The organism is Paraburkholderia sp. BL18I3N2 (genome assembly GCF_003001875.1).
Classification (GTDB): Bacteria; Pseudomonadota; Gammaproteobacteria; order Burkholderiales; family Burkholderiaceae; genus Paraburkholderia; species Paraburkholderia phytofirmans.
This window is the reverse complement of sequence record NZ_PVNC01000001.1, coordinates 741,674-857,016: the sequence shown is the minus strand read 5'-3', so window position 1 is coordinate 857,016 and position 115,343 is coordinate 741,674. Positions and strand designations below refer to the sequence as shown.

At 63.1% G+C, this 115,343-nt stretch carries 104 protein-coding genes and 3 pseudogenes (2 of these 107 running past the window's edge); 39 read left to right on the top strand and 68 right to left on the bottom strand.

What is annotated here, in order from left to right; genetic code table 11:
- The 6 genes in view from B0G75_RS03930 to B0G75_RS03905 are tightly spaced (at most 39 nt apart) and all read left to right on the top strand, a layout consistent with a single transcriptional unit that may run on beyond the window.
- Positions 1-180: the final stretch of an ABC transporter permease gene (locus B0G75_RS03930; protein ID WP_106300788.1), read on the top strand. It extends 735 nt beyond the left edge of the window; the window shows 180 of its 915 coding nt (coding positions 736-915); its start codon lies beyond the left edge, outside the window; the stop codon is at positions 178-180.
- Positions 181-219: 39 nt separating this feature from the next.
- On the top strand, positions 220-1,014 hold the full coding sequence (locus B0G75_RS03925; RefSeq protein WP_106300786.1) for an ABC transporter permease: 795 nt from the start codon (positions 220-222) through the stop codon (positions 1,012-1,014).
- Positions 1,014-1,400 (top strand): (2Fe-2S)-binding protein, encoded by a 387-nt coding sequence (locus B0G75_RS03920; protein ID WP_258194215.1) that lies wholly within the window; start codon positions 1,014-1,016, stop codon positions 1,398-1,400. The genes B0G75_RS03925 and B0G75_RS03920 overlap by 1 nt, the downstream gene beginning before the upstream one ends.
- On the top strand, positions 1,397-2,830 hold the full coding sequence (locus B0G75_RS03915) for an NAD(P)/FAD-dependent oxidoreductase (protein WP_106300782.1): 1,434 nt from the start codon (positions 1,397-1,399) through the stop codon (positions 2,828-2,830). The genes B0G75_RS03920 and B0G75_RS03915 overlap by 4 nt, the downstream gene beginning before the upstream one ends.
- Positions 2,823-3,950: an FAD-binding oxidoreductase gene (locus tag B0G75_RS03910; protein WP_106301870.1), complete on the top strand. Its 1,128-nt coding sequence runs from the start codon at positions 2,823-2,825 to the stop codon at positions 3,948-3,950. The genes B0G75_RS03915 and B0G75_RS03910 overlap by 8 nt, the downstream gene beginning before the upstream one ends.
- A gap of 31 nt (positions 3,951-3,981) precedes the next feature.
- Entirely contained in the window at positions 3,982-5,028 is a 1,047-nt protein-coding gene (locus B0G75_RS03905) for an ABC transporter substrate-binding protein (protein ID WP_106300780.1), read from the top strand.
- An 86-nt stretch (positions 5,029-5,114) separates the two neighbouring features.
- Here the strand turns inward: B0G75_RS03905 and B0G75_RS03900 are convergent, their stop codons facing one another.
- From B0G75_RS03900 to B0G75_RS03810, 19 genes and pseudogenes are all read right to left on the bottom strand, one after another.
- On the bottom strand, positions 5,115-5,414 hold the full coding sequence (locus B0G75_RS03900) for a hypothetical protein (RefSeq protein ID WP_106300778.1): 300 nt from the start codon (positions 5,412-5,414) through the stop codon (positions 5,115-5,117).
- 67 nt (positions 5,415-5,481) lie between these two features.
- Complete coding sequence (panE, locus tag B0G75_RS03895; protein ID WP_106300776.1) at positions 5,482-6,417, bottom strand: 2-dehydropantoate 2-reductase; 936 nt, start codon at positions 6,415-6,417, stop codon at positions 5,482-5,484.
- Positions 6,418-6,624: 207 nt separating this feature from the next.
- Positions 6,625-7,590, bottom strand: coding sequence for a nucleoside hydrolase (locus B0G75_RS03890; RefSeq protein WP_106300774.1), 966 nt, complete (start codon positions 7,588-7,590; stop codon positions 6,625-6,627).
- Positions 7,587-7,976, bottom strand: a complete 390-nt coding sequence (locus B0G75_RS03885) for a cytidine deaminase (RefSeq protein WP_012426313.1) — start codon at positions 7,974-7,976, stop codon at positions 7,587-7,589. Before B0G75_RS03885 ends, B0G75_RS03890 begins: the two co-directional genes overlap by 4 nt.
- Positions 7,977-7,991: 15 nt before the next feature.
- Positions 7,992-9,269, bottom strand: a complete 1,278-nt coding sequence (locus B0G75_RS03880) for a NupC/NupG family nucleoside CNT transporter (RefSeq protein ID WP_106300772.1) — start codon at positions 9,267-9,269, stop codon at positions 7,992-7,994.
- 195 nt (positions 9,270-9,464) lie between these two features.
- On the bottom strand, positions 9,465-10,652 hold the full coding sequence (locus B0G75_RS03875) for a thiolase family protein (RefSeq protein ID WP_106300770.1): 1,188 nt from the start codon (positions 10,650-10,652) through the stop codon (positions 9,465-9,467).
- Positions 10,653-10,714: 62 nt separating this feature from the next.
- Positions 10,715-12,148, bottom strand: coding sequence for an efflux transporter outer membrane subunit (locus tag B0G75_RS03870; RefSeq protein WP_106300768.1), 1,434 nt, complete (start codon positions 12,146-12,148; stop codon positions 10,715-10,717).
- A 10-nt stretch (positions 12,149-12,158) separates the two neighbouring features.
- On the bottom strand, positions 12,159-13,730 hold the full coding sequence (locus B0G75_RS03865; RefSeq protein ID WP_106300766.1) for a DHA2 family efflux MFS transporter permease subunit: 1,572 nt from the start codon (positions 13,728-13,730) through the stop codon (positions 12,159-12,161).
- Between the two features lie 7 nt (positions 13,731-13,737).
- Positions 13,738-14,838, bottom strand: coding sequence for an HlyD family secretion protein (locus tag B0G75_RS03860; protein ID WP_181309153.1), 1,101 nt, complete (start codon positions 14,836-14,838; stop codon positions 13,738-13,740).
- An 84-nt stretch (positions 14,839-14,922) separates the two neighbouring features.
- Entirely contained in the window at positions 14,923-15,345 is a 423-nt protein-coding gene (locus B0G75_RS03855) for a MarR family winged helix-turn-helix transcriptional regulator (RefSeq protein WP_012426307.1), read from the bottom strand.
- An 81-nt stretch (positions 15,346-15,426) separates the two neighbouring features.
- A complete protein-coding gene (locus B0G75_RS03850; protein WP_106300762.1) occupies positions 15,427-15,849 on the bottom strand; it encodes a MarR family winged helix-turn-helix transcriptional regulator in 423 nt (140 codons plus the stop codon).
- A gap of 170 nt (positions 15,850-16,019) precedes the next feature.
- Positions 16,020-16,982 (bottom strand): formimidoylglutamase, encoded by a 963-nt coding sequence (gene hutG, locus B0G75_RS03845; RefSeq protein ID WP_106300760.1) that lies wholly within the window; start codon positions 16,980-16,982, stop codon positions 16,020-16,022.
- A complete protein-coding gene (locus tag B0G75_RS03840; protein ID WP_106300758.1) occupies positions 16,979-17,755 on the bottom strand; it encodes an amino acid ABC transporter ATP-binding protein in 777 nt (258 codons plus the stop codon). The genes hutG and B0G75_RS03840 overlap by 4 nt, the downstream gene beginning before the upstream one ends.
- Positions 17,752-18,420, bottom strand: a complete 669-nt coding sequence (locus B0G75_RS03835) for an amino acid ABC transporter permease (protein ID WP_106300756.1) — start codon at positions 18,418-18,420, stop codon at positions 17,752-17,754. Before B0G75_RS03835 ends, B0G75_RS03840 begins: the two co-directional genes overlap by 4 nt.
- A 17-nt stretch (positions 18,421-18,437) precedes the next feature.
- Entirely contained in the window at positions 18,438-19,193 is a 756-nt protein-coding gene (locus B0G75_RS03830) for a transporter substrate-binding domain-containing protein (protein ID WP_106300754.1), read from the bottom strand.
- Between the two features lie 74 nt (positions 19,194-19,267).
- Positions 19,268-20,016, bottom strand: a pseudogene (locus B0G75_RS03825) (IclR family transcriptional regulator).
- A 187-nt stretch (positions 20,017-20,203) separates the two neighbouring features.
- Positions 20,204-21,094, bottom strand: a complete 891-nt coding sequence (locus tag B0G75_RS03820; RefSeq protein WP_106300752.1) for a transglutaminase family protein — start codon at positions 21,092-21,094, stop codon at positions 20,204-20,206.
- The gene (locus B0G75_RS03815; RefSeq protein WP_106300750.1) at positions 21,091-23,727 is read right to left on the bottom strand and encodes a circularly permuted type 2 ATP-grasp protein; all 2,637 of its coding nucleotides are present in this window, start codon (positions 23,725-23,727) and stop codon (positions 21,091-21,093) included. Before B0G75_RS03815 ends, B0G75_RS03820 begins: the two co-directional genes overlap by 4 nt.
- Before the next feature lie 29 nt (positions 23,728-23,756).
- Positions 23,757-27,230, bottom strand: coding sequence for a DUF2126 domain-containing protein (locus tag B0G75_RS03810; protein ID WP_106300748.1), 3,474 nt, complete (start codon positions 27,228-27,230; stop codon positions 23,757-23,759).
- A 336-nt stretch (positions 27,231-27,566) separates the two neighbouring features.
- Between B0G75_RS03810 and B0G75_RS03805 the strand changes: the two are divergent.
- Both B0G75_RS03805 and B0G75_RS03800 read left to right on the top strand, forming a co-directional pair.
- Positions 27,567-28,631: pseudogene (locus B0G75_RS03805) on the top strand (putative zinc-binding metallopeptidase); the annotation flags it as partial.
- 691 nt (positions 28,632-29,322) lie between these two features.
- Positions 29,323-31,164 (top strand): adhesin, encoded by a 1,842-nt coding sequence (locus B0G75_RS03800; RefSeq protein ID WP_106300744.1) that lies wholly within the window; start codon positions 29,323-29,325, stop codon positions 31,162-31,164.
- Positions 31,165-31,249: 85 nt separating this feature from the next.
- Here B0G75_RS03800 and B0G75_RS03795 read toward each other — a convergent pair whose 3' ends face one another.
- Both B0G75_RS03795 and B0G75_RS03790 read right to left on the bottom strand, forming a co-directional pair.
- Positions 31,250-32,527 carry a DUF3443 domain-containing protein gene (locus B0G75_RS03795; protein WP_106300742.1) on the bottom strand — a complete coding sequence of 426 codons (1,278 nt, stop codon included), beginning with the start codon at positions 32,525-32,527 and terminating at the stop codon, positions 31,250-31,252.
- An 11-nt stretch (positions 32,528-32,538) separates the two neighbouring features.
- On the bottom strand, positions 32,539-32,988 hold the full coding sequence (locus B0G75_RS03790) for a DUF2844 domain-containing protein (RefSeq protein ID WP_106301867.1): 450 nt from the start codon (positions 32,986-32,988) through the stop codon (positions 32,539-32,541).
- A gap of 98 nt (positions 32,989-33,086) precedes the next feature.
- On the opposite strand from B0G75_RS03790, the gene B0G75_RS40070 reads away from it, so the two are divergent.
- Positions 33,087-33,371, top strand: coding sequence for a hypothetical protein (locus B0G75_RS40070; RefSeq protein ID WP_146142471.1), 285 nt, complete (start codon positions 33,087-33,089; stop codon positions 33,369-33,371).
- 197 nt (positions 33,372-33,568) lie between these two features.
- Here B0G75_RS40070 and phaP read toward each other — a convergent pair whose 3' ends face one another.
- Positions 33,569-33,994: a phasin family protein gene (gene phaP / locus B0G75_RS03785; RefSeq protein WP_106300740.1), complete on the bottom strand. Its 426-nt coding sequence runs from the start codon at positions 33,992-33,994 to the stop codon at positions 33,569-33,571.
- 351 nt (positions 33,995-34,345) lie between these two features.
- Here phaP and B0G75_RS03780 point away from each other — a divergent pair, with 351 nt between their 5' ends.
- Positions 34,346-34,795 carry a hypothetical protein gene (locus tag B0G75_RS03780; protein ID WP_106300738.1) on the top strand — a complete coding sequence of 150 codons (450 nt, stop codon included), beginning with the start codon at positions 34,346-34,348 and terminating at the stop codon, positions 34,793-34,795.
- A gap of 785 nt (positions 34,796-35,580) precedes the next feature.
- A complete protein-coding gene (locus B0G75_RS03775; RefSeq protein WP_106300736.1) occupies positions 35,581-36,351 on the top strand; it encodes a DUF4410 domain-containing protein in 771 nt (256 codons plus the stop codon).
- A 98-nt stretch (positions 36,352-36,449) separates the two neighbouring features.
- Here B0G75_RS03775 and B0G75_RS03770 read toward each other — a convergent pair whose 3' ends face one another.
- The 4 genes from B0G75_RS03770 to B0G75_RS03750 all read right to left on the bottom strand — a co-directional run bounded on the left by B0G75_RS03770 (position 36,450) and on the right by B0G75_RS03750 (position 40,951).
- Positions 36,450-37,127 (bottom strand): dihydrofolate reductase family protein, encoded by a 678-nt coding sequence (locus tag B0G75_RS03770; RefSeq protein WP_106300734.1) that lies wholly within the window; start codon positions 37,125-37,127, stop codon positions 36,450-36,452.
- Positions 37,128-37,317: 190 nt separating this feature from the next.
- Entirely contained in the window at positions 37,318-37,941 is a 624-nt protein-coding gene (locus B0G75_RS03765; protein WP_106300732.1) for an RNA polymerase sigma factor, read from the bottom strand.
- A 27-nt stretch (positions 37,942-37,968) separates the two neighbouring features.
- Positions 37,969-39,000: a MerR family transcriptional regulator gene (locus B0G75_RS03760; protein ID WP_106300730.1), complete on the bottom strand. Its 1,032-nt coding sequence runs from the start codon at positions 38,998-39,000 to the stop codon at positions 37,969-37,971.
- A gap of 853 nt (positions 39,001-39,853) precedes the next feature.
- Entirely contained in the window at positions 39,854-40,951 is a 1,098-nt protein-coding gene (locus B0G75_RS03750) for an NADH:flavin oxidoreductase/NADH oxidase (RefSeq protein ID WP_106300726.1), read from the bottom strand.
- Positions 40,952-41,038: 87 nt separating this feature from the next.
- Between B0G75_RS03750 and B0G75_RS03745 the strand changes: the two genes are divergently transcribed.
- A complete protein-coding gene (locus B0G75_RS03745; RefSeq protein ID WP_106300724.1) occupies positions 41,039-41,368 on the top strand; it encodes a helix-turn-helix transcriptional regulator in 330 nt (109 codons plus the stop codon).
- A gap of 39 nt (positions 41,369-41,407) precedes the next feature.
- Here B0G75_RS03745 and B0G75_RS03740 read toward each other — a convergent pair whose 3' ends face one another.
- Positions 41,408-41,839 (bottom strand): response regulator, encoded by a 432-nt coding sequence (locus tag B0G75_RS03740; protein WP_012426285.1) that lies wholly within the window; start codon positions 41,837-41,839, stop codon positions 41,408-41,410.
- A gap of 433 nt (positions 41,840-42,272) precedes the next feature.
- Positions 42,273-42,581, bottom strand: coding sequence for a DUF4148 domain-containing protein (locus B0G75_RS03735; protein WP_106300722.1), 309 nt, complete (start codon positions 42,579-42,581; stop codon positions 42,273-42,275).
- A gap of 643 nt (positions 42,582-43,224) precedes the next feature.
- On the opposite strand from B0G75_RS03735, the gene B0G75_RS41965 reads away from it, so the two are divergent.
- Entirely contained in the window at positions 43,225-43,497 is a 273-nt protein-coding gene (locus B0G75_RS41965) for a DUF4148 domain-containing protein (protein ID WP_106300720.1), read from the top strand.
- Positions 43,498-43,564: 67 nt separating this feature from the next.
- Here the strand turns inward: B0G75_RS41965 and B0G75_RS03725 are convergent, their stop codons facing one another.
- The 9 genes and pseudogenes from B0G75_RS03725 to B0G75_RS03685 form a co-directional block, all read right to left on the bottom strand.
- Entirely contained in the window at positions 43,565-45,010 is a 1,446-nt protein-coding gene (locus B0G75_RS03725; RefSeq protein WP_106300718.1) for a heavy metal sensor histidine kinase, read from the bottom strand.
- The gene (gene irlR / locus B0G75_RS03720; RefSeq protein WP_106300716.1) at positions 45,007-45,687 is read right to left on the bottom strand and encodes a heavy metal response regulator transcription factor IrlR; all 681 of its coding nucleotides are present in this window, start codon (positions 45,685-45,687) and stop codon (positions 45,007-45,009) included. Before irlR ends, B0G75_RS03725 begins: the two co-directional genes overlap by 4 nt.
- Positions 45,688-45,760: 73 nt before the next feature.
- Positions 45,761-46,213 (bottom strand): annotated as a pseudogene (locus tag B0G75_RS41140) (efflux RND transporter permease subunit); the annotation flags it as partial.
- Positions 46,214-46,231: 18 nt separating this feature from the next.
- Positions 46,232-47,782, bottom strand: coding sequence for a SulP family inorganic anion transporter (locus B0G75_RS03710; RefSeq protein ID WP_106300714.1), 1,551 nt, complete (start codon positions 47,780-47,782; stop codon positions 46,232-46,234).
- A 546-nt stretch (positions 47,783-48,328) separates the two neighbouring features.
- Positions 48,329-48,667: a DUF4148 domain-containing protein gene (locus B0G75_RS03705; RefSeq protein WP_106300712.1), complete on the bottom strand. Its 339-nt coding sequence runs from the start codon at positions 48,665-48,667 to the stop codon at positions 48,329-48,331.
- 88 nt (positions 48,668-48,755) lie between these two features.
- On the bottom strand, positions 48,756-49,088 hold the full coding sequence (locus B0G75_RS03700; RefSeq protein ID WP_106300710.1) for a DUF4148 domain-containing protein: 333 nt from the start codon (positions 49,086-49,088) through the stop codon (positions 48,756-48,758).
- A gap of 434 nt (positions 49,089-49,522) precedes the next feature.
- A complete protein-coding gene (locus B0G75_RS03695; RefSeq protein WP_106300708.1) occupies positions 49,523-50,905 on the bottom strand; it encodes an MFS transporter in 1,383 nt (460 codons plus the stop codon).
- 133 nt (positions 50,906-51,038) lie between these two features.
- Positions 51,039-52,694, bottom strand: a complete 1,656-nt coding sequence (locus tag B0G75_RS03690) for an AMP-binding protein (protein ID WP_106300706.1) — start codon at positions 52,692-52,694, stop codon at positions 51,039-51,041.
- Complete coding sequence (locus tag B0G75_RS03685) at positions 52,691-54,136, bottom strand: aldehyde dehydrogenase family protein (protein ID WP_106300704.1); 1,446 nt, start codon at positions 54,134-54,136, stop codon at positions 52,691-52,693. The genes B0G75_RS03690 and B0G75_RS03685 overlap by 4 nt, the downstream gene beginning before the upstream one ends.
- Before the next feature lie 203 nt (positions 54,137-54,339).
- On the opposite strand from B0G75_RS03685, the gene B0G75_RS03680 reads away from it, so the two are divergent.
- Positions 54,340-55,104, top strand: coding sequence for an IclR family transcriptional regulator (locus B0G75_RS03680; protein WP_106300702.1), 765 nt, complete (start codon positions 54,340-54,342; stop codon positions 55,102-55,104).
- A gap of 105 nt (positions 55,105-55,209) precedes the next feature.
- Here B0G75_RS03680 and B0G75_RS03675 read toward each other — a convergent pair whose 3' ends face one another.
- Positions 55,210-56,520 carry an MFS transporter gene (locus tag B0G75_RS03675; protein ID WP_106300700.1) on the bottom strand — a complete coding sequence of 437 codons (1,311 nt, stop codon included), beginning with the start codon at positions 56,518-56,520 and terminating at the stop codon, positions 55,210-55,212.
- Between the two features lie 190 nt (positions 56,521-56,710).
- Positions 56,711-58,366 (bottom strand): GMC family oxidoreductase, encoded by a 1,656-nt coding sequence (locus B0G75_RS03670; protein WP_106300698.1) that lies wholly within the window; start codon positions 58,364-58,366, stop codon positions 56,711-56,713.
- Between the two features lie 204 nt (positions 58,367-58,570).
- Between B0G75_RS03670 and B0G75_RS03665 the strand changes: the two genes are divergently transcribed.
- Entirely contained in the window at positions 58,571-59,407 is an 837-nt protein-coding gene (locus tag B0G75_RS03665) for an IclR family transcriptional regulator (RefSeq protein ID WP_106300696.1), read from the top strand.
- 118 nt (positions 59,408-59,525) lie between these two features.
- Positions 59,526-60,278, top strand: a complete 753-nt coding sequence (locus B0G75_RS03660) for an IclR family transcriptional regulator (RefSeq protein WP_106300694.1) — start codon at positions 59,526-59,528, stop codon at positions 60,276-60,278.
- A gap of 42 nt (positions 60,279-60,320) precedes the next feature.
- On the opposite strand, the gene B0G75_RS03655 is transcribed toward B0G75_RS03660, so the two are convergent.
- A complete protein-coding gene (locus tag B0G75_RS03655) occupies positions 60,321-61,847 on the bottom strand; it encodes a PLP-dependent aminotransferase family protein (protein WP_106300692.1) in 1,527 nt (508 codons plus the stop codon).
- Positions 61,848-62,149: 302 nt separating this feature from the next.
- Between B0G75_RS03655 and tauA the strand changes: the two genes are divergently transcribed.
- From tauA to B0G75_RS03620, 7 genes are all read left to right on the top strand, one after another.
- Entirely contained in the window at positions 62,150-63,208 is a 1,059-nt protein-coding gene (gene tauA / locus B0G75_RS03650) for a taurine ABC transporter substrate-binding protein (protein WP_258194213.1), read from the top strand.
- Positions 63,209-63,240: 32 nt separating this feature from the next.
- A complete protein-coding gene (locus B0G75_RS03645) occupies positions 63,241-64,056 on the top strand; it encodes a taurine ABC transporter ATP-binding protein (protein WP_106300690.1) in 816 nt (271 codons plus the stop codon).
- A complete protein-coding gene (locus B0G75_RS03640) occupies positions 64,049-64,969 on the top strand; it encodes an ABC transporter permease subunit (RefSeq protein WP_106300688.1) in 921 nt (306 codons plus the stop codon). The genes B0G75_RS03645 and B0G75_RS03640 overlap by 8 nt, the downstream gene beginning before the upstream one ends.
- Before the next feature lie 219 nt (positions 64,970-65,188).
- Positions 65,189-66,622, top strand: coding sequence for a phosphonoacetaldehyde dehydrogenase (gene phnY / locus B0G75_RS03635; RefSeq protein ID WP_106301861.1), 1,434 nt, complete (start codon positions 65,189-65,191; stop codon positions 66,620-66,622).
- Between the two features lie 187 nt (positions 66,623-66,809).
- Positions 66,810-68,642, top strand: coding sequence for a sulfoacetaldehyde acetyltransferase (gene xsc / locus B0G75_RS03630; protein ID WP_181309151.1), 1,833 nt, complete (start codon positions 66,810-66,812; stop codon positions 68,640-68,642).
- A 146-nt stretch (positions 68,643-68,788) separates the two neighbouring features.
- Positions 68,789-69,823, top strand: a complete 1,035-nt coding sequence (gene pta / locus B0G75_RS03625; protein ID WP_106300686.1) for a phosphate acetyltransferase — start codon at positions 68,789-68,791, stop codon at positions 69,821-69,823.
- Positions 69,820-70,581 carry a sulfite exporter TauE/SafE family protein gene (locus B0G75_RS03620; protein ID WP_106300684.1) on the top strand — a complete coding sequence of 254 codons (762 nt, stop codon included), beginning with the start codon at positions 69,820-69,822 and terminating at the stop codon, positions 70,579-70,581. Before pta ends, B0G75_RS03620 begins: the two co-directional genes overlap by 4 nt.
- 21 nt (positions 70,582-70,602) lie before the next feature.
- On the opposite strand, the gene B0G75_RS03615 is transcribed toward B0G75_RS03620, so the two are convergent.
- The 5 genes from B0G75_RS03615 to B0G75_RS03595 all read right to left on the bottom strand — a co-directional run bounded on the left by B0G75_RS03615 (position 70,603) and on the right by B0G75_RS03595 (position 77,030).
- Positions 70,603-72,339 (bottom strand): cobalt chelatase, encoded by a 1,737-nt coding sequence (locus B0G75_RS03615; protein WP_106300682.1) that lies wholly within the window; start codon positions 72,337-72,339, stop codon positions 70,603-70,605.
- A complete protein-coding gene (locus B0G75_RS03610) occupies positions 72,336-73,325 on the bottom strand; it encodes an AAA family ATPase (RefSeq protein WP_106300680.1) in 990 nt (329 codons plus the stop codon). Before B0G75_RS03610 ends, B0G75_RS03615 begins: the two co-directional genes overlap by 4 nt.
- A 138-nt stretch (positions 73,326-73,463) precedes the next feature.
- Positions 73,464-74,894 (bottom strand): amino acid permease, encoded by a 1,431-nt coding sequence (locus B0G75_RS03605; RefSeq protein ID WP_106300678.1) that lies wholly within the window; start codon positions 74,892-74,894, stop codon positions 73,464-73,466.
- 296 nt (positions 74,895-75,190) lie between these two features.
- A complete protein-coding gene (locus B0G75_RS03600; protein WP_181309150.1) occupies positions 75,191-76,606 on the bottom strand; it encodes an FAD-binding oxidoreductase in 1,416 nt (471 codons plus the stop codon).
- 13 nt (positions 76,607-76,619) lie between these two features.
- Positions 76,620-77,030, bottom strand: a complete 411-nt coding sequence (locus tag B0G75_RS03595; protein WP_012426255.1) for a nuclear transport factor 2 family protein — start codon at positions 77,028-77,030, stop codon at positions 76,620-76,622.
- Positions 77,031-77,311: 281 nt separating this feature from the next.
- On the opposite strand from B0G75_RS03595, the gene B0G75_RS03590 reads away from it, so the two are divergent.
- The 4 genes from B0G75_RS03590 to B0G75_RS03575 are packed head-to-tail and all read left to right on the top strand — an operon-like array spanning position 77,312 to position 81,536.
- A complete protein-coding gene (locus tag B0G75_RS03590; protein ID WP_106300676.1) occupies positions 77,312-77,521 on the top strand; it encodes a DUF3311 domain-containing protein in 210 nt (69 codons plus the stop codon).
- Between the two features lie 12 nt (positions 77,522-77,533).
- Entirely contained in the window at positions 77,534-78,919 is a 1,386-nt protein-coding gene (locus B0G75_RS03585; protein ID WP_106300674.1) for a sodium:solute symporter, read from the top strand.
- A gap of 32 nt (positions 78,920-78,951) precedes the next feature.
- On the top strand, positions 78,952-80,610 hold the full coding sequence (locus B0G75_RS03580; protein WP_106300672.1) for an amidohydrolase: 1,659 nt from the start codon (positions 78,952-78,954) through the stop codon (positions 80,608-80,610).
- Positions 80,607-81,536 carry a GTP-binding protein gene (locus B0G75_RS03575; protein ID WP_106300670.1) on the top strand — a complete coding sequence of 310 codons (930 nt, stop codon included), beginning with the start codon at positions 80,607-80,609 and terminating at the stop codon, positions 81,534-81,536. The genes B0G75_RS03580 and B0G75_RS03575 overlap by 4 nt, the downstream gene beginning before the upstream one ends.
- A 31-nt stretch (positions 81,537-81,567) precedes the next feature.
- Here the strand turns inward: B0G75_RS03575 and B0G75_RS03570 are convergent, their stop codons facing one another.
- Entirely contained in the window at positions 81,568-82,389 is an 822-nt protein-coding gene (locus B0G75_RS03570) for a LysR substrate-binding domain-containing protein (protein WP_181309173.1), read from the bottom strand.
- A 126-nt stretch (positions 82,390-82,515) separates the two neighbouring features.
- Between B0G75_RS03570 and B0G75_RS03565 the strand changes: the two genes are divergently transcribed.
- A complete protein-coding gene (locus tag B0G75_RS03565; protein ID WP_106300668.1) occupies positions 82,516-83,367 on the top strand; it encodes an alpha/beta fold hydrolase in 852 nt (283 codons plus the stop codon).
- Positions 83,368-83,431: 64 nt separating this feature from the next.
- Here the strand turns inward: B0G75_RS03565 and B0G75_RS03560 are convergent, their stop codons facing one another.
- Both B0G75_RS03560 and B0G75_RS03555 read right to left on the bottom strand, forming a co-directional pair.
- Positions 83,432-83,836, bottom strand: a complete 405-nt coding sequence (locus tag B0G75_RS03560; RefSeq protein WP_181309149.1) for a VOC family protein — start codon at positions 83,834-83,836, stop codon at positions 83,432-83,434.
- 308 nt (positions 83,837-84,144) lie between these two features.
- Entirely contained in the window at positions 84,145-85,008 is an 864-nt protein-coding gene (locus B0G75_RS03555; protein ID WP_106300666.1) for an NmrA family NAD(P)-binding protein, read from the bottom strand.
- Between the two features lie 184 nt (positions 85,009-85,192).
- On the opposite strand from B0G75_RS03555, the gene B0G75_RS03550 reads away from it, so the two are divergent.
- The 3 genes from B0G75_RS03550 to B0G75_RS03540 all read left to right on the top strand — a co-directional run bounded on the left by B0G75_RS03550 (position 85,193) and on the right by B0G75_RS03540 (position 87,489).
- A complete protein-coding gene (locus tag B0G75_RS03550; RefSeq protein WP_106300664.1) occupies positions 85,193-86,107 on the top strand; it encodes a LysR family transcriptional regulator in 915 nt (304 codons plus the stop codon).
- A 243-nt stretch (positions 86,108-86,350) separates the two neighbouring features.
- The gene (locus B0G75_RS03545; RefSeq protein WP_106300662.1) at positions 86,351-86,818 is read left to right on the top strand and encodes a GNAT family N-acetyltransferase; all 468 of its coding nucleotides are present in this window, start codon (positions 86,351-86,353) and stop codon (positions 86,816-86,818) included.
- Complete coding sequence (locus tag B0G75_RS03540) at positions 86,815-87,489, top strand: FMN-dependent NADH-azoreductase (RefSeq protein WP_106300660.1); 675 nt, start codon at positions 86,815-86,817, stop codon at positions 87,487-87,489. The genes B0G75_RS03545 and B0G75_RS03540 overlap by 4 nt, the downstream gene beginning before the upstream one ends.
- Positions 87,490-87,603: 114 nt before the next feature.
- Here the strand turns inward: B0G75_RS03540 and B0G75_RS03535 are convergent, their stop codons facing one another.
- Positions 87,604-89,133 carry a PLP-dependent aminotransferase family protein gene (locus B0G75_RS03535; RefSeq protein ID WP_106300658.1) on the bottom strand — a complete coding sequence of 510 codons (1,530 nt, stop codon included), beginning with the start codon at positions 89,131-89,133 and terminating at the stop codon, positions 87,604-87,606.
- A 188-nt stretch (positions 89,134-89,321) separates the two neighbouring features.
- Here B0G75_RS03535 and B0G75_RS03530 point away from each other — a divergent pair, with 188 nt between their 5' ends.
- The 5 genes from B0G75_RS03530 (at position 89,322) to B0G75_RS03510 (ending at position 93,490) form a co-directional block, all read left to right on the top strand.
- Positions 89,322-90,074: an SDR family oxidoreductase gene (locus tag B0G75_RS03530; protein ID WP_106300656.1), complete on the top strand. Its 753-nt coding sequence runs from the start codon at positions 89,322-89,324 to the stop codon at positions 90,072-90,074.
- 105 nt (positions 90,075-90,179) lie between these two features.
- The gene (locus B0G75_RS03525; RefSeq protein ID WP_106300654.1) at positions 90,180-90,890 is read left to right on the top strand and encodes an SDR family NAD(P)-dependent oxidoreductase; all 711 of its coding nucleotides are present in this window, start codon (positions 90,180-90,182) and stop codon (positions 90,888-90,890) included.
- Positions 90,891-91,074: 184 nt separating this feature from the next.
- On the top strand, positions 91,075-91,647 hold the full coding sequence (locus tag B0G75_RS03520; RefSeq protein ID WP_106300652.1) for a TetR/AcrR family transcriptional regulator: 573 nt from the start codon (positions 91,075-91,077) through the stop codon (positions 91,645-91,647).
- Positions 91,648-91,808: 161 nt separating this feature from the next.
- Positions 91,809-92,687: an NmrA family NAD(P)-binding protein gene (locus tag B0G75_RS03515; RefSeq protein WP_106300650.1), complete on the top strand. Its 879-nt coding sequence runs from the start codon at positions 91,809-91,811 to the stop codon at positions 92,685-92,687.
- 41 nt (positions 92,688-92,728) lie between these two features.
- Positions 92,729-93,490 carry an SDR family oxidoreductase gene (locus tag B0G75_RS03510; protein WP_106300648.1) on the top strand — a complete coding sequence of 254 codons (762 nt, stop codon included), beginning with the start codon at positions 92,729-92,731 and terminating at the stop codon, positions 93,488-93,490.
- Between the two features lie 171 nt (positions 93,491-93,661).
- Here the strand turns inward: B0G75_RS03510 and B0G75_RS03505 are convergent, their stop codons facing one another.
- Positions 93,662-93,862, bottom strand: a complete 201-nt coding sequence (locus B0G75_RS03505) for a hypothetical protein (RefSeq protein ID WP_106300646.1) — start codon at positions 93,860-93,862, stop codon at positions 93,662-93,664.
- 572 nt (positions 93,863-94,434) lie between these two features.
- Complete coding sequence (locus B0G75_RS03500) at positions 94,435-95,124, bottom strand: oxidoreductase (protein WP_106300644.1); 690 nt, start codon at positions 95,122-95,124, stop codon at positions 94,435-94,437.
- A gap of 366 nt (positions 95,125-95,490) precedes the next feature.
- Here B0G75_RS03500 and B0G75_RS03495 point away from each other — a divergent pair, with 366 nt between their 5' ends.
- Complete coding sequence (locus B0G75_RS03495) at positions 95,491-96,114, top strand: LysE family translocator (RefSeq protein WP_106300642.1); 624 nt, start codon at positions 95,491-95,493, stop codon at positions 96,112-96,114.
- 9 nt (positions 96,115-96,123) lie between these two features.
- Here the strand turns inward: B0G75_RS03495 and B0G75_RS03490 are convergent, their stop codons facing one another.
- Positions 96,124-97,539, bottom strand: coding sequence for a PLP-dependent aminotransferase family protein (locus B0G75_RS03490; protein WP_106300640.1), 1,416 nt, complete (start codon positions 97,537-97,539; stop codon positions 96,124-96,126).
- 240 nt (positions 97,540-97,779) lie between these two features.
- Between B0G75_RS03490 and B0G75_RS03485 the strand changes: the two genes are divergently transcribed.
- A complete protein-coding gene (locus B0G75_RS03485; protein ID WP_106300638.1) occupies positions 97,780-99,108 on the top strand; it encodes an aspartate aminotransferase family protein in 1,329 nt (442 codons plus the stop codon).
- A 230-nt stretch (positions 99,109-99,338) separates the two neighbouring features.
- Here the strand turns inward: B0G75_RS03485 and B0G75_RS03480 are convergent, their stop codons facing one another.
- From B0G75_RS03480 to B0G75_RS03460, 5 genes are all read right to left on the bottom strand, one after another.
- Positions 99,339-99,857 carry a DUF6496 domain-containing protein gene (locus B0G75_RS03480; protein WP_106300636.1) on the bottom strand — a complete coding sequence of 173 codons (519 nt, stop codon included), beginning with the start codon at positions 99,855-99,857 and terminating at the stop codon, positions 99,339-99,341.
- Between the two features lie 246 nt (positions 99,858-100,103).
- Positions 100,104-100,820, bottom strand: a complete 717-nt coding sequence (locus tag B0G75_RS03475; RefSeq protein WP_106300634.1) for an O-methyltransferase — start codon at positions 100,818-100,820, stop codon at positions 100,104-100,106.
- Between the two features lie 93 nt (positions 100,821-100,913).
- Positions 100,914-101,210, bottom strand: coding sequence for a 4Fe-4S dicluster domain-containing protein (locus B0G75_RS03470; RefSeq protein ID WP_106300632.1), 297 nt, complete (start codon positions 101,208-101,210; stop codon positions 100,914-100,916).
- A gap of 2 nt (positions 101,211-101,212) precedes the next feature.
- Positions 101,213-101,521: a hypothetical protein gene (locus tag B0G75_RS03465; RefSeq protein ID WP_106300630.1), complete on the bottom strand. Its 309-nt coding sequence runs from the start codon at positions 101,519-101,521 to the stop codon at positions 101,213-101,215.
- Positions 101,522-101,533: 12 nt separating this feature from the next.
- Positions 101,534-102,115 (bottom strand): sigma-70 family RNA polymerase sigma factor, encoded by a 582-nt coding sequence (locus B0G75_RS03460; protein ID WP_181309148.1) that lies wholly within the window; start codon positions 102,113-102,115, stop codon positions 101,534-101,536.
- Between the two features lie 151 nt (positions 102,116-102,266).
- On the opposite strand from B0G75_RS03460, the gene B0G75_RS03455 reads away from it, so the two are divergent.
- Positions 102,267-102,518: a hypothetical protein gene (locus tag B0G75_RS03455; RefSeq protein WP_007178046.1), complete on the top strand. Its 252-nt coding sequence runs from the start codon at positions 102,267-102,269 to the stop codon at positions 102,516-102,518.
- Positions 102,519-102,629: 111 nt separating this feature from the next.
- Here the strand turns inward: B0G75_RS03455 and B0G75_RS03450 are convergent, their stop codons facing one another.
- The 11 genes from B0G75_RS03450 to B0G75_RS03400 form a co-directional block, all read right to left on the bottom strand.
- On the bottom strand, positions 102,630-103,838 hold the full coding sequence (locus tag B0G75_RS03450) for an ABC transporter substrate-binding protein (protein WP_106300626.1): 1,209 nt from the start codon (positions 103,836-103,838) through the stop codon (positions 102,630-102,632).
- A gap of 82 nt (positions 103,839-103,920) precedes the next feature.
- Positions 103,921-107,535, bottom strand: coding sequence for a molybdopterin cofactor-binding domain-containing protein (locus B0G75_RS03445; protein ID WP_106300624.1), 3,615 nt, complete (start codon positions 107,533-107,535; stop codon positions 103,921-103,923).
- A complete protein-coding gene (locus tag B0G75_RS03440) occupies positions 107,532-108,050 on the bottom strand; it encodes a (2Fe-2S)-binding protein (protein WP_106301843.1) in 519 nt (172 codons plus the stop codon). The genes B0G75_RS03445 and B0G75_RS03440 overlap by 4 nt, the downstream gene beginning before the upstream one ends.
- A gap of 31 nt (positions 108,051-108,081) precedes the next feature.
- Entirely contained in the window at positions 108,082-109,281 is a 1,200-nt protein-coding gene (locus B0G75_RS03435; protein WP_106300622.1) for an amidohydrolase family protein, read from the bottom strand.
- 78 nt (positions 109,282-109,359) lie between these two features.
- Positions 109,360-110,073, bottom strand: coding sequence for an ABC transporter ATP-binding protein (locus tag B0G75_RS03430; protein ID WP_106300620.1), 714 nt, complete (start codon positions 110,071-110,073; stop codon positions 109,360-109,362).
- Entirely contained in the window at positions 110,070-110,879 is an 810-nt protein-coding gene (locus B0G75_RS03425) for an ABC transporter ATP-binding protein (RefSeq protein WP_106300618.1), read from the bottom strand. Before B0G75_RS03425 ends, B0G75_RS03430 begins: the two co-directional genes overlap by 4 nt.
- A complete protein-coding gene (locus B0G75_RS03420) occupies positions 110,876-112,816 on the bottom strand; it encodes an ABC transporter permease (protein ID WP_106301840.1) in 1,941 nt (646 codons plus the stop codon). The genes B0G75_RS03425 and B0G75_RS03420 overlap by 4 nt, the downstream gene beginning before the upstream one ends.
- A 175-nt stretch (positions 112,817-112,991) precedes the next feature.
- Positions 112,992-113,576, bottom strand: coding sequence for an amino acid synthesis family protein (locus B0G75_RS03415; RefSeq protein WP_106300616.1), 585 nt, complete (start codon positions 113,574-113,576; stop codon positions 112,992-112,994).
- 73 nt (positions 113,577-113,649) lie between these two features.
- Positions 113,650-114,240: an amino acid synthesis family protein gene (locus tag B0G75_RS03410; protein WP_012426218.1), complete on the bottom strand. Its 591-nt coding sequence runs from the start codon at positions 114,238-114,240 to the stop codon at positions 113,650-113,652.
- Positions 114,216-115,154, bottom strand: a complete 939-nt coding sequence (locus B0G75_RS03405; RefSeq protein ID WP_106300614.1) for a UPF0280 family protein — start codon at positions 115,152-115,154, stop codon at positions 114,216-114,218. Before B0G75_RS03405 ends, B0G75_RS03410 begins: the two co-directional genes overlap by 25 nt.
- Before the next feature lie 52 nt (positions 115,155-115,206).
- Positions 115,207-115,343, bottom strand: the end of a protein-coding gene (locus B0G75_RS03400) for a 6-hydroxynicotinate reductase (protein WP_106300612.1). Its footprint extends 1,468 nt past the window's final position; only the last 137 of its 1,605 coding nucleotides appear in the window; the start codon falls outside the window, past its right edge — the gene reads right to left on this strand; the stop codon is at positions 115,207-115,209.

Here is a 115,343-nt window from a genome sequence, read left to right as displayed (position 1 = left end):
GGCCTGCTCGGCGGACGGCGCCTGAAAGTCGCCGCCACCGCCGTCTACGACGAGTTCCTCGGCTCGCTGAACTGGCCGCTCGGCGCGACCATCGCGCTTCTGCTGCTGGTCGCGAATCTGATCGTGATGCTCACGTACTACCGGGTTCTGGAACGTAAGTACACCAGAAGCCTCGGTTAATTTTTCGGCCCTCTCGTCGGCACATTCAGTGAAATCATCATGAGAAAGAACGGCCCCATCGCGCTGATTTTCCACTCGCTCGTGATTGCGTTCGTGCTCGCGCCGCTCGTGATCGTCGTGCTGGTCGCCTTCACGCCCGACGAAACGCTCACGCTACCCACGCACGGCGTCTCATTGCGCTGGTTTCGCGCGATCCTCAATTACCCGGATTTCATCGGCGCGTTTTTCAACAGCCTGAAGCTGGCGTTCGCTTCGGCGACGCTGTCGCTGATCGTGGCGCTGCCCGCCGCGCTCGCGATCGGCCGCGCGCGTTTTCCGGGGCGCAGCTTTCTTAATGGCCTGTTGCTGTCGCCGCTCGTGATTCCCGGCCTCGTACTCGGCATTGCGCTGCTGCGCTTCTTCGCGCTGATCGGCGCGACCGGCTCGTTCGCGTGGCTCGTGCTCGCGCACATGATCATCATCACGCCGTTCGTGATGCGGCTCGTGCTGGCTTCCGTGAGCGGCCTCGACCGCAGCGTCGAGCATGCCGCGCACTCGCTCGGCGCCGATCCGTGGACCACGTTTCGCCGCATCACCTTTCCGATGATTCTGCCGGGCATTACCGGCGGCTGGCTGCTGGCCTTCATCAACAGCTTCGACGAATTGACGATGTCGATCTTCGTCACCTCGCCGCAAACCGTCACGCTGCCGGTGCGCATGTACATGTACGCCACCGAATCGATCGATCCGATGATGGCGTCCGTCTCCGCGCTGGTGATCTTCATCACCGGTGGCGCGATGCTGCTGCTCGACCGCGTGTATGGCCTGAACCGCATTCTGATCGGCCAGCACTGATGTCTTCTTCCGACCACGCTCTCATGCCGTCCACGTTGCCGTCCACCCGAATCGCCGCATCGCAGTTCATCCGTTTGGCGGAAACGCGACGCGAACCGCTGCACTTCTTTATCGATGGCCAGCAAGTCGCAGCGCTGCAAGGCGATACGCTGCTGACCGCCGTGCTGATGCAGCAACGCCGCCTGCGCGAAAGCGAATTCAGCGGCGCGCCGCGGGCGGGCTTCTGCCTGATCGGCGCATGCCAGGACTGCTGGATGCGCACCGAAGACGGCAAACGCGTGCGCGCGTGCTCGACGCTCGTGACCGAAGGCATGCGCGTGCTCACTCGGCTCGCCACTGTAGAAACCAGTGCCGGCGCCGCGCATGAAACCGGAGACGCCCGATGAGCGACGAACGCCGCATCGTAATCGTCGGCGCCGGGCCGGCGGGCGTACGCGCCGCCGAGACGCTGGTAGCGGCTGGCGTGAAGCCGATCGTGATCGATGAAAACGCGCGCTGGGGCGGTCAGATTTATCGACAACCGCCGGCGAACGGCGGCTTCGAGCGCTCGAAAAAAACGCTCTACGGTTTCGAAGCGCACAAGGCCGAAGCCTTGCATTCGACCATGGCCGCGCTTCTGCCTCATCTCGACTATCGTCCCGACACGCTCGCGTGGGCCTGTGAAGCCGGTCGCCTGGATACCTTGCACGCGGGACGCGAGCTGCGCGTGCCGTTCTCGCATCTGATCATCGCCAGCGGCGCGACTGACCGCGTGCTGCCGGTGCCGGGCTGGACTCTCCCCGGCGTCTACACGCTCGGCGCGGCCCAGGTCGCGCTGAAGGCGCAAGGCTGCGCGATCGGCCGACGCGTCGTGCTGGCCGGCACCGGACCACTGTTATATCTCGTGGCGTATCAGTACGTGAAAGCCGGCGCGCAAGTCGTGGCCGTACTCGACACGAATCCGCTCTCGCAGCAGATCGCCGCGGCGCCGAAACTCGCGCGCCTGCCGTCCACTTTCGCTAAAGGTCTGTACTACGTCGGCTGGCTGAAAACGCATGGCGTGCGGATCGAGCGTGATGTGACGCTGGTGGGCATTCGCGGCGTGGATGGCGTGCAAGCGCTCGAATGGCGCCCTTCGCGTGAAGGCTCGCCGACCGAAACCATTGCATGCGACGCGGTCGGCGTGAGCTTCGGCCTGAAACCCGAAACGCAACTCGCCGATCTCGCGGGCTGCCGCTTCCGTTTCGACGCGACCAACCGATGCTGGCTGCCTGAAGTGGACCCGGCGGGACGCAGTTCCGTGCGCGGCCTCTATCTTGCCGGCGACGGCGCCGGCATCGCCGGTGCGGACGCCGCCGAACTGGCCGGCCGCCGCGCCGCGCTCGCCTTGCTCGACGACATCGGCATGGCGCATCCGCGTGGTCCGGGCATGCCCGACGCTGCATCGATCGAGCGTAGTCTGAAACGTATCGCAGTGTTTCGCGAAGGCATCGAAATGGCCTTCGCGCCGCCGGCCAACTGCGCGGCGCAATGGCCCGACGACATGACCGTGTGCCGCTGCGAAGAGATCGACGCGGGTACGTTGCGGCGCTGCATTCGCGGCGGCGAAGCGAATGAGATCAACCGGCTGAAGGCGCTCACGCGGGTCGGCATGGGCCGCTGCCAGGGACGCATGTGCGGCGAAGCCGCGCTGACCCTGCTCGCCGAGGAAACCGGCAAGCCGCTCGACGCGGTCGGCCGTTTGCGCAGCCAGCCGCCCGTCAAACCGATTCCGCTCGCGCCGGAAATGTATGCCGACGACGTCGCCGAAATTCCCGCGGAGGCGCGCGATGAGTAACACGCTGCATTACGACGTCGCGATTGCGGGCGGCGGCCTGGTCGGTTCATCGGCTGCATTGGCGCTCGCGAAGCGCGGCTTGCGCGTCGGCCTGTTCGAGCGGCGCTATTGCGGCGCGCAGGCGAGCGGCGTGAACTACGGCGGCGTGCGCTGTCAGGGGCGACCGGTCGAACAGATGCCGCTCGCCATCCGCGCACGGCGCATCTGGGACCGCTTGCCGGAGTTGATCGGCATCGACGGCGAGTTCACGGTGTCGGGACATTTGCGCCTCGCGCGCAGCGAAAGCGATCTCGCCGCGCTGCAGACGTGGGCCGACATGGCGCGCGATTATGGACTGCACGCGCAACTGGTCAGCGGCGCGGCGTTCCGCCAGCGGTACCCGTGGCTCGGGCCGGCGGCCGTGGGCGGCTCGCTGTGTGCGACCGACGGTCATGCGAACCCGCGGCTAGTGTCGCCCGCCTTCGCGCGCGCAGCGCAGGCCGCCGGTGCGGATGTGCGCGAGCAAACCGAACTCACCGACATTCATCACGACGGCACGCGCTTTCAACTGCGCGCCGGCGACACGCGCATCAGCGCCGACTGGCTTATCAATTCGGCGGGCGCGTGGGCGAATACGGTGGCGGGTTACTTCGGCGAAACCGCGCCGATGAAGCCGATCTACCCGAACATGTGGGTCACCGAACCGCTGCCGCCTTTCATCACGCACAACCTGGGCGTGTATGGCGGCGGCATCTACGCCCGGCAAGTGGCGCGCGGCAATTGCGTGATCGGCGGTGGACGCGGACATGGCGACGGCGAATACGGCCAGCCGTCGACGGACACCACGCGCGCCGTGATGCGCGACGCGTGCGCGCTGCTGCCCGCGTTGCGCGAGGCGTTGCTGATCCGCACGTGGAGCGGCGTGGAAGGCGAAACGCCGGACAGCAATCCGATCATCGGTGCGAGCCGTACCGTGCCGCGTCTGTTGCATGCATTCGGTTTCTCAGGCGGCGGCTTCCTGCTCGCGCCGGGCGTCGGCGAAGTACTCGCCGATCTCGTCGTCGACGGCGCCACCGCCACGCCACTCGACGCTTTTTCGATTGGCCGTTTTGCTGCTGTCGCGACCTCGCCGGTCGCTTAAGTTTTCGTATAGTGAACCTCAGGAGCCCTCAATGAAACTGTTCAAGACGCTCGCGGCGCTGGCCGCATTGTGTGCATTCGGCGCGGCCGCGCCGGCCTGGTCGCAAACCAAGACGATCTACATCGGCATGAACGGCGGCCCGATGGAGAAGGCCTATACGAGCCAGGTGCTGCCCGACTTCGAGAAAGCCAACAATGTGAAGGTGGTCGTGGTGCCGGGCACGTCGTCGGACATTCTCGCCAAGCTGCTCGCCAACAAGGCCAGCCCGCAGATTCACGTGGTGTTTCTCGACGACGGCGTAATGGCGCGCGCGGTCAGCATGGGCGTGTGCAAGAAGCTCGACGACGCGCCCGTGCTCAAGGAACTCTATCCGTTCGCGCGCATGAAGGACGACATGGGCGCGGGCGTGCAACTCGGCATGACCGGCATTGCCTACAACAAGAAACTGTTCACTGAAAAAGGCTGGGCGCCGCCGACCTCGTGGATGGATTTCGCCGATCCGAAATATAAGGGCAAGGTGGTGTTCCAGTCGGCGTCGAGCAGCACTTTCGGCCTGCACGGCTTTCTCGCCATCAACCGTTTGATGGGCGGCAGCGAGCAGAACGTGGAGCCGGGCTTCACGAAATGGGCGAGCACGGTTGGACCGAACGTGGTCGAGTACGTGCCGAATTCGGCGAAGATTTCCGAAATGGTCCAGACCGGCGAAGCGGGCCTGTTCCCGTTGACGCCGACCGCCGTGGGCGATCTGGCGGACAAGGGCATTCCGGTCGGGTATGTGAATCCGAAGGAAGGTCCGGTGCTGCTGCTGGTCGACCTGTGCGTGGTCAACAACAACCCCGATCCGCAACTGGCGCAGAAGCTCGCGCAATTCCTGCTGTCCGCGCCGGCGCAGACCAAAGCCGCGGAAGCCGGCCGTCAGATTCCCACTAACCGTCTCGCGAAGATGACACCGCCGATGCAGCAGAGCCTCGGCAACGTCGAGGATCTGGTGCGCAAGGTGACGGTGGTGGATTGGGACACGATCAACGCGCACCGCGCGCAGTGGGATACGCGCTGGAACCGGCAAATCGAGCGCTAAGCGCTGACTGATTGCGCATCAACGAAAACGCGCGCCTTGCAACTGTGCAAGGCGCGCGTTTTTGATGCGTGAGCGTGGGTGTCGTTCTAGAAAATCACCGACATCGCCACCGCAAGCCAGATCCCCGCCACGCCGACAAGAAACAGATGCCGCGCAATGCGAATCCGGCTATCGCTGCCTTCGGGTTCGACAGGACTCGTGGCGACCCACGGCACGAGCCCGAGGCAGCCGAAACCGATCAGCGCGGACACGAGCACGAAGACGTCGGCGACTCGCCACTGTGTCGGCTCATACAAACCCCAGTAGCCGAGAAAGACGATACCGATCGAGAAGATCGTGGCCGAAGCGGCACTGAGTGCGGGCACTGATCCGATGGGACTCGGCATGCTTCACCTCTGAACGTTAGGCTGTTCGCCATGCCCGCGAAGTCCCGATTCGTGCCCGTGGCATCGCTCAGGACGTGCGGGCCTGCCTCGCTTCGTACGTCTTCAGATGACTATAGGCGATACGCAGCAACGACAAACCGTGCTCGCCCTTTTGCGCATCGCCGCCGCGCGAAATCAGATCGCCGAGAATATGATCCGCCTCGGTATGCGAGTGGTTTTCCACATCCCGCAACATGGACGCGGTGAGCGGCGAAGGCGTGAAGAGCGTTTGCGTAGCGCGTGCGTCGAAGTCCGGGCCCATGGTGAAGCCGTTGTGCTCGGCCACGGCGCGGCACTCGCCCAGCAGATTCTCGATCACGCGCTTGCCGTCCGGCGCAGCCAGAATATCGCCGACCGAACCGCGCATCAAGCACGTGCCGGCCGCCAATGTGGCCAGGAAGACCCACTTCTCCCACATGCGCAGCAAGATGTTGTCGCTGATCACGGCGTCGAAATTCGCGCCGCCCATGGCTTCGGCGATTGCCTGAACACGTTCCGACGCGCCGCCGGCCTGTTCGCCGAAAGTGATCGCGTGCGTGTCGTTCAAATGCACGATATGCTGCTCGGCGTTGAGCGTGGCGGCGATTACGCATTGGCCGCCCAGCACGCGCGCGGCGCCGAACTTTTCGTTGAGCACCTCGATATGGCGCATGCCGTTGAGCATCGGCAGAATCAGCGTCGATTCGCCGACGAGCGGCGCAAAGGAGTCGATGGCGTCGTCGAGACTGAAGGCTTTGCAGCTCAGCAGCACCAGACCGAAGGGCTCGGCGCTGACGCCGGCGAGAATTGTTTGCGGATCGGGCAGCTTGAGATCGCCGCGCACGCTGCTGATGACAAGCCCGTCACGCTTGAGCTTTTCCGCCCGGCCGGGACGCACGAGGAAGGTCACGTCCTGGCCCGCCGCTGCGAGACGCCCGCCGAAATAGCCGCCTACGGCGCCCGCCCCTACTACTAGAATTCGCATCTTTGGCCTCTTGAGAGATTTCGATCACGCGCTTGCGTCCACGAGCCGGGGTTTCAGGGGGCGCGAATGCAGTGCGTGTGCAGAATGTAGCAAAGATTGAAGATCGGCACCGGCCAGGATTGCCGTGAACCGGCGTGTTGCATTGCACAGCGGCTTACCTCTGGTCAAATCAGGCAATGCCGCGAATGCGTCAGGTAAGCGTCTCTTTCACAGCGTGCCGCAAACGGTGCGCTCGTATAGCGCCAGCATACCCGGCACATCCACCTCGATACACACCTGGCAGTCGGGCCGGCTATCCCAGGCCGGCGCGGGCACAGGCATGGTCGATGGCTTCTGGATGGTCTGGCCCACCGCGATGCCGTCCGTCAATACACGCACGGGGCCACTGCGCGTTGTATAGAGATGCGGCGCCAGCACATAGGCCACCGCCGACGAATCATGCACATAGATGCCCGCCAGCTGCGCGCTTTGCTCGTGAAACGCCTCGTAGTGCCGCGACACTTCCCATACGAACTGACCGGCCGCGCCGCCGCGCTCGCGCAGCGAAGCCAGATACTCGCGGCTCATGATGGTGGGCTGCGTGACGTCCAGCCCGACGATCGCGACCGGCCACGCCGTGCCGAACACGATGTCGGCGGCGTGCGGGTCCGCCAGGATATTGGCCTCGGCCGCGGGCGTGACGTTGCCGAGGACGCCGTTCGTGCCGAACGCGCCGCCCATGATCACCACCTGTTTGACGAGGGCGGCGATCTGCGGATCGTCGGCGAGCGCGAGCGCAAGGTTCGTGAGCGGGCCCACGGCGAGCAGCGTCACTTCGCCGGGATGCGCGCGCACCGTGTCGATGATAAAGCGGTGCGCGGGACGTGCATCGAGCGGGGCCTCGTCCGTTGTATCCAACACGATATTGCCGAGCCCGTTGTCGCCGTGAATCCATGCGAGCGGCTCGGGCGCGCTGCGCTTGAGCGGCGCCGCCGCGCCTTGCGCGACCGGCACGCCGGCGGCGAACCGTCCGGCGAGAAAGCGCGCGTTGCGCGTGGTCGCTTCGATCGGGGCGTTGCCGAATACGCTCGTCAGACCGAGCAGTTCGATATCCGGATGCAACGCCTGAAACACGAGCGCCATTGCATCGTCCACGCCCGGGTCGGTGTCGTAGATGACCTTGTGCTTGCTCATAGATAGAACGCGTCCGGCAATTGTTCGCGTGCGGTGGTGTCGCGCGTGGCGCCATGCAGGTTGCCGAGGCGAATCGGCAGTTCAGGGCCGCCCAGTTCGATGATCACCTGGCGGCATGCGCCGCACGGCGCGATCGGACCGTCCGTATCGCCGATCACCGCGAGCGCGGCGAACTGGTCACGCTGATAACCCGCCGCAATGGCGCTGAAAAACGCGGTACGTTCCGCGCAATTGCACAAACCATACGAGGCGTTCTCGACGTTGCAGCCGTCGAACACCTGGCCGTCTTTGGTCAGCAACGCCGCGCCGACCTTGAATTTCGAATAAGGCGCATAGGCCTTTTCTCGCGCGACGCCCGCGCGTTCCAACAGTTGTTCCATATTCATCCAGCAATCCTCGATTCAATTCAGCGTAATGAACATGCCCGCAATCGTGGCGCTCATCAGGTTCGAGAGCGTCGCGGCGAGCACGACACGCAGGCCGTAACGCGCGACTTCGGCACGGCGTCCCGGCGCGACGGCGCTAAAGCCGCCCGTCAGCACCGCGATCGACGAGAAGTTTGCGAAGCCGCACAACGCAAACGACAGGATAGCAATGGTACGCGGATCGAGCGCCGCCAGACCGGCGGCGGTCACGCTCGCGGCGTCTTTCAGATACGGCGACAGCGACGCATAAGCGACGAACTCGTTGAGAATGACTTTCTGGCCGAGGAAATTGCCGGCGATCGTGGCCTCGTTCCAGGGTACGCCGATCAGATAGGCGAGCGGCGCGAATATCACGCCGAGCACCGATTGCATCGACAGTTGCGGATGACCGAACCAGCCGCCCACGCCGCCGACAATTCCATTGAGCAACGCAATCAGCCCGACGAACGCGATCAGCATCGCACCGACCATCACGGCGATTTTGAGGCCGACAGTCGCGCCGGAACTCGCGGCTTCGATGATATTGGCGGGACGCTTCTCGTCGAAGTTGAGGTTCTCCAGATGCACACGGCTCGGTTCGGTGGAAGGGTGAATGATCTTCGCGAACAGCAAGCCGCCCGGCACCGCCATGAACGACGCCGCCAGCAGATACTCGATGCGCACGCCGAGGCCCGCATAACCCGCCAGCACCGAACCGGCGACAGCCGCCATGCCGCTCGACATCACCGCGAACAATTCGGCACCAGTCATCTCGGCCGTGAACGGTTTGACGACAGCGGGCATTTCGCTCTGGCCGAGAAAAATCGTAGTGACCGCGGAAAACGATTCGATCTTCGACACGCCGAGCAGCTTCTGAAATACCGTGCCGAGCACGATCACGATCCAGCGCATCACGCCGAGGTAGTACAGCACGGAGATCAACGCCGTGACGAAGATGATGGCCGGCAGCACGCGCACGGCGAATACGAAACCACCGTCGCCGAAGACCTGAAACATCTTCGCTTGCACGAGTCCGCCGAACAGGAATTCGATGCCCGCGTTGCCGTAGCCGAGCACATGATTGACGCCGGCCGCTGCGCCCGAGAGGATCGACTTGCCGAAGGGCACGAACAGAATGAATGCGCCGATGCCTATTTGCACCAGCAACGCGCTGATTACAGTCCGTAAGCGGATAGCGCGCCGATTGCTGGAAAAGATAAAAGCGATGAGCAGCAGTACCGCAATGCCGAGGAGGTTTCTAACGATCAGTGCCATGTCTCGTGGTGTTCTTGTGAAAGTGGCAGTGATGCTAAACGAAACCGATGCCGGAATAAAATCTTTAAATATGGGCCGGCACTCTAGTACCCACGAATGCACCACGGTTGATGCATCGCGCATTTCAGGCATCGCAGCGAGGTGCATCGACATGTATTGCGCACGCCGACGCACCCTGCCGCTATCGGTTCAGACTCACAGCATTTCCAATGCCAACGCGATGCCCTGACCGCCGCCAATGCACAACGTCACGATGCCGCGTTTGAGTCCATCGCGCTGCATCGAATGAAGCAGGCGCGTGGTCAGCACGGCGCCCGTCGCGCCGATCGGATGACCATGCGCAATCGCGCCGCCTTGCACGTTGATCAGTTCGTCCGCAATGCCGAGTTTGCGCGCGACCGCGATCGGCACGGCGGCAAACGCTTCGTTGATTTCGAAGCGCTCGACATCGTGCAGTTGCCAACCGGCTCGCGCCAATGCCATCTGCACCGCCGGAACGGGACCGAGGCCGAACATGCCGGGTTCGACCGCGGCGACGCCATAAGACACGAGGCGCGCGAGCGGCGCGATCCCGCGTGCTTCTGCGAAACCGCGCTCGGCCACCAGCATCGCGGCCGCTCCGCTGTTCAATCCGGGCGCGTTGCCCGCAGTAATGGTGCCGTCGGGGCGAAATGCCGGACGCAGTTTCGCGAGCGTTTCCACCGTGGTGTCGGGACGCGGCTGTTCATCGCGCGTGAAATGCTGCGGGCCTTTGCGCCCGGCTATTTCCACGCCAACCAGTTCGGCGTCGAAATCGCCGCGCGCCTGGGCTTCGCTGAAGCGCTGCTGCGAACGCGCGGCCCAACGGTCCTGAGTTTCACGCGTGATATCGAATTGCGCAACGAGGTCTTCCGTATGCCACCCGGAATGCTCGCCGGAAAACGCGTCGTTCAGGCCGTCGCGCAGCAGGCTGTCGTGGATTTGCGCGTTGCCCATGCGATAGCCCCAGCGGCCGCCGTCGAGCAGATACGGCGCGCGGTCCATGTTTTCCATGCCGCCGGCCACGGCCGCGTCGCCGAGACCCAGCAAAATTTCCTGAGCCGCCGATGCGATCGCTTGCGCGCCCGAACCGCACACGCGATTGACCGTCAATGCCGGCACGGCCACCGGCACACCGCCGCCGATCGACGCCTGGCGCGCCGGATTCATCTTGTTGCCGGCCTGAATTACATTGCCCATCACGACCGATGCCAACTCGGCCGCGTCGAGCCCGCTGCGGCGCAACGTCTCACGCACGGCGACCGCGCCGAGCCCGGTTGCGGGCACGTCCTTCAACGCCCCGCCGAATGCGCCGATCGGCGTTCTCACCGGATTGCAGATCACTACTTCTCGTTGATTCGCCATCGTTTCTCTCCAGTTGGTTCAATACCACATTGGCCACGCCCGTGCATCAGTCGATCACCCGATCAGTTGTTCGACGACACCGCCGTGACCGCGTCAGGCACATCCCAGCCGCCGCCGAGCGACCGGTACAACGCGACCGCCGAGAGCGCATGCTCGCGCTTGGCCTGGTTCAAGGTCACCGCGTCACGCAGATACGCCTCCTGCGCGGTGAGCACGTCGAGAAAATCCGCCGCGCCGCCCTTGTACAGTTCGCTCGACAAATGCAGCGCCTGGTTCGACGCATCGAGTGCGCCGCCAAGACGTTGCACCTGCACCGCGCCGCTCACCAGATCGCTGCGGTTGTCCTCGATTTCCTTCAGCGCTTGCAGCATGGTTTGCTGCAAACCGAGTTGCGATTCGCGCATGCGGCTTTCGCTCGCGTCGATATTCGCGGTGATGCGGCCCGCGTTGAAGATCGGGCTCGTCGCGTTCAGGGCGGCGCTGAAGAGGTTGTCGGTCAGCGTCGGCAAGCCGAGGTACGACGAGGCCAGCAGGCCGTCGGCGAGATTGAGCCGGAACTGCGGATAGCGCTGCGCTTTCGACACGCCCACTTCCGCCGCGCGTTGCTCGACGGTCGCGTACGCGGTACGCACATCGGGACGCTGCAGGAGCGCTTCCGAGGGCAGCATCTGCGGCACGCTTTGCGCGGGCACCGGAATATCGCGTGCATTGGCGAGCAGCAAGCTGTCGACGCTCTCCGGCGTGCGCCCCGAATACACCGCGATCAGACTCAATTGATGCTGCACCGCCGATTGCACGCGCGGAATCTGCGCCTGCAAATCCTGGAGCTGATTCTGCGCGCGCGCGACGTCGAGTTGCGTCGACAGCCCATAGCGCAGACGCTGCTGCGTGAGCTTCAGCGCGCGTGCGCGGATCTGCTCGTTGTCGCTCAGAATCTGCAACTGCGATTGCGCCCAGCGCAGATCGATATACGCTGCCGCGGTATTCGCCGCGAGCGCGAGGCGCACCTCGTTCAACGCCGACTGGCGTCCCGACACCTGCGCCTGCGCCGCCAGCACGGCAAGACGTTCGCCGCCGAATACGTCGGGCGTCCAGCTCGCCGTCAAGCCGACGCCGGCCTGGCGCACATAACCGAGCGGCGGCGGCGTGTTCTGACGCGAGTCGGACGCGGTCGCGCTCGCGTTCAACTCAGGCAGCAGAGCGGCGCGATTCTGCTTCACCAGATCCTGCGCCTGCTTTACGCGCTCCACCGCTGCCTGCACATCGAGATTGCCGGTCAACACCGATTCGACCAGCTGATGCATGACCGGGTCGCCGAATTGGTCCCACCACGCGTTGGCGCTCACGCTGTCTTGCGGCGCGTCGACATTCCACGCGGCGGGCGCGACGGTCTTCACGGTTTGCGGCAAATCGGCGTGCGTTTCCGGTTGCACCGCGCAAGCCGCGAGCGTCAGCAAGGCGGCGCTCGCCAGTACTTTGACAAGGATCGGTTTCATGTTGAATTCCTTAATGGGCATCGGGCGGCGGTGCGGTGTTGCCGAACGGGCGCGAGAACAGCACGCTCAGCAGGCCGACCAGGAAACACAGGGACAAGGCGAAGAAGGTGTCGGAGAACGTGAGCACGAGAGCTTCACGCATCAGCAACGCATGCAGTTCACCGAGTCCGGCGTTGGCGGCGTTCAGCACGTTGCCTCCCACTGCCGCGAAATGCGCGCTTTGCTGCTGCAAGATCGACTCGACCACCGGACGGCCTACGTTCAGATGTTCATCGAGCCGCTCGTAGTGCAGGTTCAGGCGGTCGTTGAGCATCGTGCTGCTCACCGCAATGCCGATCGCGCCGCCGAGGTTACGCATCAGGTTGAACAGGCCGCTGGCGGAGCGCAGCCTCGACATCGGCAACGAACCCAGTGCCATCGTCACGATGGGTGGAATGCAGAACTGCTGGCCGATGCCGCGCAACGCCTGCGGAATCAGCAACTCCTGCCAGCCCCATTGATTGGTCAGCGGCACATACAGATAACAGCCGACGCCGAACAGCACGAGGCCGAACACCAGCAAAATCCGCATGTCGATAAAGCGCGCGACCACCGAATACACCACCATCGCGACCAGTTGAAAACAGCCGACCGACAGCAACGCCACGCCGATCTGCAACGAATCGAAGCCGCGCACACGAGACAGGAACACCGGCGTCAGAAACACCGCGCAGAAAATCCCGATCCCGGTGATGAACGACAGCAGACTGCCGATGCCGAAGTTGCGGATCGCCAACGCGCGCAAATCGACAATCGGCTCTTTCGCGGTAAAGGCATGGACGAGGAACAGAAACCCGCAGATCGCGGTGATCCACGCGCACGTCAGGATCACGTGATCGCCGAACCAGTTCTTGCGCGGCCCTTCCTCCAGCACGTATTCGAGGCACCCGAGAAAACCGGACATAAGAAGGATGCCCAGGTAATCGCCTTTCTTCAGCAGCGACAGATCGACGTTGTCGAAATGCACGTACTTCGGCACCAACAGCGTGACGGCGAGGCCCGGCACGAGGTTGAGATAGAACAGCCAATGCCACGACCATTGCGACGTGATCCAGCCGCCGATCACCGGACCAATGGTCGGCGCGAGCGTGGCGAGCGCGCTGATGGTGGTCGAGGCGATCAGGCGCTGCTTGCCGGGGAACAGCACGAACGCGGTGGTGAACACCGTCGGGATCATCGCGGCGCCGAGCGCGCCCTGCAAACCGCGGAACAGGATCATCGAGTTGATGTCCCACGCGAGACCGCACAGCATGCTGGTGACCGTGAAGCCGAGCGCGGAAAACGCGAACACCCAGCGTGTGGAGAACACTCGGGTGAGCCAGCCTGACATCGGGATCACCAGAATTTCAGCGATCAGATACGAGGTCTGCACCCACGAGAGTTCGTCCTGGCTCGCGGACAAGCCACCGCCGATGTCCTTGAGCGACGACGCCACGATCTGGATATCGAGCGTCGCCATGAAAAACCCGACGCACATCAACGTGAACGCCAGGACTTTGATTCGCGTCGGCAGGTCGGCGGGGTTGGCGAGAACTTGAGTCATGATCGGCTCATCCGCGCGCCGGCGTGTTGCCGCTATCGACATGCACTTTCACCGTGGCCGACAAGCCGGGGCGCAGCACGCCTTGCATGGACTTCGGCACATCGAGCCGCACACGCACCGGCACGCGCTGCACGATCTTCGTGAAGTTGCCGGTGGCGTTCTCGGCGGGCAGCACGCTGAACGTCGCGCCGGTGGCCGGCGCCAGACTTTCCACCACGCCGTGAATCGGCGTGCTCGATGCGTCGAGATCGACATCGACGCCGTCGCCGACGCGCATCTTCTTCAACTGGTCTTCCTTGAAGTTGGCGTCGATCCACAATCCGCTCGACGGCACCACGGTCAGCAGCGATACGCCGGTGTTCGCCAGCAGGCCGACACGCGCCGTGCGATTGCCGACATAGCCGTCGATCGGCGAGCGAATCGTCGTGTACTCCACGTTCAGCGCCGCGACACGCTGGGCGGCCTGCGCGGTCGCGATGCGCGCCTCGGCGTCGCCGATCTGCGCGTCGAGCACGGCGATCTGGCGTTGCGCCGCGATCAGCGCCGCGCTGCTGCGATCGACCGCCGCGTGTGCTTTGGTCAGATCGGCTTCCGCGCGTTCGACGACCTGATTCGATACCGCGTCGTCCTTCACCAGTTCGCGGTAGCGCGTCTGGTCCGCGGCGCTGCGCGTCAGTTCTGCGCCGGACGCGCGAACCTCGGCGGCCTGCTCGTTGATGGTGGCGAGCTGCAAGGACTTCTTCGCCTGCAGTTCGGTCACCGAGGCTTGTGCGCTCTGCACTTCCGCCGTGGCCTGCGCGAGCCGCGCGTCGTAGTCGCGCGCATCCAGCCGGATCAGCACGTCGTTCGCGTGGACGAACTGGTTGTCGTGGACCAGCACATCCGTAACGAAGCCGTTCACCTTCGGCGCCATCACGGTGACATCGCCGCCCACGTAGGCATCGTCAGTCGTCTCGACAAAGCGGCCGACGAAGAACCAGTACGACGCCGCGAGCGCCAGCACGGCAAGGACCGTGATGATCGCGAGCAGCATCCACGGAATGCGGCGTGCCGGTTTGGCGGTCTGCGCCGCGCTCGGCGGGGCAATTGTCGATGGAGTAGTGGACATGATGTCGATATGTGCGCATGCACTCGTTGCGTTGAAAAAAAAGCGCGTGGATCGCGCCGGCCGTGCGTCGCCGTAGCCGCGACTTCAGATTGAATCCCGTGTGATGGCGAACAATTCGCCTCGCAAGGCCGCCGCGCGCCGTTCGCCGAAACGATGCTCGAATTCGGCTTGCGCGGCATGCCAATGTTCACCGCCCGCCTTGAGGCGCTCTTCGCCTGCCAGCGTGAGCGCGATCGTCAGCGCGCGCGCGTCGGCGCCGAGCGCCTCGCTCGACACGAGGCCGTTGCGGCGCAGCGGCTGGATCGTGCGGACCAGGGTGGTGCGTTCCATGCGCATGGTCTCAGCCAGTTGCTTCATCGTCATGGGGCCGGTGCGTTTGAGCCGTCCCAGCAGCGAAAACTGCGTGATGGTCAGCCCGACATTCGCCAGGTGCCGGTCGTATATCTGCGATACATAGCGCGCGGCCTGGCGGATGGCAAAGCAGTCGTCGTCGAAGAATCGTTCCATTGCTGCACTTCCTCGTTTGTGAGTGCGTATGCACATAAGCAGGCGGACCAATGCTCGCCGGAACGGGCGGGTACGCCTCAACTAGCCGGTGATGCTGAAGAGTTCGGCGCGCAGCGTTTTGGCTCGCGCGTGGCCGAACTTCTTTTCGAACTCGTCCTGCGCGGCGCGCCAGGCGATGGCGGCCTGATCGAACGTGGTTTCGCCCTTTTTCGTCAGGCTGAATAAAAACGTGCGGCCGTCATACTCCGCCGCTTCGGCCACCACCAGACCGTCGCGCTGCAACGGCTTCATGGCGCGGACCAGCGTGGTGCGTTCCATCACCATCGCGTCCGCCAGATCCGCCATGGGCAGATTCGGCATGCGCGCAAGCTTGGCGAGAATCGTGAACTGCGCAGCCGTCAGGCCTACCTCGCCGAGATGGCGCTCGTAGATTTGCGTGACGTGCCGGGCCGCCTGGCGCAGCGCGAAGCAGTTGCATTCGTCGTAGGAGATGGGACGGTTCATGTGGTGGAGTCTATATGTGCATACGCACAGCGTCAAGGTTGGCTGGTTTGAACACAGTGTTGCTGAATATGGTCCTACGCTTGCACGAGCGGCGCATGCGGGCGGTCCGGCACCCATTTCCGGATCGCGGCACCCGCCCAACCGCCGGTTGCCGCTGTGCAGATGCGCCCTCAGAGCAAGCGGTAAGCCAATCGCGCCGCCGCCCTCGCGGTGCGCCTGTCCTGATCGAGCGACGGGTTGTACTCCGCGATATCCGCCGCGCGCAGCTTGCCCGAGCCACGGACACGCCGCACCATCGCCTCGACCACGGAGAGAGACACGCCCAGCGTCGCAGGCGCCGAGACGCCCGGCGCGGTGACCGCAGGAAGCACGTCGAGATCGATGGTCAGATAGACATCGTCCGCTTCGTCCAGCATCAGATCGAGTTCTTGCAAGCGTAGCGGCAGTTGCACTTCCTGCATGTCGACGTCGAGTGCGTAGCGAACGCCGAGCCGCTGCGCGTGCGCGAACAGCGAAGCCGTGTTGCCCAGATCGCTGATGCCGAAGCAGACGTAATTGAATGGCACGCCGCGCTCCGCGCAGTCGTTCGCGATCTGATCGAACGGCATGCCTGAGTTCGCGGGACGATTCTGGCGCAGGTCGAAGTGCGCGTCGAAGTTGATGATGAGCAGTTTGCGAGACGTAGCGGATTCGTCAGCCTCACGCCGATGCTGATGCAAACGCAAACCACAACAAGTTGCCCACGCCACCTCATGCCCACCACCGAATACCAAGGGCCGGCCACCACTCGCCAGCACCTCGCAGATCACGTTTGCCAATTCGGATTGCGCGCCTTCGAGGTCGCCGTCGTCGCATGCAACGTCGCCCGCGTCGGCAAGCATCGCCATCGAATTCTTAGCGGGCAAGCCCGCCAGCGCGCGCCGCAATTCCTTCGGCGCATGCGCCGCGCCGGTGCGGCCTTGATTGCGGCGCACTCCCTCATCGGAGCCGAAGCCAACAACCACCGTCGTATCGCCATGGGCACGAAGCGAACTGTCAAACGGCACGATCTGATTGAAAACTCGCCGCGTGTCGCCGGGCTCGCCGTCGTCCGAGCGGCCCGCCCACACTTTGTCATCGAATGGAGCTCTCATGCGCGCGACAACACCGCCTGCAAGAAAGCTCGCGTGCGTGGCTGCGAAGGCGCGGAGAAAATCTCTGCCGGAGGGCCTGCTTCGACGATCACGCCGCCGTCCATCACCACCACTACGTCGGCGACTTCTTTCGCAAAACCCATTTCGTGTGTGACGACCACCATCGTCATGCCCTCGCTCGCAAGCAACTTCATCACCTGCAGCACCTCGCCGACCAGTTCGGGATCGAGCGCGGAAGTCGGCTCGTCGAACAGCATTACGCGAGGCTGCATGGCCAGCGCGCGGGCGATCGCAACGCGTTGCTTTTGACCGCCCGACAAGCTCGCCGGCATCACGTGCGCCTTGTGCGCAAGTCCGACTTTCTCCAGCAACGCGAGCGCGGCCGCTTCAGCCTCGGCCTTGCTGGCGCCGCGCAACATGCGCGGGCCGACCGTAATGTTATGTAGCACCGACAGATGCGGAAACAGATTGAACGACTGAAACACCATCCCGACTTCGGTGCGCAACTCGTTCAACGAACGCTCCTTGAGCATCTCCCCCTGATCGACCAGTCGATGCCCGCAGATATCGATCGTGCCGCCCTCCGCCTGCTCGAGCCCGTTGCAGCAGCGCAGAAACGTACTCTTGCCCGAGCCGCTCGGTCCGATCACCACCACAACCTGTTGCGGTTGAATATCGAAGTCAATGCCGTTGAGTACCGTATGCGAGCCGAACGACTTTGTTAGTCCGCGAATGCTGACGATAGGTTCATTGAGGCTGGTCACGGTATTCATTGCACCATCCCTCCCGCGCGCAAATGACGCTCGACACGATGCAGCGCGTAATTGGTCGCCTGCGTCAACACCAGATACACCAGCGCGATGGCCAGATACACTTCGAGCGAGCGGTACGACACGCTGATGATCTTCTGCCCTTCATGCATCAGATCGTCGATGGTCAGCAGCGACACCAGCGCCGAGTTCTTGATCAACGCAATGAACTCGTTGCCGAGTGGCGGGATCATCCGCACGATGGCTTGCGGCAGAATGATCGCGCGCATGGCCTGTCCCGACGACATGCCGATGGAACGCGCCGCTTCCATCTGTCCGCGGTCTACCGACTGAATCGCGCCACGCACGATCTCCGAAACGTAAGCCGCCGAATACAAGCCGAGTCCCAACATGCCGCACACAAACGCCGGCAACAGAATGCCGAATTGCGGCAAGCCGAAGAACAACAGAAAAAGCTGCACCAGCAGCGGCGTGTCGCGGAAAAACGTCAGGTACGCAGTGCAAAATCCGTACACGATGCGCCGTTTCGGCGTAAGCCGGCCGATGCCGATCAGAAGGCCCAGCACGCAACTCAGCGCGAGCGAGGCGGCGGTCACTTCGACCGTCACCACGGCGCCGTGCAAGATGTCCGGCAAGCCGGCAATGACCGGCGAAAAATCGAGTTCCATTGGGTTCGCTTAGCCGGTTATTGCGCCGTTGCGCCGAACCACTTCTTGACGATCGTCGCATACGTGCCGTCGGCCTTGATCTTCGCGAGCGCCGCATTGAACGCGGCCTTCAGTTGCGGCTCGTCCTTACGCACGGCAATGCCATACGCTTCGGTCGTAAGCGGTTTGTCGAGCACACGGAAACCGCCGCGCGTCTTCACGAGTTGATAGGCGGCCGGCTTGCCGGTTACGGCGGCGTCAGCGCGGCCAATGCCGACCAGATCGAACATTTCTTGATTCTTTTCGACTTCCACGCGATTGATCTGCGGGAAGTTGTCGCGCAGGAAGTTGACCGATTTGGTGCCCACCTGGACCGAGACTTTCTTGCCGTTCAGTTCTTCCACCGACTTGATAGGCGAATCGCTCTTCACCAGCACGACGAGGCCTCCGGCATAGTAGGAGTCGGTGAAGTCGACCACCTTCGCACGTTCGTCGGTGATGTAGATGCCGGAAATCGCCGCGTCGAAACGGTGGGCGATCAGGCCAGGAATCAGACCTTTGAAGTCGATGTCGGTCCACTGCACCTTCTTGCCCATCGCCTTGGCGAGCGCATTCATCAGGTCCACGTCGAAGCCGGTGCGTGCGCCATTTTCGGTGTACTCCATGGGCGGGAAGGTGGCGTCGGTGGCCACGTTCAGCACGTCCGGCGTTTGCGCCGACGCGGTGCCGGAGAAGCCGGCGAAAGTCACGGCAACCGTGACGCAGGCGAGAGACAACAGTCGTTGCAGCTTCATTGGATAGACTCCTTGTGGTTTTTTCATTTCGTTCGGAATCCGGATTGAATTCCGGTCGCAAGCGGATTCTTCAGTCAATCGGTTTGCATACGCTCGGAAATAGCGCGGGCCGTACGTAGCGTCCCGTCGATGAATTGGCTTTCGCGGCCGATGGCGCGCGTGGACGGCGCCATCAGCGTGATCGACGCGCCGCTGCCGGCACCGCGTCCGCTGCGATGAAATATCGGGACGCTCACACCCCACACACCCGGATCCACTTCACTGTCGCTGACCGCGTAGCCTTGGGCGCGAATCTGCTCCAAGCCGGCTTCGATCGCCGCGCGGCCGGCCGGGTCGTCATCGAACAGGTTGTCGAGTACTTCGGTGCGCGCCTTGCCGGCCATGAACGCGAGCAGCGACTTCGCCGACGCACCCGCCTTGAGCGCCACGGCGCGCCCTTTCTCGAACGAACAGCGCAGCGAATGCTGGCTGTCGACCATCTCCAGACACATCACCTGATGTTTAACGGCGACCACCAGTCCAATGCTTTCCTGCGACGCTCGCGCGAGCCGCTGCATCTCGCTGCGGCTCGCTTCGACCAGCAGCGAATTGACGTCGAAGCCGAGCGCCAACTGCAGCTAATTGGGCCCGGTGCGTAATGCCCCGCGTTCTCCGCGACGAAGCCCCAGCGCTTGAGCAAAGCGATCTGCCGGTACAAGGTGCTTTGCGCGAGTCCGGTGATAGCCAGCAGCTCTTTCACCGACATGGCCTTACCGTGACTGGCGAGCGCCGCCAGCACGAGCAACACCCGTTCAGCACCTGTCACACCTTGTTCCGTATTCACGATGACACCGGCCCGCAACTCATCACGGACTCAGAATGCCAGAACGCTCTCAGATTGCAAAAATTCAATTCCCGCTGAATGGGAATGAGTCACAAGGGTTTTCCCCGAACAGGGTGGGAGAGTGGCCGTGGCGCGCACGATGAGTCGAGCGCATTCTTTGCATCAGAAAAGGCTTTGTCAGATGACGTCAAAGCGCAAGCACCGTCACCCCCACTTCCACCCGATGCGCCCCGCCACCCAGGATCATCCCGCGCAGCAACGACACATCGCTGTAATCGCGGCCGATGGCGAGCGTCACGTGATCCCTGTCGGCGAGCACGTCATTGGTCGGATCGAGATCGATCCAGCCGCTGCCGGGGCAATACACCGACACCCACGCGTGCGACGCATCCGCGCCGATCAAACGCGGCTGTCCCGGCGGCGGATCGTTGCGCAGATAACCGCTCACGTAGCGCGCCGGCAAACCCAGCGAGCGCAAGCAGCCGATCATCACCTGCGCGAAGTCCTGACACACGCCGCTTTTCAATTCGAAGGCGCGTTCGGCCGGCGTATCGAACATCGTCGCGGATGGCTTGTAGGCGAAGTCTTCGTGAATGCGGTGCATCAGATCGATCGCGCCCGCGGCGACCGGCATGCCGGGCGGAAAGCTCGGCAACGCATAGTCGCGCAACGACGGCCGCGGCACGATGTTCGGCGACGCAAAACAGAACTCCGCCTCGGGCCGGAACTGGCCGCCGACGCGAAAGCGCAGCGCATCGGCCACGTCGTCCCATTCGGGCGTCGCCTCGGGATCGAGATCGGTCCAGCGCGGCATGAGCGCCACCGTGGTTTCGCTGACGAGTTGCAAGCGCTCATGCGGCGCATCCAGCGCGAAATACAGCACGTCGTTGCCGAATGCGTCGATCCGGCTATTCATATACGACGGTTCGGGTTCGATCTTTTCGCTGTGCGAGACCACACGCTGCCACGAACAGGCAATCGGCCGGATCGTCGCGAGATGCTGCGCGGTCTCCACATAGGTGGAGTAGCGATAAGTGGTGCGATGCGAGACGGACAGCACGGTCGGCGTGTGCTTCATGACCACACCTGCGAGGCGACCGTGCTGGCGTGACTGAAGTAACGCGCGCTGATCTCATGCCCGGCCGCGCCGACAAATCCGGCGATCTGATCGCATACCGCAATGAGATTGGCGTACGTGCCGTTTTCGTCCACTTCGCACAGCGATTCCAGCGTCGGCAACACATCGGTGGGCGCCATCAATTCAGCAAACGGACGATGCCGCGTGCTGCCCGCCGCCACGGCGATCTCGTCGAGCTTTTTACGCAGACGCTCATATACACCGTAGATGCCGCGCGGATTAGTCGGCTCGATGACCAGCAGGTCGAGCAAGGCCGGCACTTCGAAGCGGCCTGGATAGAGTGAGCGATACGTCAGCGTGCTGTCGAACAACTGCAGCAGCAGATCGAAACCGGCTGGCGTAGAGAGCTGGCCTTTATCGGCGACCACGCGCAGAAACGAGGTCATCGCCGACACGCGTTCGATGTGGCGGCCCACGAACAGCAGACGCCACGCTTCGTCACGCGTCATCCGATCGCCCTGCGCGCCGCTGATCGCCGACAACTGAACCGACAGGCGTTCAAGCGCGCTCATCAGCGTGACGCGGTCGTAACGCTCGTAGCGTTCGCCGCGGCCGTTACCGTTACCTTGCGATGAAGATGAACCATTACCGTAACCCGGCGCGGGCATCAACATCTGCAACGCGTCGCGGAAGTCGTTGCGCGACGCGAGAATCGTGCGCCAGTGATCGTTCGACAGACGCCCGCGCACTTCGCCATTGGATCGCGCCTGCGAAGTCAGGTTCTGGCCGATACTCGCGGCGCCGGTGCTCTCGATCAGGTTAGCGACCAGCGCGCGCTCGAAAGCTTGCGGCGAATGCGGCGCGAACATGTCGCCGGCCTGCACGAGCCCGCAATGCAAGGCGAGTTCGACCAGGGTCGGAAACATCGCGTCGGCATCGTTGCCTTCCAGCGAACCGAGGATCAGGCGCAACAGCCGCACATTGTTCTCAGCGCGTTCGCCGTAACGTCCGGCCCAAAACAGGTTTTCCGCCGCGCGGCTCGACACGGTGCGATGCTTGCGCGCGAGGTCGCCGGGCTGCATCGGCGAAGGCAGCAGCGTGAAGGTCGATGTCGGCTGGCTCGACAACACCCATGTATCGACGCTGCTGCCGCCGTACTGCATGGACACCGTGGCCTGGCGTTCGGCGGCCATGCGGGTGAAGCCGCCCGGCATCACGTGCCAGCCGCCGTTGACGTCCGCGATCGCATAAACACGCAACACCGACGGACGGCGGCCGACGGTGCCATCCTCATAACGCGGCGTGCAGGAAAAGCGCTGCGCCTGCTGGATCGTGTACGTGTCGGGCATGGCTTCGATCCGCTCACGCCACATCGACAAACGTTGCCGGCCCTGCTCCACGCCGGGCGGCGCGTCGCGGCCGGTGACCGGCCACGTCGGCACGATGAACGCTTCATCGAGCCGACGGAATGCGTGCTCGCGCGCCGCCTCCTCGCCGCACCACCATGTCGCCACGCTCGGCAACACGAGGTCTTCGTCGAGCAGCACTTCGGCGATTCCCGGCAGAAAACCGTGCAGAGCCGGCGATTCGACAAAGCCCGAGCCCGGCACGTTCGAGACGATCACATTGCCCGCGCGCATCACCTGCAACAGGCCGGGCACGCCGATGCTCGAATCGGCGCGCAGTTCGACCGGATCGCAGAACGCATCGTCCAGACGCCGCAGCACCACGTGCACGCGTTCCAGACCGGCGAGTGTCTTCAGATAGAGCTTGTCGTCGCGCACGGTCAGGTCTTTGCCCTCGACCAGCGTCACGCCGAGGTAGCGCGCCAGAAACACATGCTCGAAATAGGTTTCGCTGAACGGCCCCGGCGTGAGCAAGGCAATATGCGGCGAATGGTCGGCGCCGTCGCTCTCGTGCCGCATGGTGGCCTGCGCCGCCTGCACGAGTGTCGCGATCAGTTGCGAATAAGTCGGCGCGAGCCGGCTCACGCGCAGGGCGCGGAACGGATCGGCGAACAGCGTCGAGACGATCAGGCGGTTTTCCAGCGCGTAGCCGAGACCGGACGGCGCTTCGGTGCGATGCGCCATCACGGTCCAGTCGCCGTCGGGCGTGCGCGCCAGGTCGACCGCGACCACTTGCAGAAACTGGCCGCCCGGCGGCGCGTAGCCCTTCACCGAGCGCAGATAGCCGGGGTGGCCGAAGACCAGTGCGGGCGGCAATTGCCCGCGCTCCAGCAAGGTTTGCGGCCCATAAATATCGGCGACGATCGCATTGAGCAGATGCGCGCGCTGCGTCACGCCGCGCTCGATATGCGCCCACTCGTCCTCGCTGATCAGGAACGGCAGCAGGTCGAGCGCCCACGGCCTCGGCTCGCCGTTGTCCGCGTAGACGTTGTAGCTGATGTCGTTGTCGCGGATCTGCTGCGCGACCGAGGCGAGGTGATCGTCGAGCCGCGCGATGCCGTCTTCGCCGAGCCGCTCGAAGAATTGCCGCCACGGTTCACGCAGCGCGCCCGAGGCGTCGCGCAACTCGTCCCAATGTCCCTCGTGGGCCGGCAGCAGGCGCAACAGGGACGAAGCGTCCGCGCGCGCCGCGGACGTCTCGAAGGGAAAAGTCGATTGGAAGGCCAAGGTCGTATCGTTTTAACAGTGTGCTGGTTTCACCAGTAGCGCAGATCCAGTGTGAACGGAAACTCCAGACTGCGGTGCGGTGCATCGACCGTGAGCGGCCCCGGCGTATGTCCCGACGCAAAGAAGCGCGCGCGCCGCCGGCTTTCCGCCTCATAGGCGTTCACCGGGAAGGTCTGGTAATTGCGCCCGCCCGGATGAGCGACATGATACTGGCATCCGCCCACCGAGCGGCCGGCCCATGTGTCGACCAGATCGAAAGTAAGCGGCGCGTCCACGCCGATGGTCGGATGCAGCGCCGACGGCTGCGACCACGCGCGAAAGCGCACGCCGGCCACATATTCGCTGACGCGGCCAGTCGGCTGCAACGGGACCGGCACGCCGTTGACGGTCAGCACATGGCGATTGTCGTTCAAACCGAGCGCGCGCACTTCGAGCCGCTCCACCGACGAATCCACGTAACGCACCGTCCCGCCCGGCGAGCCCTCCTCGCCCATCACGTGCCACGGTTCGAGCGCGTTGCGGATGGTCAGCGAGACGCCGTTCACCGTGGTTTCGCCGACCAGCGGGAAGCGGAACTCGAAGTGCGGCGCGAACCAGCTGCTGTCGAAGGCGTAGCCCGCGCGGTTCAGCTCGCCGAGCACGTCGTCGAAATCCATCTTCACGAAGGTGCCGAGCAGGAAACGGTCGTGCAACTCCGTGCCCCAGCGCGTGAGCCGCTGCGTGTACGGCGTGTGCCAGAAGCGCGCCACCAGCGCGCGCAGCAGCAGTTGCTGCACGAGACTCATGCGCGCGTGCGGCGGCATTTCAAAGCCGCGCAACTCGAGCAGGCCGAGACGGCCGGTCGGGCCATCGGGCGAATAGAGTTTGTCGATGCAGAACTCGGCGCGGTGCGTGTTGCCCGTCACGTCGATCAGGATGTTGCGCAGCGAGCGGTCGATCATCCATGCCGGCAAGCTCGCGCTGTCGCGACCGCCGAGCATGTCGATCTGCCGCTGCAACTCGCGGAACGCCACTTCGAGCTCGTAGACCTGATCGTTGCGCGCTTCGTCGATACGCGGCGCCTGGCTGGTCGGCCCGATGAACAGCCCGGAAAACAGATACGACAGCGACGGATGGTTATGCCAGTACGCGATCAGGCTCGCGAGCAGATCAGGACGGCGCAGGAACGGACTGTCGGCGGGCGTCGCGCCGCCGAGCACGAAGTGATTGCCGCCGCCGGTGCCGGTGTGTCGGCCATCGGTCATGAACTTTTCGCTGCTCAGATAGCTTTGAGCCGCCGACTGATACAGATACTCCGTGTGATCGACCAGTTGCTCCCAGTTCGCCGCGGGATGAATGTTCACCTCGATCACGCCCGGATCCGGCGTGACCTGCAGTATTTTCAGGCGCGCGTCGCGCGGCGGCGGATAGCCTTCGAGCACCACCTGCATGCGCAATTCCGCCGCCGTTGCCTCGACGGCCGCGAGCAGATCGAGATAGTCGTCCAGTTCGGTGAGCGGCGGCATGAAGACATGCAGCAGCGTGCGGCCGCTGCCGAACGCTTCGGTTTCGGCCTTTGGACCGGCCGCGCGTTTCGGGTCGCGCGCTTCGACGCAAATCGCCGTGCGGATCGTTTCCTTCGACGACTGCCCGCGTTTGGGCGGCGCCTCGTCACCCGGTTGGCGTGCATACCCCAGCACGCCGCTGCCGGGCATGCCGCTCAGCAACTCCGCCGCCGAGGACGACAGCGCCGCCGCGCGCCGCGCATCGGCGGGGCTCATGCTGCGCTGCTCGCCGTCGTATTGCATGCGCAACTGCGCGGCCGGACGCAACGGCACGGGCGGCGCGAACGGATCGTGCGCGTGCTGGTACGGATAGTCGGTCTTCGAGACCCACGGCAGCGAATCGAGCGGCAAGCGGTAACCCATCGGCGAATCGCCGGGAATCAGGAACATGCGCTCGTCGCGGAAGAACCAGCGGCCGCTGACCCATTGCGGCGCCTCGCCGCGCACCTCGCGTTCGCGCGCGAGCGGCAGTACGTAGCCCGTCGCGCCGCCCAGGCCCGCGTCGAATACGCGGCGCAGACGCACGCGCTCCAGTTCGTCGTCCAGCCGCGCGTCGAAGGGATCGACGTTGACCGGCAGACGTCGCTCGCGCCACAGGTAGTACCAGACGTCCTCGAAACCGGGCTGGATGCAGTCCGTGTCCAGCGAGAGCTTGTTCGCGAGATGCGCGAGGAAGCGTTGCGCGTCGGCCGCGGTGTAGGTGCCGGGTTCGCGTTCGTCGGCGAACAGAGACGGATCGTGCCAGCAGGGCTCGCCGTCGGCGCGCCAGTACAGCGACATCGCCCAGCGCGGCAATTGCTCGCCCGGATACCACTTGCCCTGGCCGATATGCAGGAAACCGTTCGCGCCGTAGCGCGAGCGCAGCTTGTCCATCAGCGCGACCGCGTAGCCGCGTTTGGTCGGGCCGAGCGCGTCCGTGTTCCATTCGGCGGCGTCGCGGTCGCGCACCGAGACGAAAGTCGGCTCGCCGCCCATCGTCAGACGCACGTCCATGTCTTGCAGTTGCTGGTCGACCCGCGCGCCCATCTTCAGCACGTCGGCCCACACCGCTTCGCTGAACGGCTTGGTGACGCGCGGCGTCTCCAGAACCCGCTCGATCGACATCGTGTGTTCGAACTCGACCTCGGATTCGTCGACGGCGCCGGAGATCGGCGCCGCGCTGCCCGGTTCGGGCGTGCAGGCGACGGGAATATGGCCCTCGCCCGCCAGCAGCCCGGAGGTCGGATCGAGACCGATCCAGCCCGCGCCCGGCAGGTAGACCTCGCACCACGCGTGCAGGTCGGTGAAATCGACTTCGGTGCCGCTGGGGCCGTCGATCGATTTGACGTCAGGCGCGAGTTGCAGCAGGTAGCCGGACACGAAGCGCGCCGCCAGCCCTAACTGCCGCAAGGTCTCGACCAGCAGCCAGCCGGAATCGCGGCACGAACCCGCGGCGCTCACGAGCGTTTCCTCGGGGGTCTGCACGCCCGGCTCCATCCGGATCAGGTAGCGGACCTCGCGTTGCAGCCGCTGATTCAGGCCGACGAGGAAGTCGGCGGTGGCGGCCGGCGTGCGGTCGATACTCGCGACGAACTCGGCGAAGCGCGGCGTCATCGGCCGCTTGACGCGGTAGGGCGCTAGTTCCAGCGCAAGGCCGGGCGAATACTCGAAGGGAAACTGCTCGGCCGAGGGTTCGAGAAAGAAGTCGAACGGGTTGTAGACGGCCATTTCGGCGACCAGGTCGACGGTCACCTTGAATTCGCGCGTCTTCTCGGGAAACACGAGCCGCGCCTGATAGTTGGCGAACGCGTCCTGCTGCCAGTTGATGAAGTGTTCGGCCGGCTCGACCCGCATCGAATACGAGAGGATCGGGGTCCGGCAATGCGGCGCAGGCCTGAGACGCACGACCTGGGGCGACAGTGAAACCAGCCTGTCGTAACGGTAATGTGTGACATGATGCAACGCGACGCGTATGGACACACCGGACTCCTGGACGAAGGATGGCAGCCCGCCAAAAAGCAAGCTTCATGCCGTTTGTTGAACGCTTGTTGAACAAGTGCGAAAAACCGCTCGAACTGCGTGTACTGCCCGGATCATCGCCTGCTATGAAGTTGGCGGCGCTTCGCCGACCGTCCGGTCGATCGAACCAGGCGCCGTTTCCCTACCGTTTTCAAGGCCGCGCACCAAAGCGGCGCAGCGCCGATGCACGATCATGCACGTAATGTGCGTTAAACCAGTGACGTCTGGCAAATGCGGCATAAAGATTGCGACATAGCGTCGTCTACGACTGCCCTCCCACCTCCCCAGGCTCCACCGATGAAAACCTTCCACTGCAACCATTGCTCGCACCTTGTCTTCTATGAAAACGTTCGCTGCGAACGTTGCGAGTCGTTGCTCGGCTATGTGCCCGAACTGGCGGAAATCAGCGCGTTCGAAGATGCCGGCGAAGGCCGCTGGCGCAGCCTGCATGCAGGCGCTGAAGGCGCGCTGTTCCGCCAGTGCCACAACTATGCAGTCGAAAACGTCTGCAACTGGATGATCCCCGCCGACTCGCCGGATCAGTTGTGCCGCGCCTGCCAGTTGACCCTCACCATTCCGAATCTGAGCGCGCCCGACAACCGGCTCTACTGGTATCGGCTCGAAATGGCCAAACGCCGTCTGCTCTACACGCTGGCCGAACTCGGCCTCGACGTGAAGTCGCGCCAGGCCGATCCCGAGCACGGCCTCGCGTTCGAATTCCTCGAGGACGGCGGCGACGGTTCGCGCGTCATGACGGGCCATGATAACGGGCTCATCACGCTGAACATCGCCGAAGCCGACGACGCCTATCGCGAGAAAGTGCGTACCGCGATGGGCGAGCCCTACCGGACCTTGCTCGGCCATTTCCGGCACGAGACCGGGCACTACTACTTCAGCCAGCTGGTTGAGAACAATCCGCGCTGGCTCGAGCCGTTCCGCAAACTGTTCGGCGACGAAAGCGTCGACTACGGCGAGGCGCTGAACGCCTACTATCGCGACGGCGCCCCAGCCGAGTGGCAGGCGTCGTTTATCAGCGCCTATGCCACCATGCATCCCTGGGAAGATTGGGCCGAAACGTGGGCGCATTACATGCTGATCGTCGACGTGCTGGATACGTCGACGTCATATGGCGTGGCGCTGCTGCCCGACGACCCGAGCGAGCCGACGCTGACGGACCGCACGCCGGTGGAAGACGCGAGCTTCGAGAATCTGATGAAGCGCTGGTTTCCGCTCACTTATGCGCTGAACAGCCTGAACCGCAGTCTCGGCATGCCGGACGGCTATCCGTTCACGCTGGCCGCGCCGGTGGTGGAGAAGCTGCGCTTCGTGCATCGAGTGATTGAAGCGGCCGGGGATAAGTCGCAGCCGAGGGAAGCGGCGACGCCGCCGGGTCAGGCGGCGGTGGTGCCGGTGCAGGAGCCGGCGGCGCAGGCAAGGGCGGCGCAAACAGTGGAGGCGGCGCGCGCCGAACCGGTGGATGCGATTGACGCGGCGGCCGCGCAGGCGGAGCCGCCGGCCGTTGAAGTTGCGATATCGGCGGCAGCGCCGGCTACCCAGGCTGGGAAGCAAGCGCCGGCGCCGATCGAGACTTCGCCTCCACCGTTGCAGCCGGCGGCGCCGCAGCAGCCCGTTGCGTCCGAGCCGCCGCCGCTACAGCCCGCGCCCGTCGCTGCTCAGACAGCCCCGGCCAAACGGGCCACCAGACGACGATAGCCGGTATTTTGGAAGCAAACCGGCTTGGTCGGGGATCGGGTCTTAAAACCGTGTCCCTGACACATTCAGCGCGCGCATATCCCGGTTTTCGAACGATCCCACTCAAAAAACCCTTTCTCAAAATAAGACTCTTCCTAGATGCAGCCCGGTCGAATTCTTTGACAATCGGATTCAGTTGGCGACACACGCAGCACGCGCATATCGCCCTCAGTCGGCGCGCCGTGCTTTGAATCATGCGTCACAACCCTCCACGGGTTGCAAACGCCATGCCGCCGCCTCCCTGTCATTGAACATAACGCGCATGCGGAACATCGCAAGCCGTTCACCATCGACCCAAGCCATGAGCACCGAATTTTCCCTCGATCGTTTCGAATCCCAGATCCAGTCCCGTGACTACGATGCCGCACACGAGGAATTCTGCACGTTACTCAAGACGCTGCCCGGCGAGCGCGGCAGGCTCGGCGCCGAACACTTCGCCCGCAGCACGCCGAACTCACCCCGCGACGAAAAATCGCGCGACACCTTGCAGCGCATCGCCGACGGTTTCACCACGCTGTTTTCCGCCCCCGAGTATCCGCTCGAGGCGGAGAAGATGAACATCATGTTCTGGGGCCGGCCGTGGATCAACATGATCTTCGCGGTGACATCGTATGGATCGACGGATCACATCGTGCGCAAGCTCCTCGAAACCGTGCAGGATAACGATGACGCGCGCGCCATCTTGACCCGCAAGCAACTCGTGCTCTACACCGCAGGCTCGCAATACGATATCGATTTCACCCACCTCCACCAGCGCGACCCGGTGCTCGCGACGAGCCTCGGCGTTTCGATGGTCAGCGCGGCCGTGCACATCTCGCCCGCAGCGCACGAAAAGCGCGAACGTCTGCTCGAATGGTTGCCGGGCGCGCTCGACACGATCGAGGACCTCGACGAGTTGCCGACCGCCGCCGTCTGCGGCGCCTACATGCATTGCAGTTATTCGACATCGCCTGACCGGCATGAGATCAAACGCAGCATCAACAGGCTGGTGCGCAAGAAGCTGGACACGCTCGGCCTGCTCGACCACGAGGCCGGCGTCGCCCGCACAGAACTCAAAGGACGCAAGCCGATGATGCTCGTCGTGCTTGAATGGTTCTCGGGCGGTCACTCGATCTATCGAACCCATTCGCGCACCATGCTCGCCGCGCGCAAGCACTTTGAAGTCGTCGCGTTCGGCGAGGCGCAGCACGTGGACGAAGCGGGACGCGCAATTTTCGACCGCTTCGTCGAATTCGAGCAGCCGGAATATGTCGGCGACTGTATCCGCCAGATCCAGGAGTTCGCCACGCGCGAGCAACCCGATGTGCTCTATATGCCGAGCGTCGGCATGTTCTCACACACGATCTTTCTGTCGAACCTGCGCGTCGCGCCGCTGCAGATCGCAGGCCTCGGCCATCCCGCGACGATGCATGCGGCGCATATGGACTACGTGAGCGTCGAGGAGGATTTCGTCGGCGACCCGGCCTGCTTCAGCGAAAAAATGCTGCGTCTGCCGAAGGACGGCCAACCATACGTGCCGTCGAAACTGCTCACCAATGTCGTGCCGGCCGTGCCGGAGCGCGGCGACGTCGTCAACATCGGCGTAACGGCCAGCGCGATGAAAATCAATCCGCACTTTCTCGCAACGTGCCAGGCGATCGTTGACACCGCGCGCGTGCCAGTCAAATTCCATTTCATGACATGCTGGAGCGAAAGCATCGATCTCGCGTACGTCAGAAAGTCGATCTACGCGACGTTGCCGGAATCGAGCGTGGACGTGTATGGCTCACTCAGCTACCCCGAGTATCTGAAGATCCTCAACACGATGGACATGTTCGTGAGCCCGTTCCCGTTCGGCAATACCAACGGCATCGTCGATTCGTTCACGATGGGCCTGCCCGGCGTCAACCTGTGCGGACGTGAAGTGTTCGAGCATATCGACAGCGGCCTTTTCGAACGCGCTGGCCTGCCGTCATGGCTCACGACTCACTCGACCGACGAATACGTGCGCGCCGCCGCCCGGCTCGCCGAACAGCACGACGAGCGCGAAGCGCTGCGTCGGCGCCTGATCGACGGCAAGGCGGTCGAGCGGATCTTCGAAGGGCGCCCCGAGGCGTTCGGCGAAGGCGTGTTGAAGTTGCTGAACGGTCTCAGCGAAAAGTAAGCCATTCGACCGCGTCAAACGGACGGGCCGCGACGGAAGATATTCCGTCGCGGCCCGTTTTCACATCCGTCGGCGGTCGCCTCGCTCAATACGCGACGTAAGGGCCCATGCCGCCGGGCGTCGGCTGCTGCTCGATGGCGGCGTACACATTGCGGCCGTAGAAAAACGGCAAACCCCAGTCGAAGATCGCGGACTGCACGAACGCCGGTCCCGCCAAAAGCGGCAGCGCCGAGTCGCCGCTATACGTCCGGGCGATCGTCGTGGCATTGCCGACGCTGAAATTCACCGCGCTCGTGGTGCCGTTCACGCCCTGGATCGTCGCGCTCAATTGCTCGGTCGATCCCGGGCAGTAGTACGAATTGTTCGGGCTCGCGCAGACAGGCAATACGCTGGTCTGGAAAAACAGTCCCGTCGAGCCACTGTCGAGAATACTGCGCGAATAGGTGATGCCGTTCTGCACGGTCGTGAAAGTGCCATTCGACGGACTCACGCCGATTACCTGCGCGCCGCCCAGCGTGTTGTTGGTCTGCGTGCCGATGCCGAATATCAGTTGCCCGCTGACCGATTGTGCGCCGCCCGATACCGTCGGCAGACTCAGCATCGAACCGTTGTTGTCGGTGGCGAAGTACGGAACCGGATTGGCCACCTGCAGTTCTTCGGCGAGCGGAATTGACGTGCATGCCCCGCCATTGCAGCCGTAGTACGTGCCGGCCAGCGCCTGCTGCACGCAGTTCGCGCCGCAATCGTGCTTGAACACGCCGATGCCGAGAATACCGTTGGCCTGCAACGTGGCCGGCGTGTTGCGCGCTGCGCCCAAGTTCGCGCAATCGGCGGGCAGCGTTGCGTAGTTCGGGTCGATCACCTGGATCGGCAGTGACGCGGCTTTTTCGCCGGCGATCTGCAAGTCGGCGAGTTTCACCGAGCCCCACGTGTAGCCGTCGAAAAACTGCATGCATTCGGCGACCAGATGGCCCGACGCGTCCTTCTGTTGCGGCAGCGTCATCGAAGCAGGCAACTGGGACGCGAACAGGCGCACGCCCCACGACCCGGTATCGACCAGCACATGATCGATGGTTTGACATTGCGTCGTGCCCGGCGCGCAGATGGTGAGGCTGACGAACGGCATGTTCGGCACATCGCTCACGCCGGAATCGACCGTCACGCGCACCGCGTTCGCAGCCAGCGTTTGCGACAACGGCGAGGTGTTGGCTACCGACGGACCGGGCGAGGCACTGGTCGAACCGTTGCTGCCGGCCGCGCTGCCCGAGCCGCTGGAGCCGCCGCCCCCGCCGCCGCACGCACCGACGAGCAACGCGAGCAGCGCCGCGCTCAGCAAAGTTTTGAACGAAGACATAAAGCGCATGGTCCGCTCCGTTATTGAATGACGCCGGCATCGACGCCCGCGGGCACCGCTTGCGGCAGATAGGCATGACCGGAGAACGCCCGCAGATGACCGCCGGAGTACACGACCAGGTCGCTGTTGGAAACCGCCAGCGGCGTTCCGCGGCGCGTCGTGGTGGCGGCGACATACGCGTCGAATGAAGTCCCGAGCATGGATTTCAGATCCGGCAGCGTCGGCCCTTCCCACGCGACACCGAACACGATGCCGTTGCGCGCGACGTACTCGCGCACCAGCGTGCCGGACGGCAGCGTCATCAGGTGCACCGAATACGCGCTTTGCGTATTGGCCGTGTGAGCCACCGCGCGCAAGCGGGACTGATCGCCGTCGACGGTGCTGACGTTCTGGCCGAGTGTCGCGTGCACGGCAAACGACAGCGCGCAGCTTGCCCCGAGCATTGCGCGAGCAATGCGGGAATAGAGCATCGGTTTCAAGTGAGTTCCTTCGAGGTGAAACGCTCGTGACCCGGCATCGAGCCGGTCACGAACGGCAAACTAGGGGCGCACGCTTCGCCGGTGGTGCCGTGCTGCATTCACACTGGTTGGGCTGCGTGAATGCGTCTACGGAGTGGCGGCGCGAAACTTTAGGCATCGCGGCGAAACGCGCCAATCGTTTGCGGCGGGATTTAAACCCTTGTGCGGCATGGCGTCGTTTGGGTCTGTTTGATATTTCAGGACCAGATCACCGATGGACGGCGCTTGAGCGCGCGTTTTTGCTTCGCGGCTCGTTTAAAGCGAACAGTGAAGCGCACCGCTCAAGGTCGAAGCAGAAAAAATTCATGCGCGTAGCATTGCTGCGGCCGATGTAAGCGAGCGCTGAAAAGATCCAATAAAATGCAGCTTTTTGTCCGACAATACAAAGCCTTAAAAGGCTTTTTGTATGACCAGATAATCGACGCGTTAATCGTGATTTCCGGACAAAAAAATGCCGCGGATAACTCGAAGGTTATCTGCGGCATCGGTGGTTCGAACGTAATGCCTCAGCGATTCAACGCATCAACGTCCGTTACTTTTTCTGCTGCTGCAAAAGCGATTTAAGCTCCTGCACGTTTTCTTCTACGCGTTTTGCGATCACGGCATACGACTCAGCTTGCGTCTGATAAGCCGCTTGCGCCAGTTGCTGCATATCGGCAAGCGACTTGTGCAGACTCTGCTGGATCAACTCGGCAGCTTTGCCCGAAGGCGCCGCGCCGCCGGCCGACAACTGGCCCGTCAGCGACTGCAATTCGCCCAAGGTCGAGCGCAGCATGTCGGCCTGCTTCTGCGCGAGGGACTGCATCCCCTGGAAAGCCGTCTGATTCGCCTGAACCAGTGCTTCCATGTCCTTGCGTCGCGCTTCCATGATGGCGGGTACGTCGAAGCCGGGGAGCTTGAACTGCTCCAGCATTTTGCTGAAATCGCCAAACGGATTGGCGGCGTCAGGTCGGTCCATGCGAAATCCTCCTTAACGGTTGAATACTCGCCGGCGGTGCATCGCCGCGTTATGTCTGCGTGACGCATGCACTAGCGGCATCGCGTGCGCCGCGCGTCCGCAGGAACGGACGGGTTCTGGGGTCGGACGGCACATCGTTCAATCATGCGCCATCCGGAAACAATGCGCCAGCGGGCACACCCTGGCTCCCACGATGCCGTCGGCGGAACTTGCCGGACACCGGCCGCGCGCCGGGAAAGGCGAAGTAAGTTACAAGGCAGCTTCAGTAACCCTACGAATCGGCAGGTCGACTATCGTTGCTCATGTGCCGGCGCACTGTAGCGCCGGCGCTGTCTCGATGGGAGCGAGTTCATGAAAAAATCAATCTTGAGCGCGGCGTTGTGCGCCGTGCTGACTCTGGCCGCGACGGCCGCGTTTGCCCAGGAAGCGCCGCCGCCCGCGGCCCCTCAGTCGCACGGCGAGCCGCAGCACGGCGACGGGCCGCCGCCGCATGGCCGGATGGGTCCGATGGGCCCCGGCTTCGCGGTGATCAACGATCTGGAGCAGTTGCGCCGCCTCTATGCCATGAGCGGACGTCAAGGTGAAATCGTCGCCGTGTATCACGACGTGCTGAACAAGACGCAAGATCCGATGCTGCGTCACTACGTGTACGACTCGCTGGCTCGCGAGCAGTTGAAGCCCGCCAATCCCGATCAGGCAATCGCGACGCTGCGCACCAGTCTGTCGGAAGACCTCGCCGCGGCGAACAAGGCGCCGCGCGGCGGGCCGGGCGGCATGCCGCCGCCGGCTCAGGCGCAGTAATTCTCGCGAGGGTATGGCGGCGCAAGTCTCGCCGTGACGCCGGCACATACATGTAGGACGTGGTCGGTCCATGCCCTGCCTCACTACCGCGTGGCTCGCCAACTGAGTGACCGCTCGACACGCATGCCGACCCGTTCGCGCTCGGGGTTTTTTCCGCCATACGGCAAACTCACGGCAACTTGTACGGAGCGTTCCTGATTGGAAGCGCTCCCGCCTGCGCGCCGTCTAACCATTCAGCACACTGCGTTAGCTTTCCCACATTGCCGCTTCACTGACCACTTCTCATCCTCCGTCAGGTGATTAGGATATGAGCACTGCAACACTGGTGCCCTGGTGAAGAATGCGCTACCCGCTGAATCTGGCCGTCGCCGCCGTCCTGCTGGTTTTTGTCCTCGCCTGCATCATCAAGCTTGCCTTGAACTGATGCCCGATACGGACAGCGTCACCCGCACCGTTGCACGACCTCACGCCGCTTGCCGGCGAAGTCGATCCCCATCCGCACATCCTCCTTTTTCCCGCCGCGTCCGCTGATTCTCGCGACCCGCGAAAGCCCCACGCGACACCGCTCCGCGCCATGACATAGGACGAAATAATTGTTGAATGGAGTTCGGGAAGTCACGCGCCCATACTTCGTTTCGCTGCCGGTGCGTACGAAACAAAACGCATGAGATCAAGGGTGCTTCACGTGCGACACGTTTCGCCGATGATCAACGATCCTACGGTTGCCCGATCATCGAAGAACCGTTCGAACATTCCGGCACCGCGTGCCGACGACAGGATCAACAATGTTGCCTACTTCAACGAAATCCCTCAGAAAAAATGCCGCCCGTCTGGCGTGCGTGACGATGGTCTTTTGCAGCGTGCTGCTGACCGGTTGCGCCGGCAGCAGCATTAAAGATGCGAGCGCGGCGAGCACGCCGGTCCAGGTGCGCCCGGACAACATCTATGTCTACACCTTCGACGCCAATCCGGATCAGGTCAAACTGGACGGCGGCATGATGCAGAAAGTGAAGACTCAGATCGAAGGTTCGTCCGCGGCGCAAAAGCAGGCCGCCGATGCCGCCGAAGTCCGCGAGCAGGTCGCCAACGAAATCGTGCATCAATTGCAGTCGATGGGTCTGCGCGCGATCCGCTCGGATATCCCCGCACCCGCCGATCAGAACGTGCTGCTCGTGCAAGGCAGCTTCAATACGATCGACTCGGGCAATCGCCGTCGCCGTATGTTGATCGGCCTCGGCGCGGGCAAGAGCCAGGTAAGCAGTTCGGTGCAGATTCTGTACAAGCCCGCGGGCGGTGCGCCGCGTCTGGTGCAAACCTTCACCGCCAACGCGGACAGCGGCAAGGCGCCGGGCATGGCCGAGACGGCGGGCGTGGGCGCGGCGGCCGGCAGTATCGCGACATCGGCGGCGGTGGGTGGCGGTCTGCACGCGGTATCCGAAACCAAACGCGCCGGTGTGTCAGCGGACGCGAAACGCCTCGCCGATGCGGTGGCCAAGCAGATTGGCGAGATCGGTGTGAATGGCGGATGGCTCTCGACGGAACACATCAAAGGTTGATAACGCATTAGCCGGCGTGTTGAACCGGAAGAATCATGAACAGCGCGGCAGAGTTGGAATTCGATCCGACTCTGCCGTTCGGTTTTCAGGCCTGCGCTTCAGGCCTTCGTATAACGCAGCCACACTGCACCGTGTTCCTTTTGTTCGACGGACGTGAGCTTCAGATACGCGGGCGCTCGCCACTTCTCCATGGCCACTTCGAACGAGGAAGGATGTTCGCTGCGGCCATCCACCAGCGGCAAAATCAGCACGCTGACTTCGTCGACGAGACCCGCGTTCACGAACGCGCCGCTCACATGCGAGCCGCCTTCCACGATCAGCTTCTTCACACCGAGTTCACGCGCCAGTGTTTGCACGACCTTGCCGAGATCGAGTTCGGTCTTGCCACCGAACACGTATGACACGCCGATCGATTGCAGGTAAGCGAGGTAGTCGTCGGCAACCTGTTCGGTCAGCACTTCGATCACGTGCGACTTGAGCGCGGTGTTGCTCTTCCACGCCACGCGGCCCTGCGGATCGATGGAAATCGCGTACTGATCCGCTTTGCGTTCGACGAAGTGATCGGTGCGCGGCACGGCGCCCTTGGCGAGCCCTTTCGGATAATCCGTGCCGTGCGCAATTTCCTGCATCGTGACGCGCCCGCAGATCCAGCCGTCGGCTTCGAAAGTGGCCGCCGTGTTTTCGTACAGGTCCGAAGCATAGTCGAGGTGCCAACCGTCCGTCAGGCTGCGGCCGTCGAGCGAGGACATCATGTGAGCGACGATATAAGGGTTCATGCGTCAAGCCTCCGTGTCAGGTCATTGAGAAGACCTTGCAGCAAGGGCCGTTCCGCAGCCGCGTTGATGGCTTGCTGACAATGCACATGGGGTCGGTCGAGCGGCAAGCGGGCAATTCATCGGTGACCATTCGCAGCATGCCGCAGCGAATGCACGACGCGACGCGACGTGGCGCCGCGCGGCCAGCGGATCAATAAAAGCCGCCGTGATGCGGCGCAGGTCGCGCATCGGCCATGGCGCGCAGCGACTCCAGTCCGCGGCTGATCCAGCTCTTGACCGTACCGACCGGTGCATCGAGCGTATGCGCGATCTCCGATTGCGACTGGCCCCGGAAATAGGCGAGCGCGATCGCCTGACGCTGAACCGGAGCCAAACGGCCGAGATAGGAGGACAGACGTTCGGCATCCAGCGCGAACTCCTGCCACAGGTTTACGTCGGCGTCGCTCGCGGCGATGCGCTCGTCCAGCTCGTCGACATACACGCCGGAATACGGATTGCGCCGCAAATAATCGAGCGCCTGATTCTTCACGATGGTCGACATCCACGTGGACGGCGAAGCCTTGCCCGGGTCGTACGAACCGGCGAAGCGCCAGATCTTGATGAAGCCGTCCTGCACCACTTCTTCGGCCGATTCGCTGGTGCGGGTGACGCGCACCGCGAGGCCGAACAGGGACGGCGCCGACGCCCGGTACAGCGCCTCGAACGCGCCGGCTTCGTGCCTTGAAACGCGCTCGAGCAGCGCCGCGAGATACGCGCTCTTCTGATCCAGTGCGGACGCGCCGATAGTCGCGTCGGTCGAAGCATCATGTGACATTGCACATCCTCCGGGACGGTGCGCGCGCTATTCCTGACCGGCCTGCGGCGACTGCGATCCGGCAAACCAGCCCTCTTCGCGCGCGACACGTTCGAGCGCCGCCTCGACCATCGCGCAAGCGCGGTTGCTGACGTCGCCGAGATAGCGGTGCAGCGCGGCGTCCTGCGCCGAGCGCGACGTGCAAGCGTCGCTGTAGCGCTCGAACGCCGAGAGCTTCATGACCAGTTCCGCCAGGTGACGCGGACATTCGCACGCGATCGTCGAAGAACGGCCGGCAATCACTTCCAGCTCGCGGTCGTCGTAGCGACGGCGCACGCGCGACCACACGGCGTCGTCGCCGATGCGTTCCTGAATGCGCACGCGTTCGCACAGGTCGCCGAGCATCTGACGGAATTCTGTCCGGCTGTCGGGCTCGCGATAGAGACGCACGCCCGCCACGCGCAGAATCTCCGCCGCCGAGCCGGTGCCGAAGCTGTAGACGACCGCGATGGCTTTCGCGCGAACCGCGTCGCCGAGCGCGATGATCTGCGACGCAATGTCTTCTTGCAGTGAGTCGACGCTGACCAGCAAGGCGTCGATCGGCGCGCCGCGCTCTCCGCTCGTGCCGCCATCTGCCGCGGCGATGGAGAGATCGGCAAACGTGATCAGCTCGTTCACGCCATAGGGCCGCAAATCGACGCCCGACGCCCGAAAACGCTGCGCAAGGCCGCCGCCCACGAGGGCGAGCCGGAGATCGACGGACTCGACCAACGGGAGGTCAGTCGCGCCGCCGCTCTCGCGTCCGCTGCGCGCAGCGAGAAATTGCAATTGCTCGCGATCGAGCCGCGCGATCGCGCCGATCGCATGGCCGCGGCTCACCAGCAGTTTGATCAAAGTGAGTCGCCTGACGTCGTCTTCCGTGTAGAGACGCTGGCCTGACGCGGTTTTAGCCGGCCCGACCACGCCGTAACGGCGCTCCCAGATCCGCAAGGTGGTGACCGGCATCTTGGCCAGGCGCGCTGCCTCGCCGCTTCTGTAGCCCTGTTGAGCCGGTTGTTGTTCGTCCGACGAAGTCATCATGAAACCCTAAATCGTTCAATTATCGATTCAAGCATAGTTCATTTTGAATGACACGAAACGATTTAGCGACTCATAGCCCATAATTGAAACGGTATTTTGATGCACTATGATTCTTGACATCACTCACGCAGTTCATTTCCTCGCCCGGACGACTACTCAAGACGCCCGTGAGGCGCGGCCGGCCGCCGCTCCGGCCAGCGTCGCACAGCATGCTGGAAGTCTTTCAGCGCTGCGGCGGACCGAGGCCGGCTGCGTGGACCGCGCGCCGCTGGCGTCGCGCGGATGGTGCGCCGGACGGCGATCCCGCGCCAGGTTGCGTATGGTGCGACGCGGATGGCTTGGGTTTGTGTGGCGACTGGCTGAACGGCGGCCGAGTGGAAGGCGCGTCGTTGAGCGGCAGAGCGCTCGGCATGAGATGCTGCGGGCGCTGCATTTGGTTAGCGATTGGGGACGCCAAGCTCAGCGGCTGCGTATTCAGCGCTGAATGCTGGGGCGCTGCAGTCGGTTTAGCGATTGGCGACGCGGCGCTGAGCGGCTGGTCATTCCACGCGAAATACTGCGGGCGCTGCAGCCGGTCTAGCGATTGGAAGCCCGGCACAAAGCGGCTGCGCATTCCGCGCGAAATGCTGCGAGCGCTGTAATCGGTCTAAAGGTTGGAAATGCGGCGCCGGAGTGCGGAGCACCCGGTGCGAACCATCGCGCGCGCTGCGGTCCATCGAGTGCGTGCTCCTGGACGCGGCACCGCGCGCTCGCCTGGAAGCAGAATGAAACGCGCCACCCGCCCCGGCGCATTAAGCGGCCGGAGCCAGGAGGCGCGATCGGCACAACAAACTGGACGCGAAAACTCGGCCGCTCAAGCGACCTTATAGCGTTCCAGCCAATGCGCATAAGGCGCCGGCAACGTCCACGACGGACGCTCGATGCCGAGCTTTTTCGCCGCATGATACGGCCAGTGCGGATCGGCCAGATGCGCACGGCCGACCATCACCAGGTCCAGTTGCCCGTCCTTCACCGAACGATCCGCCAGTTCCGGCGTGTCGATACCCCACGCCGACGAAACCGGAATCCCAGCCTCGCGGCGCACGCGCTCGGCGATCGGCGCGAGAAACGCCGGCGCCCACGGAATCGCCGCCGTCGGCGTGGAGAAGCCGACGCTGACGCTCAGCATGTCGAGGCCTTCGCGCTTGAAATTCTTCGCCAGTTCGATCGATTCGACGAGAGTTTCCTCGTCGCGGCCGTCGTACTCGATCACGCCGAAACGCGCCGTCAACGGCAGATGCTCCGGCCATACCTTGCGCACCGCCGCCAGCGTTTCGAGCAGGAAGCGGCTCCGGTTCTCCAGGCTGCCGCCGTAAGCGTCGTCGCGCTGGTTGGAGTGCGTCGAAAAGAAGCTCTGGCCGAGATAGCCGTGCGCGAAATGCAGTTCGAGCCATTCGAAGCCCGCGTCGCGCGCACGCTTCGCGGCGGCGACGAAATCTTCGCGAACGCGCGCGATGTCGTCGAGCGTCATGGCTTTCGGCACCTTCGGCAGATTGCCGCCGAACGCGATCGCCGACGGCGCAATGGTTTGCCAGCCGCGGCTGTCGTCGGCGGCGATGTGGTCGTCGCCTTCCCACGGACGGTTGGCGCTGGCTTTGCGGCCCGCATGGCCGATCTGGATACCCGGCACCGAGCCGGCCGCCTTGATCGACGCCACGACCGGCGCGAACGCCTGCGCCTGCTCGTCCGTCCAGATGCCCGCACAACCCGGGGTGATGCGGCCTTCAGGCGACACGGCCGTCGCCTCGACGATCACCAGACCCGCGCCGCCGCGCGCCAGACCAGCCAGGTGGATGCGGTGCCAGTCGTTGATCACACCGTCTTCGGCGGTGTATTGGCACATCGGCGGAATGGCGATCCGGTTGCGCAGGGAAACGTCTTTGAGCTTGTACGGCTGGAACAATGCGGACATCAGGCTAAACTCCTCTGGACTTGCTTGTACGGTAGTTCGATAAACATCGAATAACGAAGTATCGCAGAAACCTTTATCATTTGCAGGATGCGCACCTATAACCACCCCGCCGCCGAGGATTTCGCGCTCGGGCGGCTCTTTCATGCCCTGAGCGACCCGGTCCGCCTCGAGATCGTGCGGCGCCTCGCGTCGGTCGACGAGGCCACCTGCGGCGAACTCGACGGCGGACGCCCGAAGTCGAGCGTGTCCCATCACTTCCGGATCCTGCGCGAGGCGGGTCTCGTGCGCACGCGCGTGGCCGGCACCGTGCATCAGAATTCGCTGCGGCGCGCGGAACTGGACGCCCGGTTTCCGGGCTTGATGGAGGCGATTCTCAAGCAGATCGTCGCGGAACCGGCGGAGAGCGAGCCGGCTTGACGTCAGGGTCCGGCGTCGCGCGCGCGACGATCCGCGCCTCTATTCGCGCCAAAGCTTCCGCATCAGCGCGAGCAACGCCGTTGGGGCCGTGCCTTTTTGACAATAACCGTCGAAATTGTGACGTGCCTTGCCGGTTTCCTTCACGTGATCCTCGTCGAGCGATGTGAACGCGACAATGCCCAGACTCTGCGTCGGCAGATAGCTGCGTAGCGCGCTCGCGGTTTCATAGCCGTCGCGCTCCGGCATCATGATGTCGAGCACCACCACGTCGGGCACCCAGTCCCGCACGCAGCGCAGCGCCTGCTCGCAGCCGTCGGCGGCGCGAGCTTCGACGCCTTCATAAGAGAGATACGTCGCGAGCGCTTCGGCCGCACCGACGTTGTCGTCGACGACCAGCACGCGCGGCAATTCGTGCAATACCCGGATCTCACGGGCGCTCCACCTTTGGCAAGTAGCGGGGGTTCGGGGCATAGGCGTGACAGCTTGCGATAAAAACCCTTAGCTGACAGCAAACCGCGTACCAACGGGCGGGGAATGGGTGTCACGATATCGGAGACGCCGCCTCGACCGCATCGGACGCCGCTCCTTCACGTGCTGCGCATACATGCCTGAGAGACGGCGGCGAGCAGGCGCAACGGACGGGATTGCAACAGTACCGTCATCAAGCCGGCAATGACGACCGGACCGCGCTTATGGCGCGTCGCGTCGACCAGCGAGCCTGCGGCGTTTGACGATGCATTTCGCACGGTTGACCGCTAGAGCGCGCCGCGCGGCGAACGGTTCGGGCGTATCGGCTTCAACATGCGGACGAGGGCACTGGCGACAAATTCCGGAACGGGCGCCAGCCTTATCAACCCGTATGCCGCGTACGCGACGCCGCGAAACGCGAGCGCCGCACCGTCCATCACGGATGGTTGTACATCGCATTCCAATCCGAACTGGAGACAGGCGCGCGTCCCGCCTCCGACGAACCGCTCGCGCTGCCGCCGAAACCCGTCGCGGCATGCCGCGCCGCCACCCGTGCTTCGGCGGCCTGAATATCGGCCGGATAGTTCGGGTCTTCACCTCGGCCCGGGTTATAGCCGGCCTGTTCGAGTTCAATCAACTCGGCACGCACTTGCGCACGAGTGACAGGCGAGTTCGTTTGGGCAAACACCGCAACCGGCGCTGCAAGCACAGCGGCAACCACAACGGCTTGAATAAGGGACTTCATGACGACGACCTCCAGACTTCGCTTTGTTCTGCTACGAACAGCCCTGTTCGTAATTCAGTGACGACAGTCTAGAAAAGTCGGTGCTTGAGAATAAGTGCCGTGCGTGGAGAGGATTGTTCTGGAATGTGGATAAAGCGCGGTTGGGCCTCTTTTTCTCGAAACGAAGGCCGGTGCGCAGGCAGCGTTACCGGCGTGGAAAAAGACACCGATGCGTCTTCACATGGAGATCCGGATTTCCGCACCGATGGCCCGCATAGTCGATCTGCTCGCCGAGTGCGAGGTCCATGGCGGCTTATGCGTGGACGTCGATGGATTAACAGCATCCGCCGGCTTGCCACTGCCGCCTGCACGTGCCGCGAGGCTTGCGGCAGGGATCGCCGTCAAGGCGGATCTTTGCAGTAACGCGCGCATGCCGCCGCCTCATCGTCCGCGGAAAAGATGAGTCATGCTGGTCCGCGAAGGTCGCTGCCAGCATCACGCGAATATGACAAAAATCTCATGCAGCCGGCCGCCCGATTGCCGTTTCGTTGCTACCGCATGTCCTGACATTTTTCTCATGTTTTGGTCACGATGGCACACCGCCGGCGATTCACACTGGGCTCACGAATCGCCAAACGGCGGTCGTCACCCAGGAGATTTCAACATGAATGCTGCAAGACTCTTCACTCTGTCAGTCGCCGCGCTGACGATACTCGGCGCGGCCTCGCATGTCGCGCAGGCACAAGGCAAGTCTCGCGCTGAGGTGAAACAGGAACTGGCTCAAGCGCAACACGCCGGCTTGATTCCATCGAGCAAGACACAATACCCGCCAGACGCCAGGACGATTGCCCGCAACAAGCAGACACACGCCATTGCGTGGCATGGTCATAAAACGACGCCTTCAGTGGATCAGCATGACAAGCTCTCAGCGAAATAACGACATGTGCCGCCGGTACCACCACGCCCGGCGGCATGCGCGCCTGTTGCCGTCGAACGGGGCGTGCTCACGCTTTGCGTGCGGCGTCGCGTCCTGGGCGCGCCGCCATGCCGTGGCTTGAGTAACCATGGTTGGGAAAGCGCAGCCAGAAGCAGGTGCGTACATGTGGCCGGCTTTCGCAGCCGCATTGCCCTCCGTGGCTCGTCATGATCGACTTCACGATGGCAAGGCCCAGCCCTGTGCCCGATGCCGAACCGTGCCGCGAAGGGTCCACACGATAGAACCGCCGGAATATATGTTCGAGATGGCGAGCTTCGATTCCCGCTCCCGAATCCGACACGCTCAGCGTGGTCCAGTCCTGCTCCTCCTTGCAGTCGACGGTAATCGTGGTCCCTCGCGGCGCCTGCGCGAGCGCATTCGAGAGCAGGTTGCTGAGCGCGCGTTGAAAGAGCAGCAGATCGGCCAGCACCGTGCCCTCGCCCGTCACCTTGATCTCGACCTGCGCATCTTCGGCCACGGTCTCGTAGTAGCCGGCAACGCGCTCGGCCTCCGCGACCGCGTTGAGTGAACGCAAGGACGGGGGCGCATCAGGCTGATCGGAACGTGCGAGGAACAGCATGTCTTCGATCATGCGCGATAGCCGCCGATACTCGTCCACACTGGATTCGATGACGTCCCGGTAGTCCTCCGCGCTGCGACGCTGTGACAACGCTACCTGAGCAGCGGCAAGCAGATTGGTGAGTGGCGTGCGCATATCATGCGCGAGATTGGATGAGAATTGACTCAGCCGTGTGAACGATTCGTCGAGCCGCGCGAGCATGCCGTTAAAGGCCTGCTCCAGTTCCTTCAACTCGCCCGACGCATGCAATTCCGGCAGTGGTTGCGCGAGACCACTCGTCGACATCGCCTCTGCCCGGGCCACCAGCCTGCGCAGCGGCAGCAGTCCCACCAGGGCGATGCCGTATGCGAACACGGCGGCTAAATGCACACCCAATACTTCGATGGCCACCGTGGTGTAAGCGTACACGCGCAACAGCGCTTTATCGCCAGTGCCATCGTATTGGATGGCGACGAGCACCGGCGGTCCGATCCCGCCATTGAGCGCCACGCTCTGCACCAGGTATCGAAGATTCGAACCCGCGCGCGCCAGCGCCGCGGGCGCACCCTGCAGCACGATTGCCGCAATCGGCGCATACGGCTTGAACCCCGCCGTACTCAACAGGCGCTGGCCCGCTGTATCGTAAATGGCAAGCGCCATGTGCGGATGCCCACGCAGACGGTCGATCACCGTCTGCGCATTGCCGGCAATGGAATGCACCGTCGGAGTCCCGGCCAGATGCGTGCGTAGCGCCGCCATCGTGCCGGACATCTGCTCGATCGAACTCGACTCGAGGCAGTTGCGCAGCGCGTGATATAGCGCAAGCCCGCTCAGCGCGAGGATCGCCGACGTAGACAGGATGATGAGAGCAGTGAGCCTTGCACGCAGCGTACGTGGCACCACGCGCCTGATCAATTGCCGCCGCCGCGGTTTTCCAGCACATAACCCATGCCTCTCACGGTGTGAATGAGCTTGGGTTCGTAGGCGTCGTCGATCTTGGAGCGCAGTCGCCGGATTGCCGAATCGACCACGTTCGTATCGCTGTTGAAGTTTATGTCCCACACTTGCGACGCGATCGTTGCGCGCGGCAGGATTTCCCCTTCCTTGCGCATGAGCAGCCACAGCAGCGTGAATTCCTTGGCGGTGAGCAGGATCACGTCGTTCTGCCGGGTGGCCTTACGCCGCGTCAGATCCAGTTCGAGATCGGCGACCCTCAGCAACGCGGATTCGCGTGGCTTGCCGCGCCGCAGGATCGACCTCACGCGCGCGATCAGTTCGACGAAGTCGAACGGCTTCGCCAGGTAGTCGTCGGCGCCGAGCTCCAGGCCTTTGACGCGGTCTCCCACGTCGTCGCGCGCGGTGAGAAACAGCACCGGCGTGCACCGTTTGCGGCGCAGGTTTTGCAGCAGCGTCCAACCGTCCTGTCCCGGCAACATCACGTCGAGGATCAGCAGATCGTAGTCTCCCGTCTCCGCCTGATGCTGGCCCGTCACACCGTCTTGTGCCCAATCGACGACATATCCCGCCTCAGACAAGCCCTTTCGCAAATAGGCGCCGGTCTTCGGCTCATCTTCCACCAGCAGAATCCGCATTGCCACTACCTCGAAAAAATGCCCAACCGGCGCAGCAACTGAGCGGGCGAGGTCTTCACTAGCCAGATCGATGCGACAGCACGGTGAACCCGACTGCCGCGGGGATGGACGGCGGAATGGCCCTCAACCAGAGTGACAGCATGCCGCCGCTCAATGCGAATGGAATACCCGTGAAGACCAGCAAGCCATCCTTAGCATTATTAAACGTGATGAACTGCACGACAAACACCATGAGGAGACGCCAATTTGCAGCGGTCCACGTTGACGGTGAGAACCGGCAAGCCGCTGGTTTGTTCAACCTCGACCTCAGCAGCGCCTGGCACTTTCTGCAAGGCCGCCGCGATCTTTTCGCCCGTGTCGCTGAGCACCGTCATGTCGTCGCCGAAGAGTTTTACCGCGACACCGCTGCGCACGCTAGAGATCAATTCGTCGAAACGGAGTTATATCGGTGGGAAACTTCGTAATTCTTTCCCGGCAATTCCGCAAGAACGGCTTCGATTTGCGCAACGAGTATGTCGCGCGACTTCTACCCCACCGATGCGGATCACTGCCTGCGCAGGAACGCCCCGAAGCCCCGCAATCCGGCGCGCTCCTCGACAACTGACCCCAACTGCCGACACTCGACCTGAATGCCTCGCGCGGGAGCGTTTTTCACAAATTCATCGATCAGTTCGCGCGCGTCCGGGTCGATGAAATCCGCGCGGCTGCCGTCGAGTATGACCGTGGCCCGATCGGGAATTGCCTTCAGATGTTCCTTGAGGCTGACCTTCGCGAGAAACGACACGTCCTTGCGCAATGACAGCAGGAAGTGGTCATCATGCTGCGCCATGGTGATTGGCCGCCGCATGTGCGCATGAATGGCGAACGCGACGCTGCACGCAATCCCGATCACGATGCCCATCAACAGGTCGGTCAGCAGCACGGCGGCGATCGTAACGACGAATGGTGCGAAACGCGCGAAGCCCTGTCTGGCGGCATCCGCGAACATCGACGGTTTGGCGAGTTTCAGCCCCGTGAAAATCAGAATGGCGGCGAGACTCGCGAGCGGAATCAGATTGATCACCGCTGTCAGCGCGAACACGCTCACGAGCAGCAATACGCCATGCACGACGGCCGACCAGCGGCTTTGCGCACCCGCTTCGACGTTCGCGGAACTGCGCACGATCACGGACGTGATCGGCAGGCCGCCGATCGCACCGGCCACGATGTTGCCGATGCCCTGCGCCTTGAGTTCGCGATCCGGCTGCACAGGGCGTTTCTTCGGATCGATTTGCTCGACGGCTTCGAGACAGAGCAGCGTTTCCAGACTCGCGACGATCGCGATCGTCATTGCCAGGCGCCAAACGTCCGGATTCAGCATATGCGTCAATTCAGGCCAGTTGAACACCTTGTCCAATGCCGCAAACGAGGCCAGCGACGGCAGCGACACGCGATGCTCGAGCGGCGGCGCGAACCCCGGAGCAACGAAGTCGAGCAACAGCGTGACCGCAATACCGAACAATACGACCGCCAGCGGCGCGGGCACATGGCGCACGAACGCGAAGCGTCGCGCGGCCCTGGTTTCCCAACTGGCGAGAATGGCCAGCGACACGAGCGCAATCGCGCATGCGGCCACGGACATTGCGCCGAACGGCGTGACGATCGTGCCGCTGGTCACACTGGCGCTGCCGTCGGCCAGGCCTGCCGCGAGCGGCGCCTGTTTGATGATGAGCAACAGGCCGATCGCCGCCAACATGCCCTTGATGACGGAAGACGGCACATAGGCGGCAAAGCGGCCCGCCTTGAGCAGGCCGAATCCGAACTGCATGGCGCCCGCCAGCAGAACCGCTATCAGAAACGAGGAGAAACTGCCGAGCCTCGTCATCCCGTCGACGACGATCACCACGAGCCCGGCCGCCGGACCGCTGACGCTCAGATGCGAACCGCTCAGCAACGCGACGACAAGGCCGCCGATGATGCCGGAAAGCAGGCCGGCGAACGGATCGACGCCGGATGCATTGGCGATGCCGAGACACAACGGAAGTGCGACGAGAAAGACGACAGTGCCGGCAAACATGTCGCGAGGAAACGATGCAAACTGTTCGCGTAGATTCATGATGATTGTGTATCCAGACGTTTCGTACAAGCTGAAGATGAGACAGGCACTCGAAACAGCGCAAGTCGGTTACCTGAATTTAATGGCCACAGGGTGCGTGTACATGACTGACAAATGAGAAGTCCGTCACGTACGCGTGATGGTCAATGAGCTTGATGAAACAGGTCTATGAGCGAGCGGTTGCGCGACGGAGCGAACGAGACGCTCTGTCGGATGTCCGTGTCGTTGATGCTGGACAGGCCGCTCCGGTGGAGGCCCGGAACATGTCTTCAAGTAGTTCTATCGTGCCGATTCGACCGCGCCATGGGTGGGCATTGGTACGGGTTCGGCCCCGCGACGGGCCGCTCGCTCATGGACAAGAACAGCGGCGAATTCGGTGCGACAGGGGCTCCTTCCGCGAGCACGGCATCTATGCCGACGCTCCCACGCACGCTCGCCCAAACGACTGACGCGACGAGCAGACGAATTCCCTCGCATCATCATCTCGCATGGGCGCGGCAGATTCGCTTACTACGTCAGCGACGGCGCCGTGCTCAAGAGCCGGCATCACGAACCTGCGTAGATGTTGCAGAAACTCACCGGCCCAACGCAGTGCGGATTGCCGTCAGGCATCGGGTGTCCGTGCGGCGCGCTGCCAGATTCATGCGATCCTGCCGGCACGCCGCCTTCGTCGCTCTGCGGCGATGGTGTCGCGGCCTTGGCCTTTACGTTGTGGGCGAAACTCGGATGCACATCTGGATAGGATGACTCAGTAACGTAGTGCAAGCCATTGGCTTGTGCCTCGATGAGTTGCTGCTTCACCTCCGCACGTGTCAAGCCCTGAGCCTGAACAGCAGAAGCAATAAATACGGCCGAAGCCAGGGCAAGACTGATGATCGTTTTCATATGCGACTCCGTGGGTGTCGAATAATGCCGCGCATGCGCGCGGGTTGTTGCGAGAGACAACGGCGAGAGGAACACGCACGTTTGCCGATTACTCGAGGTAACGTCCGGTTTCGGCAAACAGCGCCTTATTGCGCTCGATAGTCCGTTTGCTCGGCGGATAGTCGGCTTCGGTCGTCGGTATGAGACCTTCCTTGTATGCCTGAATCAGCTCCTGGCGAACTTCAGCGCGTGTCTTTCCCTGAAGCGCCGGTTTGACCACCGGTGCCGCACTCGACGACAGAGTGGTTTGCGGTACGCCGCCGTAACTCTCAGCTTGCTTGACGGGCGCATGGCGGGGAGACGCCTGCCCCACGTCTGCTAAAGCCAGCGGGGATAAAAGAGCGCCAAGCAGGCCAATCACAAATACTTCTCGAAACTTCATCTGAACCTCCTTTCAATCCGGTGTCGTTATTGACACGACTCCAGTTTGGCGCGCGGAGGGAAACGTCAGGATGATTGCAAGATGATGTTTTTGTCACGAGGCCGCGCAGTCATACGCGCGTCACACATTGCTGCTCGTGTTGCCAATGGCTTGTGTGTCAACAGGCGTTCGCGGATGCAACGGTTGATGCGCGAGATGTGCGCAGTGGAGGGACAGAGAGAAGTGGAGCGCGATATCAGCTGCGCGGGCGGAGAGAGTGCGCCGATCAATCGTAAAAGAGGCGAGAGGTTAAAATTTTTTTAGAGTTGCACACGCAGGCCGGCAGGCCATCACATGAAAACGGCGGGCGCCACCCATGCGCCCGCCTCGCGTGAATTGCGTGAATCGGGTGAATTGCGCAACTCACCCTACTCCCGCCACTAACGCCACTCGTATCACTTGCGCCAACGCAACGGCCGACGCAAGTGATGGCGCTCCAGCCTCACACCCGCGCCCGCATGCAAGAAAGACGGCATGCCGCCCAACTCGACGCCTGCGGCGCGCTCGCGCTCCTCATCGGCTTCGACGGTCTTGTTGGTGTCGATAAAAAGCGCCGCCACGATGCCGACCGCGAGCAGGCCCGCGGAGATATTGAACGGCACGTTGTAGCTGCCGGTCTTCTCGATCAGATAGCCGAACACCACCGGCGACACCATCCCCGCGACACCGAAGCCCGTGTTCATCATGCCGCCGGCCGTGCCCGCATACTTGCCGGCGATGTCGAGCGGCAACGTCCACAACACCGGGTTGGTGATTTCGAGGAAGAAGAACGAAGCCGACAGGAACCACACGGCCGTGAGCGGATCGGTGGCGGACACCATCGGCAGCAGAAACACCAGCGAACCGCCCATGCCCACCACCAGCACCGTACAGCGCGCAAAACGCAAGCGGCCCGTGAGCTTGTAGAGCTTGTCCGACACGACGCCGCCGAGCGTGTCGCCGATCACCCCAGCCAGCAGCGGCAGCGCGGTGAAGAGCGCCAGTTGCTTGAGATCGAATCCACGCGACTCGCGCAGATAGGACGGCAGCCACGTCAGATAAACCCACAACAGCCAGCCATAGCAGAAGTCGACGAACGTGACGAGCCACATGCGGCGCACCAGCTTGCGCCACGGCGTGGCCGCATGTTTGGCGCGGTCGCAATCGCCGGCGCGATAGCCGATTTCCGCGGTTTCCTCGGGCGTGATGCGCCGGTTCTGTTCCGGCGAATTGGTGAACACGAAGAGATAGAGCACGGTCCACGCGAGGCTCGCGATGCCGAGCAGGACGAACGCGTCGCGCCAGCCGCCGGTCGCCACCACGGCCAGCACCAGCGGCGGCGTGATCGCGCCGCCCAGACGCGCGAAACTGTGCGTGATGCCTTGCGCGAAACCGCGCTCCGCCACCGGCATCCAGTAGGTGAAGGCGCGCGTCGCGGTAGGAAACGCGCCGCCTTCGCCGATGCCGAGCGCGAAGCGCATCACGACCAGCATGGTGACGCTGCCCGCGAAACCCGTGGCGAGCGTGGCCACGCCCCAGATCAGCGACAGCACGGTGAGCACCAGTTTCGGCCCGTACTTGTCGGCGAGCCAGCCGCCGATGATCTGCATTGCCGCATACGGATAAGCAAAGGCCGAGAACACCAGCCCGAGTTGAACGGTCGTAAGGCCCATTTCGTGACGAATCAATGGACCGGCGACCGCAATGTTCACGCGATCGATGTACGAGATGAAGTACATCAGGCACATGACCGCCAGGATGATATGGCGTGTCTTGACACGCCGGATACGCGTTTCCATGCTGTCTCCTTTCTATTGTATGTATCGATCTCTACTGCGCATCGACGATGGCCGTGAGCGGCCACCCGATCTACCGCACTGCGACTGAGTTGCGTCTCCGCCCGCGCCGTGCCTGCTCGCGAGCGGCGCCGCGTCAGGTCGGCACCAGCTTGAGCCGCTGCACCTTGCCGGAAGGTCCGCGCGGCAGTTCATCGACGAAGCGAAACTCTTTCGGTGTCTTGTAGCGTCCGAGTTCGCGCAAGCAGTGCTCGCGCAGATCGGCCGGATCGGGCGCGCCGCGGCCGTCGCTCGTGCGCGGCACCACGAAGGCGACAATCTCCTGGCCGTAGGCCGGGTCGGGCACGCCGACCGCCGCGGCATCCAGCACATCGGGATGACGCAACAACGCTTCGTCGATTTCGCGCGGCGCAATGTTTTCGCCGCCTTTGATGATCAGCTCCTTCGCGCGACCGTTGATGTAGAAGTAGCCGTCCGCGTCGCGATAACCGAGGTCGCCGGTGCGCAGCCAGCCGTCCGGCGTAAAGGCAGCGGCTGTCTCTTCGGGCCGCTTGTAATAGCCGCCCATCACCTGCTCGCCGCGCAACACCAGTTCGCCGCATTCGTTGGCGGCGCACTCGCGCCCTTCACGATCGATCACTTTCGCCTCGGCACCCGAAGGCAGGCCGATGCTGCCGACGCGCCGCCGCTCCATTTCGTACGGGTTGCTGAAAACCGGCGCGGCGGTTTCCGTCATGCCCATGGTTTCGATCACGCCGATCCCGAAGCGCGCCTCGAACGCGCGATGATGATCGGCGGGCAATGCGGCCGACGCGCTGCGGCAAAACTTCAGCGCCGACAGATCGTAGGTGCAGGCTTCGTCGGCGTTGAGCAGATACGCGACGATCGTCGGCACCACGTTGATCCACGTGCAGGCATGCAGCGCGACGTCGCGCCAGAACGTGCGGGCGGAGAAGCGCGGCGTCATGACCGCCGAGCCGCCATGAAACAGCGGCGCGAGCAGCGTCACGACCAGACCGTTGATGTGATAAAGCGGCAATGACGCGAGCACGCGATCGTCGGATGTGAGCCGGTGTTCGGCGCTGATGTTGCGTGCGTTCGCCACCAAGTTGCGATGCGTCAGCAGAACGCCTTTGGGCGTGCCCGTGGTGCCCGAGGTGTACATCAGCAACGCGACATCGTCGGCTGCCGGTTCGTGGGCCGTTGCGCGGTCCGTCACAGGCCGCGGCGCGCCGCCGCGCTTCGCGAGCGCCGGCGCCGCGGCAGCGCTCGCGCCATGTGCCGCGGCTTCGACTAACGCAGGTTCATGCTTCGCCAGCGAAGGCGGTTCGGCATCCTCCGGTTCGGTCTGGATCAGTGCGATCTCGCGCGCCAGCCCGGCAGCGCGCAATTCGGCGACTGCTGCGCCGATCACCGCCTGCGTGTCACTCGCGGCGAAGATCATCCGCGTATCGGAATGATCGACGATATAGCGCACCTGTGAGGGCTGGCACAGCAGATTGAGCGGATTGGCAACGAGTCCGCTATACATGGCCGCGAGCAGCAGACGAGCCGTCTGAATGCCGTTGCCCATGAACACGGAAATGACTTCGCCCGGTTGCAGACCCGCTTCCCGGAAGCGTGCCTCCAACGCGCGGCAGTCGTCGCGCAATTCGCGAAACGTCAGGACGGTTGCGCGCCGATCGGGGACCGGCGTTTCATCGTCGTCGAGTGCGGCGAGCAGGAAAGGCTTGTCCGGATGCTGCGCGGCGCGCTCGTCGATCAGCGCGCGAAGGGTGGCGGGTGTGTTCATCGGCCGTACCTCGCGAAGAAGTCGCCGAGCAATTCGTCCGTTTCCGGCACACGCTCTTCGATGGGATAGGCGACCCGCGTGGTGTTCAGATAGTGGCGGAACCCCAGATTGCCCGAGAAGTTGTTGCCGCCCCACGTGCCACAGCCCATCGACAGCGAAAACGGCAAGCCGTTATCGAAGTTGCCGCCGGTGGCAAGGCAATGCGCCTGATTCACGATCACGCGCGCGACGGGCAACGTCACGCCGAGCTGGACCGCTTGCGCGGCATCGCTCGAATGCAATCCGACCGAATGGCCCGCGCCCATGTATGCGTAGATGCTGCGTACGACTTCCGCAGCGGCATCGAAGTCGGCGGCGCGGTACACGGTGAGGACCGGTGCGAGTTTCTCGCCGGAGAACGGATAGTCGCTGCCCGCGCCGCTCTCTTCCACCATCAGGAAGGCGGGATGACGCGCGGCCACGTCGTCCAGACCCGCCACGCGCGCGATCACCTCAGCGGATTTAGCGGTGCACTGTTCCGAGAGCTTGCCGTTGACCCACATCGCCGCCTGCAGCCGGGCCTTCTGCGCGGCGTCGAGGAGTACGCCGCCGCACGCGGTCAGTTCGGCCAGCATCGGCTGATAGATGGCGTCTTCGATCACGATGCTGTTTTCGGACGAACAGCTCGTCGCGTTGTCGAAGGTCTTCGAGCGCAGGATCTTGCGCGCCGCATCATGCAAATCCGCGGACGCCGTGACGATCGACGCCACATTGCCCGCGCCCACACCGAACGCAGGCGTGCCGCTCGTGTACGCCATGCGCACGTTCGCCTGAGAACCGGTGGCGACGACCAGATCGCACTGCCGCATCAACGCAGCGGTCGCCGCCTTGCTGATCGGCGCGGGCAGCATCTGCACGAGGTCGGGATCGATACCGGCCTTCGCGAATTGCGCGTGAATGAACTCGATCAACAGCGCGCAAGACGAGTAACCTTTGGGGGACGGCGCGACGATTACTGCATTGCCGCATTTGAGCGCGTTGATGATCTTGTTGGCCGGCGTCGCCGCCGGATTGGTCGACGGCGTGATGGCTGCCACCACGCCGACCGCGCGCGCGATCTCGACGAGGCCGCTTGCTTTGTCTTCTGCGATCACGCCGGTGGTCTTTTGCCCGTGCAGATCGCGCAGCAGGCCGAGCGTTTTACGATAGTTCTTGCGGAACTTGTCGTCGGCGTTGCCGAGGCCCGTGTCGTGCACCGCGCGTTCCGCCAGTTGCCGGTTGCGCTCGGGCTCCATGATGGCCCACGCGGCGGCATCGGCGGCGGTGTCGAGCGCCTGCTGTCCTGCCTGCTCGAAAGCGCGCTGCGCCGCGCGCGCCTTCGCAACGAGCGTGGCGACGATGCGCTCGGCTTCGCCGTCCGCATGGTGGCCCGCGATTTCGGCTCCTGTGGCCCTGACGTTCATATGGGTTCGCTCCGCGTGAATAGATTGATTGCAGTGCTATCAATCTAGCCAGCCGCGCTTGTGGCGAAGTCCCGTTTTTCGAGCTATCCATTGCAGTGAGTTCGCCAGCATCGGAAAACGCAAAATTCGGTACTTTCCATAGTCCCGAAAAGCAATCAAGTCGATGCAAAATCAACGGTGTGAATACGCTGCGAGGGAGTGGGATGTCGACGTCAAATCAGTCGAATGCAGCTGCAGTGCGCGCATTTCGCGTACTCGAAACGCTTGCCGAAGCGGGCAGCCCGCTTTCGATGACGGAGCTTGTCAATGCGCTCGGTCTGCCCAAGCAGACCGTTCACCGCATCCTCGTGCAATTGATGGATGCGTGGCTCGTCACACGCGGCGCGGGCGATCGGCTTTACGAATGTTCGCCACGCGTGCGCATGCTCGCGGTCAATGTGTTGATGCATGCGGGACCGGCCGCCGCGCGTCATGTGCTGCTGGAACAGCTGGTGGCGAAAATCGGCGAGACCTGCAATCTGACCATGCTGTCGGGCAACGATGTGGTTTACGTGGATCGTGTCGAAACCGAGTGGCCGCTACGCATGCATTTGCAGCCAGGTTCCCATGTGCCACTGCACTGCTCTGCGAGCGGCAAGCTTCTGCTGAGCTTTCTGCCGAAGGACCGGCGCGAACGCGTGATCGAGACACTGCCCTTGCGTGGTTATTCGGAACGGACAATCACCGATCGCGACGCATTGCGCAAGGAATTGACCACCACGCGGCGGCGGTTGCTCGCGATCAACAACCAGGAACATCTGCAAGGGCTGATCGCGATTGCCGTGCCGGTGATGCTGGATCGCAATCGCGCCTGCGCGGCGATTGCCGTGCAGGCGCCGGTGGGCAGAGTCACGCTCGACGATCTGCTCGCGTTTGTGCCTGATTTGCGCCACGCGGCGGAGGAGACGGCGAAGACGTTTCGGGAATGACGCCGCTCGAAGCCACGGTGGTTTAGCAGCGTGCGCGACGGTGCAGGCTTCGCGGCGCGCTGTGCGTCACGCGCCGCGCTTCTGCGATTCAAAGCGGGTACAGAATCAAGACCGCGCATGCACCACCGAATCAAACGCGCCCACCCGCCTCCTCTCTATCGCGCGCACCGACAGCGCCGATATCAAAGCCGAGAACAGCACATACGCGCACACAGTCCATGGTTTACCGCCATTCAACCGCATCAGGATCGTCGCGATGATCGGCGTGAGCCCGCTCGCGAAGATTCCCGAGAACTGATACACAAACGAGATACCCGTATAGCGCACTTCGGCGTCGAACAGTTCGGCAAACAATGCCGCCTCCGGGCCGTACACCATCGCGTAGAAAATGCCGAACGGCACCACGATGGCCGCCCAGATCAACAGCGTGTTGGCCGGCTGCATTTCGATGAGCCAGAAAGCCGGAAACACCGACACGCCGCAAATCAGCGAGCCCCAGAAATACACCCGCGCGCGGCCGAGCTTATCCGACATGCTGCCGAACAGCGGGATAAAAAGGCACATTACGCCGGCCGCGATCATCACGCCGAGCAAGGCGTCGGTGCGGCTCATCGACACGTGCTGCGTGAGGTAACCGATCGAGAACACGGCGAAGATATTGAAGAACACGCCGTCGATATAACGCGCTCCCATGCCGAGCACCACGGCGCCGCGATAGCGCGTGATCATGTCGACGAACGGAATCTTCGCTTCGCGCCGGTTGCGCTTGAGCGCGAGGAATTCGGGCGTCTCCATCACTTTGGCGCGAATGTACAGGCCAATCAGAACGAGACCGAGCGATGCGCCGAACGCGATCCGCCAGCCCCACGACAGGAACGCCGTTTCGGGCAGCAAGCGTGAGAGCGCGGCCACCATCCCCGATGCGAGACAGAGTCCGATCGACAAACCGATCTGCGGCAGGCTTGCGTACAGGCCGCGCTTTTCAGGCGGCGCGTATTCATACGCCATCAACACCGCGCCGCCCCATTCGCCGCCGAGCCCGATGCCCTGCAGCACGCGCAGCGACAACAACAGAATCGGCGCCCAGATGCCGATCTGCGCGTAAGTGGGAACGAAGGCGACGCCCGCCGTCGAGATCCCCATGATGATGAGCGTCAGAATCAACGCCGATTTACGCCCGATCCGATCGCCGAAGTGGCCGAATATCACGCCGCCCAAAGGCCGCGTCACGAAGCCGACCGCAAAGGTCGAATAGGCGAGCAGCGTCGATACGAGCGGATCGCTGGCCGGAAAATAGAGCTTGTTGAATACGATGCCGGCGACCACGCCGTAAAGAAAAAAGTCATACCATTCGACGGTTGCGCCGATCACACTGGCGAACGCAACGCGCCGGACAGCGCGGGGATCGATTGCCATAGCAGCAGCTCCTCAATGGACGGCCATGCCGCGCGTATCGACACGTGTGCCTAGCCGATAACCCCAGTTGTCTCCTCCGGGGCGGTTTATGTGCAGATCACGCAACGTCCATTTGCCGGACGGCCCGTGACTGCGTATTGCGGCGGACATCGCCCGCCGTCGTTTTGCACCTGCTACTTCATTTGCTGGATCAAGCGGCCACTTTCGCCGTGGGCGTCGTCGCCACACCTCGATCGACGCCGCTTGCGTCGTGCAGAATCATGTCCGACGCTTTTTCAGCCACCATCACGATCGGCACATTCGTATTGCCCGACACGAGCGTCGGCATGATCGAGCAATCGACCACGCGCAGCCCCTGCGTGCCGTACACGCGCAAACGTTCATCGACCACCGCGAGCGGATCGCCCGCCGGTCCCATCTTCGCTGTACCAGATGGATGGAAAATTGTCTGTCCGTACTCGCGGCAGAATTCGAGCAGTTCGTCGTCGGTCTGCGCGTCCGCGCCGGGCCGCACCTCGCGTTTCATTAGCCCGGCCATCGGTTGCGCAGCCGCGACGCGGCGTGCGAAGCGCACGCCGGCGATGGTCGTGCGCCGGTCCAGATCAGTGTCCAGATAGTTGGGCTGAATTGACGGCGCCTCACGCGGATCGGCACTGCGAATGCGCACCGCGCCGCGCGATTCCGGTCGCAACTGACAGATCGAGTACGTGCAGCCGGGAAAGTCGTGGACGTTGCCGCCCGCGGAATCCGCCGACAACGTCGAGAAATGGAACTGGATATCCGGTGTCGCCGATTCCTCCGGCAGAGCGCGACAGAACATACCGCCCTGGTTGATACCGACCGCGAGCGGGCCGCTGCGCATCAGCGCCCATTGCAGGCCCATCTTCGCGCGGCCCGTCCATGAACGCAGTTGATCGTTGGTCGTGATCGGCTTCGTCACTTCATAGATCAGACGGATTTGCAGATGGTCCTGCAAATTCTCGCCGACGCCCGCGCGATTCGCCACCACGGGAATGCCGAACTCGCGCAGCAGCGCGGCCGGTCCCACGCCGGACAGTTGCAGCAATTGCGGGGACTGCAATGCACCGGCAGTCAGGATCACTTCGCGATTGGCGCGCACTTCGCGCAACTCGCCGTGCTGCCGGTACTGCACGCCACAGGCGCGGGTGCCTTCGAAAAGAATCTTCGTGGCCATCGCGTCGGTTTCCACGTGCAGGTTCTGGCGCTGCCGCGCGGGTTTGAGATAAGCAACCGCCGTTGAGCAGCGAAACCCGCGGCGCGTGGTCAGCTGGTAGTAGCCGACGCCTTCCTGATCGCCCGTATTGAAGTCGTCGATGCTTGCCACGCCTAACGAGTTCGACGCCGCGATAAACGCATCGACCAGTTCGTGGCGCTGCTTGATCGTCGAGGCCCACAGCGGTCCGCCGACACCACGCGTTGGCCCTTCGCCCAGTTCGTTATGCTCCAGCCGTTTGAAATACGGCAGGCAGTCTTGCCAGCTCCAGCCGCGATTGCCGAGCCGCGCCCAGTTGTCGTAATCGTCCAGTTGTCCGCGCACATAGATCAGACCGTTGATCGAGCTGCTGCCGCCCAGCGTGCGGCCACGCGGCCAATAGAGCCGGCGATTGTGCATGTTCGGATCGGGATCGGTATAGAAGCCCCAGTTGTAGACCGGGTGAAACATCGTCTTGCCATAGCCGATGGGGATATGAATCCACATGAAGCGGTCGGCGGGGCCGGCTTCGAGTAGACACACCGAGTAGCGGCCGCCTTCGGAAAGCCGGTTCGCCAGCACGCAACCCGCGGATCCCGCGCCGACGACGACGAAGTCGAATCGGTCTGCCATGTGACCTGTCTCCTGCATGTTTTATAAAAAACGGTATGTTTCGTTGAAATTTATGTTCAGCCCGTTTCCTGATCAAGAAATTCCCGCTACTATCGGCTCATCTGAAACAGAAACTGCGTTTTTTGTTTCACTTTTGGAAATGACCGGCCGGCCCGCGCGGCGTACGCGGACGCTGGACAGCCCCTGATCGACAGCAGGAAGCGTATGCAAGCACTTTGCTCGTCCCCAAGCGGTGAACCTCTCGCCGAGGATTCACGGGCGCTGCGCGCGTTGGCCGTGCTCGAGCAGCTCGCGGGCGCGGGACAGCCGTTCTCGCTTTCGCAACTCTCGCTGCGCCTGCATATTCCCAAGGCCACGCTGATGCGGCTGATCGAATCGCTCGAAGCGCAGGGCTACGTGACGCATCTGCCCGACTCGCGCGGCACCGACCGTGGCATCACGCTGGGTCCGAAAGCGGCGCAGCTCGCGCTCACCACGCTATCCAACAACACCTTCGGGCGCGCCTGCCGTTCGCTGCTGCGCTCGCTGGTGGACGCGCTCGGCGAAACCTGCAATCTCACCGCGCTGGACCGCGACACCGTCCTCTATCTCGAACGCGTGGAGACCACTGAACCGCTGCGGCTGCATCTGCAGCCCGGCACGCGCGTGCCGTTGCACTGCACCGCAAGCGGCAAGCTGTTCCTGTCGCAGATGCCGCCGGCGGAGCGTCGTCTCGTGCTCGCGCGGCTGACGCTGGAGCGCAGAACGCAAGGCACGCTGACGGAACTGAATCTGCTCGAAGCGGAACTCGACCGGCTCGCCGCGCGCGGAATCGGCATCGACAACGAGGAGCTGGTGCGCGGCATGGTGGCGGTTGCGGTGCCGGTGCGCGATGCCACCGCCGGGCATGTGCTGGCCGCGCTGGCGATTCACGCGCCGACCGCGCGCGCGAGTCTGAACGACCTCATCAAGGCCGTGCCGAAACTCAAGGACGCGGCGTTGAAGCTGGCTCCGCTGTTATCCGCCGGCCCTTCCACGGAACATCCGCACCATGAGCGCTGAGGCCTTTCCCATGAGCGAACCGTTAGACACGGGGGAGTCCCCAGCCCGCAGCGCCAAGGCCGGGGGGCCTGAGGCCGGGTTGTACAATGACGCCGATCCATTTTCCGGAACGGCAGGCATGACCAAAGCGGATACTCCGACGCTGCGCGCGTTTGCGTTGCTCGAACACCTCGTCAACTCGGACGGCCCGGTTTCGCTTGCCGACATCGCGCAAGACGTCGCGCTGCCCAAGGCGTCGCTGCATCGCATGCTCGCTTCGCTCGAGGCGGGCGGGCTCGTGATCCGCGAGCCCGGCCAGAAGAACGCGTATGTGATCGGACCGCGGCTCGCGCAGCTTGCGTTGGGTGTGGTGATGCATTCCGGCGCGCGGCGCCTGCGTCATGCGATCCTCGCGCGTCTGGTGGCCGATCTCGGCGAGACCTGCAATCTCACCATGCTGCACGAGACCGAGGTGCTGTACCTCGACCGCATGGAAGCGCCGTGGCCGTTGCGCCTCGATCTCAAACCCGGTTCGCACGTCCCCGCGTATTGCAGCGCGAGCGGCAAACTGCTGCTCTCCATGCTGCCGCGCGAACAGCGCTCGGCGCTCGTGCGCGCGTTGAAGCTCGAACGCTTCACGCAGAACACCATCACCGATCCGGAACTGCTGGAGGCGGAACTCGACCGCACCGCGCACAAGCGTATTGCGATCGATAACGAGGAGTTTCTCGCCGGCATCGTGTGCGTAGCGGCGCCGGTGATCGATGAGAACGGCACCTGTATCGCGGCGATCGCCGTGCATGCGCCGGTCTCGCGCGCACCGCTCTCGCGCGCGCTCGAATTCGTGCCGCGTCTTCAGGAAGCCGCCAGGGAACTCGCGGCAACCTTCTGATGCGCTGGCGCTCTTAACGCACGTCTTTGACTTCGGACGTGGTTAAAGCGCGGGCTTCTGCTTGCGCACGAGTTCGGCCAGCAGGCGCACGCCGGCGTCGATCTTGTCGAGCTTGATCGCCGAAAAGCCCATCCGGAAGCAGTTCTTCTGCTCCAGTCCGTCCATGAAGAACACGCCGCCCAATTCGATCAGAATGCCGTGCTGTTCGGCGTCGTCTGCAAGACGCACGGCGTCGAGCCAGGGCGGACCTTGCACCCAGCATGAGGCCCCACCCGTAATCGGAATGTGGCGCGCTTCGGGCATGTGGGTATCAAGCGCCGCCATCAGCGCCAGCGCGCGCTCGCGATAAGCGTGGGCCAGCCGGCGCAGCAGTGCGTCGTGATGACCGAGCGAGAGAAACGTCGCGAACGCGCGTTGAATGTAGGCCGCCGGATGCCGCACCATGAGCCGGCGCAACGCGCGCAATTCCTGCACCAGTTCGCGTGGACCGACGATATAGCCGAGCCGCAAGCCGGGCGCGAACGTCTTGGACAGACTGCCGATGTAGATCACGCGGTCGGCCTTGTCCAGACTCTTGAGCGCCGGATGCGGCAGGCCCGAGAAATTGTTTTCGCTTTCGTAGTCGTCTTCGATCAGCACGAAGTCGTGCTTCTGCGCGAGTTCCAGTAATGCATGCCGGCGTTCGATCGGCATCGTAGCCGTGGTCGGGCATTGGTGGCTCGGCGTCACGTACACGTAGTCGCATTGGGCGAACAGGTGCGCGTCTTCGACCGGGCGCACGCCGCCTTCGTCGACCGGCAGCGGTATCAGTTCCGCGTTGCGGTTCTCGAAGATATTGCGCGCGTCCGGATAGCCCGGATTTTCGAAACCTACCGTGGTGCGCTCACGCGCGAGCAGATCGGCGACCAGATATAACGCCTGCTGACAGCCGATCGTGATGACGATCTCGTCAGGCATCGCAAACACGCCGCGGCGCGGCAGCACGCGCGTGCGGATCTGCTGGATCAGCGTGTCGTCGTCGCGGCCGATCAGGTCGGGTGCCCAGTTGCGAATCTCCATCACCGACAGCGCCTTCATACAGCACTCGCGCCAGTCGTTGGTCGGAAAGAGCGACTGGTCGAATTGCCCATAGATAAAGGGAAATTCGTAATCCTGCCAGTTGCCCGGCTTGACGATGTTGCGCTGCGCGGACGGCCGCCGCTGCACACGCTGAGCCCAATCGGGGCGCGCGGGCGCGTGCTCCTGCTCACTGCCGGGCACCGTCTGCGCCGCTTTGAAGCCGTGGCGTCCCTCCAGCATCGCCGGATTGACGAAGTGCCCGCTGCGCTCGCGCGAAATCAGATAGCCCTCCTCCACGAGTTGCTGGTACGCCAGCACGACCGTATTTCTCGCGACGCTCAGTTGATCGGCCAGTTCCCGGCTCGACGGCAACGCGGTCTGCGGCGGCAGCTGGCCGTCCAGAATCGCGGCCACCAGCATCTGGCGGATCTGCCCTTGCAGGCTCATATTCGAGTCGCTCGGACGCTGGAACCGCTGCGTCCACAGGGCCGTCGCTGTACGGCTAGACATGCTTCCTCCTGAAAGTGAAAGAGCCGCGCGAGTCACGCCAACGCTGCGCGTGACGGCCTTCTACCGTGTGAACGGCGACGGCGCGGGCCGGCCAGAACAGCTCCGCGCGCCGATGTGGACTCAACGATCGGCGCCGTCTGGCACTAACTTGCTCTATTTTTTACTGACGATACTCGACTCACGCAGTCCAAGGCGATTGGGACAAGCACCCGTCGTGGTCATACGAGTTCCATGCTCCACCGGCGGCCGCCATTGAAACCCGCTGTTCATACCCGCTGTTCATACCTATTGTGAGACCTATTATGAAACGCCATAAAAACTCGACATTACGGCCGTGGTTCCACCGGGCGGCACGTTGCATCCTGTCACTGGTTTGCGCCGCCACGGCGTGTTTCGCCATAACGCCCGCCCACGCTGAAGACAAGGAAATCACGATCGCCTATCAGCAGATCGTCGACCCGTGGGTGGTCGGCATCGCGAACGGGTCGATCGAAAAGGCCACTGGTTACAAGATCAACTGGCGGCAATTCGAATCGGGCGCAAAAGTGGCGACCGCGCTCGCATCCGGCGACGTCAAGGTGGGCGTGATCGGTTCCAGCCCGCTCGCCGCCGCCGTGAGCCAGGGCCTCGATCTGCAACTCTTCTGGATTCTCGACAACATCAACCAGGCCGAAGCGATGGTGGTGCGCAACGGCTCCGGCATCACGAAGCCCGCGGACCTAAAGGGCAAAACCATCGGCGTGCCGTTCGTTTCGACGACCCACTATCACACCATGTTCGCGCTGCAGCACTGGGGCATCAATCCGTCCGACCTGAAGATTCTCAACATGCAGCCCAATCAGATCGTCGCCGCCTGGTCACGCGGCGACATCGACGCCGCCTATGTCTGGGACCCCGCGCTCGCCGAACTGAAGAAAAGCGGCAAGGTGCTGATCACGTCCGGCGACCTCTCGAAACTCGGCAAGCCGACCTTCGACGGCATTGCGGTCGATCGCAAATGGGGCGAGGAACACAAGGACTTCATGGCCAAACTCGTCAAGGCGATCGCCGACGCAGACCAGCAATACCGCAGCAATCCTTCGCAATGGAACGCGAGCTCGCCGCAAGCCGCCGCCATCGCGAAGATGATCGGCGGCTCGGCGGCGGATGTGCCGGCGTCGCTGTCGCTCTATGCGTTCCCCACGATCAGCGAACAGGCATCCGCGCAATGGCTGGGCGGCGGTACGGCGAGCCGCGCCGCGCTCGCGCTGAAGGACACGTCGGAGTTCCTGAAGAGCCAGAAGCAGATCGGCACCGTGCTGCCGGACTACTCCAAATTCGTGACGCCGGCCTATGCTGAAGCAGCTGCGCAGCTCAAATGACGTAACCGTGATCCGTGGGATCGGGAGGCAACATGGAAAACATGACAGTCAGAAACGTGAGCGTGGTATTTCCGGGGCGGCGCCCCGGCCAGACCGTGCAGGCGCTCGACGATATCAACCTGACCATTCGCTCGGGTGACTTCGTGGTCGCGCTGGGCGCATCCGGCTGCGGCAAGACCACGCTGTTATCGCTAATGGCCGGGTTCATCGCGCCGAGCCGCGGCGAATTGCTGCTCGGTGGCGAGCCCATTGCGGGGCCGGGCGCGGACCGCGGCGTGGTGTTCCAGAAGCATGCGCTGCTGCCGTGGTTGAACGTGATCGACAACGCGGAATTCGGCCTCAAGCTGCAAGGCGTGCCACGCGCGCAGCGGCGCGAAATTGCCGTGCGCAATCTCGCGCTGGTCGGCTTGCAGGACTTCCACAAGCATATGATCTATCAGCTCTCCGGCGGCATGCAGCAGCGCGTCGGCATTGCCCGCGCGCTCACCTGCGATCCGGCGATGTTGCTGATGGACGAGCCGATGGCCGCGCTCGACGCGCTCACTCGCGAGACCATTCAGGAGCTTCTGCTCGACGTGTGGAAGAAGACCAACAAGATGTTCTTCTTCATCACGCACAGTGTGGAGGAAGCGCTGTTCCTGGCGAGCCGGTTAATCGTCATGTCGCCGCGTCCCGGCCGTATCACGCATACCTACGAACTGGACTTCAACCGCCGTTTTCTCGAAACGCGCGACGCACGGGCGATCAAATCGAGTCCCGATTTCATCGCAATGCGCGAGCAGGTTCTCAACATCATCTACGGCGACGAGAAGATGCATGCCGCCGAGGCCGGAGTCGCTCATGTTTAGTTCTAAATCCGCTCATGCCGTATTGCACGGCGAGGCCGCGCAAATGGAGACGAACTCGCCGATCCAGCCGCCCCGCAGACCGGGCCGCGGACCTCGTATGCTCGCGAAGAAACCCGCCCGGCCCGGCGACACGTTCGGCGTGCCGGGACAAGGCAGCAGCGTCGCCACGAGCCTGATCACGGTCGCCGCGTTCATCGCACTCTGGTTCGCCGCGACCAACCTGCACTGGATCAAGCCGTTGTTCCTGCCATCGCCGCAGGCCGTCTACGCGAAGTTCATCTATGTCGCCACGGAAGGCTTCGCCAATTCGACGCTCGCGCAGCACACCGGCATCAGTTTGCTGCGGGTGTTCGGCGCGTTCGCGCTCGCCTGTGTGACGGCGATACCCGTCGGCGTGATGATGGGCGTGTCGCGCTTCGCACGTGGTGTGTTCGATCCGCCGATCGAGTTCTACCGGCCGTTGCCGCCGCTCGCCTATTTGCCGCTCATCATCATCTGGTTCGGCATCGGCGAATTCTCGAAGGTGCTGCTGATCTATCTGGCGATCTTCGCGCCGCTCGCGATTGCGGCGCGCGCAGGCGTGCGGTCGGTGTCGATCGAACAGATTCACGCCGCCTATTCGATGGGCGCCTCGCGCACGCAGGTGGTGCTGTACGTGATCCTGAAGTCGGCGATGCCGGAGATCTTTACCGGCATGCGAATCGGCATCGGCGTGGGCTGGACCACGCTGGTGGCCGCCGAAATGGTCGCCTCGACCAGCGGCCTCGGCTTCATGGTGCTCAACGCGGCGGAATTTCTGGCGAGCGACGTGGTGATCATGGGGATCATCGTGATCGGATTCTTTGCGCTGTGCTTCGATTTGCTGATGCGTTATATCGAGCGCGTGCTGGTGCCGTGGAAAGGGAAGGTTTGAAAAGAGTTCACCGTATTCCGCTGACAAGGGCCCTTCATTGGGCCCTTTCTCTTTTGGCATGCGCTGTACCGACACGGCGCTGGACTCAGCGACTCCTCCAAGCTGGCTCTACCCCGTTGGCGTGCCCGACGGCAATATCGACGTCAACGGTAAGACATTTACCTTCCACGATCGACAATCCAGCCAGGGGGCCGCGTGAACGCCATCTTCAAACCACGGATGCCTTCTGCAGTTCGGCATGAGGCCATGCGCATCGGCGGTGAAAGGGTCACGCGCGCCGAGGTTATCGAGGTATTCAACCCCTATACGCGCGAACTGGTCGGCACCGTCCCGAAAGCCAGCGTGGACGACGTGCGCCATGCCTTCGAGTACGCTCACGCTTATCGCGCCAAGCTCACACGCTATGAACGCGCGCAGATCCTGCGGAGCGCGGCGGATATCGTGCGCGAACGGACCAATGAAATCGCCGACCTGATCACCGCGGAATCGGGGCTCTGCAAAAAGGATTCGTTATACGAAGCGGGTCGTGTCAGCGACGTATTGGTCTTCGGCGCTAACGAAGCGTTGAAGGACGATGGCCAGATCTTCTCCTGCGATCTTACGCCGCACGGCAAACAGCGCCGCGTCTACACACAGCGCGACCCGCTGCTCGGCGTGATCTGCGCGATCACGCCGTTCAATCATCCGATGAACCAGGTGGCGCACAAGATCGTGCCGTCCATCGCCACCAATAACCGGATCGTCGTCAAGCCGTCGGAAAAGGTGCCGCTGTCCACCTGCCTGCTTGCCGAGATTCTCTACAGCGCCGGCCTGCCGCAACACATGCTGCAGGTGGTGACGGGCGATCCGAAAGACATCGCCGACGAACTCATCACGAACCGGCACGTCGACCTGATTACGTTCACGGGCGGCGTCGCCATCGGCAAATACATCGCGAACAAGATGGGTTACCGGCGCGCGGTTCTAGAGCTGGGCGGCAACGATCCGATCATCGTGATGGAAGACGCGGACCTCGACGAAGCGAGCACGCTGGCCGTTTCCGGCTCGTACAAGAACTCGGGGCAGCGCTGCACCGCCATCAAGCGGATGCTCGTGCATGAGGCGGTGGCGGACCGATTCGTCGAATTGCTGGTGGAGAAGACCCGCGCAATACGCTACGGCGACCCGGCCGATCCCGCCACCGACATGGGCACCGTGATCGACGAAGACGCCGCGAAGTTCTTCGAAGCGCAAGTCAACGACGCCGTGAGCCGCGGCGCGAAGCTGCTGCTCGGCAACGTGCGCCGCGGCGCGCTCTATTCGCCGACCGTGGTCGATCACGTCACGCCGGATATGCCGCTCGTTCGCTATGAGACCTTCGGGCCGGTTTCGCCGGTCATCCGTTTCCGCGATATCGACGAAGCGATCCGTATCTCCAACTCCACCGACTACGGCCTGTCCTCTTCCGTCTGCACGAACCGGCTCGACTACATCACGCGGTTTATCGCGGAGCTGGAGGTGGGAAGCGTGAACGTGCGCGAGGTGCCTGGCTATCGGCTCGAACTGACGCCGTTCGGCGGCATCAAGGACTCGGGGCTCGGCTACAAGGAAGGCGTTCAGGAAGCGATCAAAAGCTTTACCAATGTCAAAACGTACTCGTTGCCGTGGCAGTAAGGCTGCGGCAGCGGTCGTCGCTGCCACGGCACAAACCGCATTCTCGCGAAACATTAAATTTTTGATACAAAACGTTCCATTTATTTGAATTTTGGTTGACTGACGCAAACCACTGACCTACATTTCAGACACCAAGCATTTTTCGGTATTTTTTGTTCCACTTATCTCAAAGAGCCGGAGACACCCCATGAGCGAGCAGAATCCTTCCCCGCGCGACGCGACCGCCGACAACCGTGCCAGTGGCCCGCAGGCCATGACGCCGTCGGAAGCGTTTGTCGAAACCCTGGCGGCCAACGGCGTGACCGATATGTTCGGCATCATGGGCTCCGCCTTCATGGACGCCATGGACATCTTCGCGCCCGCCGGCATCCGCCTGATTCCTGTCGTGCACGAGCAAGGCGCCGGTCACATGGCCGACGGCTATTCGCGCGTCTCGGGGCGTCACGGCGTGGTGATCGGCCAGAACGGCCCGGGCATCAGCAACTGCGTCACCGCCATTGCGGCGGCCTATTGGGCGCACAGCCCGGTCGTGATTGTCACGCCGGAGGCCGGCACCATGGGCATCGGTCTGGGCGGCTTCCAGGAAGCCAAGCAACTGCCTATGTTCCAGGAGTTCACCAAGTATCAAGGCCACGTCACCCATCCGGCCCGCATGGCCGAATTCACGGGCCGCTGCTTCGACCGCGCGATGGCGGAAATGGGACCGACCCAGCTCAACATCCCGCGCGATTACTTCTATGGTCAGGTCAAGGTGGAAATTCCTCAGCCGCAGCGTCTCGATCGCGGCGCGGGCGGCGAGCAAAGCCTGAACGAAGCGGCCGAACTGCTCGCGCAAGCCAAATTCCCGGTGATCATTTCCGGCGGCGGCGTGGTGATGGCCGATGCGATCGAAGAATGCAAGGCGCTCGCCGAACGTTTGAACGCACCGGTCGTCAACAGCTATCTGCACAACGATTCTTTCCCCGCCAACCATCCGCTGTGGTGCGGCCCGCTTGGCTATCAAGGCTCGAAGGCGGCGATGAAGCTGCTGTCGCGCGCCGACGTCGTCATTGCGCTCGGCTCACGCCTCGGACCGTTCGGCACGTTGCCGCAGCACGGCATGGATTACTGGCCGACCAACGCGAAGATCATCCAGATCGATGCCGATCACAAGATGCTCGGCCTGGTGAAGAAGATTTCGGTGGGCATTTGCGGCGACGCGAAAGCTGCCGCCGTCGCTCTGACCGAACGCCTTGCGGGACGCAAGCTCGCAAGCGACGCCACGCGCGAGGAACGCGGCGCTCAGATCGCATCCGAGAAAGCCGCCTGGGAAAAAGAACTCGACGACTGGACGCACGAACGCGACGCCTACAGTCTCGACATGATCGAGGAGCAGAAGCACGAACGCACGCCCGGCGGCGGCACCTACCTGCATCCGCGCCAGGTGCTGCGCGAACTGGAAAAGGCCATGCCTGAAGACGTAATGGTCTCGACCGACATCGGCAACATCAACTCCGTGGCCAACAGCTATCTGCGCTTCAACAAGCCGCGCAGCTTCTTCGCGGCGATGAGCTGGGGCAATTGCGGTTACGCGTTTCCGACCATCATCGGCGCCAAGGTTGCCGCGCCGCATCGTCCGGCCGTGTCGTATGCGGGCGATGGCGCATGGGGCATGAGCCTGATGGAAACCATGACCTGTGTGCGCCACAACATTCCGGTGACGGCCGTGGTGTTCCACAATCGCCAGTGGGGCGCGGAGAAGAAGAACCAGGTGGATTTCTACAACCGCCGCTTCGTCGCCGGTGAACTCGACAACCAGAGCTTTGCGGCGATTGCCCGCGCGATGGGCGCCGAAGGCATCGTGGTGGATCGTCTCGAAGACGTGGGCCCGGCGCTCAAGCGCGCGATCGACGCGCAGATGAATCACGGCAAGACCACCATCATCGAAATCATGTGTACGCGTGAACTGGGCGATCCGTTCCGCCGCGACGCGCTCTCCAAGCCGGTCCGCATGCTCGACAAGTACAAGGACTACGTCTGAGCGTGTTATGCGGCGCGCGGCCTCCGTGTTCAAACGGACCGAGGCCGCCGCGCTCACTGGCCGGAAACAACGCGTATTCCCTTCACGCGCGCTGTCTCCGGCTTCTTCGTTCCAGCTTCTCGCTATTTCTCCACTCGGCCACGCTTATGAAAGCCATCAACCGCATCATTGAACAAGCGCGTCGTTCGCCGATGCGCATCGTGCTGAGCGAGGCCGATGATCCACGCGTGTTGCAGGCGGCGCAACGCGCGAGCCGTGAAGGTATTGCGCGCATTCTGCTGGTGGGCGACGCCACGCGTATCCGCGAGGCTGCCGCCGGCTTCGACGTCGATCTATCCGGTATGGAACTGGTGGACCCTGCTACTTCGGCGCTCGCACCGTTATATGCCGACGAACTGTTCGCATTGCGCAGCAAGAAAGGCATGACGCTCGAACAGGCGCGGAAAGAAATCCTCAACCCGCTGTGCTTCGCGAACCTGATGGTGCGTCTCGGCCATGCCGACGGTTCCGTGTCCGGCGCGGTCAATACCACCGCCGACGTGGTGCGCACCGCGATCCAGATCATCGGCATTGCGCCGTCATTCAAGCTCGTCTCGAGTTTCTTTCTGATGATGCTGTGCGAGCCGTTCCACACGCTCAAGGGCGGCCTGATCTTTTCCGACTGCGCACTCGTGGTGGAACCCGATGCCGCCCAACTCGCGGAGATCGCGATGGCCGCGGCGGACAGCGCAAAAAGCCTGCTGATGGACGAACCGCGCGTGGCGATGCTGTCGTTTTCGACGAGCGGCAGCGCGCATCATGCGGCAGTCGACAAGGTGGTCAACGCAACCCACATCGTGCAGGAACGCCGCCCGCATCTCGCTATCGACGGCGACGTGCAACTCGACGCCGCCATCGTCTCCGAAATCGCGCTGCGTAAGGTCAAGCATTCGCAGGTGGAAGGCCACGCCAACGTGCTGGTGTTTCCGAGTCTCGAGGCGGGCAATATCGGCTACAAGCTGGCCGAGCGGATCGGCGGCGCGAAGGCGATCGGCCCCTTGCTGCAAGGCCTGCGCAAGCCCGCCAACGACCTCTCGCGCGGTTGCAGCGCGGACGACATCTACTACGTCACCGCCGTCACCGCGGTCCAGGCGCAAGCCGCTCTCACGCATCCCGACGCCCTCACGCCGTCTCATACATGATCGTTCAGAAGTTGCTGCCTCTGCTCGCGCTGATGGGCGTCGCGAGCTATTTTCAAACCATCACCGGCTTCGGCCTGAGCATGATCGTGATCGGCGCCGCCAGCGGCCTGGACCTGGCGCCGGTGACGAGTCTCGCCGCGTTGCTCAGCCTCGTGACGCTCGCGAACAGCGCGACTGCCTTGCCCGGCAAAATGCATCACATCGACTGGCGCGCGGTGGGCGCCGCTACGTTGGGCATTCTGCCGTCGGTAGTAGCGGGCGTGCTGGTGCTGGATCTGTTAAGCAATGCCGCGTCAAGCATGTTGCAACTACTGCTGGGCGCCGTGGTGCTGTATGGGGGCTTAAGCGCGGCGCTGCGGCCGACGCCGCTTGCTTGCCGCTCAGGCGACAAAAGTTTTTTTGTTAGCGGCCTGTTTGGCGGTCTGCTGAGCGGGATGTTCGGCGTATCCGGGCCGCCGTTGATTTTTCAGTTCTATCGCCAGCCGCTCTCGCTCGTGCAGATCCGCTACGCGTTGATTGTGATTTTTACAGTGACTTCGACCATTCGCACGCTGTTCAGCGCGTACCTGGGCCAACTCGACGCCGATCTCTGGATGCAAGCCGCGTTCGCAGTGCCGGTCGTCGCGCTGATGACGCTGGTGGCGCGGCAGTATCCGCCACCGCTGTCGGGTGTGATGACGCGCCGCATCGCGTACGCGATTCTGGTGGTGATCGGCGGTTCGTTGATCCTGCATGCGTTGCAGCAGTTGCTCCGCTAAGAGGCCGCGGACACACGCGCCCTAGCGCCGCGCGCCAATCCAGCCGACGAGTTCGGCGAACAACGACATGTCAGGCGGCGTGGACAGATCGACCGCAAGGCAACGGCGGTAATACGGACTGAGATCGAGTCCGACGCCAAGACCCAGCAACTCGACATCGCGCGCGGCTTCGTTGCGTTCGACTACTTGCTTCAGGTGATTGTCGAGATAGTACGTGTCGTTGACCTGAGCGGTGGCACTGTCCATCGGGCTGCCGTCCGAGATCACGACGAGAATCCGCCGCGCCTCGGCACGCGCGCGCAGCCGCGTGCACGCCCAGTCGACCGCTTCGCCGTCCACGCCTTCGCGAAACAGATCGGCTTTGAACAATGCGGCGATGTCGGCGCGAGCGCGCCGCCAACTCGTCGCCGCATCCTTGAAGACGAGATGAGCGACCTCGTTGAGCCGCCCCGGATGAGACGGCCGGCCGCCGGCCAGCCAATCTTGCCGCGCGCGGCCGCCATTCCAGGCGCCGGTCGAGAAACCCAGCACCTCGCTGGCGACGCCCGCCTGATCGAGCGCGCGAGTGAGCACATCCACCAGCAGCGCCACCGGCTCGATATACGTGCGCATCGAACCCGAACAATCGATGAGAAAGCTCACCACGCAATCGGCGAGCGGCTTGTACCGCTCGAGCAGAAACAAACGCCGCTCGGCCGGCGAGCTGACCAGCTGCGCGAGACGCCGGCCGTCGATACGGCCGTGCTCTTCGCCGAACGACCAGCCGTCGCGTTGCGGCACGGCGAGCGCCGCCTTGAGCGCATACGCGAGTCGCGGCACGTTGATGCGCTGCGCGGCAATGCGCTTGTCGAGCTGGTCGCGGTATTCGGCCAGCAACTCGCTGCGTATGCGCGAGCCCGGCATGAACTCACGATCGTAGCGCGTGGTGTACGCCAGGTAGCGATGCTCCGCGTCTCTGAGCACGCGGCTGTCGCCGGTCGCGGCGAGGCCCATGTCGACCTGCTCGCCTTCATCGGTATCGAACCAGAGCGCGAACATGGCGCGCACGGCTTCGTCGTCTTCCGGTGCCTGCTCGTCTTCTCCTTCGACGGACTGAGCACGGGCGTCACGCATCATCTGGCTGACGAGACGGGCCAATTCGAGCGCATGAATTGCAAACTCGCCCTGCTCCGTTCGATGCCGCCGCAGCGCCGCGAGCGGCACGCCCACGGTCGGCGTGATCGCGGCGCGCGTGGCTTCGATCAGACCTTCTGTTTCTTCCAGCACGGGCCAGCCCGACAGACGCGACCAGACTATCTGCGCCACCGTGTAAAGCAGAATACCGAGGTGGCAGTCGGTCAACCCGGTCCGATAGAAAGCACGCGACCATGTTTCGAAGCGATGGCGCAGATTCTGTGCGAGTCCCGGCATGCTGGCCGGCGCAAGCGCTTCGCAACGTAACTGCTCGAACAGTTCGAACAGGAGCCGCTCCACCGGTTCGGCCGGTTCGCCTGGACACAGACTCGCGTGGAGCTTCGCGTCGGAATGCGTGAGGCGTAATGCTGCGCCGTCCGCGGCGCCGCGCAGGGAACGCAGGTCATCTGGTTGCGAGTCCATGCGTAGATGCGGCGCATGCAGATGCACCGGACGCAGTCCACGGAATAAGCGGCCGGCGCGGTAATGCAACTCCGCGTCCCCGGTTAACGCGCGCACCGCCGCCGCGCACAGGTTCTGACGCTGTTCGGCGCGGCGTGCTGCTTGCCGCTCGGCAGGCGTCATTGCGGCACCGTCAAGCGCATCTCGCGCTCCGCCTCGCTTTCCAGTTCGCTATCGAAGCAGCGCTGGAAATACTCGGCCACGATGGGCCGCTCTGCTTCGTCGCACTTGTTGACGAAGGTCAGGCGAAACGCCATCGCCGGATCGCGGAAGATCTGGCAGTTTTCCGCCCAGTCGATCACGGTGCGCGGCGACATCAGCGTGGAGAGATCGCCAGTGGCGAAGCCTTTGCGCGTCAGTTCCGCCACGCTGATCATCGACTCGAGCAGCGCGCGGCCGGCCTCGTCGGCGAGTTCGGGCACACGCGCCAGCACGATGCCGGCTTCCTCGGCGCGCGGCAAATAGTTGAGCGTGGCGACCACGTTCCAACGGTCCAGCTGCGCGTGATTCAACAACTGCGTGCCGTGGTAAAGACCGTTCAGATTGCCGAGGCCGACCGTGTTGGTGGTGGCAAACAGCCGGAAATACGGATGCGGATGAATCACGCGATTCTGATCGAGCAGCGTGAATTTGCCGTCGCGCTCGAGAATGCGCTGGATCACGAACATCACGTCGGGACGGCCTGCGTCGTATTCGTCGAAGATCAACGCCATGGGACGTTGCAGCGCCCACGGCACGATACCTTCCTGGAATTCGGTGATCTGCACGTCGTCGCGCACGATGATCGCGTCTTTGCCCACCAGATCGAGACGGCTGATATGCCCGTCGAGATTCACGCGCACGCACGGCCAGTTCAGGCGCGCCGCGACCTGTTCGATATGAGTGGATTTGCCGGTGCCGTGCAGGCCCTGCACCATCACGCGGCGCTCGCGCATGAAGCCCGCGAGAATCGCCAGCGTCACTTCTGGATTGAAGCGATACACCTCGTCGATTTCCGGAACGTGGTCGTCCCGTTCGCTGAAGGCCGGCACCATCAAGCCTGAGTCGATGCCAAACAACGTGCGCACCGAGACCATCCGGTCCGGCTTGCCTGTCACGATATCGGTCACTACGGTCTCCTCGCACTTCGTCACAACGAAGGCCGGCGCCCAGCAAGCTGGCAGCGCGGCCTTGTCGAGCCATCATACGCACTTTCTTTTTTCGATACAAATCATCTCGTTTTTTGCACGCACGGCGTAACGCCGACATTAGTGATGGTGATGCCGGTATTCCAGCGTGTCCGGTCCGCTGAACCCGGCATCGGGTTTGCGGACGCGCAGCAGATAAGCGAGCAGCAGCACGCCGAGGCTCGCAACTCCGAACCACAACGGTTGACGTTGCTCGGGAATGAACGCCATCGCCACCAGAATGCCGACCATGCCGATGATCGCGACCCACGTGAGGTACGGGTAGCACCACATCCTGACGCGCAGCTTCTCCGGCGCGTCCCGTTCGATGCGAGCGCGCAGTTTCAATTGCGAGATCGCGATCAGCACGTAGACGAAAATCGCCACGGTGCCATACGAATTCACGAGGAAGGCGAACACGGTATCCGGCGACACATACGACATCACCACCGACGCATAGCCGAACACGGTGCCGATCAGAATCGCGCGAACCGGCACGCCGCGACGATTGACCTTGGCGAGTGCGGCGGGCGCGTCGCCGTGGCGTGTCAGCGCGAAAATCATCCGCGACGCGGCATAGAGGCCTGAATTGAGCGCAGACAGCACCGCGGTCAGCACGATGGCATTCATGACGCTAGCGGCGGCGGGAATACCCATGGCGTCGAGCGCGCTCACATACGGCGTCGCCATCTTCGGGGAATTCCATGGCACCAGCGCGACGACGAGCAGAATCGAGCCGACATAAAAAACCAGCACGCGCGTGATCACCGAGTTCGTCGCTTTGGCGACGGCCTTGGCGGGCTCCTGCGCTTCGGCCGCCGCGATCGTGACGATCTCCGCGCCGAAGTAAAAGCCCGTGGCCGCAACCGCGCCGCTCAGCACGGGTCCGATTCCCTTCGGCATCAAGCCGCCGTGCGAGAGCAGCGTCGGCAGAACGGCGGTGACGTGCTTCGCCGCGGGCCACAGTCCCAGCACATACATGCCGCCGAGAAACAGGAACACCATGATCGCCGCGACCTTGATCGACGCGAACCAGAACTCGAATTCACCGTAGCTGCCGACCGAGACCAGGTTGGTCGCCGTGAGCGTGACCAGCAACACGAGACTGATCGCCCACGCGGGAACGTCCGGTAGCCAGAACTGCACGAGTTTCGCCCCGGCCACGGCCTCCACCGCGACGACGATGACCCAGAAATACCAGTACATCCAGCCGGTGAGAAAGCCCGCGAGGTTGCCGGACGCGCGCTTGCCGCCGAACGCGAGCCGCGCGTATTCGTAGAACGAACCCACGGCCGGCATCGCGCAGGCCATTTCGCCGAGCATCCGCATGACCAGCACGACCAGCGCGCCGGTGATCAAAAACGACAGCACCGCCGCGGGGCCGGCCTGTTGCACGACCACGCCGCTGCCGACGAAGAGCCCCGCGCCGATCACGCCGCCGAGCGCGATCATCGTCATGTGGCGCTGTTTGAGGCCCGCCTTCAATTCCGTTGTGTCTGTAGATCGCTGCATGTCACCTCCAATTCCGTTATCCGATCGCGGACCGGGCCGGCCTGCTTTCGCGGCCGCCCGGGTCCTATCGTCGTCAATACTGGATGGGGCGAGGACGCCCATGCGTCCCGCCGTATGATTTTTTATGAAGCACCGCGCAACTCTGGCGCACGGTGCTTTTTTATGAAGCACCGCGCAACTCTCGCGCATGGTGCAAGTGTGCGCCGTTTGGTCCACCGTTTGCGCGGCGCGAGCGGCAACTTGCGAATTGCAAATTCAGCGCAGCACGGCGCGCGGGCGATTTCCGGCCTGCCGCATCAAGGCTTTTCGTCGCGCCGGAAATACAGTTGATACAGCATCCGCTGGCCGATGCGCCGGAATGGTGCGAACGGGTGCCCGGGCAACGGCGACGTGAAGATCGGCAACGTCTGTTTCGCGCCCTTTCCAGCGATGCGTTCGGCGAGCCGCCGCCCGGCCTGCTGCGAATACGACACGCCGTTGCCGCCGTAGCCGAGCGCGTAGTACACCGTCTGCATCGGATCCGGCTGATACACGCGCGGCATCATGTCGTGGCTGACGTCCACCCAGCCCCACCATGAATAATCGATCGCGACGCCGCGCAAGGCCGGAAACTTGCGCAGCATGCCTTCCACCAGCAGATCGTAATGGCGCGAATTGGGCGCGTCGGCGCCGGTGATCGCCGAACGGCTGCCGATCTGCAAGCGGTTGTCCGGCAGAAAGCGATAGTAGAAGCGCAACGTGCGCGTATCGGTCAGCACCTGGGTCGTGCGAAAGTTGCACGCGTCGATTTCCTGCTTCGTGAGCGGCCGCGTGACCATTGAATTCGACAGGATCGGCATGATGCGGCTACGCAGCGAGTTGTGCAGTGTTTGCGCCGTATACGCGCCCGTTGCAATGCCGACCGCGCGCGCCCGCACGATGCCGCCAGGCGTGCGCAAATGATGCACACCGTTGATCGTTTCCCAGCCGAGCACCGGGCTCGCCGGATGCACCTTGGCGCCCGCTTCGCGGGCCAGCCGCAGATAACCGAAGGCAAGCTTCAACGCATGAATGCCGATACCCTCGGGCTCGTGCAGCGCGCCGGCCGCTTCGTGATCGTTGACGTATTCGCGCTGGAAGGTCTGTTTGTCGATCAGCTCGGACGGATAGCCGAACACGTCCTTCCAGACCTTGGCCTCGGCGGCGAGCTTCTGCATGATGCGCGGCCGGTGCGCAATCAGAAAGTGGCCACCGGGTTGCGGATCGCAATCGATCTCAGCGACCAGCGACTTGAAATTATCGAAACCTTCCTGAATCTCGTCGTGCATTTTCAACGCGACGTCTTTACCCCAGCGCTCGATCCATTGCGAACGCGACAGCCGGCCCGAGGCGTTCTGACCTTGGCCGCCGTTGCGGCTGCTGCAGCCCCAGCTCGTCTTGTTGGCTTCCAGCACGACCGCCTTGATGCCGTGCTCCCGCGCGAGACAGAGCGCCGTGGCGAGCCCTGTATAGCCGCCGCCGATGATCGCCACATCCACGTCGACATCTGCGGTGATCGGGCCATCGTCTTCGGGCGGCGTGCCCGCGGTCGCGACCCAGTAGGTCGGCGCGTACTGCTTGCCCCAGCCCGGCCCCGGCGACACCAGCGGGTCGTACGCCGGATCGTAGCGCGTATCGTCTGCGCCGGCGGACGGCATGCCTTGCGCGACCCGTTCGATTTCACTGTGCTCCATGTGAAGCTCCCGATCAGCGTGCGAGGTTCTGCTTCGGACGTTCCTTGCGGAAGGCCCGCTTGACCGCGATGAGGCCGTCGCGGAATTCGAACAGGTCGCAACCTTCCGCCTCGATGCGCCAGCCTTCCGCGTGCGTTCCCGTGAACACCCACTCGGACACGCCGCGCTCGCCGCTCACGTAATGACGGCCTTGCCCCCAATGCGCGTCGGGAAAGGTCTTGAAGACGGCTTCGAAAGCCGCACGCGTCGCCTCGCGGCCCACGAAGCGCGTGCCGAATACTTCCGGACCGCCCGCTGCATCGAACACGCAATCGTCGGTCATGAAGGTCATCAACGCGTTTGCGTCATGACGATTGAACGCATCGGAAAACGCGGCCAGCGTTTCGGCCGTGACGTGCTGCAGCGGGGTCTGTGTTTGAGCCATTGCTTTCTCCTCCTGGATGACTATCGCTTTCGCGTTCGTTTCGATAAGGCATGAGACGCCGCCGGTGGCTGGCGATTCCGTGAGGAAATTGTAGGCAGGGGGGTTTTTAGCCGGTAGGTCCAGTGAGGTGCTTTCGCCTGGTGCAGCGCGCCGTGACGCGGGCTTCGCAGCGTCTGCGGCACCTGCTGAATTGGACTCATCAACTCCCGTCAACTGGCTCTATGGTTCTATTTTTTTGTTCGGCAACACTGCGGGTTGGCCACATGCTGCGAGGAGTTGACGTGCTCAAACTGTTTATCGGACTCGGCATTCCCTATCTTGGCGTGGTCGGCCTGCTGCCGTGGGTGGCGTCCGTCGATCGCTTCGTGTTGGGCGTGCCGTTCATCTACGCCTGGATCTTCGCGTGGTTCATCCTCACCTCCGGGTGCCTGATGATCTGCTGGCGCGTGTTCGACTGCCGCCACGACGAGTCCCACCCGCAAAACCGCTAAAGGAGTGTCCGGATGGCCACCGCAGTCTTTCTCGGCTTCCTCGCTTTCTCGCTTTACCTCGCGATCCGTTCGAACAAGGGACGTGGTCCGCAAAGCGTGCATGACTTCTTCGTGGCGTCGCGGCAGTTCGGCGCCTACCTCGTGTTCTTCCTCGCGGCCGGCGAGATCTACAGCATCGGCACGATGGTCGGTTTTCCCGGCGGCATCTATGCCAAGGGACCGACCTACGGCGTCTGGTTTCTGGGCTACATTCTGCTGGCCTATCCCGTCGGCTATTTCATCGGCCCGAAGATCTGGCAAGCCGGCAAGCGCTATAACGCGATCACTCTGCCCGATCTGTTCAAGGGGCATTTTCAGAGCCGCTCGCTCGAACTGATCGTCGCGGGCTCCGCGATCGTCTTTCTGCTGCCGTGGGGGCAGTTGCAGTTCACCGGACTCGTCGCCGCGTTGAACGGACTCGGATGGAACTTCAAACCGCCGTATCTGATTCTATTCGCGGCGTTGCTCGCCTTCACCTACATCGCGATTGCCGGCGTGCGGGCATCGGCTTATATCGCCGTGCTGAAGGATATCCTGATGGTCGTCGCGATCGTCGTCACCGGCGTTGCCGTATCGATGGAAGTCGGCGTGACCGACGTCTTTCATGCCGCCAGCCAGCATGTCAGCAACCGGATGAATTCGCACCAGTTGACCTTCTCGATGAGCACCATGCTGTTCCAGTCGCTCGGCTTCTACGTCATGCCGTTCGCGGTGCAGAACTTCTTTACCGCGAAAAGCGCGAACACGATCCGCCGCACGCAGGTCGCGATGCCGCTTTACATGCTGATGTATCCGTTTCTCGTGGTCGCGTCGTACTATGCGATCAGTCAGAATCTGCATCTCGCCTCGCCTAACGAAGCGTTCTTCGCTGCCGCGATCCGTTTGCTGCCGGGTTGGCTGCTTGGACTCGTCGCGGCCGGTGCGTCGCTGTCCGGTTTGCTCGTTCTGGCTGGCATCTGTCTCGCGATCGGGCCGATCGTGACACGCAATCTGCTGCCCGGCATGCCGGAAGCTCGCCAGAAGACGAGTGCGAAAGTGGTGATCGTGTTGTACCTGCTGATATCGATCGTGATGACCCTGCTCACGCCGAATCTGATGCTCACGCTGATCAACACCACGTATTACGGCGTGACGCAATTCTTCCCCGGCGTGATGGTCGTTCTGTTCGGACTGCGCGTGCGGCCGTCTGCGATTGCCTCCGGCATGTTGACCGGACAGGTGCTGGCGATAATTCTGTACGTGCTGCAGATCGATCTCGGCGGCTTCAATCTGGGACTGGTATGCCTCGGCGCGAACCTGCTGGTGCTGACCGCCGTGAACCTCACCGCGAAACCGAGCCGTGCGCACGCACTCAGTTGAACCGGGCTGAAACGAACTTCAATCACTCACCTATGACTCAACGAGAAGAGAAGCGCTCCATACAAGTCTTCGTCGCGAAGAAGATCGTGACGATGAATCCCATGCAACCCTATGCGACGCATGTGGCGATTCGCGACGGCAAGATTCTCTCGGTGGGCGGCGCTGACGACGTCAAGCAATGGGGCGATGCCGAAATCGTCGATACGTTCGGCGACAAAGTGTTGATGCCCGGTTTTGTCGAAGGCCATTGCCATCTGATGGAAGGCGCGATGTGGGACACCGTCTACGTCGGCTACTACGACCGCCGCGGCCCCGACGGCCGGCGCTGGCCAGGCCTGACATCGCTGGACGCCGTGATCGAGCGCCTGAAGGCGGCGCAAGCCGAGATGACGTCGGCCGACGCTCCGCTGCTCGCCTGGGGCTTCGATCCGATCTTCTTCGGCACCCAACGCCTGAGTGTGCGCGAACTGGACACGGTGTCGGCGGAGCGGCCCATCGTGATCCTGCATGCGAGCGTGCATCTGATGAATGTCAATTCGCCGATGCTCGCGCGCGCCGGCATCGATGAAGAAACGGATATCGACGGCATCGACAAGGACGAAAGCGGACAGCCGACCGGCGAGTTGCAGGAGTTCGCCGCAATGTTCCCGGTCTACCGCGTGATCGGTGCCGGCCTCTCGATCGCCGCGAGCGAAAGCACCAAGGCCATCTGGAATTTCGGCCGCGTCGCGCAACTCGCCGGCGTGACGACCGCCACGGATCTGGTCAATGACTTCTCCGAAACTGGTAATCGCAACCTGCGCGAAGTTACCGCGAGCGCGGATTTTCCCGTACGTATCGTGCCCGCCTTCGCGCCGCAGCGCAGCCCTGAAGGCGGCGCCCAACGGGTGCTCTCGGCGATGGAAACCGCCACGCCGAAGCTGCACTTCGGGCCCGTCAAATTTATCGTCGACGGTTCGATTCAGGGCTTCACCGCGCGCCTGAAATGGCCCGGCTATCTGAACGGCAAGCCCAACGGTTTGTGGCTGATTCCGCCGAGCCAGTTCGTCGAAGTGTTCACGCCGTTTCACGAAGCGGGCCTGCAACTGCACGTGCACACCAACGGCAACGAGGCGACCGAACTCGTGCTCGACGCGTTCGAGCGGCTTCTCACGCTTCATCCGCGACGCGATCACCGGCATACGCTGCAGCACTGCCAGATGGCGGACGCGAGCCAGCTCGCGCGCGCGGCGAGCCTCGGCCTGTGCATCAATTTCTTTTCGAACCATATCTATTACTGGGGCGACGCGCACTATACGCAGACCATGGGCGCGGACCGCGCGAATCGCATGAACGCGGCGGAATCGGCACGCTGCCTGGGCATTCCGTTTGCGTTTCATTCCGATGCGCCCATCACGCCGCTCAATCCGCTCTTCACCGCATGGTGCGCGTCGCAGCGCGAGACCGCGTCGGGGCGCGTGCTCGGTGCGAACGAACGCGTGCCGATCGCTGACGCGTTGCGCGCGATCACGCTCGGCGCCGCTTACACGCTCAAGATGGATCATCTGGTCGGCAGTATCGAAGTCGGCAAATTCGCGGACTTCGCGGTGCTCGCCGAAGACCCCGCCGAAGTCGCGCCGCAACGTCTGAAGGATCTGGAAGTGTGGGGCACGGTGCTCGGCGGCCGCATTTTCCAGGCGCCGGCGGGATGAACGCGATTCCGCTCGTCGTCATCGGCGGTTATCTCGGCGCCGGAAAGACGACGCTGCTCAACCATGTTCTGAGCAACGCCGGATCGCGGCGCATCACCGTCCTCGTCAACGACTTCGGCTCGATCAATATCGACGCTTCGCTGATTCGCCAGCGCGCCGACGACGTGATCAATCTGGAAAACGGCTGCGTCTGCTGTTCGATCGGCGGCCGGCTGGTCGAGGCACTGCTTGCCATAAGTTCGCGCACTGACGCACCCGATCTGCTGATCATCGAAGCGAGCGGCGTGTCCGACCCGGTGCGCATCGCGCAGATCGGCTTGCTCGATCGCGCGTTTCGTCTGGACGGCATCGTCGTGCTGGTGGATGCGGAGCGCGTCGAAGAGACGCTGGCCGATCCTTATGTCGGCGACATCGCGCAGCGGCAGATCGCGGGCGCCACGGCCATCGTGCTGAACAAGATGGATCTGCTCAGCGAGCCTGCGGGCGCGGCCGTCGTAGCGCGCGTTGAAGCGCTTGCGAATACCCGCATCATCGCGCAAGCAACGCACGCGGCCGTGCCACTCGGTTTGATCTTCGAGGGGCATGCATTACCCGCGCGCCCTATCGGTGCGATGCCACTGTGCGCCTCTCTCACCCCGCGCGATTTATGCAGCTTTTCGTTTGTCACCGACGCTTACTTGAGCCGCAAGAAACTCAAAGAAGCGCTGCGGAGTTTCTCTGCAAAGCTGTTGCGTGCGAAAGGTTTTGTCCGACTGGAGAGCGACGGCGCGCTGCATGAATTGCATGTGGTCGGCAACCGCGTGGTGATCAGCGCGTCGTCGGCCCGCACCTCCTCTCAATCGCAGATCGTGCTGATCGGCATGTTCGATCGCGAAGACGAGTCGACTGCGAGAGCGGCGCTCAAAGCCGCTGAAATCGGCCCATGAATCCGGCCGACCGGAACGCACGCCAAGAAAGCTAGCGCCTCAACTCGGAGACAATCTTCTCCGCGAGAAAATCGCACGGCGGACGATTGGAAGCCGTGCTGCGCGCCAGCACCATCTCCAGCGCGGTGATTTCGGGCAAGCCGTGCGCGCGCCCAAGCAGCGTGAAGTGTGCCGGCACCGCGCAGCGCGCGAGCGGCACGATAGCGAGCCCCGCCTCGGCCATCGACAGCAGACCCAGCAGACTCGGACTTTCATACGAGGTGCGGTAGGGAATCTTCGCGCGCTCCAGGCTGCGAATCGCGTTCTCGCGCGCGACGCTGCCCGGCAGGAACACGGCGATCGGCAACGGCCGTTCGCGCCATATTTCATCCGCGCTCGGCGCGGCCGCCCATTCCATGGGTTCATGGCGAATGAATTCGCCCGACAAACCCTTGACTCGCGTCGCGCACACCAGATCGACGGAGCCGTCTTTCACCATCGGCGCGAGCGCGACGCTCGGCAAACCGACGACCTGAATCTCCACCTTCGGATAGGTCGCGGAAAACTTCTTGAGGATCGGCGGCAGCAGCGACGACGCGTAATCGTCCGGCACGCCGATGCTCACGCGTCCCGTCACGTCCGGCCGAACCACCGCCGCCCAGGCCTCGTCGCGTAAGGCGAGCATGCGGCGAGCGTAGGTCAGCAGGACTTCGCCGTCCTGCGTCGGCACCACGTTTCGCGGCTTGCGCACGAACAACGGCTTGCCCAGCGCGATCTCAAGCGTCTTGATCTGCATGCTCACCGCCGATTGCGAACGATGCACGACCTCCGCCGCCCGGCTGATGTTACCGGCGTCGGCAACGGCGACGATCATGGTCATCACGTCCAGGTCGAGTGCTTTCAAGGGGTCTGGTATCAGAAAAATAGATAGATTCGATCAATATTACGCGATTTTCTAAATTTGCGACATGGGGCATAGTGGCCGCAAAGGAGCCAGTCCATGAACGCCCGTACCGACCTCTCAGTGCTTGCCGTACCCGAACTGTCGTTTGCGACCATCGCATCGGGCATCTGCGTGCCGTATGTCGAGTGCGGAGAAGGCGAGCCGCTCCTGTTCGTGCACGGCTCGCTGTGCGACTATCGCTACTGGAATGCGCAGACGGCGGCGCTCTCGCAGCATTTTCGCTGCATCTCGGTGAGCCTGAGCCACTACTGGCCGGCCAGCGAGGCGTGCATTCAGGGCGAGTTCGGCTGGCAGACGCATGTCGGTGAGCTGGCCGAGTTCATTGAGGCGATCGACCTTGGGCCCGTGCATCTGGTCGGCCATTCGCGCGGCGGCTGTGTCGCGTTTCATGTTGCGCGCGACTATCCGCGGCTCGTGAAAACGCTGACGCTCGCCGACCCTGGCGGTCCTCTGCAGATCGACGGCATGCCGGAGGCGGCGCTGCCGGCCACGACCAATGTGCTACGCGCGCGCGTTGCTGAACTCATCGAAAGCCAACAGATCGACGCTGGCCTGGAGCTTTTCGTCGATTCGGTGAGCATGCCTGGAGCGTGGCGCAAGAGCCCGATTGCGTTCCGCACCATGGCGATCGACAACGCGGGCACGCTGCCCAAGCAGCTCCGCGATCCGTTGCCCGCCTATTCCCGCGAAACCGCACGCGGCGTGAAATGCAGGACGCTGCTGATCGACGGGCAGCGCAGCCCGCGCATGTTCCGCAACAACGTCGACAAGCTCGCGGAGTGGATCGATTATGCGGAGCGGCAGACCATCGCCGGTGCGTCGCACGGCATGAATGTGTCGAACGCAGGCGCTTTTAACCGGCTCGTGCAGGCGTTCGTCAGCTTCTGATTCCGGCGCGGTTCGGTATTCGGCGTTTGGCATTCGGCATTCCGCGGCTTGGTGGTCGAGAACGTTAGAGGTCGAAGGTGCCGCGATATTTCTCGTCGGCATCCGAACGCGTGTTGATTTCGACGAGAACGCCACCGGGCACCTCACAGAAAAACCGCGAGCCGCGCTCATGCTTGAACACGCCGGTCTTCATCACGACGCCGGCGCCGGCCATCTGCTCGTAAAGCGTGCGAACCTCGTCGAGAGAAGCCAGCTCGAAGCCGATATGAAAGTTGTGCGGCCACTCGACTGGATGGTCGGCGGCGTCATCGATCACGATGTCGAAGCCGGGGCGTTTCAGAAACCAGCTCGTCCCTCGCGCGGCAACCGTACAGCCTAGATGTTCCTCGAAGAAGGTGGCGGTCGCGCTCACATCGGATGAAGGGAAACTCACGTGATTGAGCTTCATGCTGGTGGTGATATCGGTCATGTCGATCTCCGTTGAATCGGATCGCTCGCTGCGTTCCGTACGGAGGATGTTACGAGTAAAAGCTCACATTCCATACTCGCATCGTCCGGCTCGCGCAATCGGCCGCTCAGGCCCGTGCTACGGGCGTTGCCGGACATGCGACGCCAACTCGCCCGCGGCTTGCTCGCGTTTCTCGCCGTCGCTCAGACCACGAGCCGAGCTGTGTGCTGTATTCCATAGCGAATCCCTCGATATGGATGCGTGACGAACGACGAGCGCAAAGCAGCCGGCGGCGCGTCATCCTGCACGCGTCGCCGGACGCGCCAGCGTTAGGCCGCCTGCGAGACGAGATCTCGCAGAACGGTTTCCAGTTCCACTTCGCCCTTGACGATGTCGGCTGGGTCGCCTTCAAAACAGATCCAGCCTTCATTGAACCCGTCGAGCATGCGCATACGCGGCAACGGTTCCTTCATACCTTGCGATCGGAACAGCGCGTCCCACGTTTCGCGCGGCACCACCTCCGCACGAACCGGACGACCGAGCACCTGGGCAAATGTCTGCGCCAGATCGTTCGGGCTCACGCGTTGCCCTTCCAGCTCGACGATACGCACGCCGCGCCAGGTTTGCAGAAGCAGTTGTGCGGCAACGCGACCGACGTCCGCGGTCGCGACCATCGGCACAGCCTTGTCAAGCGGTTGCAGAAAGCTGGAGATCACGCCGTTGTCCCGGGCCGGCGCAACGTCCCATGCGGCGTTTTCCATGAACCAGCCGGGACGCAAAAAAGTCACGGGCATCGGTAAATTGCGAAGCGCCTGCTCCGTCAACGTAAGTTGCGTGAGCAGATTGGTTTCGGTTGCCTGTGCGCCGATCGTCGACAGGCAAACCACCTTGCCGGGCGCCGCCGACTGAAGCGCCCCGTGCACGGCGTCGATGACAGCGCGCGCCTCGGGAAAGCCGGGCGACGGATCGAACGTCGGCGGCGGCAGAATGAAGACGCCTTGCATACCCTCGAAAGCGGCGGTGAGGGACGCCGCGTCGCCCATGTCGGCTGTCACCACTTCACATCCGCGTTCAGCCCACGAGCGTGCCCGAGTGGCATCGCGTACGACCGCGCGCACTGGCTGGCCCGCGGCGAGCAACGTGCGCGCCACCGCACCGCCAACCTTTCCTGTTATCCCTGTGATTGCATACATTGCAGCTTCTCCTCGCGTAGATAAATAACGTTGAAACGCACCGTCGGGATGGATTGTGGGCAAACGCGATGAGAAACTAAATGACACGAATGACACTTGTGAAGTGACTGGTAGTTACTAATGCGTCATAGTTCGGTTTTTGACGCACTGTGCAGAGGCAGCCAATGACCAGGGTGCAGCGCCCATGAGATCGTCCAGCGAGAATCTCTCTAGCGGTATCAGCGTATTTGCCGCCGTCGTCGATGCGGGGACGTTCGCGGCCGCCGCCGAATTGATGGGCATGTCGCCGCCCGGAGTTAGCCGGGCCATCGCCCGACTCGAAAGGCGGCTGAAAACACGGCTCTTCAATCGGACGACTCGCGCCGTTTCCCTCACTGAAGAGGGCCGGCGCTTCTACGAGCAGGTCATGCCGCACTTGAGGGGCATGGAGGAAGCGGCCGCGGCCGCGGCAGGAGGCGCCGCGACAGTGCGCGGGAAGCTGCGAATTAATCTCGACCCGGTCTTCTCGCGCATCATTCTGGGCCCGAAGCTCGACGAATTCATGGACGCGCATCCTGAGCTCGAACTCGAACTCATTGCCAGGGATCAGCTCGGCGACCTCGTCATGGACGGCTTCGATCTGGCCTTGCGATTTGGCGAACCTCGCTCATCCAGTCTGATTGCGCGAAAGCTCCTTGACACCGCGGTGGTCACCGTCGCAGCGCCGTCGTACCTCGCTCGCCGGGGGCGGCCGGCGGAGCCTCAGGAGCTGGGTCGCGGGGTGCACAGGTGTCTTGAGTTCCGGAACCCGGATACCGGCAAACCGTATCCGTGGGAGTTTCATCGCAAGCGCAAGAAGATTGTTGTCGAAACGAATGGACGGCTTACGGTGAACGATCCGAGCGCGCTCCTCAACGCGTGTCTGGCCGGCTCCGGCGTCGCGCAGATGCTTCTGCTCGGCGGCGAGCACCTGATCCGCGAGGGACGGCTCGTCAACCTGTTCCCGGACTGGCCGGACGAGCGCTTCCCGCTCTATGCGTACCATCCGTCGCGGCACCACACGCCGGCCAGGACAAGAGTGTTTCTGGACTTTATCGTCGCATTGACGAGAACCGGTTAGTCCAAATAGGCCAGTGAGCGGCCATACCTCGCGCGCAAGAACACTTAAGGAATCTAAAAGGAGGTTTATGCCGCGCAAGCCTATAGTCGCTCAATCCAGGCGAGAGCAAGGAAGCGCACGTGAAAGCAAGCGCAACAACGGCGGATCTATCCGCCGGATGGCTCAATCGAATTGCCGATTCTTGGCTCTACCGACTAAGCCGTGCGCTGGGTATCGTGAGCGTCGTTCCTCATGGAGACGTCTATGCCCGCCTCGCTTCGCTTCGTTCACCTCGATACGCCCGAGTCGCTGCTCCCCGCATTCGACGTCATGCGTCAGTTGCGCCCGCATCTCACCGATGCGCACTCGTTCGCCGCACAGGTGGCCAGACAGCATGCCGAAGGCTATCGCCTGCTCGCTGCGTCCGACGCGGGCGGCATCGTCGGCCTCGCCGGTTATCGCACCCTGACTAATCTGCTGTACGGCCGTTTCGTCTATGTCGACGATCTGGTGGTGGATGGCAAGCTGCAGCGTGACGGCATCGGCGCGCAACTGCTCGACGCGGTACGGCGGATTGCGCGCGAAGCCGGCTGCGCGCAATTCGTGCTCGACACGGGTCTGCACATGCCGCTTGCGCAGCGCTTCTATTTCCGCAATGGGCTGCTGGCGCGAGGCATGCACTTCGTCGAACCCCTCGCCCCTCTTTCCCCTGCTGCAGCGTTCGCGTCATGAGAATCTTGCTGATCAATGCCAGCCCGCATGGTGAAGCGAGCCACGGCTACCGTTTCGCCGACGAAATCGTCGGCATGCTGCACGAGCGCGCCGCACCCGCCGCCTCGGCCATCACCGTGGTCGAACGCGACCTGGCGGCCGCACCGTTGCCGCCGATCGCCCGCGATTACGCTCGCGCCATCACGTCGCGCACGCCGGATACGGCGCATTTCGATGTCTCCGAGCAACTGATCGGCGAAATCGAAACGACGGATGCGCTCATCATCAACACGCCGATGCACAATTTCACGGTGCCGGCAGCGCTCAAGCTGTGGATCGATTACACGCTGCGCATTCACCGCACGTTCGCCTCGACGCCGGAAGGCAAGCTTGGACTGATGCGAGACCGGCCGACCATCGTGATCGTCGGCTCGGGCGGTGTGCATAGCGGCGAACGCGCGCGGCAGCCGGATTTCCTGACCCCGTATCTGCGCTACGCGCTCGGCTCGATCGGCATCCACAGCGTGCAGTTTCTTCTTTTGCAGGGGCTCGTGATGGGCGAAGCGACGGTGGCCGAAGCGCTCGATGCGGCGCGCCTCCAGCTTACCGGCGACGCAGTGTTCGCCTCGCTTGCCGCACAGGCGTCCGGATGCGCGAGCACGGCAGCGCGTAGCGCTGCACGGAGCGCATAGCGCAAGCCGGACGAAATGCGATCCCAAAGCGCTTCCGTCGCATCGTGCGAAGGCGTGCCGTGCCGCGCCGCACCGCGCTGCGTCAATTCGAAATCCGGACACATGTCCGATGCTTCAACCGTCCAGACACGCGCGCAACGTTCGCGCGAGACGGTCTGCTTCATCCGCATCGGCGATGTTCGCGAAGCCCATCACCAGGCCGCGCCGCGTGCGCCGCGCGCGGCTATTCGCGTGCCAGACCGAAAGCGGCAGCACCGCGAGCCCCGCCTCGCGGGCACGCGCGGCGACCGCGACGTCGTCGACCGGGCCATTGGGGCCTTCGGCGAACTGCACCGCGAACTGAATTCCACCTGGCGGCAAATCGACGATCAGCCGTTCACCAAACGCCTGCTCCAACGCATGCACGATCAGTACGCGCCGCTCGGCGTACAACGCACGCATGCGCTTCAGGTGCCGCGCAAAATGCCCCTGCGCAATGAAATCCGCCACGGCCGCCTGCAAAAGCGTCGGCGATCCGGCGTTCATGCTGTGCGCCACCTTCCCGACGCGCTCGACGGCTCGCTCCGGCACCACCACATACGCTAGCCGCAAACCGGGAAACATCACCTTGCTGAACGTGCCGCAATAGATCACGCGATCGCGCCGGTCGAGACTCTTTAAAGCCGGCAATGGCCGGCCCAGATACCGGAACTCGCTGTCGTAGTCGTCTTCGATGATCCAGCGGGAAGCCTTCCCTGCCCACTCCAGCAGCGCCATGCGTCTTGCGAGCGACAGCGTGTGCCCGAGCGGGCTCTGATGCGACGGCGTGACCACGGCGAAGCGCGCCTGCGCATCCAGCAGCGTGCCGCGCTCGACGTCGATCCCTTCGCCATCCACCGGCACCGGCACGAGCTGCACGCCGGTCTCGGTCAGAAAATCGCGCGCGAGCAAATAGCCGGGATCCTCGAACCACACGCGATCGTCCGCGCGGGCGAGACTGCGCAACACGAGTTCGAGCGTCGCGCGGTAGCCGCCGGTGACGAACACCTGTTCCGGCAAGCAGGTCACGCCGCGCGACAGCCCGAGATACGTGGCGATATGTTCGCGCAGCGGCCGGTAGCCGGACGGATCTGGATACGCGAGCATCGCGCGTTCACTGCTGCGCGCACGCTGTGCAACGAGCCGGTTCCATACCTTGCGCGGAAATGCGTCGACCGCGGGCAGCCCAGGCTGCAACGGCCGCGGCTCACCGCTCATGGTGACCGTGAGGGCCGGTTGGCGCGGCGCCGCTCGACCATCGCGCGATTCAGCCGGCGGCCGCGGAGCGTCCGCTCCTACAGTGCCATGCCTCGCGCGCGAGTCCTGAACGCCTTGCGCACGCGACGAGCGCATCACCGAGGCCGGCAGCGACATCGATACGAACGTGCCCGCCGCGCCGCGCATCTGCAGGTAGCCCTCGTCGACGAGAATCGTGTAGGCGAGTTCAACGGTGCCACGGGCTGTATTCAGCTGCGTGGCGAGGCCGCGCAGCGCAGGCACGCGATCGCCGGGACGCAGGTGCCCCGCGGCGATCGCGGTTCTGAAACGCTCGCAGATCTGCAAATAGATCGGCAACTGCTGCTGCCGGTCGACTTCGATGGTCAAAGCGGGCGTCGGAACGGTCATGACAGTCTCGGGGACAAGGGAAGCAGCAAACGGTTTGTACTAGTCGGATCGTCGATTCTTGGCACTTTTCGATCGACCATGATTCTTCCACAATGGCCTCACGCGATGAGACGGCGGCGAACAATTTCGCGCGATACGGCACTCGCCGGGCGCCCCGCGTTCATTTACTCTCGTCTGGAGAATTTGCCATGAAAATCGTCGTAATCGGTGGGTCCGGCCTGATCGGATCGCGTCTCGTCACGCTGCTTCGCGAAGCGGGCCATGAAGCGCTCGCTGCGTCGCCGCGTACCGGTGTCAACGCTGTGACGGGCGAGGGCCTGGACAACGCGCTCGTGGGCGCGGACGTCGTCGTGGATGTCACAAACGCGCCGTCATGGGAGCCGCAGGCGGTACTCGACTTCTTCCGCACTTCGGCGCGCAATCTTGGCAAGGCCGAAGCGGCTGCCGGAGTGCGCCATCACGTGGCGCTCTCCATCGTCGGCTGCGACCGCTCGCCGGGGAATGCGTATTTCGCTGCCAAGGTCGCGCAGGAGGAATTGATCCAGGCAGCGGGCGTGCCTTACACGATCGTGCGCGCGACGCAGTTCATGGAGTTTATCGGCGGTATCGCGGATTTCAGCACGGTCGACGGCACTGTGCGTATCGGCGAAGGACTGTTTCAGCCGATCGCGGTAGACGATGTCGTGGCAAACCTAGCGCAGGTCGCGCTCGCTGCGCCGCAAAACGGCACGGTCGAGATTGCCGGCCCGGACCGCGCACCCTTCGCGGAGATCGTCTCGCGCTATCTGAAATCGGTAGGCGACGCGCGCCCGGTAGTGACGGATCGCGATGCACTGTATTACGGCAGCCGCGTCGAGGAACAATCGCTCGTGCCGCTCGGCGATGCACGGATCGGCCGCGTCAGTCTCGACCAGTGGCTCGCGCGGGCAAAGAACGGCTGATTGCGGGTTTAAGCGCAACCTGAATCAACGTGTCCGCGTTTAGTCCTGACCGGAGCCGTTGGCCCGAGCGGCTTCGAAACCGAATGAAAATTTTCTGGGTAAAGCATGAGCAAGCCGCATAAGGTTGTCGTCGTTACCGGCGCGTCGCAAGGCATCGGCGCTGAAGTCGTCAAGGCGTTTCGCAAGCTCGACTACCGCATTGTCGCGAACTCACGGTCGATCGAGCCGTCGGACGACGCGAACATCCTCTGCATCGCCGGCGATATTGGTGACCCGGCAACCGCCCGTCGTGTCATTACCGAAGGCGTCGCGCGATTTGGCCGGATCGACACGTTGGTGAACAACGCCGGCATTTATATCGGCAAGCCTTTCACCGAACACACCGCGCAAGACTACGCCGCGGTGGTGAACGTGAATATGACGGGCTTTTTCCACATCACGCAGCTCGCCATCGCCGAAATGGAAAAGCATTCGAGCGGCCACGTGGTTAGCGTCACCTCCAGCACCGCCGACAACGCGATCAGTGGCGGATACTCGGTACTGGCAGGCCTGACGAAGGGTGGTCTGAACGCCGCCACGAAGTCGCTGGCGATCGAGTACGCCAGGAAAGGTATTCGCGTGAACGCCGTCGCGCCGGGGATCATCAAGACGCCGATGCACGCGCCGGAAACCCATGAAGCGCTGGGCGCCTTTCATCCGCTCGGTCGCATGGGCGAGACGAGCGATATCGCCGATGCGATTCTGTTCCTCGACTCCGCACCGTTCATCACGGGAGAGATCCTGCACGTCGACGGCGGTCAGAGCGCCGGTCGTTAAGCTTATCGGGCACCGCAACACGGTGCCCTTTTCACTTTTGCTGCTCGCTCCTTGAGCCGGCCCCAGTCCAGCAAATCCGCAGGCGCAGAACAAAGACGTAGCGAATTTCGCTCGCTTCCCTTGACTTCCATTTAGATGATGACTACCATCTAAGTCAACGGATCGTCTTGGAGTCAGCATCATCATGAGGAAATCGAGGGTCGAAGCCGCCGAAACCCGGCAGCGAATTGTCGACGTTGCAGCTCGCAAGTTTCAGCTCAACGGCATCAACGCGACGGGCCTGGCCGACGTCATGTCTGAAGCCGGGCTCACACACGGCGGCTTTTACCGGCACTTCGAATCCAAAGATCAGCTGGTTGCCGAGGCCTGCGCAGCCGCGGCGACCAACATCGTCGCTACGCTGGAAGAAGCGGCCAGCGAGAGCGACGTCGAAGATGGTTTTCGGGCCATCGTCGACCGATATGTATCAACCAGCCACCGCGACAACGTTTCGGGCGGCTGCCCGCTTGCGGGAATGGGCAGCGAGTTGTCGCACGGCGACGAGAACACTCGTGCGGCCGCCTCTCAAGGCTTCCGCGAGCTCGTTGAAGCCGTAGCGAAGCGCCTGGATCCCGAGCGGTCTGAGTCGACGGAGTCAAAGGCCGTCTTTGCGGTAACGGCGATGATCGGCGCCATCACCATGTCCCGGATCCTCACGGATAGCGACGCTTCGGCATCGGTTCTGCAGCAAGTCAAGCAACATCTCGACGCGATCTAGGCGATTGACGATCCCGACCATCGCCTAAACATTTATCCGCTTGTGTGCATATACACATAAAGATGAAAGACGTACATGTCGCTGCCAGATCAGGCATCGATATGCGCCGCCCCCGGCACTCGCCAAGAGTGCGCATACCTTGAGAACGGAGCATCGACATCATGCAACAACGCAACTATCTGGTAACAGCCGCCGCTGGCAAGACTGGCGTGCACACAGTCCGTCGCCTTCTTGAAGGCGGTCACGGCGTTCGCGCCCTTGTCCACCGCGAGGACGAAAGAAGCGCAGCACTTCGAAAGGCCGGCGCCGAAGTCATCGTGGGCGATCTTCTGGAACACGACGATGCGATACGCGCCACGGAAGGCGTATCGGGCGCCTACCTCTGCTATCCCGTACGCCCGGGGTTCATTCAGGCAACCGCATACTTCGCGGACGCGGCGCGGCGCGCCAATCTCGACGTCGTGGTGAACATGTCGCAGATTTCCGCTCGCGAGGACTCGAAGAGTCACGCTGCCCGCGATCACTGGATCGCAGAGCGTGTTCTGGACTGGTCGGGCGTGCCGACCGTCCACCTCCGCCCGACATTCTTCTCCGAATGGCTGACGTTTCCGTGGGTGCGCGACCCCATCGTGAAAGAAGGAAAGATTGCGCTTCCTTACGGCAACGGACGCCATGCACCGATCTCCGCCGAAGACCAGGCGCGAGTGATCGCCGCGATTCTCGCTCAGCCGTCAACGCATATCGGCAAGACGTATCCGCTGTACGGCCCCGTCGAACTCAGCCAGCAAGAGATCGCCGACGCGGTCGGCAAAGTGTCGGGCCGCAAAGTCGTCTACAGCCCGACAAGCATCGAGGACTATCGCAAGCATCTCGAAACATACGATCTGCCCGAATTCGTGATCCAGCATTTTCTGGAAGTGGCAATCGACTACCAGAACGGCGTCTTCGCGGGTACCAACGACGTTATCGAAAAGATCACCGGACAAGCGCCACAAACAATCGACGCATTCGTCGCCGCCAATCGCGAGGCGTTCCAGTAAGCGCATCGTTCATGCCTGAATCGTTACAAGGAACAGTTACCATGAAACTCACCGGAAATACGATCTTCATCACCGGCGGCACCTCGGGTATCGGCCGGGCACTTGCAGAGGCTTTTCACCATAAGGGCAACAAGGTGATCGTCAGCGGACGCCGCAAGGCCTTGCTGGATGACGTCGCGAAAGCAAATCCGGGCATCGACACGGTCGAGCTCGATGTCAATGACCCGGCGCAAATTCAAAGTGTCGCGAATCAGTTGATCACGAAATATCCGTCGCTCAATATCGTCATCAATAATGCGGGAATCATGCCGTTTGATGATGTAACCGGCCCCTTCGACGACGCGCAGGCGGTGCATTTAATCAACACCAATTTGCTGGGACCCGCGCGGATCAGCGGTGCATTTGTTGAACACCTCAAGACACGACCGGAGGCGGTCATCATCAACAATAGCTCGGTTGTCGCGTATATTCCGCTCGCAACGGCGGCGCTCTACTCGGCAACCAAGGCTGCCATTCACTCGTACTCACTGTCACAGCGCTTTGCATTGCGCGAGACTTCCGTTCGGGTATTGGAGATTGCCCCGCCCTGGGTAGACACGGACCTTGTCCATAAGAGCGGCGATCCGCGAGCGATGCAAGTCGAGCCGTTTATCGCGGAGATAATGGCGCTTCTCGAAGGCGCTACGACTGAAGTCGTCGTAGAAGCCGCCAGGCAGTTGCGGACCAGTGCGGGGCCTAACGAGCACGGCATCGTGGATTATTTCAATCAGATGATTTTGGATAACCCTCTGCCGACTCCCTGAAGGATGTTCTATTCGCGGCGCGCGACGTGGCGTGCCGACACTGTCGCCGCGATTTGCGCCGCTCGCAACACGCCCGGCGTGAATAGTAAAACTTGAGAAAGCCGGTGCGGCTCGACATGCCGCACTTCGAAGTGGTTCGCGTGGCTCCGGCCGATCCAGGCAAATGTCTGTCTACGCTTCAACAATCTTCGCGTCATAGTCTTCATCGACGAAAGCGACGAGAAACTCTTCCGGCATCAGCCACGAATCAACGCTGACCGTCTTCGTGTCAATATCCACGTTGACCTTCGCGTCGGCGTCGACGGTCTTCATCGCATGTTCGAGAGTCGGAATATCGTCGGAGCGAATTTCATGTTTAACCGAGAATTTCATTTTTCACTTCTCCAGTAGATAACGTTTATATAAACTGCCGCCGCTACCTGTTTCGCGTTCGACAAAACTTCGCGGCTCGCGGGCGTCTCCCTACATCAGTTTGGTATCCGCACCATTTGTCTTCATATGCTTCATGGTCCGATACAGCCGAATGTAGGCGCATTGCCTCAAGTTTCGAATACCCGCACCGTACAAACAGTCTTGCGCAGCGAGAACAAATCGAAAATCAGGCTGCAGAGTTTGCTGGCCTGACGGACAGGCTGCGCTACTGGTTGAGGCACGCGACTGTCTGGGTGTTGGCAATGGCCGATGCACAGCCGGACGCAGAGTCTTCACATGAGCCCGAAGTCCGCTGACTGAGCTAAGCGGACAATGCCGGCGTTTCGCAGCGGGCCAAGATGTGCAGTCGGTCACCGGAAAATCTGCTCCCGTTTTTCTCGCAAGACAATAGGACCTCGGTCCAATAGATCGGAGTTATTGACCTTCTGAGGTGGCGCTTCGCGGGGTTTGCGGAGGGCGGGCGTTATCGGCTCACGTTCATTGAGAAGCGGTCCGTCACACATGTTCGTCGACTATGAGCTGCTTCTGTCACCCAGAAAAATTTTGTGGATGTTGGCCGGATACACCCAGTCGCGAGCCTGACGCTCGATCAGATCCATGAATGCCGGCGGACCACTGCAGTAGATCTGAGTGTTCGCCTGCGCTGGGCTTATCGCGTGAGAAGTTGCCTGCTCCAGTCGGTCAGCATCCAGACCAAAATGGTGATAAACCCTACTTTCGCTCTTGAGCGCGCCTAGCTCTTTCCGAAAGACCGCACGTTCAGGAGACCGAGCAAAGTTGTGCAACTCGAATTTCTGCCCCGCCAACGCCAGCCGTTTCGCGATCCCTGCGATCGATGCAGCGCCGACACCTCCCGCGAACAGTAACGATTGTGTACGACCGTCCAAAATAACCGTAGGACTCCGTGTCGTCACGATAAACGCCTCGTCACCTTGACTCAACGAAATGTCTGCTGTTTTTGCGTCCGTGTCGCCATCATCTTGTCTGACGGCGATGACGTATGCACGCGGCCGAGAAGTAAAACGGCACAGGGGATATGTTTTCGCTTTGCAGATGACATCGTCGCGAACAAGTGTGACGCAAGATCCATTGTCAAACGACGGAAGCTCGGATCTGCATCTGGTTTGGAGTTCAACAGCGTGATAACTCTCGGCAAGTTGCCATTTCCGTGTAACGACGACTGAGAGGAATTTGTCGTGCATGTCTTCTCCAACAGGACCTTCGTCTTCCTCGATCGGAAGTTCGTTGGTGTATGGATTGCATGAGATGGCCGGTCCAGCAAACTGCTGGAGGGTAGTTGAATGCCAGATTCAGGTTAGGGCGGAAGGCATCCACCAGCAAGGCGTTCAACGCGAATACCTCCTATACAACCGTGCTGATAAAGGGTGACCGTTGGCTCGGTGCAGTAGATGGTTCCGCGGGTCGACCTGGAGAAAAGTTCGTCGTCGGCACTGATTGCGCGGCGCCGCCACCCGTACCGGACACCATCTTACAAAGCGTACCGGTACTGTACCGGCAATTCTCACTAGAATGCTCCAACGTCCTTTCGACCGACACCGGAGCTTGCCATGTCATACCTCAGTCTCAGCGCGCTGCCTGCCGGCATCCTGTTCGCGCTCGTCACCACCATCACGCCCGGTCCGAACAACACGATGTTGCTGGCCTCCGGGGTCAACTTCGGATTTCGTCGCACGTTGCCGCATCTGTCCGGCATCAGCGCCGGCGTCGTGCTGTTGATGCTGTCGGTCGGGATCGGTCTGGGCGAAGCCTTCGTGCATTTCCCCGTGCTGTACACGGTGCTCGAGGTCGCGAGCGTCGCCTATCTGCTGTACCTCGCGTGGAAGATCGGCACCTCGGGCGAATTGAAGGTGAAAAAAGGCGAGCGCCGGCCCATGAAGTTCTATGAAGCGATCGCCTTCCAGTGGGTCAATCCGAAGGCATGGATGATGGTGCTGACCGCTGCCACGACGATCCACCTCAGCGAGAGCTACAGCATGAACGCCATCGCGATGGCGGTGATCTTCTACGTGATCGGCTTTCCGTGCATCTGCCTGTGGGCGGGTTTCGGCACCGCCATGCGGCAGGTGCTGTCGGATCCGAAGCGGTTGCGCATCTTCAATGTGGCGATGGCGCTGCTGCTGGTGCTGTCGCTGTATCCGATCGCGCTGAAGCTGATCGGGCAGTCGGCCTGACCGCAGTCTCTACAACGTCCCCTGCCCCACTCGCTCGATGAAGCGCCACAACGCATCATCCGTCGAATACGGTGCGTTGAAGCGGAACCAGGCGCTCGGGGCATCGTCGGGACGGAAGTAGGAGCCCGGCGCGAGCCAGATACCGTGTGTGAGCGCGGCCGTCGCCACTTCGCCGGCCCGCTCCGCTTCGATCGGCAAGCGCGCCCACAAAAACAGCCCGGCGCGCGGCCGGTGAAACAGTTCCAGACCCAGCGAATCGAGCCGATCTTCAACGGTCGCGTGCGCGAGCTTGAGGCGCTCGTTGACGGCTTCCACGTGACGCGCGTAGCGCCCCTCCAGCAGCACCTTATCGACGATCCGCTCGATCGCCTCCGACGACGTCAAGCCCACCGCCATCTTCGTGCGCGCCAGTTCGCGCAGCACCGCGCGCTCGGCGACCACGTAGCCGCAGCGCAGCCCCGGCGTCACCGTCTTCGAAAAGCCGCCGACGTACAGCACGCGCTGCAAGCCTTCCATCGCCGCGAACAGCGGCGCGCCGGACGGCGCGAGTTCGCGGCTCACGTCGTCCTCGATCACCCACATGCGCCGGCGCTCGGCGATCTGCAGCAGGCGGAACGCCGCGGACATTCCGAAGGTCGCGCCGGTCGGATTCTGCAGCGTCGTGTTGACGAAGATCGCCTTCGGCTTGTGCTCGGCAACCAGCGCTTCGAGCACGTCCGTATCGACGCCCGCCGGCGTGCGCGGCACGCCATGCACGACCAGGCCGGCGAGCTTGAGAATCTGCAGCAGATTGCAATAGCCCGGATCTTCAACGATCACGGCATCGCCCGCTCGCAGCAGCGTACGCACGATCAGATCCAGCCCTTGCGTCGCGCCTTGTGTGAGCAGGATGTTCGACACATCGACCGGCAAGCCGCGCCGGTCGAGTTGCTCGGCGATCCGCTCGCGCAACGGCGCGAACCCGTACGGATGCCCGTAATCGCCGAGGCGCGCCGCCGGCACCCGGCTCATGGCGCGCAGCGCGTGCTGCAAACCGGTTTCGTTGATCCACTCGTTCGGCAGCCAGCCGCCGCCCGCCTTGATCGGCACCGAATGGTCGGCGAACACGTCGGACAGGAGCCAGGTCGCGGTAAGGCTCGGCGGCTGCCAGTCGGTCGCGGCGACCCGCGCTGACTGCGAGCGCGCCGCCACGCGATAGCCGGAACCGCGCCGCGCGACCACGAGTCCCATCGACACCAGCCGGTTGTACGCCTCCGTGACCGTGAAGGTGCTCAGATCATGGCTTTGGGCCAGTTGCCGCACCGACGGCAGCAGCGCGCCCGCGCGCAGCGATTGCCCCTCGATAGCGTGCGCGAAGCCTTGCACCACCTGGTCGACGAGCGTCGGAGCGGCGCGCCGGTCGCGCTCGAGTTGTAGTTCGATCATGGTCTGGACAAAAAAACGGGCCGCGCGGGCGGCTGAACATGTGAATACGTGCGAAGTGTGGCGCCGGCGAGCCTGCCGACCTGCGACGGCACGCATCGACACAGTTGGCGGAGATTCACCAACACAGTTAGCGCCACACCGCGTCAACTGTTTATGCCGCCATTAAACCGCGAACGCTACAGTTTCGCCATGCCCCGAAGGAAGTCCTTCTGGGGGACTACTTCGATTCGAGGAGATACCATGACTTCGCGCCCCGTCATCGACGACCTGTCGTCTTTCTGGATGCCCTTCACCGCCAACCGCCAGTTCAAGGCCGCGCCGCGCCTGCTGGAATCGGCCAAGGGCATGTACTACCGCAGCACGGACGGGCGTGAAGTGCTCGACGGTTGCGCCGGTCTGTGGTGCGTGAATGCCGGCCACGGCCGGGAGGAAATCGTCGCGGCGATCACGGAGCAACTCTCGACGCTCGACTTCGCGCCGACCTTCCAGATGGGCCACCCGCTCGCCTTCGAAGCGGCCACGAAAGTCGCCGAGCTGATGCCGGAGGGCCTCGACCGTATCTTCTTCACGAACTCGGGTTCGGAATCGGTCGATACCGCCCTGAAAATCGCACTCGCCTACCACCGTTCGCGCGGCGAAGGCCAGCGCACGCGACTGATCGGGCGCGAGCGCGGCTATCACGGCGTGGGCTTCGGCGGTATTTCGGTCGGCGGCATCGCACCGAACCGCAAGACCTTCTCGGGCGCGCTGCTGCCGGCGGTCGATCATCTGCCGCACACCCATAACCTCGAACACAACGCGTTCACGAAAGGCCAGCCGGCTTGGGGCGCGCATCTCGCCGAGGAACTCGAACGCATCGTCACGCTGCACGACGCGTCGACCATTGCCGCTGTGATCGTCGAACCGGTGGCCGGCTCGACGGGCGTGCTGATTCCGCCGCAAGGCTATCTGCAAAAGCTGCGCGAGATCTGCACGAAGCACGGCATCCTGCTGATTCTCGACGAAGTGATCACCGCGTTCGGCCGCGTCGGCACGGCTACGGCCAGCGAATACTTCGGCGTGACGCCGGACCTGATCACGATGGCGAAGGCCATCAACAATGCCGCGATCCCGATGGGCGCGGTGGCGGCGAGCCGCACGATCCACGACAGCATCGTGAACAGCGGCGCGCAAGGCGCCATTGAACTGTTTCACGGCTACACGTATTCGGCCCATCCGGTCGCGACGGCCGCCGCGGTCGCGACGCTCGATCTGTACAAGCGCGAAGGCCTGTTCGAGCGCGCCGCAACGCTCGCGCCGAAGTTCGAAGCCGCAGCCCATTCGCTGCGCGGCGCCAAGCACGTGAAGGACGTGCGCAACCTCGGCATGATCGCCGGCGTGGAACTGGAATCGCGCGACGGCGCACCGGGCGCACGGGCTTACGAGGCGTTCGTAAAATGTTTCGAAGCGGGCGTGCTGGTGCGCTTTACGGGCGATATCCTCGCGTTCTCGCCGCCGCTGATCATCAACGAAGAGCAGATCGCGCACATCTTCAAGACGGTTGGCGACGTGCTGGCCACCGTGCAGTAATCAACTTGCGATAAGCAGCAGGAAGACGGCGGCGCGTTATTTGCGCCGCCTTTTTTTCGAGCGCGCTATGCGCCTCTTACAGGCTCAAACAAAGCACGCGGAGGATGGCGGCATCGCGCAAGACAGTGCGGCCGCCGCCGGGTGCGGCGGGCGGCGGGCCGCCGGCCTAGCTCAGCTCGGCTGACCGCCGGACCGCCGCGCGCGCCCAGCGCCGCGCCACTGCAGCACGCTCAGTGATGCGTACGCGAAGCCCGCGTCTGAGCGGCCTTCTTCGCAGCCGCTGAACGTCCTGCAGCGCCCTTCGTCGCGGCCGCCTTCTTTGCCGCGGCCGATCGGCTGGCCGCCGGGCGCTTCGCTGCCGCGGTCTTCGTCTGCTTCGACAGCGCCGAGCGCGACGCGCCCGCGCTGCCTTCACGCTTCAACGCATTCGTAGCGGCGCGCGAGCGCTTCGCAGTCGACTCCGTGCTCTTTTTCGTCGTGCTCTTGTGTTGCCCGGCGGCGTTATCTGTAGCGGCCTTCTTGCGCGTGGCCTCGCTAGCCGTGCCCTTCTTCGGCGATTTCACGGCGACGCCCGCGCGGCGCGCTTCAGAGAGGCCGATCGCAATCGCCTGCTTGGCGGACCTGACGCCGTGCTTGCCGGCCCGTACCTTGTCGACCTGTTCCTTGATGAATTCACCCGCTTGGGTACTCGATGCTTTGCCGGTGCGTTTGTCAGTCTTAGCACGCTCGATCGTTTTCTTTTCAGGCATGACGGTTCTCCAGTTAGGTATGGCCTGTGTCATGCAGCAACGCGTGTGCCGCGCGGCGTCGGCAGGCGAATCGCGCTGAAAAAAAGCCGGCTGGAGCCAGCCCCATTCCGCAATTGCCGGTGCCGTTTCGCCGGGTTTGGCGCTCGCAGTCGCGACCGGGTGGCTACTTTTTTCTCCCGTACTTATGTGATGAGATGCCTGTCCCGACAGCTCTTCACCAGCACGGCAACACCACTCCTCGTTAGCCTAAGAAACGACAACCGTAAATTCGAGCCCTGACTCAAAGTCCAGCGTCGTTGTCGAGAAGCGCGGATTGCCGTCAAGGTAGTGCTTGTATGGCCGAACGGCGTCCTCGGCTGTGTACATGTTGTCGGCGAGAACGATAGATCCGGGTCGTAACAACCGTTCAATCTGCTTGAATAAATTCAGATAGGAACTGGCCCATACGTCGATAAACACCATGTCGAAAGTGCCGTCCAGTCCGGAAACGGTGTGGAAAACATCACCCTCCCGCAGGTCGACATACGCTTGCACGCCCGCCGTTCTGACGTGGGCCCGAAGATGTGCGCATTTAACGGCGTCGAGTTCGGTCGCTACAACGACGCCACCGCCGAGCATGCGAAGCGCCTCAGCGAAATACAGCGTGGACACACCGCAGGAACTGCCGAGTTCGAGGATTCGGGCCGGTTTGTGCGAAAGCACCATATTGCGCAAGAACCTTCCCGTTTCCGCCGACACGGCGAGAGATAGCGGTGTGCCTTGCGAGGATTCGAAATCTTCGCTAGACAGCCCGAGCGTTTCGAGAAACCGTCCACGCAGTCGTGGCGCGAGCATTTCGTATTCCTCCGCAAGATCCTGAAACTCCTGGCTCGATCCTTGGAACTGCGCCCGTGCGCGGGCTATGACTTCTGTCTGGCTCTGTTCGTGAAGCCGTTGCAAAAGACCTGTGGTTGATGAAGCCATGTGCGCTCCTTGACGAGACCGAAAATGCTGATGACGTATCAAATGACAGACCACGGCACCGTCTTTCCGCCACCAGCTAAAAAACGTGCGGCGCTATGCCGTTCTGGCCAGCTTGATCGCGCGTTCAGGGCACGCCGTCACGCAAAGCCCGCATGACCGGCAGGCGTGTGCGTTGGGCGTGTAGGCGACTTTCATTCCATGCACGCGCAGCTTGAGGCGATGCATCAGATCGAGGCCGCGATAGTCGACCTCATCGATGCGCCGGATCTCAAATACATTCTCGGGGCAGACCTCCATGCAATCGCCCTTTCCCTCGCAACGTGTCAGGTCGACAACGGGTTCAATCACGCCCGGCATCTGTTTGCACTCGGCCGCTGATTTCTCACGCATGTTCAATCTCCCGTGTGCCGGGCGCGGCCCGATCGCCATGCCGTCTTGAAATGCTCGCGTTCTTCCGGCGTCATCGCTTCCCATTTGCGCCAGCGCCGCCGTTCGCGCCAGCCGCCGTGTCCGCGGAATCCGCCGAACAGGATGCGGCTCAAAACCAGCAAGCCCAACGCATGGGCGAAGTCGATCGCACGAGCGCCGACGAATAGCGCCGGAATCACCCAATTCCATAGCGTCATGACCACCCAGCCGAGCACGCCGATAGCGACCACCACGAGCAGTGCCTTACCCGCACATCTGATTCGAAAATTCATCCGTCGACTCCTCTAGATACCCAGTTCGTCATAAATGGCCTGCAGCCGGGCACGCAGACGCAAGACCGCGTAGCGTTTGCGCGCAAGCAACGTGTTGAGCGTGACGCCGCTTTCCGCCACCATCTCCTTGAAGGACCGCCCCTCCAGTTCGTGCGCGATAAATACCTCGCGTTGATTCGCCGGCAACTCATCGAGCGCATCCTGCAAGGCCTTGAGCAATAGAGCGCGCGCGTAGAGGGCTTCGGGACCGGCATCGTGCGCCGGCAGGTCGAGGTCGAGGTGATATTCACTGTCGGCGTCGTCCCCGCTCGTGGACAGATCTGCCAGCGGCTGCTCTTTCTTCTTGCGAAACCGATCGACGATGCGATTGCGCGCGGCACGGAACAGCCACGCGCTCGCTTGTTCGATCGGCGCGGGAAGCCGGTAAGCCTGCACGAATTCGTGGAACACATCCTGCAGAATGTCCTCGGCATCGTCCGGGTCGCGAATTCGACGCCGGATAAAATTGACGAGCCTCGTACGCTCACGCACCACGGTCGCGGTGATGTCGGTGTCTCGTTCGGTCATCGTGTGCGAAGTGGGTGGCGGTTCCATGCGCCTGAAGACGTTTCAGACGCGCGAATATTGTGGCGGGCGCGAAAAATCTTTCGTCGGGTAACTGTGCAACAGCACTCGCGCCGCTCATCCGGACGGCGTATGGTGCTGGTAAGGGTCGGCGTGTGGTCCGGCCCGACGGGAGACGTCCATGAAGATACCTACCGTACGTGCCGGCGCGCATATCGAAGGCGTGCACTGGATCGCCGAGTATGCCGAAGACGTCCACGAGATTCGCGTCTTTCGCGAAGGCCAGGAAGTGGATGTGCACAACGCGCCGTCCACGCTGTTCGGCGACGAGGAAAATGCGGGCTCCAAAAGCACCGCGGATCATCGCGCGGTCGAAGCCGCCGTACTGGCTTATCTGAAACGATTCGTGATCGAGCACGACGCGGAGGAGTAGCCCTCCGCCCACCGCCGCGTGCTGCGGCGGGTCACCGTGGTTCGCTGTGCGGCGACGGCGTGCGTTTCGCTCCAGATGCCTGCGACGCCACGCGCCGCAGGCATCGACACCTTACTCGGCAGGCCGCAGCTTCTTGACCTCGGCATCCGACGGCTGAACGCTCGCGCCATCGATATACCGGTACGAGGTCATCACGCCCTTGCCGTCCTTCAAACCCGTCACGCCGACATACGCGCCCATGGTCGACTGATTGTCCTGCGCGCGATAGGTGATCGGCCCGAACGGCGTGTCCACACCGAGGCCCTTGAACGCAGCGGCGAGCTTATCCGGATCGACCGACCCCGCCTTCCTGATGCCCGCTGCAATCGACATCAACGCCGAATACCCCACCACCGAGCCGAGCCGCGGATAGTCGTGATACTTGGCCTGATATGCATCGACGAACTTCTTGTTGGCCGCCGTATCGATCGAATACCACGGGTAGCCCGTCACGATCCAGCCGGTCGGCGCTTCAGCGCCCAGCGGGTCGAGATAGTCCGGCTCGCCCGTCAGCAGCGACACCACGCTGCGATCCTTGAAGAGCCCGCGAGTATTGCCCTCACGCACGAACTTGCCGAGGTCGGCGCCGAACAGCACGTTGAAGATCGCATCCGGCTTGGCGTCGGCGATCGCCTGCGTCACGGCGCCCGCATCGACGTTGCCGAGCGGCGTGGCCTGCTCGGCGACGAACTGCACGTCGGGCTGCGCCGCCGTCAGCAGCTTCTTGAAGGTCGCCACCGCCGATTGCCCGTACTCGTAGTTCGGATACACGAGTGCCCAGCGCTTCTTCTTCAGCTTGGCCGCTTCGGGCACCAGCATCGCCACCTGCATATAGGTGGAAGGCCGCAGACGGTACGTGTATTTGTTGCCATCGGCCCAGACGATCTTGTCGGTCAGCGGCTCGGCGGCGAGGAAGAAAATCTTCTTCTGCTTGGCGAAGTCAGTCAGCGCGAGGCCGGTGTTCGAGAGAAAGCCGCCGAACAGCAATTGCACCTGCTCGCGCGCGATCAGTTCCTGCGCGACGCGAATCGTGTCGCCCGGATTGCCGTTGTCATCGCGCGACACCACTTCGAGCTGTTTGCCGAGCACGCCGCCCGCGGAGTTCACCTGGTCGAGCGCGAGATTCCAGCCGTTCTTGTAAGGCCCGAGAAAGGCGGGCTGCGCCTTGTAGCTGTTGATCTCGCCGATCTTGATGGTCTGCTGTGCGCTCGCGCTCAAGGCGGCGAGCGAGAGCACCGTTGGCACCATGAAGCGAGAGATCCATCCTGCGCGCGTGGTCATGCGTTTCTCCGTTATCAAAAGGATTGCGGGAATGCGGTCATTGTTATCGGGCGTTTCGAAAGGGGTTCGCGATTCAGCCGGCTCACGGCGGCGTCGCGCGAATCCTGGCGACCCTCGCCGCGACATCCTGCCATGCCGGCTTGCCACCGGCGAATTGCTGACGCAGGTACGACACGAGTTCGGCGACCTGGACGTCGTTGAAACTGTCGCGGTAAGCCGGCATCGTACCGAGTTCGGGCCGCGCAGGCGAGCCGATGCCGTCGAGAATCACGCGAATCAGATTATCGGGCGTCGCGCTGTGCAGATTCGTGTTGAGCGCCAGCGAAGGATGCGCGCCGAATAACTGCGGCCCGCTGCCCGTGTGATGACAGGCGGCGCACGCGCCGTCGAAAAGCCGCGCGCCGAGGCCCGCAGGCGCGCCCGAGATCGCGCTGGCCTGTTCATACTGACGCGCCATCGCTACGGGATCGGCGTTCGGTTCCAACGGATTGAGCGACGCGAGATACGTGGCCATCGCGCGAATATCGCTGTCGGGCAGCGCCGCCAGATCGCCGACAACAGGCGCCATCGGCCCGGCCGCGACGCCGTGCAGCGGCGCGTGACCATTGCGCAAGTAGCTGAAGAGTTCGTCCTCGCTCCAGGGCACGGGTGCGGTCGAGAGCGCCGACAACGCGGGCGCTTCCCAGCCGTCCGCCATGCCGCCGCCCATGAACGCCGCAACGGTTTTCTCGGCGCCGAATGCATTGCGCGGCGTGTGGCACGCGCCGCAATGGCCGAGTCCGTTCACCAGATACGCGCCGCGATTCCATTGCGCGGTTTGCGTCGCACTGGGGGTGAACGTTGTGCGCCCGAGAAACAGCGCGTTCCAGGCAGACATCAGCGGACGCACGCTGAACGGATACGCGAGCTTCGTTTCCGGCGGACGTGAGCGCACCGGCGTTTGCGCCATCAAGTAGGCATACAGCGCTTTGAGATCGTCGTCGGAGGTGTTCTGGAATGATGTGTACGGAAAGGCCGGATAGAGGCGATGGCCATCGCGGCTGATGCCTTGCCGCATCGCCCGCACGAAGGCTTCGAGCGACCAGTTGCCGATGCCGGTCTGACCGTCCGGCGTGATATTGGTGCTGTACACGGTGCCGAACGGCGTATCGAGCGGTTTGCCGCCGGCGTTCGGCACGCCGTTGTGCGCGGTGTGGCAAACCGCGCAGTTGCCGAGCGATGCCAGCAGTTTGCCGCGCGCCACGAGTTCCGGCGCGAACGCGCTCGCTAGCGGCGGGGTGATCGGCGCGATAGCGTGCGGCGCGAGCGACAATGCGCCGAGCCAACCCGCCGCTCCTGCCGCCAATGCGCCTAAAAAGCCAAATCGCCAGCGCTTCTTCCTACGCGCCGCCTTGTCTTCGGCTTGCGCATCGGCGAGCGCGGCGCGGATCGTCTCCGGCGTGAACGGCGGCCGCCGAAAACGCACGCCCGTGGCATCGAAGAGCGCATTGGCAATCGCCGCCGCGCCGGGCAGCGACGCGGATTCGCCCGCGCCCATCGGCGGCTCGCCGTGGCGCGGCATCATCACCACGTCGATCACGGGTACTTCGCGGAAGGTCAGGATCGGATACGCGCCCCACTCCTGGCTCGTCACTGCGTTCTCGCCGAATGTCACGCGCTCTTTCAGCGCACGGCTGGTCGTCTGGATCACGTTGCCGTGGATCTGATGACGCACGCCGTCGGGATTCACCATCGTGCCGGTGTCCTGACCGACCACCACGCGCGTCACCGCGAGTTCGCCGCTCTTGCGATTCACTTCGACCTCGGCCACCCACGCGGACCATGCCGCACCGAAGCCGGGGAATTTGCTGTGCACGTAGCGGGCATAAGCGATGCCGCGCCCGCGTGCGATGTCGCCTTCCTCATCTTTAAGCTCGGCGTTGCGCCCGGCGTTGCGTGGCTCCCAGCCGGCCTTTTCCGCGACCGCTTTCACCAGTTCGATCGCTCGCGGATCGGTCAGATGCTTGAGGCGAAACTCGACCGGATCGACGCCCGCTTCCACCGCGAGTTCGTCGATAAAGGACTCGTGCGCGAACGTATTCGGTAACGCGGATACGCCGCGCAACCACGACGCCCGCACGATCGGCGGCGTGTCGTCGCAGACGATGCGCATACTGCGGTAGTCGTACGGCGGCACCGCCGTGCGGTCGCCCATTTCGAACACTTGCGGCTGCGCGGAGATCGTGCCCGTCAGCAGCAATGCCAGCGTCGGCGCATCGTTGGACGGATAGCGCGTCGCAAAGTCGTAGGCGGCCAGTTCGCCTTCGGCATTCAGCGCGCCGCGCACGTCCATCAATTGCGCGGCGCCTTTCGGTTCCCACGCGTGCTCGTCTTCGCGCGAAAGTTGAACGCGCACTGGACTGCCGGTGGCACGCGAGAGCAATGCGGCATCGGCGGCGACATCGTCCGCGCAATTGCGGCCGTAGCAGCCCGCCGCCTCCATCCGCACGATTTCGATGTGCGCTTCGTCCATACTCATCAGCAGAGCGAGATCGGCGCGCAGCGAATGCGGATTCTGTGTGCCCGACCAGACCTTCAACGCGCCTTCGCGATAATCGGCCACCGCGCAAGAAGGCCCAATCGACGCATGCATCTGAAACGGCCATACGTAGGTGCGTTCCAGCGTGCGGGCGGAGTCTTGCGCGAGCGCTGCATCGACATCGCCTTCGATCACCAGATCGCGCCGCTTGGCAGGATTCGCGCGCAACGCTGCTTCCACTTCCTCGCTGGTTTCGAGCGACGGCAAACCCTCTACCGCTTTCCATTGCACGCGAAGCCGCTTCACGGCCTGCTGCGCGACTTCCTCACGCTCAGCCACGATGCCGATGAAATCGCGAATCACCACTACCTTGACGATGCCGGGCAATTCACTAACCGAGTCTTCATCCACCTGCAGCAGACTATTGCCCATGAAGTCGCCTTGCGCGACTCCGGCGTACGGCGGCCGCACCACACGTCCATGCAACATGCCGGGCACGCGCACGTCGTGCACGAAACTCAATTCGCCGGTGGCCTTCGCCGGAATATCGACGCGCGGCGTGCTCTTGCCGACGATCTTGTACGTATCCGGCGACTTCAACGGCGCATCGGTCGCGAGCTGCAATTCGACGCGTTTTCCGCTAATCAACTCGCCGTAGCCAATGCCTTTCGCAGCCGCGCTGCCATCACGTTGATAAACGACGCCATCACGCACATCGAGTTGCTCGACGCCCACATTGAAGCGCGCCGCCGCTTCCGCCAGCAGAAATTGCCGCGCCTGCGCCGCAGCATGCCTCAACGGCACCGCCGAAATCTGGATCGTCGCGCTGGCAATCGTCGGCCCCTGATTCGGCGCTTCACGCGTGTGACCGAGCACGATCGACACGCGCGTCAACGGCACATCCAGTTCTTCCGCGACGATCTGCGCGAGCGCCGTGCCGATGCCCGTGCCCAAATCGACGTGACCGTTGAACGCGACCACGCTGCCGTCGTCACGCACAACGAGGAACATGTCCGCCTCAGTCGGCACGAACGATGAGCGCGAGGCCGGCTGACCGATCGCCGGCTTCACCGGCGCTTGCGGCGCACGCGTGACGATCAGCACGCTCTGCGCATCGTAGAGCTGCTGCCGCGACGGCGGCGCGGTGCGTCGATCGACGCTCAAATCCGGCCCGGTCATGCGCGCACTCCTTCGTGCACCGCTGCCCGCGCCCCACCTTGCGCCTCGATCAATTCAGCGGCGCGCTGCACCGCGCGCACGATCTCGACATGCGTGCCGCAGCGGCACAGATTGCGCGACAGCTCCCGCCGGATCGTCTCGACGCTCGGATGCGGATCGCGATCGAGCAGCGCCTTGGCCGTCATGATCATGCCGTTCAGGCAATAGCCGCATTGCGCGGCCTGTTCTTCGATGAACGCCTGCTGCACCGGATGCAGCGCGGCCCGTGTGCCCAGTCCTTCGAGTGTGGTGATCTCGCGGCCCAATGCGACCTTTGCGGTCGTGACGCACGCGCGCGTCGGCATGCCGTCGAGCAACACCGTGCACGCGCCGCATTCGCCGAGTCCGCAGCCGAACTTCGGACCGTTCAGCGCGAGGTCGTTACGCAGCAGATAGAGCAGCGGCGTGTCGGCGTCGGCGCTGACGAGATGCGTCGCGCCGTTCACCTTCAGCAGAAGAGGCGCGGGGCGGTTCATGATCGTGCCGAAGCGGCTGCGCGACACGTACTCACAGCACCACCGGCACTTCGGTAGCCGGCGGCGTATTACGGCTGCGCCGGCAGCGGATCAGACCGTCGATCATCACCATCCCCACGCCCGGAATATCGCCGAGCTGCACGCTTTCGAGCAGCGTATCGGCCGCCGTATGTTGTGCGCGATCCATGAACACGAGGTCGGCGGGACGGCCCACTTCGATCAGCCCCTGGCGCAGATTGCGCTGACGCGCGGTGTTGCCAGTCGCGAAGCAGAAGGCAATTTCGGCGGGCACGTCGGCGAGGCTCGAAATCAGCGCGATCATGCGCAAGATGCCGAGCGGCTGCACGCCGGAACCGGCGGGACTATCGGTGCCGAGAATGATCCGGTGCGGGCACTTCAATTCGATCGCATGACGCGCGGTCAGCAAAGCGATCCGTTCGTTGCCGTTGTGGACGATTTCCAGCGCGCGGCTCGACTGCTCGCACAGATCGCAAACATGCCGATATGAGAGCGACGTATGCCCGCCGTTGATGTGGCCGATCACGTCCGCATCGGCTGCGAGCACCACGTCGCGATCGATCAGGCCCGAGCCGGGAATGGACGGACCGCCCGTGTGAATCGTGCTCTGAATGCCGTACTTGCGTGCCCACGCGACCATTTGCGCGGCTTCCTCGCCGCCCTTCACGCTGCCGAGGCCGACTTCGCCGAGCAGCTTCACGCCCGCTTCGGACAGCTCCTTGAAGTCCTCTTCGACCATGCCCTTCTCGATCACCGGCGCGCCCGCCATCACCTTCACGCCGCCGCCGACACCGGCGCCCCGCATGCCTTCGAACGAACGTTGCGCGGTCATTGCAAGCGCCTTCACGCCGAGCACGTCTTTGGGGCGGCCGGGCAAATGCACTTCACCGGCGGAAATCATCGTGGTGACGCCGCCGTTCAGATTCGACTCGATCCAGCCCATCTGATTCTGACGCGGCGTCCAGTCGCCGAACACGGGATGCACATGCGAGTCGATCAAACCGGGCGCGACCGTCGTCCCTTTGCAATCCACCGTCGTGCGCGCGCCTTCGAGATCGCAATCCTTTTCCTTGCCGACGGCGACGATCACGCCGTCGTCGATCAGGAGCGTGTCCGCATCGAGAATCGGCTGATCGATGTCGCCCGATAACAGCAGCCCGATGTTGGTCACCGCGACCTTGCCCGACAAGCCTGTCAACGTCTCTGCTGCCATCTGCCTCTCCTATCGCAACGACTGCCCGGCGCGCACGAAGTGCCACAGCGTACAATTCGCGCGCGCCGATGGAAGAAATCACACGCTCAGATAAGCGCGCCTCACTGTTTCGTTCTGCGCGAGTTCGCCGATCGTGCCGCTAAAACGGATCTGCCCTTTTTCGAGGACATACGCGCGGTCGCTGACCAGCTCGGCGAAGTGCAAGTTCTGTTCGGACAACAGTATCGACAGCCCTTCGCGCTTGAGTTCGAGAATCATGTTCGCCATCTGTTCGACGATCACGGGCGCCACGCCTTCGGACGGTTCGTCGAGCAGCACCAGATACGGATTGCCCATCAGCGTGCGCGACACCGTGAGCATCTGCTGCTCGCCGCCGCTCATCTGGCCGCCCGGCCGCTGCGGCATTTCGCCGAGATTGGGAAAGAGCCGGAACAGTTTTTCCGGCGTCCACTGCGGCGCGCCGTCGCGCGGCGGCTGGCGGCCCGTGGAGAGGTTTTCCATCACGGTCAGATCCGCGAACACGCGCCGATCCTCGGGCACGAAGCCCATGCCCATGCGCGCGATCTTGTACGGCGGCAGCGCCGCGATGTTCTGCCCGCGAAAATTCACTTCGCCCTGACGGCGCGGCAGCAGACCCATCACCGCTTTCATCGTGGTGGATTTGCCCGCGCCGTTGCGGCCCATCAGCGCGACGACTTCGCCGCGCCCGACTTCGAGGCCGACGTCGAACAGGATATGCGCGCGGCCATAGAACGCGTTGAGGCCGGAGACTTTCAGCATCGGCTCGCTCATTGCAACGCTCCTTGTCCCTGATGGCCGCCCGCTGCGTCGTGCAGCGGCGCGTGCGGCTGGAAGGTCTTGCCGGTGCCGAAATAGACTTCCTGGACGCGCGGGTCGTTGCGGATCGTGTCGGCGTCGCCTTCGGCGATCAGCTTGCCGCGCGCCAGCACGATCAGGCGATCGGCGTAGGCGAATACGACGTCCATGCTGTGCTCGGTGAACAGCACGCCGATCTTGTGTTCGGTGACGAGTCGTTTGGTCAGCGCCATCAGTTCGTTGCGCTCCTTCGGCGCCATGCCGGCGGTGGGTTCGTCCATCAGCAGCAGCTTCGGGCGGTTGGCGAGCGCGATCGCGAGTTCGACGCGCTTCACGTCGCCATAAGCGAGCACGCCGCAAGCGCGGTTCGCGTCCGCGGCCATGCCCACCTGGTCGAGCAGCGCGAGGGCTTCATCGGCGTAGCGCGCGCCAGCAGGTTTCCATAGACCGAAGGTTTTGCGTTCGCGCGAGACCAGCGCCATTTGCACGTTCTCGATCACGGTCATGGAATTGAAAGTCGCGGCGATCTGAAACGTACGGCCTACGCCCAGTCGCCAGATATCGCGGGGACGCATGCCGACCAGCTCTTGACCGTCGAGACGAATCGATCCGGACGAAGGCGGCAACTGTCCGTTGACCATGTTGAAACAGGTCGACTTGCCCGCGCCGTTCGGTCCGAGCAAGGCAAGCAATTGGCCGGCTTCGAGATCGAACGAGACATCGTCCACCGCCTTGAGTCCGCCAAACGATTTGGAGAGGCCAGAGACGCGCAGCAAGCTCATAGCCCCTCCTTGATCGCGGCGCGTTGGGAAGGTGAGACGGCGCTCTTGTCCGCGGGATCGGCACTGTCGTCGCCGAAACGCTCGCGAATGAAGCCGACGATTCCCTGCGGAAACGCAATCACCAGAAGCAGGATCGCGAAGCCCAGCAGCGCCTGCCAATAGTCGGTCTGACGCGCGACCGTGTCTTGCAACCACGTGAACACAGCCGCGCCCACGATCGGCCCGGTGAGCGTCTGCAAGCCGCCGAGCAGCACCATCACGAGACCGTCCACGGAACGGCTCACGCTGATCACTTCCGGAGAAATCGTGCCCTTGGAGAACGCATACAGCGAACCGGCGAGCCCGCAGAACAGCGACGCGATCACGAACGCGGCCCATTGCACGCGCTTCACGTCGATGCCGATCGCCTCGGCGCGCAGCACCGAATCACGCGATGCACGCATCGCGTAACCCAGCGGCGAGAACAGCATCTTGCGCAACAGCCACACGCCGATCACGGCGCAGACGAGCGTCACGTAATAAAAGGCCACCGGGGAGGACAACCAGTTCGACGGCCACAAACCGAGAATGCCGTTGCTGCCGCCCGTCACGTCGTCCCACTGGAACACGACCGACCAGACGATCTGCGCGAACGCTAGCGTCAGCATCGCGAGATACACGCCGGAGAGGCGCACGCAGAACCAGCCGAACACCAGCGCGCCGGCGACCGCCAGTAGCGGGCCAAGCAACAAGGCGGCTTCCATCGGCAGATTCAGCACTTTGAGGAACAGCGCGGCGCCATATGCGCCCAAGCCGAAGTACGCAGCGTGGCCGAACGAATGCATGCCGCCCGGTCCCATGATGAAATGCAGACTCGTGGCGAACAGCACGGAGATCAGGATCTCGACCAGCAACACGGGCATGTACGGAAACGCGTTGGCCGCCAACGGCGCAAGCACGAGGACGAGCAAAGCAATGGCGGCCAGCCCCTTGAGACGTTTGCCCGCAGGGCGCAAAGGCGTTTCCGGCGCCGCCATGCCGCGCACCGCGGCGCTCGCTCGGCCGAGCAAGCCCCACGGACGCACCACCAGCACGACGGCCATCACCACGAATTCCGCTACCAGCGTGAAGCGGCTCAACGACAGCCCGACGCCGAAGATCGTCACATGGCCGATGCCGATGCACAGCGCCTTGATCTCCGCGATGATCAGCGCGGCGATAAACGCCCCCGGAATCGAGCCCATGCCGCCGACCACCACCACCACGAACGCGTTGCCGATCGTCTCCAGATCCAGCGACAGATTCGCCGACATGCGCGGCCCTTGCAGCGCACCGCCAAGGCCGGCGAGAAACGCGCCGACAAAAAACACGCCCGTAAACAGCCACGCCTGATTGATGCCGAGCGCGCCGAGCATCTCGCGATCCTGCGTCGCGGCGCGCACCAGCGTCCCCCAGCGCGTGCGTGTCAGCGCATACCAGAGCAGCAGCAACACCACCGGCCCGATCACGATCAACGCGATGTCGTAGGTCGGCAACGGATGGCCGAGGAAATCGACCGCGCCCGCCAGATGCGGCGCGCGTGGTCCGAACAGGTCTTCCGGACCCCACAGCCACAGCGCGGCATCGCGAAAGATCAGCACCAGCGCGAAGGTGGCGAGCAGATGAAACAACTCGGGCGCCTGATAGATGCGCCGCAGAACGATCATCTCGACCAGCGCGCCCAGCACCGCGACCACCAGCGCCGCCGCCAGCACCGACAGCCAGAAACCACCCGCGGTGTGTCCGAAGCGGCTCGCGATGCTGTACGCCACATAGATGCCGAACATATAGAACGAGCCGTGCGCAAAGTTGACAATGCGCGTCACGCCGAAGATCAGCGACAAACCGGCGGCGACGAGAAACAGCGTCGACGCGTCGGCGAGTCCGTTGACCAGCTGTACCAGCAAATTCGAAAGCATCGCGACCCTTGGCAGCTTGCCGAATAGCGAAGGCGCGGCTTTGGCGCATTCGACGCGATCGGCAGACATTGCAGCGCGTGCGGCACCATGCGCGCACGCGTCAACGGCAGGACAATACAATACGCCCCGAAGAAAGTCCCTTGGGGCGCCGGCGAAAACGCCGAATGCAAACTCCTCAGCGCAAACCGTCTTCGCCCTTGATCTCGCTCACCTGCAAGCCGCCGATGCGCGGCAGCGGCCGCCCCGACGCCGTCACCGCGACGGCCACGACGATTTCATTCGCGCGAGGAGCGTCCGATACGCGCGCTTCGATCGCATCGAAATGGCTGCGCACGAAGGCGGCGTCTTTATGGCCGAGCGGCACATCGATCGCCGTGCCGAGCGTGCCCATCTTCTTCGCCGACGGCACCAGCGCCGCGCCTTTTTCGACCGCGACCCGCAGCGGCGCGCCGAGCTTGGGATGCAGGATCGCCGCGGCATGTTCCAGTTCGCCCGCCTCGCCGACAATGGCGGCCTTGCCATAGCTTTGCGCCTCGCCTGGCGCGATGCCCAGCGCCTGAACACACTTGTTGCCGAGCAACGCGCCCAACTCTTCGCCGGCTTCGATCAGCGCGTCGAGTTTGGCCTCGAAGCGGCCGGCGTAGGGATTATCGATCACCGCAATCGCGACCGCGCGGCGCGCCGGCGGCTCGACGGCCTGGCCCATTTCAATGCGTGTTTCATCCACTTGCACGACCAGCTTGCGAAGCTTGATTGCCATTTCGCTCTCCGAGTTTCGATGCCTGTTCTGCTTCGTTTCAATGCTTCAACGCGGCGCGTCATTCAGGCGCTGCTCAGCGCAAACCGTCCTTGCCCACGATCGCTTCTTTCGCGAGGCCGCCGACGCGCGCATGCACGCGCTGCCCCGTGCTCATCACGAGGATATACACCAGCTCGTCCGCGGCGGGCGCGCCGGGCACGCGCACTTCGATCGCATCGAAATGGCTGCGCACGTAACTCGCATTCACGTGTGTGAGCGGCACGTCGAGCGCCGTGGACGGCGCGCCGACTTTCTTAGTCGACGGCACGATGGCGTTGGTGGGCACGCCGTTTTTCTCCAGCAACTCACGCATCGCATAGCCGCCGGGAACGTGCCACAACGCGCCATGCTCGAGTTCGCCGCGCGCGCCGACAATCGCACCCTTGCCGTAACTCTCGATCGACGCATGCGGCACCGCCATCGCCGCCAGCAGCCGTTGCGCCATATCGAAGCCGATCGGCTTGAGCGCTTCCATGGCGTGCTCGATTTTCGCTTCGTAACGGCCGGCGAACGGGTTCGTCATCACCGCGGCAATCGCGCCGCGCCTGAGCGGCTGCGCGGGCGCGGGGCCGAACTCGTGGAAGATGTCTTCGACGTGCGTCAGCACGCGGCGTATTTCAAACACGGAGCCTCCGTTTTAGTTTGCGCGCTCTGCGAGAGCAGACCGCTTGTGTCATGAATGCCGGCGACACGCACCCGTCCTTGCAGAAAAAGCGCGGCGCCTTCGATCAAGCCTTGGTCGAGCAAACGCCGCGCGGCTTCGACGCCACGTGCCAGCGCGAAATCGATCAGCGGCTGCGGCAACGTCGGCACGTCGACCGTGACGAGCATGTCGCCCAGGTCGCTCTCGTCTTTCAACGACGAAGCCGGACGCCGCAGAATACCCTCATGATCCAGATCGACGGCGTTGGCGATTACGGTTGCGGCAGCGTCGGCGGCAGCGGCGTTGCGCGCGAGCACGGTGACGCTGTCGGCGATACCGAGGCTGAAGCTGCGGCCACGCCAGCCGCTCGTCGCGATGCCGCGGACGGCCAGGCTGGCGTCGAGCGTCAGATTGGCGTCGAGCGCGTGATCGCGCGACAGCCGCACGGCCGAGAACGACGCCAGGTCCGCGAACACGCCGACGCGGTATTGCTGCCCTTCGGTCAGATACAGCGCGATGTCGCCGCCGTTGTTGATGAAGGCGCGTGAGACGCCTTCGCGCGCGAATGCGGTGATCAGTTCGTCGGCCACGCTGCCCGCGACCGCGGCCATCGGCGTGATGTAGCGCGCGCGGTGAGGATGGCAGGCCGACCACATACGGCGGGCAACCGGCCCTTGCAATGCGTTGTCGTACAGCGCGGCTTGCGATGAAACAGGTTGCTTGAGCTGCTTCAGTTCACCCACAAGTTCTGAAAGCACATCGACAAAGCGCGCCCAGCACGCCTCATACGCGGCCTGCACCGCCTGGGGCGTGCCGTCCGCGCTGAGGATCAGATCGATCGGCCCATGCTGCCAGTGCCAGCGGGTCGCGTCGAGTCGGGTGCGGGTGGGGTTCATCGCTTTGGTCGCATCGGTTTTTGCGTCACGTGTACTGGAGGCGCCCGCCCGGTCAGCCAAGCATCGGCGGCATGGCGGGCGGCCACGGGTTGTCGGGATTGCGCGCCAGCGTACGGCGCGCGCGCGGCGCGCCTTCCGTATGTTCCGGCCCGTTCGCGAGCACGCTCTCCAACGAACGCACCGCGTCGA

Coding starts and splice junctions, on each gene's coding strand:
- B0G75_RS03925 (WP_106300786.1), top strand. CDS start 220: ATGAGAAAGAACGGCCCCATCGCGCTGATTTTCCACTCGCTCGTGATT.
- B0G75_RS03920 (WP_258194215.1), top strand. CDS start 1,014: ATGTCTTCTTCCGACCACGCTCTCATGCCGTCCACGTTGCCGTCCACC.
- B0G75_RS03915 (WP_106300782.1), top strand. CDS start 1,397: ATGAGCGACGAACGCCGCATCGTAATCGTCGGCGCCGGGCCGGCGGGC.
- B0G75_RS03910 (WP_106301870.1), top strand. CDS start 2,823: ATGAGTAACACGCTGCATTACGACGTCGCGATTGCGGGCGGCGGCCTG.
- B0G75_RS03905 (WP_106300780.1), top strand. CDS start 3,982: ATGAAACTGTTCAAGACGCTCGCGGCGCTGGCCGCATTGTGTGCATTC.
- B0G75_RS03900 (WP_106300778.1), bottom strand. CDS start 5,414: ATGCCGAGTCCCATCGGATCAGTGCCCGCACTCAGTGCCGCTTCGGCC.
- panE (WP_106300776.1), bottom strand. CDS start 6,417: ATGCGAATTCTAGTAGTAGGGGCGGGCGCCGTAGGCGGCTATTTCGGC.
- B0G75_RS03890 (WP_106300774.1), bottom strand. CDS start 7,590: ATGAGCAAGCACAAGGTCATCTACGACACCGACCCGGGCGTGGACGAT.
- B0G75_RS03885 (WP_012426313.1), bottom strand. CDS start 7,976: ATGAATATGGAACAACTGTTGGAACGCGCGGGCGTCGCGCGAGAAAAG.
- B0G75_RS03880 (WP_106300772.1), bottom strand. CDS start 9,269: ATGGCACTGATCGTTAGAAACCTCCTCGGCATTGCGGTACTGCTGCTC.
- B0G75_RS03875 (WP_106300770.1), bottom strand. CDS start 10,652: ATGGCGAATCAACGAGAAGTAGTGATCTGCAATCCGGTGAGAACGCCG.
- B0G75_RS03870 (WP_106300768.1), bottom strand. CDS start 12,148: ATGAAACCGATCCTTGTCAAAGTACTGGCGAGCGCCGCCTTGCTGACG.
- B0G75_RS03865 (WP_106300766.1), bottom strand. CDS start 13,730: ATGACTCAAGTTCTCGCCAACCCCGCCGACCTGCCGACGCGAATCAAA.
- B0G75_RS03860 (WP_181309153.1), bottom strand. CDS start 14,838: ATGTCCACTACTCCATCGACAATTGCCCCGCCGAGCGCGGCGCAGACC.
- B0G75_RS03855 (WP_012426307.1), bottom strand. CDS start 15,345: ATGGAACGATTCTTCGACGACGACTGCTTTGCCATCCGCCAGGCCGCG.
- B0G75_RS03850 (WP_106300762.1), bottom strand. CDS start 15,849: ATGAACCGTCCCATCTCCTACGACGAATGCAACTGCTTCGCGCTGCGC.
- hutG (WP_106300760.1), bottom strand. CDS start 16,982: ATGAGAGCTCCATTCGATGACAAAGTGTGGGCGGGCCGCTCGGACGAC.
- B0G75_RS03840 (WP_106300758.1), bottom strand. CDS start 17,755: ATGAATACCGTGACCAGCCTCAATGAACCTATCGTCAGCATTCGCGGA.
- B0G75_RS03835 (WP_106300756.1), bottom strand. CDS start 18,420: ATGGAACTCGATTTTTCGCCGGTCATTGCCGGCTTGCCGGACATCTTG.
- B0G75_RS03830 (WP_106300754.1), bottom strand. CDS start 19,193: ATGAAGCTGCAACGACTGTTGTCTCTCGCCTGCGTCACGGTTGCCGTG.
- B0G75_RS03820 (WP_106300752.1), bottom strand. CDS start 21,094: ATGAAGCACACGCCGACCGTGCTGTCCGTCTCGCATCGCACCACTTAT.
- B0G75_RS03800 (WP_106300744.1), top strand. CDS start 29,323: ATGAGCACCGAATTTTCCCTCGATCGTTTCGAATCCCAGATCCAGTCC.
- B0G75_RS03795 (WP_106300742.1), bottom strand. CDS start 32,527: ATGCGCTTTATGTCTTCGTTCAAAACTTTGCTGAGCGCGGCGCTGCTC.
- B0G75_RS03790 (WP_106301867.1), bottom strand. CDS start 32,988: ATGCTCTATTCCCGCATTGCTCGCGCAATGCTCGGGGCAAGCTGCGCG.
- phaP (WP_106300740.1), bottom strand. CDS start 33,994: ATGGACCGACCTGACGCCGCCAATCCGTTTGGCGATTTCAGCAAAATG.
- B0G75_RS03780 (WP_106300738.1), top strand. CDS start 34,346: ATGAAAAAATCAATCTTGAGCGCGGCGTTGTGCGCCGTGCTGACTCTG.
- B0G75_RS03775 (WP_106300736.1), top strand. CDS start 35,581: ATGTTGCCTACTTCAACGAAATCCCTCAGAAAAAATGCCGCCCGTCTG.
- B0G75_RS03770 (WP_106300734.1), bottom strand. CDS start 37,127: ATGAACCCTTATATCGTCGCTCACATGATGTCCTCGCTCGACGGCCGC.
- B0G75_RS03765 (WP_106300732.1), bottom strand. CDS start 37,941: ATGTCACATGATGCTTCGACCGACGCGACTATCGGCGCGTCCGCACTG.
- B0G75_RS03760 (WP_106300730.1), bottom strand. CDS start 39,000: ATGATGACTTCGTCGGACGAACAACAACCGGCTCAACAGGGCTACAGA.
- B0G75_RS03750 (WP_106300726.1), bottom strand. CDS start 40,951: ATGTCCGCATTGTTCCAGCCGTACAAGCTCAAAGACGTTTCCCTGCGC.
- B0G75_RS03745 (WP_106300724.1), top strand. CDS start 41,039: ATGCGCACCTATAACCACCCCGCCGCCGAGGATTTCGCGCTCGGGCGG.
- B0G75_RS03740 (WP_012426285.1), bottom strand. CDS start 41,839: ATGCCCCGAACCCCCGCTACTTGCCAAAGGTGGAGCGCCCGTGAGATC.
- B0G75_RS03735 (WP_106300722.1), bottom strand. CDS start 42,581: ATGAAGTCCCTTATTCAAGCCGTTGTGGTTGCCGCTGTGCTTGCAGCG.
- B0G75_RS41965 (WP_106300720.1), top strand. CDS start 43,225: ATGAATGCTGCAAGACTCTTCACTCTGTCAGTCGCCGCGCTGACGATA.
- irlR (WP_106300716.1), bottom strand. CDS start 45,687: ATGCGGATTCTGCTGGTGGAAGATGAGCCGAAGACCGGCGCCTATTTG.
- B0G75_RS03710 (WP_106300714.1), bottom strand. CDS start 47,782: ATGAATCTACGCGAACAGTTTGCATCGTTTCCTCGCGACATGTTTGCC.
- B0G75_RS03705 (WP_106300712.1), bottom strand. CDS start 48,667: ATGAAAACGATCATCAGTCTTGCCCTGGCTTCGGCCGTATTTATTGCT.
- B0G75_RS03700 (WP_106300710.1), bottom strand. CDS start 49,088: ATGAAGTTTCGAGAAGTATTTGTGATTGGCCTGCTTGGCGCTCTTTTA.
- B0G75_RS03695 (WP_106300708.1), bottom strand. CDS start 50,905: ATGGAAACGCGTATCCGGCGTGTCAAGACACGCCATATCATCCTGGCG.
- B0G75_RS03690 (WP_106300706.1), bottom strand. CDS start 52,694: ATGAACACACCCGCCACCCTTCGCGCGCTGATCGACGAGCGCGCCGCG.
- B0G75_RS03685 (WP_106300704.1), bottom strand. CDS start 54,136: ATGAACGTCAGGGCCACAGGAGCCGAAATCGCGGGCCACCATGCGGAC.
- B0G75_RS03680 (WP_106300702.1), top strand. CDS start 54,340: ATGTCGACGTCAAATCAGTCGAATGCAGCTGCAGTGCGCGCATTTCGC.
- B0G75_RS03675 (WP_106300700.1), bottom strand. CDS start 56,520: ATGGCAATCGATCCCCGCGCTGTCCGGCGCGTTGCGTTCGCCAGTGTG.
- B0G75_RS03670 (WP_106300698.1), bottom strand. CDS start 58,366: ATGGCAGACCGATTCGACTTCGTCGTCGTCGGCGCGGGATCCGCGGGT.
- B0G75_RS03665 (WP_106300696.1), top strand. CDS start 58,571: ATGCAAGCACTTTGCTCGTCCCCAAGCGGTGAACCTCTCGCCGAGGAT.
- B0G75_RS03660 (WP_106300694.1), top strand. CDS start 59,526: ATGACCAAAGCGGATACTCCGACGCTGCGCGCGTTTGCGTTGCTCGAA.
- B0G75_RS03655 (WP_106300692.1), bottom strand. CDS start 61,847: ATGTCTAGCCGTACAGCGACGGCCCTGTGGACGCAGCGGTTCCAGCGT.
- tauA (WP_258194213.1), top strand. CDS start 62,150: ATGAAACGCCATAAAAACTCGACATTACGGCCGTGGTTCCACCGGGCG.
- B0G75_RS03645 (WP_106300690.1), top strand. CDS start 63,241: ATGGAAAACATGACAGTCAGAAACGTGAGCGTGGTATTTCCGGGGCGG.
- B0G75_RS03640 (WP_106300688.1), top strand. CDS start 64,049: ATGTTTAGTTCTAAATCCGCTCATGCCGTATTGCACGGCGAGGCCGCG.
- phnY (WP_106301861.1), top strand. CDS start 65,189: ATGCCTTCTGCAGTTCGGCATGAGGCCATGCGCATCGGCGGTGAAAGG.
- xsc (WP_181309151.1), top strand. CDS start 66,810: ATGAGCGAGCAGAATCCTTCCCCGCGCGACGCGACCGCCGACAACCGT.
- pta (WP_106300686.1), top strand. CDS start 68,789: ATGAAAGCCATCAACCGCATCATTGAACAAGCGCGTCGTTCGCCGATG.
- B0G75_RS03620 (WP_106300684.1), top strand. CDS start 69,820: ATGATCGTTCAGAAGTTGCTGCCTCTGCTCGCGCTGATGGGCGTCGCG.
- B0G75_RS03615 (WP_106300682.1), bottom strand. CDS start 72,339: ATGACGCCTGCCGAGCGGCAAGCAGCACGCCGCGCCGAACAGCGTCAG.
- B0G75_RS03605 (WP_106300678.1), bottom strand. CDS start 74,894: ATGCAGCGATCTACAGACACAACGGAATTGAAGGCGGGCCTCAAACAG.
- B0G75_RS03600 (WP_181309150.1), bottom strand. CDS start 76,606: ATGGAGCACAGTGAAATCGAACGGGTCGCGCAAGGCATGCCGTCCGCC.
- B0G75_RS03595 (WP_012426255.1), bottom strand. CDS start 77,030: ATGGCTCAAACACAGACCCCGCTGCAGCACGTCACGGCCGAAACGCTG.
- B0G75_RS03585 (WP_106300674.1), top strand. CDS start 77,534: ATGGCCACCGCAGTCTTTCTCGGCTTCCTCGCTTTCTCGCTTTACCTC.
- B0G75_RS03580 (WP_106300672.1), top strand. CDS start 78,952: ATGACTCAACGAGAAGAGAAGCGCTCCATACAAGTCTTCGTCGCGAAG.
- B0G75_RS03575 (WP_106300670.1), top strand. CDS start 80,607: ATGAACGCGATTCCGCTCGTCGTCATCGGCGGTTATCTCGGCGCCGGA.
- B0G75_RS03570 (WP_181309173.1), bottom strand. CDS start 82,389: ATGATCGTCGCCGTTGCCGACGCCGGTAACATCAGCCGGGCGGCGGAG.
- B0G75_RS03565 (WP_106300668.1), top strand. CDS start 82,516: ATGAACGCCCGTACCGACCTCTCAGTGCTTGCCGTACCCGAACTGTCG.
- B0G75_RS03560 (WP_181309149.1), bottom strand. CDS start 83,836: ATGACCGATATCACCACCAGCATGAAGCTCAATCACGTGAGTTTCCCT.
- B0G75_RS03555 (WP_106300666.1), bottom strand. CDS start 85,008: ATGTATGCAATCACAGGGATAACAGGAAAGGTTGGCGGTGCGGTGGCG.
- B0G75_RS03550 (WP_106300664.1), top strand. CDS start 85,193: ATGAGATCGTCCAGCGAGAATCTCTCTAGCGGTATCAGCGTATTTGCC.
- B0G75_RS03545 (WP_106300662.1), top strand. CDS start 86,351: ATGCCCGCCTCGCTTCGCTTCGTTCACCTCGATACGCCCGAGTCGCTG.
- B0G75_RS03540 (WP_106300660.1), top strand. CDS start 86,815: ATGAGAATCTTGCTGATCAATGCCAGCCCGCATGGTGAAGCGAGCCAC.
- B0G75_RS03535 (WP_106300658.1), bottom strand. CDS start 89,133: ATGACCGTTCCGACGCCCGCTTTGACCATCGAAGTCGACCGGCAGCAG.
- B0G75_RS03530 (WP_106300656.1), top strand. CDS start 89,322: ATGAAAATCGTCGTAATCGGTGGGTCCGGCCTGATCGGATCGCGTCTC.
- B0G75_RS03525 (WP_106300654.1), top strand. CDS start 90,180: ATGAGCAAGCCGCATAAGGTTGTCGTCGTTACCGGCGCGTCGCAAGGC.
- B0G75_RS03520 (WP_106300652.1), top strand. CDS start 91,075: ATGAGGAAATCGAGGGTCGAAGCCGCCGAAACCCGGCAGCGAATTGTC.
- B0G75_RS03515 (WP_106300650.1), top strand. CDS start 91,809: ATGCAACAACGCAACTATCTGGTAACAGCCGCCGCTGGCAAGACTGGC.
- B0G75_RS03510 (WP_106300648.1), top strand. CDS start 92,729: ATGAAACTCACCGGAAATACGATCTTCATCACCGGCGGCACCTCGGGT.
- B0G75_RS03505 (WP_106300646.1), bottom strand. CDS start 93,862: ATGAAATTCTCGGTTAAACATGAAATTCGCTCCGACGATATTCCGACT.
- B0G75_RS03500 (WP_106300644.1), bottom strand. CDS start 95,124: ATGCACGACAAATTCCTCTCAGTCGTCGTTACACGGAAATGGCAACTT.
- B0G75_RS03495 (WP_106300642.1), top strand. CDS start 95,491: ATGTCATACCTCAGTCTCAGCGCGCTGCCTGCCGGCATCCTGTTCGCG.
- B0G75_RS03490 (WP_106300640.1), bottom strand. CDS start 97,539: ATGATCGAACTACAACTCGAGCGCGACCGGCGCGCCGCTCCGACGCTC.
- B0G75_RS03485 (WP_106300638.1), top strand. CDS start 97,780: ATGACTTCGCGCCCCGTCATCGACGACCTGTCGTCTTTCTGGATGCCC.
- B0G75_RS03480 (WP_106300636.1), bottom strand. CDS start 99,857: ATGCCTGAAAAGAAAACGATCGAGCGTGCTAAGACTGACAAACGCACC.
- B0G75_RS03475 (WP_106300634.1), bottom strand. CDS start 100,820: ATGGCTTCATCAACCACAGGTCTTTTGCAACGGCTTCACGAACAGAGC.
- B0G75_RS03470 (WP_106300632.1), bottom strand. CDS start 101,210: ATGCGTGAGAAATCAGCGGCCGAGTGCAAACAGATGCCGGGCGTGATT.
- B0G75_RS03465 (WP_106300630.1), bottom strand. CDS start 101,521: ATGAATTTTCGAATCAGATGTGCGGGTAAGGCACTGCTCGTGGTGGTC.
- B0G75_RS03460 (WP_181309148.1), bottom strand. CDS start 102,115: ATGGAACCGCCACCCACTTCGCACACGATGACCGAACGAGACACCGAC.
- B0G75_RS03455 (WP_007178046.1), top strand. CDS start 102,267: ATGAAGATACCTACCGTACGTGCCGGCGCGCATATCGAAGGCGTGCAC.
- B0G75_RS03450 (WP_106300626.1), bottom strand. CDS start 103,838: ATGACCACGCGCGCAGGATGGATCTCTCGCTTCATGGTGCCAACGGTG.
- B0G75_RS03445 (WP_106300624.1), bottom strand. CDS start 107,535: ATGACCGGGCCGGATTTGAGCGTCGATCGACGCACCGCGCCGCCGTCG.
- B0G75_RS03440 (WP_106301843.1), bottom strand. CDS start 108,050: ATGAACCGCCCCGCGCCTCTTCTGCTGAAGGTGAACGGCGCGACGCAT.
- B0G75_RS03435 (WP_106300622.1), bottom strand. CDS start 109,281: ATGGCAGCAGAGACGTTGACAGGCTTGTCGGGCAAGGTCGCGGTGACC.
- B0G75_RS03430 (WP_106300620.1), bottom strand. CDS start 110,073: ATGAGCGAGCCGATGCTGAAAGTCTCCGGCCTCAACGCGTTCTATGGC.
- B0G75_RS03425 (WP_106300618.1), bottom strand. CDS start 110,879: ATGAGCTTGCTGCGCGTCTCTGGCCTCTCCAAATCGTTTGGCGGACTC.
- B0G75_RS03420 (WP_106301840.1), bottom strand. CDS start 112,816: ATGCTTTCGAATTTGCTGGTACAGCTGGTCAACGGACTCGCCGACGCG.
- B0G75_RS03415 (WP_106300616.1), bottom strand. CDS start 113,576: ATGGCAATCAAGCTTCGCAAGCTGGTCGTGCAAGTGGATGAAACACGC.
- B0G75_RS03405 (WP_106300614.1), bottom strand. CDS start 115,154: ATGAACCCCACCCGCACCCGACTCGACGCGACCCGCTGGCACTGGCAG.